The following is a 109,715-nucleotide window of genomic DNA, read 5'->3' on the forward strand; positions in this document are numbered from 1 at the left end:
CGCGACCGTCATCGCGCACCGCATAGGTAATCGCACCGTCCGCCTCGGTGGCATCGATGCGGATGCAGCCCTGCGCGGCCTTGCCCTTGGCCAGGCGCTCGTCCGGACCTTCGATGCCATGGTCGATGGCGTTGCGCAGCACATGCATGAAGATGTTGCCGAGCATGCCGCCGGCCTCCTTGCGGATGTGCGCCTCGTGATCGGCGATCAGCACCGTCGGCGCCGGCTTGTCCAGCTCATTGGCCAGCGACTGCACCGAGTCGAGGACATCGGCGATCACCTCCTCCAGCGGAGCGGATTCGAGGGTGACCAGGCTGTGGTAGGTGGCCTTGACGATGCTGCTGACATTGCCCGGCAGCTCGGCTTCGCACAGCGCCGCCATGCTGTCGAGCAGGCGCTTGAGCTGCGCGCGATCGATCTGCATGCCGCCACTCACCTGGCGGTCACGGCCCAGTTTGTCCTTGAAGATGCTGCGGTAGAACTGCAGGGCCCGTTCGGCGTAGGCCAGCTCATCGAGCAGGTCGGCCGGCTGCCACGGCATTTCCTCGTTCTTGCGCAGCTGGTCGAAGGTGTTCTCCACCTGGTGCACGGTGTCGGTGATGTGCTTGAGGCCGTAGGTGCGGGCGTTGCCCTTGACCGTGTGGATGTTGCGGAACAGTTCGGCCAGCTTGCCCTGGTCCTTCTCCTCGGTCTGCTCGATGATCGCCCGGCACTTCTCGACCAGCGTCGAGGAACCGTCGATGAAGGCGCTGAACTTCTCCGCGTCGACCGCGAGGATCTCGCCGATGATCATCAGTTCCTGCTTCTGCCCCTCGGCCTCGGCCTGCAGGGCCTTGAGCGCGGTGACGTCGCGCACGGTGACCATCAGCTTGGTGACCACGTCCTGGTCGTCGACGATCGGGTCCCAGTCCAGTTCGATCAGTTTGTGCGGGCGGCCCGGGAATTCCAGGGTCAGCTCGCCGATCAGCAGGTGCGAGTTGAACTCGTACATCATCGCGTCTTCGCCGACGATGGACGCCACCGCCGTGGAGATGCCGTCGATCATTTCGGCGTTCAGGGTCGAGCGCTTGAGCATGAAGTCGACGAAGTTGCGGTTGGCGATCTCCTTGGTCTCGAAGATGGTCTCCAGGTAGGTCGCGTATTCCGGGTGGATCAGGCCGTTGTCGACGATGGTGAACAGGCCCTGGTGCATGTTGGAGAACATGTTGGCGATGTCCTCGTTCTTCTGCTTGAGGGCGGCGGTGCGTTCCTCGACCTTCCGCTCCAGGGTACGGTTGTGCTCCTCGATCACCTCGACCATGCGGATGTTCTTGATGGTGGTGACCAGCGAGCGCGCCACGGAGGCGACGAACTCATAGTCGCTGTCGGCGAAGTTGACCTTGTCGACCTCGCCGGAGACGTTCATCACGCCGATCAGGATGTCCTTGTCCAGCAGCGGCACGCAGAGCAGGGCCTTGGCCTTCTCCTGCTCGCCGGCCACGTAGGTGCTGTCGCGGCTGGTGTCGGGCACGAAGATCACCCGCTTCGAGGCGGCCGTGCGACCGATCACGCCTTCGCCCAGGGTGAAGGTGATGGCGGCCGGGGCGCCGTCCATCTGCTTGGGCGGCAGGAAGGCCTTGGCTTCCAGCGCGTTGTCCTTGTTGAACAGGTAGACCGAGCCGCGCTCGATGCCGATCTTCTCGCTCATGGCGTGCAGCACCAGGTCCAGGGCGGTGTCCTGGTCGCGGGCGGTGGCCAGGGTGCCGCCGATGCGGTTGAGCTTGGCCAGGTCGACCATCTTCTTGCGGATCGCCAGGCGCATGGAGTTGAAGTTCTGCGAGGCCAGGGCGAGGAGGATGATCATCATCACCAGGGTGCTCTTGAAGCCGAAGCTGACGCTGTCGCCCAGCTCGCTCTGCAGGCGCTCGAACTGCGAGTTGGCGGCGACCAGCACCTGGTCGAGGCCGTCCACCGCCTTCTGCACCGCGGCCTTGGCGCTGTTGAGCTGCTCCCAGGCGGCCTGCGCCTGGGTCAGTTGCTCGCGCTTGTGCTCGATCAGGCTGGGTTCGGTGTTGAGCACCTGGCGCAGGGCGTCGACGCTGGCGTAGGTCGTGTCGACGACACCGGCGCTGTCCATCGGCTTGAACAGCCGTGCGGCCATGTCGAAGCGCGACATCGAATCATTGATGATGAACTCGAAATCCTCCCGCGCACTGTCCAGGCGCGCCAGGTCGTTGCTGGCCTGTACTTCCTCCGCCATCTTGACCACGCCGGCCATCAGGCCGTCCGCCTGGTTGGCGAAGCCCTGGGCCAGGGCCAGGTCTTTTTCCATGTCCTTGCTCGGCGCGCGAGCGTTGACGATCTCCATGAAGGAGAAACCGATGTCGTCGGAACGCTCCATCACCACCGCCACTTCATCGTCCACGGCCTGCTTGGCGACCAGCACCGCCAGCTTGGCCTCGAACATCTGCCGCACCGCGGCGGTGTAGAGCGTGAAGTTGTCCTGGATGTCGGCTACCACGGCAGCCATCTGCGGGTCGGACTGGGCCAGCGCCTCGAGGCGCTGAAAGCCCTCGGCGAAGGCCGTGGCGCCCTTCTCGAAGTCGTCGCGGTAGGGGCGGATCGCCTCTTCGCTGCCGGCGTTGAAGCCCAGGGCACTGAGGTTGGCCAGCTTGAGCAGCTGGATCTGCACCTTGTTGACTTCCGTCACCACCGGCACCGCCTGTTCCTGGACGCGCTGGTTGGAGCCGCTGATGTCGTTGAGATTCCACAGGGACATGCCCCCCGAGATCATCAGCAACGCGAGAATGACGGCAAAGCCTAAGGCGACCTTGTGGTTGAAACTGAGTTTGATTCTGGGCATGTCACACCTGCCTGGGCTTATTGTTTTTGTCGTGCGTGGGGGCTCAGCGGGTGCCGACAGGCTGCCGTAGCGGCAGCCTGGATCCTTGGCGGCCGCGATTACCCGGCGACCAGCTTCTGGATGGCGCCGATGGCGTTGGCGCCATTGAACGGCTTGACGATCCAGCCCTTGACCCCGGCGGCCTTGCCGCGGGTCTTCATGTTGGGGTCGTTCTCGGTGGTCAGCATGATGATGTTGACGGTCTGGTTGCCCAGCTCGCTGCGCACCTTCTCCGCCATGGTCAGGCCGTCCATGTTGGGCATGTTGACGTCCGAGATGATCAGCTTGATGTCGCGGTTGCCCTTGAGCTTGGTCAGGCCATCCTTGCCATCGACGGCGGTTTCCACGCTGAAGTTGTGGGACTTGAGGAACGCGGTGACTTCGTTGCGAATGGCCGCGCTGTCGTCGACTACGAGAATCTGTGCCATGAGGTTCTGCCTTCTATTTATTCGGGAATCGGTGTTGTCGTTCGGGTATTCGGGGTGTCGCGAGTCGGCCCTGCCGAGGCCGGTTCAGAACAGTTCCAGGCAGCCGCTCTCCACCAGGTCCTCGACCTTGTTTTCATCGGCCTCCAGGTACTCCTCGGGGGCCCAGCGGATGTTGAAGATGAACTTCTGATAGAGGGTCACCGGGGCCAGCTTGTCGTGGCGGTCGCGCAGGGTGTACTTGAAGCACAGTTGCGAGCGGTCGGTGCCGAAGGAGATGTATTCCTTGTAGTGGTTGACGGTGATCGGCACGCTGATCCGCGAGGTTTCGCTGACCACCGGCGGGTGCAGCGACAGCAGGCGGGTGCGCAGCCCGCCCCAGGCCAGGTTGGTGATCTCGCTGAGCATGCCCATGACGTCGCGGAAATCGACGTCATGGCTGGCAATCGCGGTGCGCCCATCCTTGATCATCTCGACCATCGGCTGTTCCTCGGACTGCACCATCATGTAGCCGCAGAACCAGGGCGACTCGACCGGCAGCAGGCTGAGGATGTCGCCGTAGGTGAGCTTGTCCTTGACCAGGTAGGGCAGCTCGCAGCTGACCTCGACATCGCGGAACAGCGCCGTCAGGGAGGCGAGGGTGACCTCCTCCATGCGGCGGATCAGCGAGATCGGGTATTCGGTGTTGGCCAGGTACTGGTCGAGCAGCAGCTTGAGGCTGTCCGGGTGCTCGATGTCGTAGGCGCCGGCGATGCCGATGGTCTGGATGGGCTCCAGGTCGTGCAGATCGGCGCGGCCCTCGCGGCGCATGAAGATCGGCAGCTCCCGGCGCAGTTGATGTATGCGCCGGGCCAGTTCGAAGCCGTTCTCGATGCCGGCCGCCGGGTCGGCGCTGTGCTCGGAGATCAGCACGGCGCCGAGGTCGATATTGGCTTCCAGCATTTGCATGCTGGAGCTGTTGGATTGCTTGAGGCCGATCAGGCCATGTTCACTGCAAAACGCCTTGATCTTTCCCTGGGCACTGGCGTTGTCCTCGAAGATCAGCACCTTGCTGACGAGGCGTTTCTCGAAACCGATCATGGTGACGTTTCTCCGCTGCTGGAACGCGCGTCTTTGTGCGCCGCCAGCCCGGAGAAGGACCAGCGGCCGTTTATTGTTATTACCGTCCCTGGGTTGTGCGGGGTGCTGGCGGCATCGTCGCTGATCCCGCCTGGTACTCGCCGGTTGGCGGCGTCCTAGAAGAGCTCCAGTTCGCCGGAGCCATCGGCCTCGTCCACATCGCTGTGGACCGGCTCGTGGTAGTGCTCGAGTTGGAAGTCACCGGCCTGGGCGACGCTGACCATGACGCTGGCGGCGAACAGCGCCGGCTCACTGCTGTTCATCTGCGCCTTGGCGTGGGCGCTGTGCAAGGGCTTGATCGATTCGTAGTGGGCGAGGCTGGAACGCTCGATGAAGTTGGGGGTGGACATGCCCAGTGGCGGGCAGCTGCTCTGCAGGTGGCGCTTGAGCGTGCCGCAGAAGCTGTTGCTCAGCTCCAGCAGGTAGTCCTTGAACACCGACTCGTCGAGGCTCTCGGCGCGCGCGGCGGTGGCCTCGCCGACGAACTGGCGGGTGGTCTGGTCCATGGAGACATGCAGCAGGCAGATGATCCTGAACTTGAACGAGGAGATGGTCAGGACGATGCACTGCTCCTGGCGCACGTCGTCGAGGTTGTCGACCCGGGAAATGACCCAGGGCGTGCTGGCCGAGCAGCCCTTGAGCGTCTGCTCCAGGGTGACCTGCAGCAGCTTGCCGAGGGTGAGGTCGACCATGTGGCTGGCTGCGCGCATGGTCATGCGCCTTCCAGTGCTTGACCCAGGGTGCGGATCTGGCTCTGCACGCCGTGAATCGCCGTGACGATCATGTTGCCGCCGGCCTGGATGTCCTGGAACGCCAGGGTGGTGACCAGGGTGTTCTTGTTCAGGTTGCTGCGGTAGTCCTCGTTCAGCGCGTTGGCGCTGGTCGACAGCTTGCGCACCTCGTCGGCCACCACGGCGAAGCCGCGGCCCGATTCGCCGGCGCGGGCGGCCTCGATGGCGGCGTTGAGGGAGAGGATGGCGATCTGCCCGACGATGTTGCGGAAGTCGCCGATCTGCTTCTGCATGATGTTGTTGTGCACCATGATGCTGCTCATGCCGTCGTGCCAGCGCTCGATGGTGGCGGTGATCTCCAGCAGCTCCTGGACGGCGTTCTCCAGCAGGGCCATCTTGCGCGCCATGTCCTGCAGGCTGGCTTCGCGAGCGCTGTTGAGCTGCTGCAGTTCGCGCTCGAGGAAGCTGCGGCTTGTCTCGTGTTCCTGCACCAGGGCCTGGCGCTCTTGCTGCTGGCGCTGCTGGCAATCGGCCAGTTCCTGCTGGAGCGCCTGCTGCTGCGCGGCGCCCTCGGCGCGGCACTGCTCCAGGGCTTCGGTCGACACCATGTCGCGGCGTTGCCGCTCGCTGTCATTCAGGGCCTGTTGCAGCGCGGCGATGGCGCGTGCGTGCTTGGCGCTGAGTATCCAGAACACCAGCCCGCCGACCAGCGGTATCAGGACAAGGTTGGCTACGAGGAGCAGAGATGAGTCGCCGATCATGATGGTGTCCAGGTGGCGCCGCCTGTTACCGCGCCAAAAAGTAGGAAGACAGACTTGGCGTTCGCCGGGTGGCTCCTGGTTTCGCCGGGGCATGAACAATGTCCCGTGCAGAAGATCCAGTAGCGCCCAGCGTCACCAGCCGCATCCCTGCGATGTACTCGGTCAGAAAGCCGTGATATTGGTTCGAAACAGTGACGCCAAATATCTAACGGCGAATCTACTCTTAGGTCGGCAGGGAAAGCCATCAGCCAAAAGGGTGAGTTCCATCATATTTTTTGATGGTTCGAGCTGACTCATGTGACTTTCTCCTATCGCTGGGCGCCCCGTGCCCCCGCCCGAGTCGAGCGAAAGGCCATCCGCCAGGGCCATGGGCTGGCGCAAGATTGCCTTCTGCGCTTGAGCCCCGGCCCGTCTGCGCCAATACTCAGCCGGCATTCCTTGCGCCCATGGAGGGCTCCATGCGATTGATTCTTGCCGTAATGCCGCTGCTGGCGCTCACCGCGTGTTCGTCTTTCCAGGCGCACCCGGACAAGGTCAGCCCGGTGCCCGAGGAGCGCTTGCTGGCCTACCAGCAACCTGTCGCCGGTGGCGGGGAGCTGGTGGTCAATCGAGACCTGGGCATGCTCGGCGGCGGCTGCTACGTGGCGGTGCTGGTCGACCGCCAGGTGGCGGCGCGCATCGGCGTGGGCGAGAGGGTGCGCCTGCAGGTGCCGAGCGGCACCCGGGTGCTGGGCATCGGCGTCGACAAGCAGGACGACACCCTGTGCGGCATGGGCCGCCTGCGTCGCGAGCTGGCGGTGCCGGTCACGCCGGGCCAGCGCCAGCATTTTCGTATCGTCAGCGAGGCCAAGAGCGGTTTCGATATCCGCCCGGCTACGCCCTGAGCGCAAGCCGGCGCAGCGGGCGCCGGCAGTCACGCCCGGGCTCGCCTAGGCTTTAGCCCATGGTCACTCCCGCTCCCGAAAGCCCGGCTGGCGGCCTGGCGTCCATCGTCACCCTGACCCTGAGTCCGGCGTTGGACATCGCCACCCAGATCGACCGCCTGCGCGCGGACGCCAAGCTGCGCTGCGCCTTACCCGAGTACGCCCCCGGCGGTGGCGGCATCAACGTCGCGCGGGCCATCCACCGCCTCGGCGGCAGCGCCCTGGCGCTGTTTCCCGCCGGCGGTGCCAGCGGCCAGCAGCTGATCGAACTGCTCGACGCCGAGGGTGTGCTCAGCCAGCCCCTGGCGATCGCCGCGCGCACCCGCGAATGCCTCAACGTGGTGGAACAGGCCAGCGGCCAGCAATACCGTTTCGTCCTGCCCGGCGCGAGCCTCAGCGTCGCCGAACAGCAGGATCTGCTGGCGGCCGTGGAGGCGCTGCCAGGGCCGGACTACCTGGTGATCAGCGGCAGCCTGCCGCCGGACCTGGCCATCGACTTCCTGCCGCGCCTGCTGCAGGGCGCCGGCCGGCGCGGGGTGCGCTGCATCCTAGACAGCTCCGGCGATGCACTGCGCCGGGCCCTGGAGGTGGGCGGGATATTCCTGATCAAGCCCAACCTCAACGAGCTGAGCCGCCTGGTCGGGGAGACGATCTGCGGGCCGGAACGGCTCGCCAGCGTCGCCCAGGGCCTGGTGGACCGCGGCAGTTGCGAGCACGTGCTGGTATCGCTCGGCGCCCAGGGCGCGCTGCTGGTCGGCCAGGGCATGAGTGAACGGATCGCCGCGCCGACCGTGCAGCGGCGCAGCACCGTCGGCGCCGGGGACAGCATGGTGGCCGGGGTGACCCTGAAGCTGGCCAGCGGCGCCGGCTGGCGCGAAGCGCTGCGCTACGGAGTGGCAGCCGGCAGCGCGGCGATCATCTGCGACGGCAGTGAACTCTGTCGACTGAGCGACACCGAACGCCTGTTCGCCTGGCTACAGGCCCACGGGCACGGTTGAAGGCGCCGCGCCCACTGGCTGCAACCGGGTAGCGCGGCACTTGCCGCCAGCGGCGCGAGAGTCAGGCGGTCTTGCCGAAGCTGCCCAGCTGATCGATCAGAAGGTTGAGGACATGGCGGCGGGTAACCACACCCAGCACCTTGCGCCTGGCGTCGACCACCGGGTAGCTCTTGGGCTTGTCGCCGAGCATCTGCTGGGCCAGCTCGAGCGGATCGTCATCCAGCTTCACGCACAGCACGTCGGTACGCATGATGTCGCGCACGGTGGCCACGCGTTGGTTGTGGTAGACCACCTGGATGCTCACCTGCAGGCACTCCTGCTCGGAGATCCAGCCCAGCAGCAGCCCCTCGCCATCGACCACCGGACCGCCGAGCATGGCGTGCTTCATCAGTTTGGCGGATGCCGCCACCACCGGCATTTCGGGGTGGATCAGGGCGAAGTCTTTGCTCATGCAGCGGGCGATAGAGGCAGAAATCACGGCGGTACTCCAGTTCGGGTCGGATGGCCTTGCTGAGTGTGGTTGGTGAGGCAGCAGGCTTCAGGGGCCTGGGATGGTGCGGGCCGGGTCGACCTCAGCAAATTTCAGGCCGGGGGGCTGGCGGGCCTGCATTCGCTGGGGCAGGCGCCTGCGATCTGGTCGCTTGATAGAGGTCGCGGCTTCATGGCGGTGCGTCACCGGGCCAATCTGGTGCGCGCCAACGGCGCCTGTCTTCACTGGGCCCAGGGCAGGGGGGAACTCCCATGGCACAGGGCAGTCGGAAAACGGCTGGTCGCATCCGCAGGCCCTGGGAGCGCGCCCAGCAACGCGCGTCGGAGGTCGCCGGGCTGCGGCTTGTCTGGCTTCTGTCGACGCTTTTCTTTATTGTGGCGCCCCGCCGAAAATCCTGAGTAATCAATATGTTGGAAAACAATCTGAGTCAGTTGGAAGAACTTGTCGGTGCCCTGGTGCAGGAGAACAGGGCGCTGCAGGAGGCGAACCAGCAGATTCGCGCCGAACTGGCCCAGCTGAAGGACGAGAACGAGGCCCTGCAGATGAGCGCCCTGGAGCAGGAAGAGCTGCACAGCGCCACGGCGGCGCGCATCCAGGCCCTGGTCGAGCTGGCCGGTCGTAGCGCGCAGGCCGCGCCGAGTGCTGCCCACGCATGAGCCTGGAAGGGGAAACGGTCACGGTCATTTCCATCCTCGGCAATGACTACTGCATCAAGGCGCCTGCCGGTAAACAGCAGGCCCTGAACGAATCGGCGCAGCTGCTCAAGAAGCTTCTGGCGGAGACCAAGGCCGCCTCGCCGTCCTTGATCGGCGACCGCTTGCTGGTGCTGACGGCGTTGAAGCTGTGTGCCCAGCAGGCCGAGATGGAGCAGCGCCATCGCCAGGAACTGCAGCAGCAGGAAGAGCGGTTGAGTAACCGGGTGGCCGACATCGCGAACCTGATCCCGCGTATTGTCGAGGATACGCTGGCCGCGCCGGACGAAGCCGCGGTGGCGCTCCCTGGGCGGGCGCGCTAGGCCCGGCGGGCCGCAGGCGCCCCTGACTGTACCCGCTCGACTGTTGCGCGCAGCGAGCGGCCGGCGCGCTGCGCCTGAGGCCAGGGCTGTTACATCTGGATGATCTCGGCGAGTTCGATACTGCCGCCTGCTGCCAGTATTGGGCAGCGCTGCGCATGCTCGATGGCTGCTTCGGCCGAAGCCGCCTCGATAATGCTGTAGCCACTGGCCGGATTGCTGCCGCCGTTGTGAGTGACCGAGCCATCGCTGTTGACCGTCGTCGACAGGCCAACCGGGTTGCCAGGGTCGCTCACCGCCGCGCCCATGGAGGCAAACCATTCGCCCCAGGCCTGCATTGTCTGGGTTACCTCCTCGGGGGCATTCGGAGTGCTGCCGCCGTGATACACGAACAAATACTTGGCCATCTGCAACCTCCTGCTGAGCCCAAATTTGCTGGACCCTACGTCCATACTCTAGTCGAGCGACAGGCGCCCGAATCGCCAGATGTCGCGCAGCCTTGCCGTGCGAGGCGCACGACAATCCGAAAATCGGAGAGCGTTGGAGATAGATCGTGGGGATCTATCGGAACCGGCGAGTCCTGCAGCGGAACAAGGCCGATAACAATCATGATCCTCGGGATCGATTGAACGCTGGGCCCCCGCTGCGCGAACTACAGAGTGGCCAGGGCGAAGCTGCCCATGACAGGCCGGATATACGAATGCAACCGCACTGACGACAGGCTTGAAAAGCGATTCCTCATCTACTTGTGGGGAGCGTCCATATACACTTGTTAGGGGTGCTGAATGAACCATTTAAGGTACTCAGCTCTCTTTTGTGTCTGCTCTAGAAGACATGCTGTGTAAATTGTACCGAAGCCATTTCCTGTAATTGACTCGTAAGTTTCAAAGTCACAATTTGCATCGCGCTGTTTGATCCAAGCTATTTGTGCTTTCTTAAGGTAGATATCTTGTGTTTCTATACTTGATCCTGACGGCGAACCATTTCCTTTGTATCTGGCAATGAGGGTTTTATACGCAAGATTTAGTTCGGAGTCTGATTTTCTTAATTCCAAGCTCAAGCACTCGTACATTTCTGCTTCGGTATTGGAAGCATTGCACGGATTGCCGGATTTGGCTGATACAGTGGTTATGCTAACGAGAGCAAAACACACACCGCTTGTTGCCGCGAGTTTCCAGTGCATAGTTTCCCTAACGACGCTGTAGAAAATCCTCAAAACCACTCCCGCTATCAAGGCTCACAGCGCCTCTTTTGAGAAGCTGCGCGCGCATCTGGCGATGGGGGTTCTTGGAGGATAGGTGAGTGGTTGGCCATTCACGGGCTGTGCTGGGGCACGTGAGGGGGGCTTGGAAGCGCTTCTGCAGGCTGTTCGTCATGACTAGGTTCCGCAGCGAGCCAGTTTTTCGATGTTGTGGGTGACGCAGTAGAGCTTCCATTGGCCGTCCACCCGTTCGCGCCCACGCAGGCTGAAGCGATCCAGGCGCTTGTTGTGGCGCAGGTTGCCGAACACCGGCTCCACGGTGGCGAAGCGGCGGGTGATCATCTCGCGACCTTGCGGGCTGTCGATGCGGCGGCGCATGCGGGTTAGCGCGTTGTCTGGCGCGGCCTTGGGCAAGCAGAAGGTGACCTGGCGCGCTGCGGTTTTCTCCGGCGTGCGCAGGCATTGTTTGCGTTGCAGGCAGCTCAGGCAGTCGCGCAGCGCGCCCTTGAACTTGATCGCCGGCTGGCCCTTGATCAAACAGTTGCTGCCGTTGCCATAGAGCTGTTTGCCCGCCGGGCAGGTGCAGGTTTGCTGGATCGGATCGAAGTGGAAATCGGCTGGGCTGTAGCGCCTGCTCGTGCGCGGTTTGGCGCTTTTGTCCCAGAGCGGGTCGGGTTTCTCTGTATGCAGAGCTTGCCCGGCATAGCGTGAATCGCGCTTGCGATAGCCGTTATCGGGAATAAAGGCGGCGATGCCGGCGGCCTCCAATTGTTCCAGCGCCTTGCGGCTGTGGTAACCGGCATCGGCGGTGTAGCAGGTGGTTGGGGTGCGCCACGCGGCAGTGGCCGCCACCACGGGCGTGAGCAGCGCCTGCTCCGAACCGGTGCCATGGGCCTGGGCATCGACGATGATCTGCGCCTGCTCATCCACCGTGGCCACGCCGGTATAGCCCTGGACCACGCCCTTGCTGGTGGCCATCTTGGCCGAGTCGTTATCGGTGCGGTTGGAGAGATTGACCCGGCCTTTGGCCCCTTTTCGGTCGTCGGGGTTTTCGCTGAGCCAGCTGCGCAGTTGGCGGGCATTGGCTTGCAGGCGCTCCAGCTTGCGGGCGGCCCGCAAGTCGTCATCCTCGGGCTGTCTATCGCACTGCCGCTGACGTTCAATCATGGCCTGCGCGGCTTTCTCCATCTTCTCGGCCTGGCGCAGGAAGTCGGCACGGGTGCCGCTCTTGGCCTTGCTGGCGTTGCTCGGCAACTTGACGCCGTCGATGGCGAACATCTCACGGCCAATCAGGCCCTGCCGATCACACACGGTGAGCACCTGGGCGAACAGCTTGGCGGCCAGCTCGCCCATGGCGGAGACGAAGTGGGCCAGGGTCGTGAAGTGCGGCTGGCTGTCACCGGAAATGGCCATGAACAGCACATGATCACGGCAGGCGGCCGCTATCTTGCGGCTGCTGATGATGCCGCGACTGTAGGCCAGCAGAACGATCTTCAGCAGCACGGCCGGGTCGTAGGCCGGTGCGCCTTCGACACTGTTGCGGTAACGGGCGTGGAAGTCGGAAAGATCCAGTTCGTGATCGACCAGGTAGCTCAGGGCGTGCTCGAAGGTGCCAGGCAGCAACTGCTTGTCGAAGTCGATGGGGAGGAGCTTGAGGCCCCTGTGAACGGTCTTGAATCGAGGCATTGCCCCACGCCTCCCTGCGATTGAATACGCTGAAGGTTATCAGTCTGTACAAGAGGTGGCAGCAGGTTTTTCTACAGCCTCAACGATTAAGCTAAGGGGCCGGCTTTAGCCGGTCCCAGTGAGCGCAGCGAGCGATTTGAACCACTAGTTAGAGGACACTACGCTGGCTTCGTAACAGATTGCCGAAGGAGGCCGATAGTGCGAACAAAAATGAATAGGTTCCAATCATAAAGGCTGCTCGGATTAACTGTAAATATTTGGTTGTTAAGTCGTGAGTTTGGCCGCTTATTAAGGCAATGCCGACAATGCTGAATGCTACTCCATATAGTGCGCCTGCAAGAGCTCCGTTTTTAATTGGATTGGCATTGCATAAATAACCTACAAGTGCGCCACCTATGAACCATGAGGTTATTGAAATAGGCTGGTGAGCTGAGTTTACAATCAGTGCAATAATTTCGTTTGATATGTCCTCAACGAGGAAGCTATGCCATTTAAGCAATGGCCTGGATATTAAATAGATAACTAAGGAAGCTACAAGTCCTTTTGATACTGCACGATAATCCATATGTCCTCTAACGTTTGGTTAAGGGGCGGGCTTTAGCCCGTCCCAGTGAGCGAAGCGAGCGGTTTGAACCAGTTGTTAGGGGCTGGCTCATTGGGTGTAATACATAAGTGAAAATGGCCCGCAGTAAATAACAGTGTTGCAGAAGGCTTGCTGGGAAATAATGAAGCCAAGCAGGGTTCCAGTGAAACCAAGAAGCGTGTATGAGCTTATGGATTTTGCCTTGCTTATTTTTAGATAAGTAAGGGTGATTATTGCACCAGCAGAGGCGCCTAAAGAACCTAGTAAATAATCAAGCCCTCTATGACCATGGCGTGGCCAGATCATGTCATTGAGCATGCTCATAGCAAGTGTTAGTGAAAATGCTAGACATATGCCCGTTAGGAAGAAAGGGGCAGGCCTGGCAAGGCCGCAGGCCATAATGCACGCAGCTGGAATGATGAATATAGGAAGATAGTCGTATTTCAGGCTCCATAAGCCAGAGTATATGGTGCTATCAATTCCATAGTGCAGTAATGGTATTAGCGCCAGAATTAACAATCCATATGTCATGTCGCGTAGATGAAGCATGGTTGTCCCTAACGTTTGGTTAAGGGGCGGGCTTTAGCCCGTCCCAGCGAGCGCAGCGAGCGATTTGAACCAATTGTTAGAGGCTCGGATGTGCGCATAATTTAAAGCACCGCTTTCCTGCTTGTAGCGCGTTGCGCGATTAACCTGGCGAAACGCAATAAATTTAATGTATCGATGCTGCTGACGAACCGCTGTAAACCCGAAAGTAGTGGAGCAATTTTACGAATGTACGCGGTGCAAAAACAAATAAGAAGAATACAAATGGTAACTCCGCCCTAACCAGCTTGGGGAAGTGGGGTTTTTTTTGAACAAAAAAGATGACGCTTTATCAAAACCCGAGTTCATGGCTTTGTTAGAGCTCATTAGCCGCCCCATATTATTACAATAGCCTTTTTGTTAGCGCCTGCCCTTTTTAGAAACTGAAACATTGAGTCGAAAAGCCAAAAATCTGGTGTGCAATTGACATTGTCAAGTAACTTTTCGAAATATGGTTTCGGTTTCTTTTCGAGTTCTTTAACAATTGAGGAGATCATGTCTTTGCCGATAAATACAACGTCAGGATCGTCATATTCATTTGGCTCTGCCCGTAGTTCACCTTGGAACAGTAAATTCAAGGGTTGTTCTTCGTTCTTCAAGGCTAATACCCAGGCAGGTATTGATTCTTCAGCATCACATGATTCACTATTCTGAATCTCGATTTCTCCTAAAGCATCATACCAATCACTTTTCGTTATCCTTCCTTCGAAGAACGATCGAGCTTCATCGTCAATTATGTAAAATGTTCCGAAACTCATAATTGCCTCTAACTAAAATTAGACACCAAGCGGTGCGTTTAAACGCGCCATTTGGTGGATAACGTTCCTTGTCGCCTTTGGCCTTCCTTGTCTATTCTGGGGGTTCCAGCGGGATGCTGGGATCAGAAGGGAGTTATACACCATGGACGGCAAGCCCAAACTGCTCGATCAACTGCGCGAACAGATCCGCGTGCGACATTATTCGATTCGTACGGAAGCTGTCTATCTGCACTGGGTCCGGCAGTTCATCCGATTCCAGAAGTTGCGCCACCCGGCGGACATGGGCGCGGAGGAGGTCGAGCAGTTCCTGTCTTATCTGGCGGTGCAGCGTACGGTGTCGGCGTCGACGCAGAACCAGGCGTTGGCGGCGCTGCTGTTTCTTTACAAGCAGGTGTTGCGCATCGAGTTGCCCTGGCTGGATGGGGTGGTGCGCGCCAAGCGGCCCGAGCGCCTGCCGTTGGTATTGAGTCGCGAGGAGACGCAGCGTCTGTTGGCGCAGTTCTCCGGCGAGGTGGGCCTGATCACTGGCCTGTTGTACGGATCGGGCATGCGCTTGATGGAGGCGGTGAGACTGCGGGTCAAGGATGTGGATTTCCAGCGCCGCGAGATTCTGGTGCGCGACGGCAAGGGCATGAAGGACCGGGTTACGCTGCTGCCGGACTCGCTGCGCGACGGGCTGCAGGCGCATCTGGCCTGGGTCAAGGCGCAACACGAGCGGGATCTGGCCGAGGGCTTCGGCGAGGTCTATCTGCCGTTCGCCCTGGCGCGCAAATATCCCGCGGCGCCGCGGGAGTGGGGTTGGCAGTATGTGTTTCCGGCATCGCGCCGTTCGATCGACCCGCGCTCGGGCGCGGAGCGTCGTCATCATTTCAATGAGCAGCAGGTGCAGCGCGCTTTCAAGCCGGCGTTGCGCGCGGCGGGGATCATCAAGCCGGCCACACCGCATACCTTGCGTCACTGCTTCGCCACCCATCTGCTGGAGAGCGGTCAAGATATCCGCACGGTGCAGGAGCTGTTGGGCCACGCCGATGTGAAGACCACGATGATCTATACCCATGTGCTCAATCGCGGCGGGCTCGGGGTGCTGAGCCCGCTGGATCGCTGAGGCGCCGTCTATAGCCCTGGTGGGGCAGCCCCTAAGGCCGGCAGTGCCGGCAGCGGCGAGGGTTGAGGTCGGTCAGGTCACGCAGCGTAGCCGGTGTCGACGCCATGGCGTTGTTGCGCGACATTGAGGCGAAGTCTGCATGGCTATGCCGATTTAGGCGTTACCCACATGGTGATCACTGCCCGAAAAACGGCCACTCCCGCTTGGTCCTTGACCTCGACATTAACCTTGTAGTCGCCGGGCGCCGACCAGTCCGGCTGCGATTCGGGTGTGGCGACCGCGGTCAGGTCGGACGTGGCTTTCTTCAGGTATTCGACCGTCATGCCCTTGGGTATCCAGCGGTGCGTTCGCGGGACTGTCACCTCGGTCATGGTTCCACCGGCCAGTTCAGCCATGTTGCACATGGCAATGGCATGCACGGTGCCCAGGTGGTTGAGCACGGCGCGGCGCTTAGGGATCGATACTTCGCAGTACTCGGGCCTCAGTGCCTCGAACCGAGGGCGAATGCTGGCAAAGTAGGGCGCCTTGAAACACAGGAGCCGGGAGAAGGCCCATTTGCCAGCGGGCTTGCTGGAGAAGCGTTGCCAAATCGCCAATGTGCCTGTACTCATCGCCACGCGCTCTATGTAAAATACGGAATATTATTCTAGAGTATTGTTCTATGCCTGTGTCAAGCTACGATTACTCAGCCGCGCTGGCGGCCCTGGAACGCGTCGAGCCCGGCGACCGCCGATCGAACAAGCGGCACATCATGGCCTGTGCGCTGGCGTGCTTCGACGAAATGGGCCTCGAGTCGACCAAGATTGAGGACATTCGCCTGCGCGCCGAAAGCAGCATCGGCTCGATCTATCACCATTTCGGCAACAAGGAGGGTCTGGTGGCGGCACTCTACTTTGCCGCGCTAGACGATCAGTTGGCCCTGGTGCAGCCCCGCATAGAAGGTTCCAGCACGCCACGTGAGGCGGTTGAGGCCTTGATCCGGACGTACCTGGCCTGGGTTGAGCAGCAACCGGAGCTGGCCCGCTTTATCTCTCAGGCGCGCCATGCGGTGGCTTCGGGGCCGCGCCAGGACGACCTGGCCGCGCGCAACCGGCGCCGCTATGGCGCCTTGCTCGAATGGTTGGGCAAAGGGGTGGATGCCGGGGTGATCCGCAAGCTACCCCGTGAGGTCTATGCCTCGCTGTTGATCGGCCAAGCAGAAAACTACTGCCGTGCCTGGTTGTCGGGACGGGTCAAAGGCGCTCCTACCGTGCACGCTGATATCTTCGCCGATGCCGCATGGCGTTCGATCGCCGAGGCCGTGAGCGGCTAGCTCGCTGGGGCGCAGGGCGCGCCGTCTATAGCCGCCCTTGGCGGCGCAGGCGGCGCAACACCCAGCGTCGATAGCACCAGGACAGCAGTGGTTTGAGGCCGGGCAGGCCGAGCAGCCAGGCCAGCGGACGCAGCCTCGGCGTGCGCCTCATCAGCAGGATATAGGCGTCGAGCTCGCGGTGGATGCGGCCCTGGTCATCCTCTACATGCAGTTCGGTGAGGGCGCGGTAGGGATCGATGCCGGCGGCGCGCAGCTGGTTCTCCTGGCCGGTGATGTCGACCCATTCGACGCTGTCGTCGTGCTGCGCGAGTCGTTCGTAGCGGCGGCGGTCGGCCACGCAGCGCGGGCAGGCGCCGTCGTAATAGACCTTGAGTCGGGCCATGGGCTTGGCCTGGTGGCGGGGCTTGTCTTAAGTCTAGCGGGGGCGGGGTGGGCAAGCCCCTTCCCGTGATGGGAAGGGGCGGGGCAAGTCAGATCAGCTCGGCCCACATGTCGTATTCGTCGGCGTCGACGATGCGCACGCGCACCTTGTCGCCGGGCTTGACCGCGGTGCTTTCGATGAACACGCTGCCGTCGATTTCCGGGGCGTCGGCGTAGCAGCGCGCGACGGCGCCCTGGTCGTCGACCTCATCGATCAGCACCTCCATTTCCTTGCCGACCTTCAGCTGCAGGCGGGCGGTGCTGATGGCCTGCTGGTGGGCCATGAAGCGGTCCCAGCGATCCTGCTTGACCTCGTCCGGCACCGGGTTGTCCAGCAGGTTGGCCGGGGCGCCGTCCACCGGCGAGTACTGGAAGCAGCCGACGCGGTCGAGCTGGGCCTCGGTCAGCCAGTCGAGCAGGTACTGGAAGTCTTCCTCGGTTTCGCCGGGGAAGCCGACGATAAAGGTCGAGCGGATGGTCAGCTCCGGGCAGATCTCGCGCCAGGCCTTGATACGGGCCAGGGTCTTGTCCTCGAAGGCCGGGCGCTTCATGGCCTTGAGCACCTTCGGGCTGGCGTGCTGGAAGGGGATGTCGAGGTAGGGCAGCAGCTTGCCGGCGGCCATCAGCGGGATCAGCTCGTCGACGTGCGGATACGGGTAGACGTAGTGCAGGCGCACCCACACGCCCATGGAGGACAGCGCCTCGCACAGCTCGGTCATGCGGGTCTTCACCGGCTGGCCGTTCCAGAAGTCGGTCTTGTACTTCATGTCGACTCCGTAGGCGCTGGTGTCCTGGCTGATCACCAGCAGTTCCTTGACCCCGGCCTTGACCAGGCGCTCGGCCTCGCTGAGCACCTCGCCGACCGGGCGGCTGACCAGCTTGCCGCGCATCGAGGGGATGATGCAGAAGCTGCAGCTGTGGTTGCAGCCTTCGGAAATCTTCAGGTAGGCGTAGTGGCGCGGCGTCAGCTTGACGCCCTGGGGCGGCACCAGGTCGATCAGCGGGTTGTGCTCCTTGCTCGGCGGCACCACTTCGTGCACGGCGTTGAGCACCTGCTCGTACTGCTGCGGGCCGGTGACCGACAGCACGCTGGGGTGCACGTCGCGGATCGCACTCTCTTCCACGCCCATGCAGCCGGTGACGATGACCTTGCCGTTCTCGGCGATGGCCTCGCCGATCACCTCCAGGGATTCGGCCTTGGCGCTGTCGATGAAGCCGCAGGTGTTGACCACCACTACGTCGGCGTCTTCATAGGTCGGCACGACCTCGTAACCTTCCATGCGCAGCTGGGTCAGGATGCGTTCGGAGTCCACCAGGGCCTTGGGGCAACCCAGTGAAACGAATCCGACTTTTGGCGTGGCAGGGGTGGACATGCGGCTGACCTCAGGCTTTGGAGGATGGGCGCGAAAGGCGCCGTTGATCAAAAAGTGCGCAATTCTAGCGGCGGATCGCCGGCTTGACCAGCGCCGCGAGCGATTGCGCGTCGTGGCTGATCATAAGAGGGCGGCCGGTGAGCGGCTCCGAAGGTCGCCAGTCCCAGCATGAAGTGCCACTGCATAAGCAGGGTGCGGGCGTCGCTGCCCTTGGGGAAGTAACCCTTGGACTCGATGCAGGCGTAGACCGCCGCGATCGGCAGCTTCAACCAGTGCAGGGCAATCGACAGGCTGCCGTAACGGACTTCGGTGTTTTCCAGGGCATGGGTTGTCTGTCTCCTACGCCTACGCCTGCGGAGCAGAGGCTAGCGGGGAGGAAGTCGGGAAATCGTCAGGGAGGTGCTGCGGGGTTGTGGCGAGCGCTGAAACGAAAAAGGCCACTCGATTGAGTGGCCTTTTCGGGTATTTGGTTGCGGGAGCAGGATTTGAACCTACGACCTTCGGGTTATGAGCCCGACGAGCTACCAGACTGCTCCATCCCGCGCCGGCCATTCTATATAGATACGCGCTTCTGTCAATCGATTTCTATATTTCAATCAATTATTTAAATAGCTTAATCGGACGCAAACGAAAAAGGCCACTCGATTGAGTGGCCTTTTCGGGTATTTGGTTGCGGGAGCAGGATTTGAACCTACGACCTTCGGGTTATGAGCCCGACGAGCTACCAGACTGCTCCATCCCGCGCCGGCCATTCTATATAGATACGCGCTTCTGTCAATCGATTTCTATATTTCAATCAATTACTTAAATAGCTGAATCGGACGCAAACGAAAAAGGCCACTCGATTGAGTGGCCTTTCCGGGTATTTGGTTGCGGGAGCAGGATTTGAACCTACGACCTTCGGGTTATGAGCCCGACGAGCTACCAGACTGCTCCATCCCGCGGCGGCCATTCTATAGTTTAGAGGCAGGCTGTCAACCTTTAGTTCGGTTAAAAACTGTTGTTTGTTCATACGCTTAGCGTTGCTGGGCACTCACGAAAGCGCTGTCGGCCTGATCTGCCGGGCCTTTGCGGGAGGATCGGGCGGGGCGAGGTTCCCTCAGGAAAGTCGACATTTATCGATTGTCTGGCTGGCCGGCGTAGCCGATGGCGTTGCGCTTGGGCTAGAGTCCGGGGCCATTCGGCGCCGCTCAGCCTGTTGTCCGCCCGCCGCACCTTGAGTTACAGATTCCGACCATGACAACCCGCAAGATCATCCACGTCGATTGTGACTGTTTCTATGCCGCCATCGAAATGCGCGACGACCCCAGCCTGGCGCGCAAGCCGCTGGCGGTGGGCGGCGCGGCGGATCGTCGTGGGGTGATCGCCACCTGCAACTACGAGGCACGCGCCTATGGGGTGCGTTCGGCGATGGCCTCCGGGCATGCGCTGAAACTGTGCCCGGACCTGTTGATCGTCAAACCGCGGATGGAGGTGTACAAGTCGGTTTCCCGGGAGATTCAAGGGATCTTTCGCGACTACACCGAGGTCATCGAGCCGCTCTCCCTGGATGAGGCCTATCTGGATGTGTCGGACAGCCCGCATTTCGCCGGCAGCGCCACGCGGATTGCTCAGGAGATTCGCCGGCGGGTCTCCCAGGAACTGCACATCACCGTCTCGGCCGGCGTGGCGCCGAACAAGTTCCTGGCCAAGATCGCCAGCGACTGGAAGAAGCCCAACGGCCTGTTCGTCATCACCCCGGAGCAGATCGAGGCGTTCGTCGCCGAACTGCCGGTCAGCAAGCTGCACGGCGTGGGCAAGGTGACCGCGGACAAGCTTGGGCGCCTGGGCATTCGTGACTGCGCGGATCTGCGTCAGTGGCACAAGCTGGCGCTGGTCAAGGAGTTCGGCCACTTCGGCGAGCGGCTCTGGGGCTTGGCACGGGGGATCGACGAGCGACCGGTGCAGACCGACAGCCGCCGGCAGACGGTCAGCGTGGAGACCACCTTCGACCACGACCTGCCGGACCTGCCGGCCTGCCTCGCGCAACTGCCGCAGCTGCTCGAGGAGCTGGCCCGGCGCATGGCGCGCCTGGACGCCAGCTACCGGCCGGACAAGCCCTTCGTCAAGATCAAGTTCCACGACTTCACCCAGACCACCCTGGAGCAGGCGGGCGCGCGTCGCGACCTGGACAGCTACAAGCTGCTGCTCAGCGCCGCGTTTGCCCGCGGCAACAAGCCGGTGCGGCTGCTCGGGGTGGGGGTGCGGCTGCACGACCTGCGCGGCCGGCATGAGCAGCTGGAGTTGTTCGCGCCGTAGGGTGGATGTCGCCTTTCACATCCACCGTTGGGGTAGGCGGGCAGTCTGCGTCAGCTAGCCCTCGAGCGGCCAGAGGCGCAGCGGTTTGCCGGTCTCGGGCCACAGGCGCAGCTGCTCGAGCGGCGAGACATCCCAGCGCTGCACCTTGCCCAGGCTGTCGAGAAAATGGGCTTCCTGCTCCATTTGTGCGGCGGCGCACTGCCTGCGGGTACTACCGGCGGCGGCGAAGCTGAGACGCTGGCCCTGCAGTTCGTAGCGGGCGAACCAGTGGTTGCAGCCGGTGCTGCCATAGGCGCGGCCGTCCTCGCCCAGGGTCAGGGTCGGATGGCTGTCGTCGAGCGCCGGGCGCCCGCCGATCCACTCGATGCGATAGCTGCGTTCGGTTTCCAGCTGCGGCGGGGGGCTGGCGCAGCTCAGCAGGCTGGCGCCGAGCAGGGAGATTATCAGGGCGTGGCGCATGCTTGGGCCTACGGGCACTTGGGGCACAGGTGGCGGCCGTCCTGGCTGCGCCAGCCCAGCTCGCGGATGCGCGCGTCGGCCGCCGGGGCCTGGGCCTTCTTGCCGAGGGCGGCGTCGACGGCGAACTCGAAGTCCAGCTGGCTGGCGCAGCCGTCGCACTTGACCTGCCAGTTGAAAATCGCCAGCTCGCCGAACGCCGGGCCGTGGGCGACGGCGACCCACTGGCCGCGCGGGTTGATCAGGTGGCGCACCTTGTCGACCTGCAGGCGCATGCTCAGGTCGCGGCTGCCCTTGAGGGTGACCAGCAGGCCGTCGCCGCTGTGGATCGAGCCGCCGTTGCCGGTGACCTGGTAGCGGCCCGGCGCCAGGGCGCGGCATTCGATCAGGGTGTGCTCGGGGTTGAGCAGGTTGTAGCGAAAATCGTGTTCGGCCATGGCTCCTCCAAAATTGCCGCGCATGCTATCACGGGCCGGGGGGCAGCCGATTGACCGGTGCGCCGGCCGCCCAGGCGGCGATGTTGTCCAGGGTGGTGCTGGCGATCGCGGTCAGCGCTTCGTGGGTGAGGAAGGCCTGGTGGGCGGTGACGATGACATTGGGAAAGGTCAGCAGGCGCGCCAGCACGTCGTCCTGCAGCGGCTGGTCGGAGCAGTCGTCGAAGAACAGCTCGGCTTCCTCCTCGTAGACATCCAGGCCGAGATGCCCGAGCTGGCCACTCTTCAGCGCCTCGATCAGCGCGGGGGTGTCGACCAGGGCGCCGCGCCCGGTGTTGATCAGCATCGCGCCGCGCTTCATCTGCCCCAGGCGCGTCGCGTCGATCAGGTGGTGGCTGCTTTCGTTCAGCGGGCAGTGCAGGCTGATGATGTCGCTCTCGGCGATCAGCTGGTCGAGTTCCACCTGCTGGCCGCCCAGTTGCGTCAGGTCCGCCACCGGAAAGGGATCGTAGACCTGCACCCGGCAGCCGAAGCCGGCCATGATGCGGGCGAAGACCCGGCCGATGTTGCCGCAGCCGACCACGCCGACGGTCTTGCCGTGCAGGTCGAAGCCGATCAGCCCGTGCAGGGAAAAGTCGCCCTCGCGGGTGCGGTTGAAGGCGCGGTGGATGCGTCGATTCAGGGCCAGGATCAGTGCCACGGCGTGCTCGGCCACCGCATGGGGCGAGTAGGCCGGCACCCGCACCACGCAAAGGCCCAGTTGCTGCGCGGCCTTCAGGTCGACATTGTTGTAGCCGGCCGAACGCAGGGCGATCAGTCGCGTGCCGCCGGCCGCCAGGCGCTGCAGCACCGGCGCCGAGAGGTCGTCGTTGATGAAGGCGCAGACCACCTCGCAGTGCTGCGCCAGGGCGGCGGACTCGAGCCCCAGGCGGGCCTCCTGGAACTGCAGCTGCCAGGCCTGGGGACGCTTGGCGGCGAGAAAGCTGTCGCGGTCGTACGGCTTGCTGCTGAACAGGATGATGCGCATGGCGTCTCCTCGTTGCGGGTTCGTCGGTGGCGCTGTGGCCTCAGGCGCTGACCTGGGTTTCGTTGGCCAGCCGGTCGATGGCCGCGTCCAGCTCGTCCAGGGCGTGCTGGGCGGCCGGATCGTTCTGTTTCAGCAGGGTTTCGCTGCGCTGGCAGGCGGCGCGCAATTGCGGCACGCCGCAGTAGCGGGTGGCGCCGTGCAGGCGGTGGACCCGCTCGATCAGCGCCTTGCGCTCGCCGGCTTCGCGGGCCTGGCGGATCGCCTGGCGATCGCCCGGCAGCCCGGCCAGCAGCATGTTCAGCATGTCGCTGGCCAGGTCGGCCTTGCCGGCGGCCAGGCGCAGGCCCTCGGCGGCATCCAGCACGCTCAGCTGGCTGGCGCCGGCGCTGGGTTCGGCGGGGTGCTCCGGTGCCTGGCTGCGCAGGGCCAGGCCGGTCCACTTGAGTACCACCTGGGCCAGCTGGCGCTCGCTGATGGGCTTGGTCAGGTAGTCGTCGAGGCCGCTCTGCAGCAGGGCGCGGCGCTCGTTGGCCAGGGCGTGGGCGGTCAGGGCGATGATCGGCACCGGCGTGCGCTGGCGTTCGGCTTCCCACTGGCGGATCGCCTCGGTGGTCTGGCGACCGTCCATGCCGGGCATCTGCACGTCCATGAAGATCAGGTCGAAGCTGTCGTGCTGCACCTGTTCCAGGGCCTGGTAACCGCTGCTGGCGCCGCTCACCGTGGCGCCCATGTCCTCGAGCAGGGTGCGGACCAGCAGCAGGTTGGCCGGGTTGTCGTCAACGCACATGATGCGCGCGGCCCGGCCAGGGACCGGCGGGTCGGTTTCCCGGCGCAGCGGCAGGCGGGGGCTGATCAGTTCGGCCAGGGCGCGCTGTAGCTTGCGGGTGCAGGCGGGCTTGGCCTGCAGCTGGCTGTAGGCATCGGGCAGGGCCTCGTGGTAGAGCGCCTGCTCGGTGGTCGGACAGAGCACCACGGTCTTGCAGGCGAGGTGCTGCAGATCCCAGATACGCTGGCCCAGGTTGTCCGGCGGCAGGACCTGGGCGGTGACGCCGAGCACCGCCAGGTTGATCGGCTGCTCGCCGTGGCGGGCCTTGTCGACGGCCTCCAGCAGGCTGTCGAGGTCGGCGAAGGCGCTGACCTTCAGGCCGCAGTCCTCCAACTGGTGCTCCAGGGCCTGGCGCGCCAGGTCGTGGCTTTCGAGGAGCGCCACGCGCCGCCCCAGCAGGGGCGGGCGCGGCAGGTCCTCGGCGTCGTCGCGGGCCTTCGGCAGGCTCAGGCTGACCCAGAACTCCGAACCCTCGCCGGGGCTGCTGTCGACGCCGATCTCGCCGCCCATCTGCTCGATCAGGCGCTTGGAGATCACCAGGCCCAGGCCGGTGCCGCCGGCCTGGCGCGACAGCGAGTTGTCGGCCTGGCTGAAGGATTGGAACAGCGCGCGCAGGTCCTCGTCGGACAGGCCGATGCCGGTGTCCTGCACGCTGATGCGCAGCTGCGCGTGGTCGGCGCTCTCGTCCTCGAGCATGGCGCGCAGGACGATGCTGCCTTCGCGGGTGAACTTGATCGCGTTGCTCACCAGGTTGGTCAGCACCTGCTTGAGGCGCAGGGGGTCGCCAACCAGGGTCATGGGGGTGTCGCGGTAGACCAGGCTGAGCAGTTCCAGCTGCTTCTCGTGGGCCGCCGGGGCGAGGATGGTCAGGGTGTCCTGGAGCAGGTCGCGCAGGTTGAACGGAATGCTTTCGAGCACCAGCTTGCCGGCGTCGATCTTGGAGAAGTCGAGGATCTCGTTGATGATCCCCAGCAGGCTGTCGGCGGATTTCTCGATGGTGCCCAGGTAGTCCTGCTGGCGCGGGCTCAGCTCGCTCTTCTGCAGTAGGTTGGTGAAGCCGAGGATGCCGTTGAGCGGGGTGCGGATCTCGTGGCTCATGTTGGCGAGGAACTCGGACTTGATGCGGCTGGCCTCCAGGGCCTCCTTGCGCGCGAAGTCCAGTTCGATGTTCTGGATCTCGATGGTCTCCAGGTTCTGCCGTACGTCCTCGGTGGCCTGGTCGATGCTGTGCTGCAGTTCTTCCTGGGCGTTCTGCAGGGCCTCGGCCATGCGGTTGATGCCAGCGGCCAGCTCGTCCATCTCATGACTGCCGAGCGCCGGCAGGCGGGTTTCCAGATGGCCGTCCTGGAGCAGTGCGACGCTGTGCTTGATGCGTCGCAGCGGGTCGTTGATGCTGCGGCTCATGCGCATGGCCAGCAGGGCGGTGACGATCAGCCCGGTGGCGATCAGCAAGAGGCTGGCGAACAGGCTGCGATAGCCGCTGAGCAGGGTGCCGTGGTGCGACAGCTCCAGCTCCACCCAGCCGAGCAGGCGCTCGCCGGGGCCGTCGATCGCCGCCCCGGTCAGGTTCAGGTGCTGCTCGAATACTGGCAGGAGGAAACGCGTGGCGTCCTGGCCGGTGCGCCGCGCGGCCTGTAGTTCGCCGCCGCTGGGCGCGGCATTGAGCATGCTGGGCCCGGCGTGGGCCAGGTGCTTGCGCGCCGCGGCGAGGAAGCGCACCGCGCGCACGTCCGGCTGCTCCAGGGCCTGGGTGGCGATGCGCTGCAGCAGGGTGGCGTCGCCCCGCAGCAGGGCGGGGGCAGCCAGCGGGGCGAGCTGCTCGGTGATCATCTGCCCGCGCTGCAGCAACTGGGCCTGCAGGCCGGACAGTTGCACCCAGGTGAAATAGCCGCCGAGCACCAGCGCCAGCAGGCTGGTCGGCAACAGGGTGAGCATCAGCACCCGACCTTTGATGCCTAGATCCTTGAACACTCGCTTTCTCCTGCCCGGCCTATCACTGTCCTCAGTGCGCCAGTGTAGCGGCTGGCCTCGCGGGAATGACAGGCCCGCCCGCGTCGAGCCGATGCGCCCGGGTAGATCATCGTCGCGTTATGGCCGTCGCCGGTTTGCCGTTATCATGGGCGTCCCTTCTTGCCGTCTGGATTCGAGCGACGCCATGACCCTGCAGTTTCCCACCATCGCCGATTGCATCGGCAACACCCCGCTGGTGCGTTTGCAGCGCCTGCCGGGCACGACCTCCAACACCCTGCTGGTCAAGCTGGAGGGCAATAACCCGGCCGGCTCGGTGAAGGACCGCCCGGCGCTGTCGATGATCACCCGCGCCGAGCTGCGCGGCGATATCCGCCCCGGCGATACCCTGATCGAGGCCACCAGCGGCAATACCGGCATCGCCCTGGCGATGGCGGCGGCGATCAAGGGCTACGAGCTGATCCTGATCATGCCGGACAACATGAGCGCCGAGCGCAAGGCGGCGATGACCGCCTACGGCGCCGAGCTGGTGCTGGTGTCGCGCGAGGACGGCATGGAAGGCGCCCGCGACCTGGCCGAGAGCCTGCAGCGCGGCGGCCGTGGCAAGGTCCTCGACCAGTTCGCCAACGGCGACAACCCCGAGGCCCACTACAGCGGCACCGGCCCGGAAATCTGGCGCCAGACCCAGGGCCAGATCACTCATTTCATCAGCTCCATGGGCACCACCGGCACCATCATGGGGGTGTCGCGCTACCTCAAGGAGCAGAACCCGCAGGTGCAGATCGTCGGCCTGCAGCCGATGGAGGGCGCGTCGATTCCCGGCATCCGTCGCTGGCCGCAGGAATACCTGCCGAAGATCTATCAGGCCGAGCGGGTCGACCGGATCATCGACATGGCCCAGCGCGAGGCCGAAGACACCATGCGCCGTCTGGCGCGCGAGGAGGGGATCTTCTGCGGGGTGTCGTCCGGCGGTTCGGTGGCGGCCATGCTGCGCCTGTCCCAGGAAGTGGAGAACGCGGTGATGGTGGCGATCATCTGTGATCGTGGCGACCGTTACCTGTCCACCGGCGTGTACGACACGCCCCACGACTGATGGCCAAGAAGAGCGGTGGGCTGCGCTTTCAGCCCAGCGGCGGCGCGCGTGCGCCCCAGGTGCCGGTGGGCAAGAAGCAGCGTCTGAGCATCGAGCGCCTGGCCAATGATGGCCGTGGCATCGCTTTCGTCGAGGGGCGCACCTGGTTCGTCAGCGGCGCCCTGCCCGGGGAGGAGGTCGAGGCTCGCGTGCAGGGCGCCCGCAGCCAAGTGGTCGAGGCCCGCGCCGAGCGCATTCTCAGCGCCAGCCCGCAGCGCCGTCCCGAGCCCTGCGTCCATGCGCGAACCTGCGGCGGCTGCAGCGTGCAGCATATGCCCCACGCCGATCAGCTCGAACTCAAGCAGCGCCAGCTCGCCGAGCAGTTCAGCCGTGTGGCCGGGGTGCAGCCGCAGCGCTGGGCAGCGCCGCTGGTCGGCCCCGAGTTCGGCTACCGGCGTCGCGCGCGCATCGCCGTGCGCTGGGACGCCAAGGCCCGGCGCCTGGACGTCGGCTTTCGCGTCGCGGCCAGCCAGGGCATCGTCGCCATCGACGACTGCCCGGTTCTGGTACAGCCCTTGCAGCCTATCCTGCGGGCCTTGCCGAATGTGCTGAGGAGCCTGGACAAGCCCCAGGCCATCGGCCACGTAGAGCTGTTCCATGGCACCGCCAGCGCCATCTTGGTGCGTCACACCGCCGCCCTGGGCGAGGAGGACCTGGCGCGCCTGCAGGCGTTCGCCGAGGCCCAGGACGCGCAGCTGTGGCTGCAGGGCAGTGGCGAGCCCGAGCCGTTCGCCTCGGCGCCCGAGCTGGGCTATCGCCTGGAGCGCTGGAACCTGCAGCTGAGTTACCGGCCCGGGGACTTCGTCCAGGTCAATGCGCCGGTGAACGAGGCAATGGTCGCCCAGGCCCTGGAGTGGCTGGCGCCCCAGGCTGATGAACGGGTGCTGGACCTGTTCTGCGGCCTGGGCAACTTCGCCCTGCCGCTGGCCCGTGAGGTGCGCGAGGTGGTGGCGGTGGAAGGGGTGCAGGCGATGGTCGAGCGGGCTGAGCAGAATGCCGCCGGCAATGGCCTGGATAACGTGCGGGTGGTGCGGGCCGACCTGGCCGAGCCCCTGGCCGACGCCGGCTGGGCCCAGGGCGGCTTCGCCGCCGTGCTGCTCGACCCGCCGCGCGACGGCGCGCTGCAGGTGGTCCGGCAGATCGGCGCGCTGGGCGCCCGGCGCCTGGTGTACGTCTCGTGCAACCCGGCGACCCTGGCCCGCGACAGTGCCGAGTTGCTGGCGCAGGGCTACAGGCTGAGCCAGGCGGGCATCCTCGACATGTTTCCGCAGACCGCCCATGTCGAGGCGATGGCGTTGTTCGAAAAGCCGTAGGTCGGGATCTGCCCCGCGCAAGGCGTCTTGTTTTTGCGTTGGGGTAACCTTATCTAGGTTCAACAGGGTGGGCAGGGAGCGCACCTCAAGCAGTTAAACCGACTGGCCCGGAGAAGGCCGGCGATCGTTCGGGGCGCCGCATGCGCACCGTAAGGGAAGGTAAGCAGTATGGTTCAGGTGAGAGCGCATCAGCCGATCAACGATGACGGCAGCATCAATCTCGAGGCCTGGCTGGAGCATGTGCTCAGTGTCGATCCGGCGCTGGACCGCGAGGCCTTGCACGACGCCTGCGAGTTCGCCCGCGAGGCCGAGCAGCAGGCCAATGCCGCGCAGAATCTGTGGGCCGAGGGCGCGTCGAGTTTCCGCGCCGGCCTGGAGATCGCCGAGATTCTCGCCGACCTCAAGCTCGATCAGGACTCCCTGGTGGCCGCGGTGATCTACCGTGGCGTGCGTGAGGGCAAGGTGACCCTGGCGGCCGTGCATCAGCGCTTCGGCCCGGTGGTGGCCAAGCTGATCGACGGCGTGCTGCGCATGGCGGCGATCAGCGCCAGCCTCAACCCGCGCGATTCCCTGGTGCTCGGTTCCCAGGCCCAGGTGGAGAACCTGCGCAAGATGCTGGTGGCCATGGTCGACGACGTGCGCGTGGCCCTGATCAAACTGGCCGAGCGCACCTGCGCGATCCGCGCGGTCAAGGAAGCCGACGACGAGAAGCGCCAGCGCGTGGCGCGCGAGGTCTTCGACATCTACGCGCCGCTGGCCCACCGCCTGGGCATCGGCCATATCAAATGGGAGCTGGAAGACCTGTCCTTCCGCTACCTGGAGCCCGACCAGTACAAGCAGATCGCCAAGCTGCTGCACGAGCGGCGCCTGGACCGCGAGCAGTACATCAACGATGCGATGGACCACCTGCGCGCCGAGCTGGAGGCCACCGGGATCAAGCCCGACATCAGCGGTCGGGCGAAACACATCTATTCGATCTGGCGCAAAATGCAGCGCAAGGGCCTGCAGTTCAGCCAGATCTACGACGTGCGCGCGGTGCGCGTGCTGGTGCCGGAGATGCGCGACTGCTACACCGCGCTGGGCATCGTCCACACCCTCTGGCGGCACATCCCCAAGGAGTTCGACGACTACATCGCCAACCCCAAGGAAAACGGCTATCGCTCGCTGCATACCGCGGTGCTCGGCCCCGAGGGCAAGGTGCTGGAGGTGCAGATCCGCACCCACGCCATGCACGAGGAGGCGGAGCTGGGGGTGTGCGCCCACTGGCGCTACAAGGGCACCGACGTCAAGTCCGGCTCCAATCACTACGAAGAGAAGATCTCCTGGCTGCGCCAGGTGCTCGAGTGGCACGAGGAGCTGGGCGACATCGGCGGCCTGGCCGAGCAGTTGCGGGTGGATATCGAGCCCGACCGGGTCTACGTGTTCACCCCGGATGGCCACGCCATCGACCTGCCCAAGGGCGCCACGCCGCTGGATTTCGCCTACCGGGTGCATACCGAGATCGGCCACAACTGCCGTGGCGCCAAGATCAACGGGCGCATCGTGCCGCTCAACTACAGCCTGCAGACCGGCGAGCAGGTGGAGATCATCACCAGCAAGCACGGTACGCCGAGCCGCGACTGGCTGAACAGCAACCTGGGCTATGTCACCACCTCGCGGGCACGGGCGAAGATCGTCCACTGGTTCAAGCTGCAGGACCGTGACCAGAACGTCGCCGCCGGCAAGGCCATGCTCGAGCGCGAGCTGGGCCGCCTGGCCCTGCCGCAGGTGGAGTTCGACGCGCTGGCCGAGAAGGCCAACCTGAAGAGCGCCGAGGACCTGTTCGCCGCCCTCGGCGCCGGCGACGTGCGCCTGGCCCACCTGGTCAACCTGGCCCAGCAGCTGGTGGAGCCGGAGCGCGGCAGCGAGCAGCTCGAGCTGATCCCGCGCAAGGCCCTGGGCTTCCGCCCGGGCAAGCGCGGCGATATCCAGATCCAGGGCGTCGGCAACCTGCTGACGCAGATGGCCGGCTGCTGCAAGCCGCTGCCGGGCGACCCGATCGTCGGCTACATCACCCTCGGTCGCGGGGTCAGCATCCACCGCCAGGACTGCGCCTCGGTGCTGCAGATGGCCGGGCGCGAGCCGGAGCGGATCATCCAGGTCAGCTGGGGGCCGGTGCCGGTGCAGACCTACCCGGTGGATATCGTCATCAAGGCCTACGATCGCTCCGGCCTGCTGCGCGACGTGACCCAGCTGCTGCTCAACGAGAAGCTCAATGTGCTGGCGGTCAATACCCAGTCGAACAAGGAAGACAACACCGCGTCGATGTCGATCACGGTGGAGATTCCCGGGCTGGATGCACTGGGACGCCTGCTCGGACGCATCTCGCAGCTGCCCAATATCATCGAGGCCCGGCGCCAGCGGCCGTCCTGAGCCGCACGCGCGCCAGCCCTGGGGGCGCCGCTTCATTCGTCCGCCGGCGTGCCGAAAGCCCGCCGATGGACGGGCAAGGCGTCATCCACCCTACGTCGATCGGAGCTTCGCATGTATCAACTCGACGACCTGTTGCACCTGATGGCCCGCCTGCGGGACCCGCAATATGGCTGCCCCTGGGACCTCAAGCAGTCCTACGCGAGCATCGTGCCGCACACCATCGAAGAAGCCTATGAGGTGGCCGACGCCATCGAGCGCGGCGACTTCGAGCATCTGCCCGGCGAGCTGGGCGACCTGCTGTTCCAGGTGGTGTATTACAGCCAGCTGGCCAGCGAGGAGGGGCGCTTCGCCTTCGCCGAGGTGGTCGACGGCATCACCCGCAAGCTGGTGCATCGTCATCCCCATGTGTTTGTCGATGGCGACCTGTATGGCGCGCCAGACGCGGCCAGGCTGGAAGAGGCGGCGGTCAAGCAGCGCTGGGAAGAGCTCAAGGCCGAGGAGCGGGCGCAGAAGGCCGTCGCGCCGGAGCAGCTGTCCCTGCTCGACGACGTGCCCCTGGCCCTGCCGGCCTTGAGTCGCGCCACCAAGTTGCAGAAGCGCGCCGCCCAGGTCGGCTTCGACTGGCCCGCGGCCCTGCCGGTGGTGGACAAGGTGCGCGAGGAGCTGGACGAGGTGCTCGAGGCCATGAGCGAGAACGACCCGGAGGCGATCGCCGAGGAGATCGGTGATCTACTGTTCGTGGTGACCAACCTGGCGCGGCACCTCAAGGTCGACCCGGAGTCGGCCCTGCGCGCCGCCAATGGCAAGTTCGAGCAGCGCTTCCGTTTTATCGAGCAGGCCTTGCGCGAAGCGGGTCGGGCCATCGAAGATTGCTCCCTGGAAGACCTGGACGCGCTCTGGGGTGAAGCCAAGAAACTGGAAAAGCGCGACAGGCCGTCGGCCTGCTAGGCAGGTTCGAGCGCGGCTCGTCGCATATTTAATGTTCGTCGGTTAAAGGTAGGTTATGGCTCTTTCACTACGCGACCAGTTGCTCAAAGCCGGGCTGGTCAACGAGAAGCAGGCCAAGCAGGTCAGCAAAGAGAAGCAGAAGCAGAAGCGCCTGGAGCACAAGGGCCAGGTCGAGAAGGACGAGTCGCAGAAGCTCGCCGCCCAGCAGGCCATGGCCGAGAAGGCCGCCCGCGACCAGGAGCTCAATCGCCAGCAGCAGGAGAAGGCCGAGCAGAAGGCCCGCGCCGCGCAGATCAAGCAGTTGATCGAGGTGTCGCGTCTGCCCAAGTTGACCACCGAGGATTACTACAACTTCGTCGACGACAAGAAGGTCAAGCGCCTGTCGGTGAACAAGCTGATGCGCGACAAGCTCAGCTGCGGCTCGTTGGCCATCGTCCGTCACGGCGGCGGCTACGAGGTGATCCCGCGTGAGGCGGCGCTGAAGATCCAGGCCCGTGACGCGCAGCGCATCGTCCTGCTCAATACGCCGACCGAGGCGCCGGACGCCGACGACCCCTACGCCGCCTATCAGGTGCCGGACGACCTGATGTGGTAATGCTCTCTTTATAAAAGTCGGGCCCGTCCCGGCTTTTGCATGGCGGCGAACTGCATGCCTGCATGGGTGAGGAATGGCAGATGGACCACGGCTACCAGCCACTGAACTGCGATCTCCATGACTACCTGGAGATCGCCTGCCTGCATCGCTATCGGCTGCGCATCGAACTGGTCGACGGCGGCCAGTTGGACGCTGAGGCGCTGACCACGCAAACCACGGCAAGCAAGGAAGAGTTCCTGATCGTGCGAGCTGCCGCTGGCGAGCAGCGCCTGCGTCTCGACCGCCTGCTCGCGATCACGCCGCTGACCCCGGGGGCCAGTTTCGCCCGTGTGCTATTGCGCGGGGATCTTTGCTGAGGCCATGAAAAAGCCGGGCGTTGCCCGGCTTTCCTGGTGCGATCGCGCTCAGTCGCGACGGCCTTCGACCGGCTTGCCGTCGACCGTGCCGTCCTCGAGCATGATCTGGTATTCCTTGCCGTCCTTCTCCACCTGATGCAGGCGCACCAGCAGGTAGCTCCAGTCCTTGGCGAACCAGAGGATGGTCTTGCGCTTGCTCTGGGTCGGGTCGCGCACGCGCTCGACCTTGATCGCATCGATCAAGCCTGCGCGGGTGCGCACGGTTTCTTCGCCAAGCACGCGGAAGTCGTAGGTCTCGATCTCGTCGCCATCGACCACCTGGTAGCTCATGCTCTTCTTGCCGGCGGCGACATCCTGCTGCAGCACCAGCTGGTAGGTCGACTTGTCCTGCAGGCCGCGGTTGAGGGCGAAGCGCACCGGTTCGCCGCGGTCACTGCCCAGGACCTGCTTGCTGCTCCAGTCGAAGTCCTGTTCGACCACCTTGCCCTTGCCCAGCCCACTGCGTTCGAAGCGGTAGGTCTGCGGCAGGAAGGCGCCGTTGTCGACGCGGAAGGTGCTGGTCTCGCTGAGGCTGGCGACCAGCATGGAGGCCTCGAAGTTGAGCTGCCAGCGGCCGTCGTCCAGCGCCTGCAGGCCGCGTTCGGCCGAGCCGCTGACCGGCACCTGCTTCCAGTCGGCGGTGTAGCTGGCGGAGAACGGCTTCAGCTCGACGGCGAAGGCCGGCAGGCAGAGTAGGGCAAGGGCGAACGTTAAGGCGCGACGCATAATGTCTCCTAGGTTCGGAAGAGGTGGCCGGTGCTCGGAAGCGGCTGGCCGTCGAGCATTGCCCCGTGCTCACCAAGGTGCAAGCGCCCCTCGGCGAACCAGCGCACGGCCAGCGGGTAGATCAGGTGTTCCTGCTCGTGGACCCGTTGCGCCAGGCTGGCTGCAGAATCGTCCGTCTGGACCGGGATCACAGCCTGTACGACCAGCGGTCCGCCATCGAGTTCCTCGGTGACGAAGTGCACGCTGCAGCCGTGCTCGCGGTCGCCGGCCTCCAGCGCCCGCTGGTGGGTGTGCAGGCCCTTGTACTTGGGCAGCAGCGAGGGGTGGATGTTCAGCAGGCGTCCGGCGTAGTGGCGGACGAAGCCCGGGGTAAGGATGCGCATGAAACCGGCCAGCACCACCAGTTGCGGGGCGAAGGCGTCGATGGCTTCGATCAGTGCCGCATCGAAGGCATCGCGACCCTCGAAGGCCTTGTGGTCGAGCACCCGGGTGGCGATGCCGGCGGCTTGCGCCCGCTCCAGGCCGTAGGCATCTGCGCGGTTGGAAATCACCGCGCAGATGCGCGCCGGCTGCTCGCTGGCGCGGGTGCTGTCGATCAGCGCCTGCAGGTTGCTGCCGGAGCCGGAGATCAGCACCACTACATTGCAGGCTGACGGCATCAGTGCTGCTTCAGGTTGTTCAGCACGACCCGCTCGGCACCCTCGGCGGCCGCGGCGATCTGGCCGATCACCCAGGGCTGTTCGCCGGCCTGGCGCAGGCAGGCGAGGGCGCCGTCGACCTGATCCTGGGCGACGCAGATGACCATGCCGACGCCACAGTTGAGCACGCGGTGCATTTCATGCTCGTCGACGTTGCCTTGTTCCTGCAGCCAGTCGAATACCGCCGGGCGCTGCCAGCTGGCCACGTCGAGCACCGCCTGGGCGCCTTCCGGCAGCACCCGCGGGATGTTGTCGAGCAGGCCGCCACCAGTGATGTGGGCCATGGCCTTGACCGCGCCGGTGTCCTTGATCAGCTGCAGCAGCGGCTTGACGTAGATGCGCGTCGGCGCCATCAGCAGTTCGGTCAGCGGCTGGCCATCGAGCTGGATGGCTTCGATATCGGCACCGGAGACTTCGATGATCTTGCGAATCAGCGAGTAGCCATTGGAGTGCGGGCCGGAGGAGGGCAGGGCGATCAGGGCGTCGCCGGTCTGCACGCGGGAGCCGTCGATGATCTCGGCCTTCTCCACCACGCCGACGCAGAAGCCGGCCAGGTCGTAGTCCTCGCCTTCGTACATGCCGGGCATTTCCGCGGTCTCGCCGCCAACCAGGGAGCAGCCGGCCAGTTCGCAGCCGGCGCCGATGCCGGTGACTACGGTGGCGGCTACGTCGACGTTGAGTTTGCCGGTGGCGTAGTAGTCGAGGAAGAACAGCGGCTCGGCGCCACACACCACCAGGTCGTTGACGCACATGGCCACCAGGTCCTGGCCGATGCTGTCGTGCTTGTTCAGGTTCAGCGCCAGGCGCAGCTTGGTGCCGACGCCGTCGGTACCGGACACCAGTACCGGCTGCTTGTAGCCGGCCGGGATCTCGCAGAGCGCGCCGAAGCCGCCCAGCCCACCCATGACTTCCGGACGTGCGGTGCGCTTGGCCACGCCTTTGATGCGCTCGACCAGGGCTTCGCCCGCGTCGATGTCTACACCTGCGTCCTTGTAGCTGATGGAGGGTTGCTTGCTCATAGATCCAGGCCTTTGAAGGGGGAAATCGGATGTGCACCGGCGCTGCAATGGCCGGCCTGCGAAGGCGCGCGATTTTATCAGGCTTGCCGGGCAGCGGCCAGCCGCCGCGGTTGCCGGGGCGCGGGTGGCTGTTTAATGTATGAGGCTCCGCGCGCCGCCCGCCAGGCCATAGCGCGCCGCCTTCCGCCTGTCGAGAGCCCATTCCATGCCCCTGATCGCTCGCCTGCTTGTCCTGTGTCTGTCGCTGTATAGCCTGCCGGGGCTTGCGGCGACCTTGAGCGATCTCTACCAGGTGCGCGAGCCGGTCGCCAGCCAGCAGCCGGAGGCGCGCGACGCGGCCCTGGGGCGCGCCCTGGAGACCCTGGTGCTGCGCCTGACCGGCAGCCGCGACGCCGCGCAGAGCGAGGTTTTGGCCGACCTGCGCAAGGATCCGCAACAGATCGTCGCGCAGTACGGTTACGAGGGTGACGACCTGCTGGTGGACTTCGACCCGCTCAGCACCGATCGTCAATTGCGCCAGGCTGGCTTGTCCCTGTGGGGCAGCAACCGGCCGGCGATCATGGCCTGGTGGCTGAATGAGGGTGTCGGCGGTTCCAGCCTCGTGGGCGATGGCCAGGATAGCGCCGCCCCCCTGCGCCGGGCGGCGCAACACCGTGGCCTGCCGCTGCGCCTGCCGCTGGCGGATCTCGATGAGCAACTGCTGGCCACGCCTGAAAGCCTGGCCGCCAACGACCCGCAGGCCTTGCGTTCGGCGTCCGAGCGCTACTCGGCCGATGCGCTGCTGGCGGTTTCGGCCCGTGAAGTCGACGGCCAGTGGCAGGCGCAGTGGCGCCTGTGGCTGGGCGAGGGGCGGGAGCAAGGCAAGGCCCAGGGCGATGACCCGCTTGCCCTGGCCGATGCGGTGTTCCTGGCCGTCAGCGAACGCTTGGCGCCACGTTTCGTGGTGGCGCCCGGCGCCGCCACCAGCCTGCTCCTGGAAGTCGAGGGCGTCGATGTGGCGCGGTTCGCCGAGTTGCAGCGCCTGCTCGAGCCACTCGGCGCGCAGCTCAGCCAGATACAGGGCGACCGGGTGACCTACCGGGTCAATGCCAGTCCCGCGCAGCTGCGCGCGCAGTTGGCCTTGCTGCGCCTGCAGGAAGTGCCGGCGCAGGCCGCGCCTATCGATGCCAGCCAGTCGCCGGCGGAGCAAGCGGCGCCGCAGCTGTTGCCGCGTACCGAAATCCTGCGCTTTCGCTGGTAGACTGGCGCCCCGTAACGCGCGACCCCGCACCAGTGCCGCCTGTTCGGCAATGACGGGGCGGCGGACGGCTGCAGAGTGGGGCCATGGGCACTCTTCGGCTGCGGTTATGTCCCAGGCAGTGCATTTCGCCAACTGAGGGCTGAGGATGATCGATTCACGTCGCTGGCTATGGATAGCCGGGCTGTTGCTGCTCGGCTGGTTGCTGTACCTGTTGCACCCCATTCTCACGCCCTTCCTGATGGGGGTGCTGCTCGCCTACCTGGGCGATCCCCTGGTGGATCGGCTGGAGCGCTGGAAGCTGTCGCGCACCTGGGGGGTGATCCTGGTGTTCGTGTTGTTCGGCCTGATCCTGGCGCTGATGCTGCTGGTGCTGGTGCCGATGCTGGGCAAGCAGCTGATGCGCCTGTATGAGCTGACCCCGCAGATGCTCGACTGGGCCCAGCACGATGCGCTGCCCTGGGTGCAGGGGCAATTGGGCCTGAGCGACGGCTTCTGGCGCTTCGATCAGCTCAAGGCCGCGTTGTCCGGGCACCTGGGCAAGACCACCGATATCCTCGGCCTGCTGCTGTCCCGGGCCACCGCCTCGGGCCTGGCGCTGGTGGCCTGGCTGGCCAATCTGCTGTTGATCCCGGTGGTGACCTTCTACCTGTTGCGCGACTGGGACCTGATGATCGCCAAGCTCCGTGGCCTGCTGCCGCGCAACCGCGAGGGCCTGGTGGTGACCCTGTTCGCCGAATGCCATGAGGTGCTCGGCGCCTTCCTGCGCGGGCAATTGCTGGTGATGCTGGCGCTAGGGCTGGTGTATGCCGCCGGTCTGATGGCGCTGGGCCTGGAGCTGGGCCTGCTGATCGGCCTGCTGGCGGGGCTGGCCAGCATCGTGCCCTACCTGGGCGTGGTGGTTGGCGTCGCCGCGGCACTGACCGCCGGGTTGTTCCAGTTCGGTGGCGAGCTCTATCCGCTGCTGGCCATCGCCGCGGTGTTCGCAGTCGGCCAGCTGCTCGAAGGCATGCTGCTGACCCCCTGGCTGGTCGGCGACCGCATCGGCCTGCATCCGGTGGCGGTGATCTTCGCGATCATGGCCGGCGGCCAGCTGTTCGGCTTCAGTGGCGTGCTGCTGGCCCTGCCGGTCGCCGCGGTGATCATGGTTTTGCTGCGCCATGCCCATGATTTCTATAAACTTTCCGCTCTTTACGGAGAGTCCCCCCGCGGCTCCGACGAACCGCAGAGTCCTGCATGACGCCCATTCAATTGCCGTTAGGCGTTCGCTTACGCGATGACGCCACCTTTGCCAACTACTATCCGGGGGCCAACGCCGCCGCGCTCGGCTATGTCGAGCGCCTGTGCGAGGCCGAGGCCGGCTGGACGGAAAGCCTGATCTACCTGTGGGGCGCCGAAGGCGTAGGCTGCAGCCACCTGCTACAGGCGGCCTGCCTGCGCTTCGAGCAGCGCGGCGAGCCGGCGGTGTACCTGCCGCTGGCGGAGGTGGTGGAGTACGGGCCGGAGATCCTCGACAACCTCGAGCAGTGCGAGCTGGTGTGCCTCGACGAGCTGGATGCCGTGGCTGGACGCGGCGACTGGGAGGAGGCCCTGTTCCACCTGTTCAATCGCCTGCGCGACAGCGGTCGGCGCTTGTTGCTGGCGGCCGACAAGTCGCCACGGGAGCTGGCCATCAGGCTTCCCGACCTGCAGTCGCGGCTGACCCTGGCGCTGGTCTTCCAGTTGCACGAGTTGTCCGACGAGGACAAGTTGCGCGCCTTGCAGCTGCGCGCCTCGCGCCGCGGCCTGAACATGAGCGATGAGGTCGGCCGGTTCATCCTCACCCGTGGCGAGCGCAGCATGAGCGCCCTGTTCGAACTGCTCGAGCGCCTCGACCAAGCCTCGCTGCAGGCCCAGCGCAAGCTGACCATTCCCTTCCTCAAGGAAACCCTGGGCTGGTAGATCCCTGGGGCACCTGACTCGCCTGGCGGGAGTCAGGTGCGAGGGCGTTGCCTGGCCGTCGCTCAGCTCTCCCCGGCCAGCCTGCGGTTGTACTGGAAGCACCAGCGGGTATAGAGCAGGGCGGCGCAGAACAGGCTGAAGCTGAGCAGGGTTTCAAGCCAGCCGAACAGCGCCTTGGATGGATCGAAGGCCGCCAGCACCCCTTGGATGAAGTACAGGTTGACCACGAAGCAGGCCCAGGCGTGGGCGCGGGCATTGCCGAGCAGCATGCCGGGCCCCAGCAGCAGCAGGGGCAGCAGCTGGAACGCCAGGATCACCCAGAGCAGCTTGTCTGGCAGGTCGGCGAACGCCAGGTTCCACACCAGCAGCAGAATCGTCAGGGCCAGGAAGCTGATCAGGCTGATGGCGCGGCTGATCGCCAGGCGCGGCTTCAGCCACTCGAGGGCCGGCAACGGCTTGGGGGTTCTAGCCACGGGCACTCTCCAGTTTCATTGCGGTCTGCGCCAGGCGCTGGCCGAGCGTGCGGCACAGGCTGATCTCGTGTTCGTCGAGGGCGCGCTTGCCATCGGCGCCGGCATGGTGGCTCGGCCCGTAGGGCGTGCCGCCGCCACGGGTTTCCAGCAGGGCCGATTCGCTGTAGGGCAGGCCGGTGATCAGCATGCCGTGGTGCAGCAGCGGCAGCATCATCGACAGCAGGGTGGTTTCCTGGCCGCCGTGCAGGCTGGCGGTGGAGGTGAATACCCCGGCCGGTTTGCCCACCAGGCCGCCGCTGAGCCACAGGCTGCTGGTGCCGTCGAGGAAGTATTTCAGCGGTGCGGCCATGTTGCCGAAGCGCGTCGGGCTGCCCAGGGCCAGGCCGGCGCAGTGTTTGAGATCGTCGAGGCTGACATACAGCGGGCCGTCCTCGGGAATCTCCGGCGTGACCGCTTCGCACTCCGTGGACACGGCCGGCACCGTGCGCAGGCGGGCTTCCAGGCCGCCCATCTCGACGCCGCGGGCAATCTGCCGGGCCATCTGCGCGGTGGCGCCGTGGCGGCTGTAGTACAGCACCAGGATGTAGGCGCCGCTCACGACAGCAGCTCCAGGACCCTCTCCGGTGGGCGGCCGATCACCGCCTTGTCACCGGCGATGAGGATCGGACGCTCGATCAGCTTGGGGTGGCTAACCATGGCCTCGATCAGCTGCGCTTCGCTCAGGCCGGGCTCGGCCAGGTTCAGGGTGCGGTATTCCTCTTCGCCGCTGCGCAGCAATTGCCGGGCGCCGATGCCGAGCTTGCCGAGCAGCGCCTGCAGTTGTGCGGCGCTGGGCGGACTTTCCAGGTAGCGCACGATGCTCGGCGTCAGCCCGCGCTCCTCGAGCAGTTGCAGGGCGCTGCGGGATTTCGAGCAGCGAGGATTGTGATACAGGGTCAGGTCGGTCATGGGCGGGTCGCATCTTGGATCGAGTGGCGGCTATTCTAACCGCGTCGGGGCTTGAGTCTGAACTGCTCGGCGTTTCGACGGCCGGACCGGGCCAATGGGGCCATTCGCTAAGGAGAGGGCATGGGGCAGCGTTTCACTGATTGGCTGGAGTTCTGGCGTTTTCTGCTGCAGCGCTTCCATGCCGATCGCGGCGCCAACAATGCCGCGGCCCTGACCTACACCACGCTGTTCGCGGTGGTGCCGATGATGACCGTGACCTTCTCCATGCTCTCGGCGGTGCCGGCCTTCCAGGGCACCGGTGAGCAGATTCAGAGCTTCATCTTCCGCAACTTCGTGCCCTCGGCCGGCGAGACCGTGCAGGGCTATCTGCGCGACTTCACCGCCCAGGCCCGGCAACTGACCTGGATCGGCGTGGTGGTGCTGGCGGTCACGGCGTTCTGGATGCTGGTGACCATCGAGAAAGCCTTCAATACCATCTGGCGGGTGCGCCAGGCCCGGCGCGGGGTGTCGAGCTTTCTGCTGTACTGGGCGATCCTCAGCCTGGGGCCGATTCTCCTGGGTGCCGGTTTCGCGATCAGCACCTATATCGCGTCGCTGTCGCTGATTTCCGGTCCCGACGCGCTGCTCGGCGCCGAGACCCTGCTGGGCGTCATGCCGCTGACCTTCAGTGTGGCGGCCTTCACCCTGCTCTACGCCTCGGTCCCGAATGCGCGCGTGCCACTGCGCCACGCGCTCCTCGGCGGGTTGTTCACCGCGGTGCTGTTCGAGGTGGCCAAGGCGCTGTTCGGCCTCTACGTGCGCTTGTTTCCGGGCTATCAGCTGGTCTATGGCGCCTTCGCCACGGTGCCGCTGTTCCTCTTGTGGATCTACCTCTCCTGGTTGATCGTGCTGTTTGGCGCCGAGCTGGTCTGCAACCTGGGGGCGACCCAGCAGTGGCGGCGCCGCGCCGTGCCGCGGCTGTTGGTGGCCCTGGGCATCCTGCGGGTGTTCCATGAGCGCCAGCAGACCGGACTGAAGGTGCGCCATCGGGATATGCCGGACCAGGGCTGGCCGCTGCCGGAGCATGAGTGGGATGAGGTGTTGGCGTTTCTCGAGCGCCAGCACCTGGTGGCCCCCACCGGTGCGGGGGGCTGGGTGTTGAGTCGCGACCTGGCCCACTACAGCCTGCAGCAGTTGCTGTCCCATTGCCCCTGGCCGCTGCCGCGACTCGGCCAGCTGCCGGAGCAGCTCGACGAGCCCTGGTATCCGGCGCTGCGCAGTGCCCTGGAGCGGCTGCATGAAGAGCAGGCGACGCTGTTCGGCGAGAGCTTGGCGGACTGGCTGCATCCGCCGCAGTGACAAAAAACGTCAGTTTACGGCGCGGCGCCGGCTTGATGAGGGTAGTGCCAGCGGCGATGGCGCGCAGGGAGGCGGTGCGAGGCACTGGCACGCTTCTGGCTACAGCCTGACGGGGCTGGGATCGTTCAAGGGAGTAGGCCGGTTATGACGACGAGCAAGGGTGAGGTGATTCACCTGCATGAGCGCGACCAGCAGGCTGCGCTGCAGCGGCTGAATCGAATTACCGGGCTGAGTTTTGCACGCTGGCCGGAGTCGCTGGTGCGGGCGGTGGAGGTCGAAGCGCCGCCGGCACCGCGGGAGCCAGACGGCCTCGTGGCGAGGCTGGACGCGCAGTCCGGTTAGGCCAGGCTGCCTGCAAGCGGCTGGCTGCTGGTGCTGACGGCTGTCTCGACGGCCTGGACGAACAGCTCCTCGACGACCAGGCTCTGCGCCGGCACCGCGGAGCGCAGCCGTACCTGCATGTCTTCGATCTTCTGCTTGACCGGCAAACGGGCGATTCCGGACAGGAGGATCTTGTTGTGCGCGCTGACTTTACCGTGGTCCACCGCCACCTCACGGCGCTTGTCGCCGTCTCGGTAGTTGATCAGCAGCGATACGGGCAGGCTGGCGAGGCCCGGAAGCTGTAGCCAGACGGCGACGTTGTACTCGGCCACGCGCCCTTCGTAGGCGGTAACCTGCGGGCGGGCTACTTCGACGATGCGCGCGGGCACGGGGCCGATCAACTTGTCGTGGGCTTGGGTCATGATCGCTGTCTTCCAGACTGATGGCGGGTGAGTCAAGTACGAGCCAGGAAATTATAGGCAGGGCATGGCCAGCGATTCTGTGCACTCGGCCGCCGTGCGGCGTGATCCTTCTCGCAGTTTCTTTCTCTAGGCCAATTGCAGCGGATAGCGGGCGATCGAGCTGGTGGCGAGGTTGGCGGCCGGCAGTGGCAGGATCGCCTGGTTGTGCATGCCGGGCAGCTGCAGCCAGAGGTGCTCGCCTTCGGCAAACTGGCCGTTGGGCAGCCACAGGCCGTGATGCCAGCCATTGCCCGGCGCCGGCGTGCTCTGCAGGACGCCGGGATGGGTCTGCGCGCTGGGCGCGCGGCGCAACCAGGCCGGGCGCGGCAGGCCCTTGAGGTAACGCAGGCCCAGGTGCAGGCCCTCGTCATTGAGGTGGCGCCAGCGCACCAGAGCCAGGATGGGAGTGCCGCTGCCGGTGAGCAGGAGCGCCAGCTGGCCGACGGCCAGTTGGGTGGCCTGATCGGGATTGCACAGCAGGCGCGCGCCGCCGGGACTGTTGTCGAGCATCTGCGCTGGGGAGCGCGGGGGCAGCTTTTCCAGGAGCTGGGCATGAATGGCCGGCAGGCCGATCACCAGGTCGCACGGGGCGGCCTGCTCGGTGCGCGGATGGCGTCGCTGTTGGCGGCCCAGCCAATGGTGCTGTACCTGGCCGAGCAGGCGACGCTCCTCGGCACCTTGCAGGGGGGCGGGCTCATGCAGGGCGATCAACAGGGCGCCGAGTTCGAGATGGCGTAGATTGGCCTGGTCGCCCTCCGGTTTCTGGGTATAGCTCAGGCAGGGCTGCGACTCGGTCAGGTCGACGATCGGCCCCTCCGCGTCGCCTTCTACGTCCCATGGCAGCAAGCGTGCGAGTTCGGCCAGCGGGGCGAGGGCGCCGAAGAGGCGGGGGCATTCACCTTCGACGAGATGGAAGGGATTGCTCAGGGCCAGCAGCAGCATCTGCTGATAGAGTCCGCGCAGGGTATTGGCCGGCCGTGGACTGAACGTGGCCGCCACCTGTTCGTCCAGGCACTGCTGATGCTCGCCGATCCAGTACAGCAGGTGGCTGTCGCGCCACAGGCTGGGTGGAGGTTCGTGGTAGCGCTGGTAATGGCGCAGCAGGCTCTGCGCCAGGAAGTGCAGGGCCATATACAGACACCAGGCCAGGTGCGGACGGGACGGCTGGCGGCCCTGCAATATCTGCAGCAACAGGCGCTTGAAGCCGATCGCCAGTTCGCCGCACAGGTGCACGAACAGTGCCGGCGGCGCCGCTTTGTCCTGGTAGGCCGCGGCGTAGTGCCGGTACTGGTCGCTGAAGCTTTGCAGCGCCCGCTGCCTTTCGAGTAAGGTCATGCCACTGCGGTTGATTCGAAACAGCAGGCTCAGGACCTGCTGCAGCGCAGTGTCTTGCGGTTGCAGGCGGGCCTGAGTCAACTGCTCGTTGAGTTCGGCCAGCGAGACGGCGTCTTCTTCGAGGATGTCCGGTACTTCCAGGCGCAAGGCATCGAGCGTCATATCAACCCTGCGTGGACGAGGATCGAATGCATGGGAACGCGACTCCGGGCTGTTGGGCGTGCTGTTATGGGGCTCTGCGCCGGCCTGATCCTGGCCGGCTGCTCCGATGACGCGGGCGTCGATCAGCATGGTCGAAAGGTAGCGGTTGAGCAGCTCGAAGGCCAGTGGTTAGTGATTAATTACTGGGCGGAGTGGTGCGCGCCGTGCCGCAGCGAGATTCCCGAGCTGAATGCTCTGGCCAGGCAGTTGCAGGACCTGCCGGTGCGTGTGGTGGGGGTGAACTTCGATGGATTGCAGGGTGAGGAACTCAGTCAGGCTGCGCAGGCCATGGGGATCGAGTTCATCGTACTGGAGCAGGACCCGGCGACGCGTTTCCAGTTGCCACGCAACGAGGTGCTGCCGGTCACCTATATAGTCGATGACCGCGGACAGGTGCGTGAGCGCTTGTTGGGCGAGCAGACGGCAGCCGGGCTGACGGCCCGCCTGAGTGAATTGCGCAGCGGAGGGTAGCCAGTGGCACGGATATGTTTGCACGGGTACGTCAGCGGCCGGGTGCAGGGCGTGTACTACCGCCAGAGCACCGTCGAGCAGGCCGAGCAGTTGCAACTGAACGGCTGGGTGCGCAACCTCGACGACGGGCGGGTCGAGGTGTTGGTCGAGGGCGAGGAGTCGGCGGTGCACAGCCTGGCCGCCTGGCTGGAGCACGGCCCGAGTGGGGCCCAGGTGAGCGCCGTCGAATTGCAGGAGCAGCCCCTGCAAGGCATCGCCGGGTTTGTCCTGCGCCGCTAGACGGCTGCCGTCGCCAATCAAGTCGGCGCGTGCGGGCTAGGGTTTGACGTACCAGAAGTCATGCCAGAAGCCGATCACCTTGGCCGGGTAGCGCTGCTGGCCGAGGCTGCCGTTGTAGCGCGCCAGGGCGCGGGTCAGGTTGCCGTTCTCCTTGCGCAGATAGAAGCTGAGGATGGTGCAGCCGTAGCGCAGGTTGGTGGCGATATCGGTGAGGTTGTCCTGCGGTCGGCCGAGTTCGGCCTTCCAGAACGGCATCACCTGCATCATGCCCTGGGCGCCGGCCGACGAAATGGCGAAGCGGTCGAAGTGGCTTTCGGCATGGATCAACGCCAGTACCAGATCCGGTCGCAGCCCGGCCTTGCTGGCCTCTCGATGCACCAGCCGGAGCAGGCTCAGGCGCTGTTGCGGTGCGGGCACATAGCGCGCCAGGCGGGTGGACATGTCCAGCAGCCAGACTTCGGCGTCGAAGCGATCCTGAAAACTGTCGGCTTCGGCCACCGTGCGCTGCAGCACGTCGCGCAGTTCGGGGTCCGGGGCCTGGCGCAGGCTGGCATGGCTGGTCGCGCACAGGCACAGCAGCAGCGTCGCCAGGGCCAGGCGCGAAGGCATGGCTACGTCAGTCGGCGCCGGGGTCGGCCACCAGGCGACCGGCGTCCCGGGTCAGGGCCTGGAGAAAGCTTTCCTGCAGCTCGGGATCGTTGCGCGTCAGTTCGATCAGGCTCTGCTCCAGTTCGCTGGCTTCCTCCTCCAGGCCCAGTTCGGACAGGCGCTTGACCCGGTGCACCCACTGTTCGACATCGTCGTCTTCCAGATCGTCGTAGATCAGGCCGTGGGCTTCCTGCAGCTTGCCGCGCAGGGTGCGGCTGACCAGCAGGGTGGCTTCCGCGCTGGCGGAGCCCTGGGGATCTTCGACCTGCAGGAGCAGGGAGCCGATGCGGTTGACGTCCTGTTCGGCGAAGGGGCTGTCGAGCAGGTTGAGGCGCAGCACGCCGTTGCGGTCGGTAAGCAGCTCATGGGTCTGCTCGCCGGCCTTGACCAGTACCGGACGTTCGGCCCAGGGCAGGCTGGAGTACTCCATGCGGGCGTCCTGGCGCTGTTCCTCGAGGCTGGCGAGGTTCTGCTGTGAGCGGCCATTGGACTCGGCGTTCATGGCCGGGTTGAGGCCGGCAAAGCCGTAGCTGATCCAGTCCTTGGTGGCACTGTCGGGCAGGCGCCCGAGCATCACGACGTTGAGTGCATTGGCGCCGATGCCGGCAACCAGGGCCAGCGCGCCGAGCGGAACCTCGTAGAGCTCGCGCCACGCCTGGTAGGGCGTGTAGCGGTCATAGCGGCGGGTGACCTCGAATGCGGTGACCTCGAAGGTCTTCTGTTCCTGTATGCGCACGCGGCGTTGCGGCAGCTCCAGCACGCCGGGTTCGCCGGCATCGATTTGCAGGCTGTGGGCCAGCAGTTTGCGTTCGATACGCTCTTCATGCTCGCTGCGCTGCGGCAACTGGTTGGCGCAGCCACTGATGAAGACAGCGCCGCAGAGTGCGGCGCCGACGAGGCGGAGGGAGCTTCGCTTGAACATGATGGCTCTTGATAAAGGCTGAAATCAGCGGCTGATGCGTGCCTGGATAAACGGCAGGATATCGGCGACGGGCACTGCCTGTGCATCGGTTTCCTGCCGGCTCTTGTACTCGAGGTTGCCGTCGGCCAGGCCGCGATCGCTGACCACGATGCGATGCGGGATGCCGATCAGCTCCATGTCGGCAAACTTGATGCCCGGGCTGGTCTTCTTGTCACGGTCGTCGAGCAGTACTTCGTAGCCGGCGGCGGTGAGTTCGGAGTACAGCTTGTCGGTGGCTTCACGTACCGCCTCGGTTTCGTAGCGCAGCGGCACCAGGGCAATGTGGAAGGGCGCCAGGGCGTCGTTCCAGAGAATGCCGCGCTCGTCGTTGTTCTGCTCGATGGCGGCCGCTACCACGCGCGAGACGCCGATACCGTAGCAGCCCATGGTCAGGGTTACCGGCTTGCCGCTCTCGCCCAGTACCTGGCAGTTCAAGGCTTCGCTGTACTTGGTACCGAGCTGGAAGATGTGCCCGACTTCGATACCGCGCTTGATCACCAGGGTGCCCTGGCCGTCGGGGCTCGGGTCGCCGGCCACCACGTTGCGCAGGTCGGCCACTGGTGGCAGCGGCAGGTCGCGCTCCCAGTTGACCCCGAAGTAGTGCTTGTCGTCGATGTTGGCGCCGATGGCGAAGTCGCTCATCAGGGCGACGGAGCGATCGACGATGCACGGCAGTGGCAGGTTCAGCGGGCCGAGGGAGCCGGCGCCGGCGCCGATGGCGGCGCGCAGCTCGGCTTCGGTCGCCATCGTCAAAGGGCTGGCGACCTGCTCCAGATTGGCGGCCTTGATCTCGTTCAGCTCATGGTCGCCGCGGATGATCAGGGCGATGAGGGTGCCAGGTTCGGCGCCATGCACCACCAGGGTCTTGATGGTCTTCTCGATCGGCAGGTCGTAGCCTTCCACCAGGTCGTTGATGGTCTTGGTGTTGGGGGTGTCGACCAGGCGCAGCTCTTCGCTGGCGGCGCCGCGCTCGGTTTCCCGCGGCACGGCTTCGGCCTTCTCGATGTTGGCGGCGTAGTTGGAGCTGTCGCTGAAGGCGATATCGTCCTCGCCGGAGTCGGCCAGGACATGGAACTCATGGGAGCCGGTGCCGCCGATCGACCCGGTGTCGGCCTGCACCGGGCGGAAGTTCAGGCCCAGGCGGGTGAACACGTTGCAGTAGGCCTGGTGCATGCGGTCGTAGGTTTCCTGCAGCGAAGCCTGATCGACATGGAAGGAGTAGGCGTCCTTCATGATGAACTCGCGGCCACGCATCAGGCCGAAGCGCGGGCGGATCTCGTCGCGGAACTTGGTCTGGATCTGATACAGGTTGATCGGCAGCTGCTTGTAGCTGTTCAGCTCGTTGCGCGCCAGATCGGTGATTACTTCCTCGTGGGTCGGGCCGGCGCAGAAGTCGCGGCCGTGACGGTCCTGCATGCGCAGCAGCTCGGGGCCGTACTGCTCCCAGCGCCCGGATTCCTGCCACAGCTCGGCCGGCTGAATGCCGGGCATGAGCACCTCGAGGGCACCGGCGGCGTTCATTTCTTCACGCACCACCTTTTCCACCTTGCGCAGCACGCGCAGGCCCATCGGCAGCCAGGTATACAGCCCCGAAGCCAGTTTGCGGATCATCCCGGCGCGCAGCATCAGCTGGTGACTGATCACCACGGCATCGGAAGGGGTTTCTTTCAGGGTCGAGAGCAGGAACTGACTGGTACGCATGATTGGCCGTTTTGTCGGTTGCAAGGGCGTTTGATAGGCCGGCATTGTACGGTGCCTGTACTGTGGCGTACAGGTTGCAGAGGAGTCGCTCGATATGGAGGAGCTATGTCGAAACTGACGGCGCAGGAGGTCCAGGCGCTGATACGGGCCGGATTGCCGATGGCCGAGGACATCGACCTGTGCATCGATCGACTGGATGAAGCCAGCGTGCTGGCGCGGGTGCCGTTTCACCGCAAGCTGGTGCGACCGGGCGGCACGATCTCAGGCCCGACCATCATGGCGCTGGGCGATGCGGCCATGTACGCGGTGGTGCTGGGCCGTCTGGGGCGGGTGGAGATGGCGGTGACCTCGAACCTGAACATCAACTTCCTGGTCAAGCCCCGGCCGGTGGATCTGCTGGCCGAAGCACGGATTCTGCGCCTGAGTCGGCGTCAGGCCGTGTGCGAGGTGTCGCTCTACTCGGCGGGCAATGAGGATGAGTTGGTGGCCCACGTTACCGGGACCTATGCCCTGCCGATGACATAGATCTGGGGATGGTTCGGTCGCGATAAGCGTTGCAGAAAAGAAAAAGCCCGGCAGAGCCGGGCTTTTTCGTATTGCTATCGAACTAACGCTGGCTTACAGCACGCTCAGCGGGTATTCGACGATGATGCGGAAGTCATTGGTGTCGCGGATCACGCCACTATTAGCGCGCAGGATGGCATTACGTACGCGGAAGGACAGGTCCTTGGCGGCACCTTCCTGAATCACGTACTTGCCTTCGATATCCCACTCGTGCTCTTTTTCGCCGGTGCTAGTAATCACGCCGGCACCGTTGCGCAGGGTGATGTCTTCGCCAGTGATGTAGCGGGTCATGAAGCTCAGGCCTGGAACGCCGTACTCGGCCATGTTCAGGTCGTAACGCACCTGCCAGGATGTCTCGTCTTCATTGTTGAAGTCGGAAACCTGGACCGAGTTGGACAGCCAGATGGTGCCGCCGCCGTCGATATTGCCGTAGCTATAGCCGCTATCGCCTTTGGAGCGCTGGTGAGCCAGGGTCAGCTTGTGGGCGCCCATGGAGTAGGCAGCCGCCAAGCTCCAGATGGTGTTGTCGACTTCGCCCGACAATTCTTTGCCTTGGCCGTTGGTCCGATAGCCATTGAAGTCGAAGTTCAGCGCCTGGGAGTCGGCCAGGGGCAGGTTGTAGTTCAAGTTGACGTAGGTCTTCTTGAAGTGATCTTCGGCGTCGGAGGCGTGGATAGCGCCATAGAAATTGTCGGTGAAGCTGTAGCCAGCGCCGACGATGTTGATCTCATTCAGGCGAAGGTCGTCGCGAGCGCTCTGATACTGGCTGCTAATGGCGGTGAAACGGCCGGCGGTCAGCTCCAGGCCTTCGATTTCGTTGCTGGTCAGCAGGGTGCCGGTGGCGACTTCCGGCAGGATGCGGCTATCGTCAGTGCTAAATACCGGGCTACCAGTCATCTGATTGCCGTATTTCAAGACGGTGTCGGAAATGCGGAATTTGATGGCGCCGCCGACTTCGCTCTGGGTGTCCTCAGGGCGGCCTTCATCGTTAAGGCCGAACTGGTCGAAGCCACGGGTGCGACCGCGGCCGCTGTCCAGCTTGATGCTGCTCAGGCTGTGTGCGTCGACGCCCACGCCAACGGTGCCCTGAGTAAACCCAGATTCGGCCAGCAGGCGAATGCCCAGGCCGAATTCTTCGAAGTAGCCATTGGTTACGCCGGCCTTGCTGTTGCTGTTCGAAGCACCATTGCGGTAGTCGCGGTTGTGGTACAGCGCGCGGTTGAAGATGTTGAACTTGGCGTCTTCAACGAAGCCTTTGGATTCGGACTGGCTCGAGGCGAAGGCCAGTTGGGTGGTGCCCGCGGCTACAGCCAGGGCGATTACGCTCCACTTCATCACTTGCATCGTGATTGCTCCTTTGGTTTAGAAGAGTTGCGCTGCCCACTAAGTTGTTGTATGGGCGGCTCTTTCTTTTTGTGTCGGCGCTAACTTATAGCACGCAGCCAAAGTTGGCGATAGTTGCAATCTATTCCTTTCGCGTTCATCGAGGTGCTGTCGCAAATGCCTATGATGAATGTCGCAAATCTGTAGATTGTTCCCGGCGGCCTCTAGCGTAGACAAAATTCAGCGTTTCGGTTGCGAGCAACCAGGCTGTGCCGGGCGCGCTCAGGCGGTCCGGGCACGGGCGAAGCATAAAGCAAAACCCGTGCTCAAACTGTATACGACTCGTCATACGTGAACTTCCAACTTCCCAAGTGGCTGTCATGACGCCTGGAAGATCGGCGCCAGGTGCAGTGTTGGCGGGGGTTGGAGTACTAGATAGGGCAGATGACTAGGCGGAGCGTCCGCTGTTTGCTTTGTTGCGGGCCGGCGCGCACGTGCCTTTTGTTCGTTCCGGCGGGGCGCTAGCGGTAACGCAGGCGCAGTATGTATTACGGGAGGAAACATTATGGTGCGCCTCTCGGGTGACTGTGTGGTCAGTGGCTTGCGGTGGTGCGAGGCTGCGGGCTGGGTTGGCGGGTGTGAAGCCGCAGCTTTTCCCACGTATCCTGTGCGCGTGCAGGCTTGGTGCGCCCGCCTGGGGTTTCTGGCGCTAAGCTGTTCCTATTAACTGGTCGAGCGGAGAGGCTTGAATGTTTGCCTTGGATTCACGTCTGCAGCAGGACACTCTGGTAATCGGAGATTTCCCCCTGTGCAGGTTGCTGCTGATGAACGATGCGCACTACCCGTGGTTCATTCTGGTGCCGCGTCGTGAGGAGGTCAGCGAATTGTTTCAGCTCGATGCCGGCGATCAGCGGGCGCTCTGGCAGGAGATCACCTTGTTGGCCGAAACGCTCAAGGACACCTTCGCTGCCGACAAGATGAATATCGCGACCCTGGGCAACGTGGTCAGTCAGCTGCATATGCATGTCATAGTGCGGCGACGTGGCGACGCGGCCTGGCCAGCGCCGGTATGGGGCAGAAACCCGGCTCTACCATATGGGGATGATCAGGTGGCGGCGATCAAGGCTAAGTTACGCTTGGTGCTGACCGACAACTTCCGCTTTGAGGAGTGACCGATGAGTGTAGAAGCGCGCATTACAGAGTTGGAAAGCCGTTTGGCGTTCCAGGACGACACTATTCAGGCCCTCAATGATGAATTGGTGGCGCAACAGCGTGTACTTGAGCGCGTGCAGTTGCAATTGGAGGCCTTGGCCAAGCGCCAGGAGGAAATCGGTGGGCAGCTCGACGCAGCTGATGACGAGGCGCCACCACCGCATTATTGATGGGTGCGCCAACAAAAAAGCCCGCATTTCGCGGGCTTTTTTGTTGGGTGTCGGCTCAGCGGCGGGCGGGCAGGGCGGCGATGACGTCTTCCGCCTGCAGGCCTTTGTCGCGCTGCATCACGGAGAACTCGACGCGCTGACCTTCGACCAGTACCCGATGGCCTTCGCCGCGAATGGCGCGAAAGTGCACGAAGATATCGTCGCCCGAGTCGCGGGAGATAAAGCCGAAGCCCTTGGAGGTGTTGAACCACTTCACCGTGCCGGTTTCGCGGTCTGCGCTGCTGGCTGTCGAGCTGTGGGTACGTACTTGCAGGCGCAGGTTGGTGCCCAGGTGAAGGAGTACGGCGGCCAGGATGCTGAGCAGGCTGAACAGGGTGGCCGGCAGGTTGGCGATCATTGGAAGGGGGGCAAGCAGGATCAGCGCTTGCAGCAAGGTACCCAGTATCAGCGCGGCGGAAACCAGGTTTTGCAATTGATGGCGCAAGCCGGCGTGCCAGATGGGCAGTTGTGGTGCCAGAAGCAGGTTGAGCAGGCCGAACAGGGCGAGGCAGAGGGCGTCAGGATGCTGCAGAAATGGCTGGGCGGTACTACCGAAGCTGGGCGTCAAGGACAGCAGTAACGCGGCCGTGCCCGTCAGAAGGTGAACAATTTTCAACATGTTTGCGGAGCTCGCTTTAATAAAAGAATCGCAAGGAAGAGCTGGCCCTGCATGCTTGGCCGTGAATGAGGGGCTTTGAAGATGCGTGCGGGATCAGCCTATGCGCCGACCCGAAGGCTCGGGCGGCAGCACCGGGCGTATTTAACAGCAAAGAAGAGGGCTACTCAATCAGGCGCTGATTTCGGCTTTCGTGGGGCTTGGCTGGGCCTGGTTGCGGCCGTTGCGCTTGGCTTGATAGAGCGCGTCGTCGGCACGGGTCAACAGGCTTTCGACCGTGTCTCCGGCTTCGGCAAGGGCAAAGCCGAACGAGGCGGTGATGCTGTCGAGTACCTGATCGGTTCGCCTGACCTTGATTCGCAGGGACTGGATCTTCAGACGCAGTTGTTCGGCGAAGGCGCCGGCGCTTTCCAGGTCGAAGCATTCGCGCAGGATGATGCAGAACTCTTCACCGCCATAACGGGCAGCCATGGCGCGGGGAGGCAGGGTGTCACGCAGCAGTTGACCGATCGTCTGCAGCACGCGGTCGCCCAGCGGGTGGCCGTATTGGTCGTTGAACTGCTTGAAGTGGTCGATGTCCAGCATCACCAGGGCGACGCCCTGATGGTCGCCGTTCAATGTCTGTTCGAGCAGGCGAGTAAAGGCGTTGCGGTTGAAGACGCGGGTCAGGCTGTCCAGGGTCGCGGCCAGGTGGGCCCGTTCGAGCTGGCTGCGCAGATGCTGGATCTCGTCCTGGGCGGCGCGCAGGCGGTAGAGAAATTTTTCGTGCTGGTCCTGCATCTGCTGGGTGCTGTGCTGCAGGTCGGTCAGGACGTGGGGCAGTTCGTCGATCAGCGGTTCGTGAAGCGCCGCCAGGCCCTGCTCCAGGCTCAGTTGGTAGTTGCGGCTGCCGGCCACGCTGCGCGAGATATCGCCTTCGATGTCGTCAACCAGCTCGATGACTTGCTGCTGGCCGGCGCGTGCCTCTTCCAGCTCGCCGCGAATGATGAAGTCGCGAAAGAGCTTGGCTGCCGTTTCCGGGGGGAAACTGTCGAAGTCGTTGACGATCTTGTCCAGGCGGCGATTGAGTTCCGGTTCGTCGCCTTTGCTGTAGCTGTACCAGAGGGCGTAATGCAGTGGGCTCGGCGGAATGTCGTGACGCATCATCAGCGGCACCGCCTGCTTGAGGAGTTCGGCCGATTCGCGGGTTCCCTCGGGGTAGAGCTCTAGGATGGTAGGCGCTTTGTTTGGCTGGCTCATGCACGTCACTGTGGCAGGCTGCGAATGGCCCAAGCATAGAACAACGCCGTGCCCTGCGCCTAGCAAAAGGCCCGCCTGCGAGGGTGGGCCCCTTGCCGGTGATCGGCCTGGCTCAGGCGTCCAGCAGGCTGCGCAGCATCCAGGCGGTCTTCTCGTGTACCTGCATGCGCTGGGTCAGGAGGTCGGCGGTAGGTTCATCGCTGACCTTGTCGAGCAGCGGGAAGATGCCGCGAGCGGTGCGGACCACGGCCTCCTGGCCCTGCACCAGTTGCTTGATCATGTCTGGCGCGCTCGGGACGCCTTCTTCTTCCTTGATCGAGGACAGGCGTGCATAGGCTGCGTACGTACCCGGCGCCGGGAAGCCCAGCGCGCGGATGCGCTCGGCAATCTGGTCGACGGCCAGCGCCAGTTCGGTGTACTGCCCTTCGAACATCAGGTGCAGGGTGTTGAACATCGGGCCGGTGACGTTCCAGTGGAAGTTATGGGTTTTCAGGTACAGGGTGTAGGTATCGGCAAGCAGTCGCGACAGGCCCTCGGCAATCGCGGCGCGGTCTTGCTCGGCTATTCCGATGTTGATCTCCATGCCGTTTCTCCTTTCAGTTGGCTGGGGGCGAACTCGCCCTGAAAAGATCGGCAGCCTAGCATGGGCTTGGCAGCGCTTGCCCGTAGCCTCTATTAATGAAGGCGATAGAGTGGCAGCGCTCGACGCGGGGGATTCAGCGATGTCCCAGCTCGGGCTCCTGGTGCAGGGTGCGATTGAAGGCGTCGACCCAGTGGGCGCTGAACTGGCTGCCGGCCAGTCCGTTGATCTCCAGGATCGCCCGCAGCAGCGGTCGCTTGCTCAGGGTCTGATGGGCCCGCTCGTGGGTGCGGGCATCGAAGGTGTCGACGATATTGAGGATCAGCGCGCCGGGTCGCGTCTCACTCTCCGTGAGGCCCTTGGGGTAGCCGCTGCCGTCGGCATGCTCATGGTGCTGCTGGACTATCTGCGCTGCCGTGGTCCAGGTGGGCATGCGCCTGAGCATGTCGTGGGCGACGTCGGGGTGCGCCTGTATCTGGGTGCGCTCTTCCTCGGTGAGGCGGGACTTCTTGTGCAGGATGGACAGTGGCAGAAAGGCCATGCCCAGGTCATGCAGGCACACGGCGGCCGCCAGCTGGGCCGGATCTTCGGGGGTGTCGCCGAGGCGATTGATGCTCAGGGCCAGGTCCAGTTGGCGCATGCCGCGACCTTGCCAGTAGTGCGAGCGGCGTTCGCTGGCCTGCATCAGCTCGAGGAAGAACATCAGATCCGCATCGAGCGCCAGTCCGTGCCGCTTTGCCAGCTCCGCGGCCGGCAGGTCGCCTGGCTCGGCAGGGGCGAGCAGGCTGGTGCTGGGGTCGAGTTGTTCGAGCAGCGCTCGACGCACGCTTGTCTGGCGCTCGCTCGGCGCGGCTGCCAGCATGCGCAGGGCCTGGCTGAGGGCGTCGATCTGTTCGCTGCTCAGGCGTGCCGGCCGGCCGCCGTAGGCTTGTTCGAGCAGCTCCTTCAGGTGATCCAGGCTGAGCAGCAGGATGTCGCCCAGCAGGCTGTCGAACTCGAGCTGGGTCTGGCGCAGGCGGTCCAGCACATCCTCCAGTGCTTGCGGCAGGGGGATCAGGGCGCTCAGGCCGACGATGCCGAGATTGCCCTTGAGCGTGTGGACCTGGCGAAACAGATCGCGCAGTCGCTCCTCGTCATCCGGCGCATGCTCCAGTTCGATCAGCAGTTGCTCGCAGCGCTGGAACTGCTCGGTGGCTTCCTGGCGAAAGTCGTCCAGTTGGTCGCTGCTCATTTCGGCGATGCGCGGTGTTGCCATGATCGGTCTCCCCCGGAATCCGTTCTGAGTATAGAGAGGCTTGGCAGTTGCGCGCGGGCTGGCGGCTGCATGTCACGGCCTAACCATATATAATCCCGCGCTTTGCCGCAGCATTCCGGTCGAAGGCTGTCTGGCGCGCGGGTGGCGCTGGCGCATTCGGGCTCCGGGACTTCCGAGCGTGCTGCGTTCACCTGCAGGTTGGGCTAACCGGTCGTCGGCAAGCCACTGGAATGATCAAGCGCGCCGCAGGATCTGCGGCTCAACGAATTCAAGACTCAAGAGAAGCGACTACCACCATGATGCGCAGCCACTATTGCGGCCAACTGAACGAGAGCCTGGACGGACAGGAAGTTACCCTTTGCGGTTGGGTGCACCGCCGTCGCGACCACGGCGGGGTGATCTTCCTCGATATTCGCGACCGTGAAGGCCTGGCCCAGGTGGTATTCGATCCGGATCGCGCGGACACCTTCGCCACTGCCGACAAGGTGCGCAGCGAATATGTGGTCAAGCTCACCGGCAAGGTGCGCCTGCGTCCGGCCGGCGCGGTGAACCCGAACATGGCCTCCGGCGCCATCGAAGTGCTGGGCTATGAGCTGGAAGTGCTGAACGAGGCGGAGACCCCGCCGTTCCCGCTCAACGAGTACACCGACGTCGGCGAGGAGACGCGCCTGCGCTACCGCTTCATCGACCTGCGTCGCCCGGAAATGGCGGCCAAGCTGAAGCTGCGCTCGAACATCACCACCAGCATTCGTCGCTACCTCGACGACAACGGCTTCCTCGACGTGGAGACGCCGATCCTCACCCGCGCCACGCCGGAAGGCGCGCGCGACTACCTGGTGCCGAGCCGCACCCACGCCGGCAGCTTCTTCGCCCTGCCGCAGTCGCCGCAGCTGTTCAAGCAGCTGTTGATGGTGGCCGGCTTCGACCGCTACTACCAGATCGCCAAGTGCTTCCGCGACGAAGACCTGCGCGCCGACCGCCAGCCGGAGTTCACCCAGATCGACATCGAGACCAGCTTCCTCGATGAGCACGACATCATGGGCATCACCGAGAAGATGATCCGCCAGCTGTTCAAGGAAGTGCTGGACGTGGAGTTCGGCGAGTTCCCGCACATGAGCTTCGCCGAGGCCATGCGCCGCTACGGCTCGGACAAGCCGGACCTGCGCATTCCGCTGGAGCTGGTGGATGTGGCCGACCAGCTGCAGCAGGTCGAGTTCAAGGTGTTCAGCGGCCCGGCCAACGACCCGGCCTGCCGCGTCGCCGCGCTGCGCGTGCCGGGCGGGGCGAGCATGCCGCGCAAGCAGATCGACGACTACACCAAGTTCGTCGGTATCTACGGCGCCAAGGGCCTGGCCTACATCAAGGTCAACGAGCGCGCCAAGGGCGTCGAGGGGCTGCAGTCGCCGATCGTCAAGAATATCCCGGCGGAAAATCTCGAAGTCATCCTCGATCGCGTCGGCGCGGTCGATGGCGATATCGTGTTCTTCGGTGCGGACAAGGCCAAGATCGTCAGCGAGGCCCTGGGTGCGCTGCGCATCAAGCTGGGTCACGACCTGAACCTGCTGACCTGCGAGTGGGCGCCGCTGTGGGTGGTCGATTTCCCGATGTTCGAGGAGAACGACGACGGCAGCCTGACGTCGCTGCACCACCCCTTCACCTCGCCGAACTGCACGGCCGAGGAGCTGGAAGCCAATCCGGCCGTCGCCCTGTCGCGCGCCTACGACATGGTGCTCAACGGCACCGAGCTGGGTGGTGGTTCCATCCGTATCCACGACAAGGGCATGCAGCAGGCGGTGTTCCGCGTGCTCGGCATCAGCGAGGATGAGCAGCAGGAGAAGTTCGGCTTCCTCCTCGACGCCCTGAAGTTCGGTGCCCCGCCTCACGGTGGTCTGGCCTTCGGCCTGGATCGTCTGGTCATGCTGATGACCGGCGCCCAGTCGATCCGCGAAGTGATTGCTTTCCCGAAGACCCAGAGCGCCGCGTGCGTGATGACCCAGGCGCCGGGCGAAGTGGACAACAAGGCGCTGCGCGAGCTGCACATCCGTCTGCGCGAGCAGCCCAAGGCGGAATAAGCCGTACCGACAGGAGCCTGGATTTTCCAGGCTCCTTGGTTTTTGGGGCGGTACTATTTGATTCGAAGCAAATGGAGTGAGGTATGGCTGGTCATTCCAAGTGGGCCAACATCAAGCACCGCAAGGGGCGTCAGGACGCCAAGCGCGGCAAGATTTTCACCAAGCTGATTCGTGAACTGACCGTTGCGGCCAAGCACGGCGGCCCGGTGCCGGCGGACAATCCGCGTCTGCGCCTGGCGGTGGACAAGGCGCTGACCGCCAACATGTCGCGTGACGTGATCGATCGCGCCATCGCCCGCGGTGCGGGCAACAACGAGGCGGACAACGTCGTCGAGCTGAGCTACGAGGGTTACGCGCCGAACGGTGTGGCCATCATCGTCGAGGCCATGACCGACAATCGCAACCGCACCGCCGCCGAAGTGCGCCATGCGTTCAGCAAGTGCGGCGGCAACCTCGGCACCGATGGCTCGGTGGCCTACATGTTCGAGCGCAAGGGCCATATCAGCTACGCCCCGGGCGTCGACGAAGACGCCCTGATGGAGGCCGCCCTGGAGGCCGGTGCCGACGACGTGGTCAGCGGTGAGGACGGTTCGGTCGAGGTCTACACCCCCTTCAGCGACTTTCATGCGGTCAACGAGGCATTGGGCGAAGCCGGTTTCAAGGGCGATGACTCCGAGATCGCCATGATTCCCTCGATAGGTGCGCCCATCGAGGACCTGGAAACCGCGCAGAAGGTCATCAGGCTGATCGACATGCTGGAAGACCTCGACGACGTGCAGAACGTCTACCACAACGCCGAGATTCCCGACGAGATCATGGAGCAGCTTGGCTGATCGAGTCGGGACTGAGGGGCCGGAAGCTATCGGGTGAGGCGTGCCCGAATGCTTCCGGCTTTTTTATGGGCGTTGGTCGGGTGACTGGGCGCGGGTCAGTCCCTATACTCGCCAGCTGGATAAATAAACAGTAGGGTTGTCGGCAAGTCTCGGCAGCCTGGATGGAAGACCGGTCATGACCCTGATCCTCGGCATCGATCCCGGTTCGCGCATCACCGGCTACGGTGTGGTGCGCGACACCGGGCGCAGTTGCGAATATGTCGCCTCCGGCTGTATCCGCACCGGCAGCGGAGCCTTGCCCGAGCGCTTGCAGATCGTGTTTCGCGGGGTGCGCGAGGTGATCGAGAGTTACGGTCCGGTGACCATGGGGATCGAGCAGGTGTTCATGGCGCGCAATGCCGACTCGGCGCTGAAGCTCGGCCAGGCGCGCGGCGCGGCGATCCTCGCGGGGGTCGAGGCGGGCCTGGAGGTGGCCGAATACACCGCCACCCAGGTCAAGCAGGCGATCGCCGGCAGCGGCGGGGCGGACAAGGAGCAGGTGCAGATGATGGTAATGCACCTGCTCAAGCTGGTGCAGAAGCCGCAGATCGACGCTTCGGATGCCCTGGCCATCGCCCTGTGTCACGCCCATCACCGGCAGAGCCTGATTCCCCATGGTCTGTCCGGCGCGAAGCGGCGCAGCGGTCGCCTTCGTTTGTAACGTTACTCAAGGAAAATTTCGGTGATCGGACGTTTGCGCGGCACCCTGGCGGAGAAGCAGCCGCCCCATGTGATGGTGGATGTGAATGGCCTCGGCTACGAGCTGGAGGTGCCCATGACCACTCTCTACCGCCTGCCCGCGGTGGGCGAGTCGTTGACCCTGCACACTCATCTGGTGGTGCGTGAGGATGCCCACCTGCTCTACGGCTTCTTCGAGAAGCGCGAGCGCGAGCTGTTCCGCGAGCTGATCCGTCTCAATGGCGTCGGCCCGAAACTGGCCTTGGCCCTGATGTCCGGGCTGGAGGTCGATGAGCTGGTGCGCTGCGTGCAGGCCCAGGACACCTCGGCCCTGGTCAGGGTGCCGGGGGTCGGCAAGAAGACCGCCGAGCGCCTGCTGGTGGAATTGAAGGGGCGCTTCAAGGCCTGGGAGGCCGTGCCCGGAATGGCCACCCTGGTGGTGGAACCTCAGGGCATCGCTGCAGTCTCAAGCGCGGAGAATGATGCGGTCAGCGCGTTGATTTCCCTCGGTTACAAGCCCCAGGAAGCCAGTCGCGCGGTCTCGGCCATCAAGGAGGAAGGGTTGAGCAGTGAAGACATGATCCGCCGCGCCCTCAAGGGCATGATCTAACGTGCGACCTGGCTCACGCCGAGCGGTGGAGTTCGTCGGCGCCTGGGTACCGCCTCTTGATTTGCCGTTTCACGGCGTCCAGTGTGGCCGCTTCATGGCCTGCACGGCATTCGCCGTGACGCCCCAACCTATTCCGATACAGAGCCACAGATGATAGAAGCCGACCGTCTGATCACTGCCAGCCCCCGCGAACGTGAGGAACAGGTAGATCGCGCCATTCGCCCGTTGAAGCTGGCCGAGTACATCGGCCAGCCAAATGTGCGCGAGCAGATGGAGCTGTTCATTCAGGCGGCCAAGGGCCGCGCGGAAGCGCTCGACCACACGCTGATCTTCGGACCGCCCGGCCTGGGCAAGACCACCCTGGCCAATATCATCGCCCAGGAAATGGGCGTGTCGATCAAGAGCACCTCCGGTCCCGTGCTGGAGCGTCCCGGTGATCTGGCGGCGTTGCTGACCAACCTCGAGCCGGGCGATGTGCTGTTTGTCGATGAAATCCATCGCCTGTCGCCGATAGTCGAAGAAGTGCTGTATCCAGCGATGGAGGACTTCCAGCTCGACATCATGATTGGCGAGGGGCCGGCGGCGCGGTCGATCAAGCTGGACCTGCCGCCCTTCACCCTGGTCGGCGCCACCACCCGCGCCGGCATGCTGACCAACCCGCTGCGCGACCGCTTCGGGATTGTCCAGCGCCTGGAGTTCTACAGCGTCGAGGACCTGGCGACCATCGTCGGGCGGTCAGCCGGGATTCTTGGCCTGCCGATCGAGGCCCAGGGTGCCTTCGAGATCGCCCGTCGCGCCCGCGGCACACCGCGTATCGCCAACCGCCTGCTGCGCCGCGTGCGCGATTTCGCCGAGGTGCGCGGCAAGGGCGAGATCACCCGGCAGATCGCCGACCTGGCGCTCAATCTGCTGGATGTCGATGAGCGAGGCTTCGACCACCAGGACCGCCGGTTGCTGCTGGCCATGATCGAGAAGTTCGATGGCGGCCCGGTCGGCGTCGACAGCCTGGCGGCGGCCATCAGCGAAGAGCGCCATACCATCGAGGATGTGCTGGAGCCCTACCTGATTCAACAGGGCTACATCATGCGCACGCCGCGCGGGCGCGTGGTGACCCGGCATGCCTACCTGCATTTCGGCCTGAATACCCCCAAACGCATGGGCGAGGCGCCGGTGGCGGACTTATTCGATGGTGGTGATGCGTGAAAAAATACTTGCTGCACCCGATTGGCAAGAGCAGGAGCTGAGACTAGAGTATGCGCGCGCAAAACGGAGTTCAGCCGTTCGCTCATCGTTGTCGTGTTTACTACGAAGACACCGATGCCGGCGGCATCGTCTACTACGTCAATTACCTCAAGTTTATGGAACGGGCCCGCACCGAGCGGCTGCGCGACCTGGGCTTCGCCCAATCGACGCTGGCTGGTGAGGGCCTGTTGTTCGTCGTGCATTCCACCGAGGCGCGCTATCACGCGCCGGCACGCCTGGACGACGAACTGCTGGTGAGCGCCGACGTAATCGATTTGAACCGCGCCAGCCTGCGCTTTCGTCAGCAAGTCAGGCGGGTGGCGGATGATGTGCTGCTCTGTGAAGGGCAGTTTTTGGTGGCCTGTGTGCGCGCCGACAATTTGAAACCCCGGGCCATTCCCGAAACGCTGCGAGCGGCCTTTGCCGAGACGGGCGGCACCGGTCCATCTAGAGCAGGAGAGTAAGCGTGGAAGCCAACGCCAACGCCGTTGACCATATGTCGATGTGGAGCCTGATCAGCAACGCCAGTCTGGTGGTGCAGCTGGTGATGCTGACCCTGGTGGCCGCCTCGGTCACCTCGTGGGTCATGATTTTTCAGCGCAGCACCCTGCTGCGCGCGGCCAAGCGCGCCCTGGACATGTTCGAGGAGCGTTTCTGGTCGGGCATCGACCTGTCCAAGCTGTATCGTCAGGCCGGTAGCAACCCCGATCCGGACTCGGGTCTGGAGCAGATCTTCCGCGCCGGCTTCAAGGAGTTCTCGCGCCTGCGCCAGCAGCCCGGCGTCGATCCGGACGCGGTGATGGACGGCGTGTCGCGGGCCATGCGCGTGGCCATCTCGCGGGAAGAGGAAAAGCTCGAGCAGAGCCTGCCGTTCCTTGCCACCGTCGGTTCCACCAGCCCCTACATCGGCCTGTTCGGTACCGTGTGGGGCATCATGAACTCCTTCCGCGGCCTGGCCCAGGTGCAGCAGGCCACCCTCGCCACCGTGGCGCCGGGTATCGCCGAAGCGCTGATCGCCACGGCCATCGGTCTGTTCGCCGCGATTCCGGCGGTGATCGCCTACAACCGTTTCTCCGCCCGCGGCGAGATGCTGATCGGTCGCTACTACACCTTCGCCGACGAGTTCCAGGCGATCCTGCACCGCAAAGTGCATACCACCGACGACTAAGCCTCAGGCGTTCAGGATAGGTTTCAGGCCATGGCCAGAATTCGCAACAGACGCAAGCCGGTCGCCGAGATGAACGTGGTGCCCTACATCGACGTGATGTTGGTACTGCTGGTGATCTTCATGGTGACCGCGCCGATGCTCAACCAGGGGGTCAAGGTCGACCTGCCGAAAGTCAGCAGCGAGGTGTTGCCGCAGGATAACGACGCCCAGGTGCTGACCATTTCGATCAAGGCCGACAAGTCCTACTACTGGAACATGGGCACCGAAGTCGATGTCGACACCGTTCAGGATCAGGCGCTGACCCTCGAGGAGATGGTCCGGGCGGTCACCGCCATCCTCAACCAGAGCCGCAGCCAGGGCAAGCAGGTGCAGGTCTTCGTGCGCGGCGACAAGGCGGTCGATTACGGTTCCGTGATGGCGGCCATGAGTGGCTTGCAGCAGGCCGACGTGGGTAACGTCGGGCTGATCACCGAGGCGCCCTGATGCAGCAGCGCGAGCGCTCTCCTTCGGAAAGCCTGTTCTGGCCGGTGGTCTGGGCCGTGAGTCTGCACGTCCTGATGTTCGCCATGCTGTTCGTCAGCTTTGCCTTTGCCCCGGACCTGCCGCCGGCCAGGCCGATCGTCCAGGCCACCCTGTATCAGTTGAAGTCGCAGAGCCAGGCGACCACCCAGACCAATCAGAAGATTGCCGGTGAGGCGAAGAAAACCGCCGCGCCGCAGTACGAGACCGAGCAGCTGGAGCTGAAGAAGGCCGAGCAGCAGAAGCAGGCGGCGGCCAAGGCAGCGGAACAAAAGAAGGCCGAAGAGGCTCGAAAGGCCGAAGCGGTGAAGAAGGCCGAAGCCGCCAAGCAGGCCGAGGCAGCCAAGGCGGCCGAGCAGAAGAAGCTGGCTGATATCGCCAAGAAGAAGGCGGCAGAGGAAGAGGCGAAGAAGAAAGCCGCCGAAGACGCCAAGAAAAAGGCCGCCGAAGAGGCTAAAAAGAAAGCCGCCGAAGAGGCAAAGAAAAAGGCCGCAGCGGAGGCCGCGAAGAAGAAGGCCGCCGACGATGCCAAGAAGAAGGCAGCCGAGCAGGCGCGCAAGGCCGTCGAAGACAAGAAGGCGGCGGCATTGGCCGAACTGCTTTCGGATAATGTGGAGCACCAGCAGGCGCTGGCCGAGACCCATGGCGACCAGGTTGCCGGTAGTCTCGATGACTTGATCGTCAGGCTGGTGAGCGAGCAGTGGCGTAGGCCGCCTTCGGCGCGTAACGGCATGAGTGTGGAAATTCTCATCGAGATGCTGCCCGATGGCACTATCACCAACGCCAGCGTGACCCGTGGCAGTGGTGATGCGCCCTTCGACAGTTCCGCCGTACAAGCGGTGCGCAACGTAGGGCGTATCGTCGAGATGCAACAACTTGATCGCGCCACGTTCGACCGGCTTTACCGGCAGCGTCGCGTCATCTTCAAACCGGAGGATTTAGGTCTGTGAACACCTTGATGCGTATCGTCCTGTTGGGGCTGACCTTGTTGGTCGGCAGCGTACAGGCCGCTGATCCACTGGTGATTACCAGTGGTACCGATCGCGCCACGCCGATCGCCGTGGTGCCCTTCGGCTGGCAGGGCGGCACCGTGCTGCCGGAGGACATTGCTGAGATCGTCGGCAACGACCTGCGCAACTCCGGGGTGTTCGAGCCGATTCCACGGCAGAACATGATCAGCCTGCCGACCCAGGCCAGCGAGGTCATCTACCGCGACTGGAAGGCCCTCGGCGCGCAGTACGTCCTGGTCGGCAGCATGGTGCCTGCCGGCGGTCGCCTGCAGGTGCAGTTCGCCCTGTTCAACGTGGCCACCGAGCAGCAGGTATTGACCGGTAGCGTTGGCGGTGGCGTCGACCAGCTGCGCGACATGGCCCACCATATCGCCGACCTGGCGTTCGAGAAGCTCACCGGGGTCAAGGGCGCATTCTCCACCCGCATGCTCTATGTCACCGCCGAGCGTTTCGCGGTGAACAACACCCGCTACACCCTGCAGCGTTCTGACTACGACGGCGCCCGCGCGGTGACCCTGTTGCAATCGCGCGAGCCGATTCTGTCGCCGTCCTTCGCGCCGGACGGCCGTCGCATCGCCTACGTGTCGTTCGAGCAGAAGCGCCCGCGTATCTTCGTGCAGCACATCGATACCGGTCGTCGCGAGCAGATCACCAATTTCGAGGGCTTGAACGGCGCGCCGTCCTGGTCGCCGGATGGCAGTCGCCTGGCTTTCGTGCTGTCGCGTGATGGCAATCCGGAGATCTACGTGATGGACATGGGCTCGCGCCAGCTGCGCCGCGTGACCAATCACTACGCCATCGATACCGAGCCGTTCTGGGGCAAGGATGGGCAGACCATCTACTTCACCTCCGATCGCGCCGGCAAACCACAGATTTACAAGACCAACATCAGCAGCGGTGCGGTGGATCGAGTGACCTTCGTGGGTAACTACAACGCCAATCCGAAGCTTTCCGCTGATGAAAAGACTCTGGTGATGATCCATCGCCAGGATGGTTTTACCGTGTTCAAGGTAGCTGCCATGGATCTGGCGCGCGGTGGGGCGCCGCGCATCCTTTCTGATACAAGTTTGGATGAATCTCCCACTGTTGCACCTAATGGCACCATGCTAATCTACGCCACCCGCCAGCAGGGTCGGGGAGTCTTGATGTTAGCGTCCATCAACGGACGTGTGAGGCTCCCTCTTCCTACCGCTCAAGGCGAAGTTCGAGAGCCTTCCTGGTCCCCCTACCTGAACTGATGCGGCGTTTTACCTTTAAACTTTTGCTTAACACATTTGGGGTTACATGATGGAAATGCTGAAATTCGGCAAATTTGCTGCTCTGAGCCTGGCTCTGGCCGTGGCTGTAGGTTGCTCCTCGAAGGGCGGTGACGCTGCTGGTGAAGGCGCGATTGATCCGAACGCCGGTTACGGCGCAAACACCGGTGCCGTTGACGGCAGCCTGAGCGAAGAAGCTGCTCTGCGCGCTATCACCACCTTCTACTTCGAGTACGACAGCTCCGACCTGAAGCCGGAAGCCATGCGCGCTCTGGACGTTCACGCCAAGGACCTGAAAGGCAACGGCGCTCGCGTCGTTCTGGAAGGCCACGCTGACGAGCGCGGTACCCGCGAGTACAACATCGCCCTGGGCGAGCGTCGTGCCAAGGCCGTTCAGCGCTACCTGGTGCTGCAGGGCGTTTCCCCGGCTCAGCTGGAACTGGTTTCCTACGGCGAAGAGCGTGCGATTGCCACTGGCAACGACGAGCAGTCCTGGGCTCAGAACCGCCGCGTCGAACTGCGCAAGTAATTTGCCATGCGTAGTAGCCGTCGTGTTGTGACCGTTTTGGCCCTCTGCCTGCCGCTCGCGGCCTGGGCCGAGGTTCCCGTGGTGGATAACGATGCCGCTTATGGCGGCAGCTATCCGCCCGCCGGTTACGGCACGACTGGCGCCTACGTCGGGGGAGGGGCGGAAGCCCCTGCCTCGGCGCAGGGCATGATGTTCACCCAGCTGCAGCAGATGCAGCAGGAGATCGCGCAGCTGCGTGGTCTGCTCGAAGAGCAGCAATACGAAATCCAGCGTTTGAAGCAGGAAAGCCTGGAGCGTTACCAGGATCTTGATCGACGCTTGAACAGTGGTTCCGCAAGTGCTGCGGCCGCTCAGAATTCCCCCTCCGACGGCTCCCTTGGTGCCGGCGGCGTATCTCAATCCCCTATTGCTCAGGCGCCCGCGGCAAGCGGCCCCGCCGATCCGGAGAAGGAAAAGCTGTTTTATGACGCTGCCTTCGACCTGATCAAGGCCAAGGACTTCGACAAGGCCAGCCAGGCCTTCGGCGCCTTCTTGCGCAAGTATCCGAACAGTCAGTACGCCGGCAATGCCCAGTACTGGCTGGGCGAGGTGAACCTGGCCAAGGGCGACCTGCAGGCTGCCGGCCAGGCCTTTGCCCGGGTCAGTCAGGCCTACCCGCAGCACGCCAAGGTGCCGGATTCGCTGTTCAAGTTGGCCGATGTGGAGCAACGCTTGGGTAATGCCGACAAGGCCAAGGGCATTTTGCGCCAGATCATCGCCCAGTATCCCGGAAGTTCGGCTGCCCAGCTGGCGCAGCGCGATCTGCAGCGCTTGCCCTAGAAGCTGAATCGTCGATCAAGAAAACCCGCGCCTAGCGCGGGTTTTTTCGTTAGAATCGGCGCCCCCTTTCCCGCAACGGAGGCGGATGGCCTGTTTAGCCGTCACGCCCGTGGCTGATATGCAAGAAACCCTGCGAATTACCGAGATTTTCTACTCGCTGCAGGGGGAGACGCGCACTGCCGGCTTGCCGACCGTGTTCGTACGCCTCACCGGCTGTCCCCTGCGCTGCCAGTATTGCGACACCGCCTATGCCTTTAGTGGTGGCGAGATCATGTCCCTGGACGCCATCGTCGAGCAGGTCGCGCGCTACAAGCCGCGCTACATCTGCGTGACGGGTGGTGAGCCGCTGGCGCAACCGAACTGCATCCCCTTGCTCGAGCGCCTGTGCGATGCTGGCTACGAGGTGTCGCTGGAAACCAGTGGCGCCCTGGATGTGTCGGCGGTCGATCCGCGGGTCAGCAGGGTGCTTGATCTCAAGACGCCCGGATCGGCCGAAGTGGCGCGCAATCGATATGAGAATATCGAATTGCTGACGAGCAACGATCAGGTCAAGTTCGTCATCTGCTCCCGCGAGGACTATGACTGGGCGGTGACCAAGCTGATCCAGTACCGCCTGCATGAGCGTGCCGGCGAGGTGTTGTTCTCGCCCAGTCATCACGAGCTGGATGCGCGCGCGCTGGCCGACTGGATAGTGACCGACAACCTGCCTGTGCGCCTGCAGATGCAGTTGCACAAGATCCTCTGGGACGATGAGCCGGGGCATTGAGCATGAGCGATAAGAAAGCCGTCATTCTTCTCTCTGGTGGCCTGGATTCGGCCACCGTGGTGGCGCTGGCCAAGGCCCAGGGCTATGCCTGCTACAGCATGAGCTTCGACTATGGTCAGCGCCATCGAGCCGAACTGCAGGCGGCCGAGCGAGTAGCCAGGCAGTTGGGCGTGATCGAGCACAAGGTCATTGGCCTCAGTCTCGACGGCATCGGCGGTTCGGCCCTGACCGACAGCAGTATCGAGGTGCCGGAGTCGCCCAGCGAGGGCATTCCCGTTACCTATGTGCCGGCGCGTAATACCGTGTTCCTGTCCCTGGCGCTGGGGTGGGCCGAAGTGCTGGGCGCGCGGGATATCTTCATCGGGGTCAACGCGGTGGACTATTCCGGCTACCCGGACTGTCGCCCCGAGTTCATCGAGGCTTTCGAGCGCCTGGCCAACCTGGCGACCAAGGTCGGGGTCGAAGGGCAGGGCTTCCGCATTCAGGCCCCGCTGCAGGATATGAGCAAGGCCGAGATCATCCAGGCCGGCCTGCAGCATGGTGTGGATTACGCGCTGACCGTGTCCTGCTACCAGGCCGACGCGGATGGCCGCGCCTGTGGCAAATGCGACAGCTGCCGCCTGCGCGCTGCGGGCTTTGTTGGGGCCGGCGTCGCCGATCCCACCCGCTACTGCTAAAAAGTTTTCACGAGGTGTTGTTTTTCTGAATTAAATCAGTATTATACGCCTCGCGTTGGGTCGTTAGCTCAGTTGGTAGAGCAGTTGGCTTTTAACCAATTGGTCGTAGGTTCGAATCCTACACGACCCACCAACCTCCTTCCTCGTAGTGCCTCCCCGTGTTCCCGTCCTGTCTGCTCTCGCACATTCTCCTGGCGGGTATACTAGAACTCCGCTCTGAATAGACCTTCACAGGGCCTTATGACATGACGCAGATTTCCGAACGCCTCCTGGTTCAAGCTCATCTCGATGCCAAGCAGCCCAAGCCGCTGACGCCCGAGCAAGAGTCCTTCTACCGCTCCGAGATCGCCGCCGAGCTGAAAAAGCAGAACGCCGTGCTGGTCGCTCACTACTACTGCGATCCGGTGCTGCAAGCGCTCGCCGAGGAGACCGGTGGTTGCGTCTCCGACTCCCTGGAGATGGCCCGATTCGGTAATCAGCACTCGGCGCAGACGGTGCTGGTGGCCGGCGTCAAGTTCATGGGCGAGACGGCAAAGATCCTCAATCCGGAAAAGCGTGTGCTGATGCCGACGCTCGAGGCGACCTGTTCCTTGGACCTGGGATGCCCGGTGGACGAGTTCGCCGCGTTCTGCGACCAGCACCCGCAGCGTACCGTGGTGGTCTATGCCAATACCTCGGCGGCGGTGAAGGCGCGGGCCGACTGGGTGGTGACCTCGAGCTGCGCGGTGGAGATCGTCGAGCACCTGATGGACAACGGCGAGAGCATCATCTGGGCGCCGGATCAGCACCTGGGGCGCTATATCCAGAACAAGACCGGGGCCGACATGCTGCTGTGGGACGGTGCCTGCATCGTTCACGAGGAGTTCAAGGCCAAGCAGCTCGAAGACATGAAGGCGCTGTACCCGGACGCCGCGGTGCTGGTGCATCCGGAGTCGCCGACCGCGGTGATCGAACTGGCCGACGCGGTGGGCTCCACCAGCCAGTTGATCAAGGCGGCGCAGACCCTGCCGAACAAGACCTTCATCGTCGCCACCGACCGTGGCATCTTCTACAAGATGCAGCAGCTGTGCCCGGACAAGGAATTCGTCGAGGCGCCGACCGCCGGTAACGGCGCGGCCTGCCGCAGCTGCGCGCACTGCCCGTGGATGGCGATGAATACTCTGGAGCGGACCCTGGCCTGCCTGCGTGAAGGCAGCAACGAGATTCATGTCGATCCGGCGTTGATCCCGCGGGCGATCAGGCCGCTCAAGCGCATGCTGGACTTCACCCAGGCGGCACGCCTGAAGCTGGCCGGCAACGCCTGACGGCGGTGCAGCAGGTACAAAAAAGCCCGGTGAGTCCGGGCTTTTTGCTGTCTGCCTAGCGCAGCATCTGTTCGATCATGCGCTGATCTTCCATCAGTTCGCGCTGCCGCGCGTCGATGCGTGAAGCCAGCTGGAAGTTGTTGCTGGCGCGGCGCTTGGCGAAGTCGAGCTGTTCGATGGCCTCGTCGAAATCGCCGACCAGGGCGAAGTACTCGGCGCGGGCCTGGTGCAGGCCGACGGTGTTGCCGCTGAGGCCGCGAACCTCGGCGACCAGGTACCAGATATCCGGATCCTTTGCGCGGCTCTTCAGCAGTTCGTCGAGGGCGCGCTCAGCGTCCTGCGCGCGCCCCTGCTTCAGCAGCAGGTCGACACGGGCCTGTTGCAGCGGGTAGCTGTTCGGATACAGCGCGAGCAGCCGCTCGATGCGCGCCTGGGCCTCATCGAGACGGCTGGCGGCGATGTCCAGCTCGATCTGTGCCAGGTTGTAGGTCGGATCGTTCGGCTCGTTCTGCAGCAGCGGCTGCAGCGTCTCACGCGCCTGCTGGTGTTGGCCGCCTTTGATCTGCGCCAAGGCCAGGCCGTAGCGTGCCGCATCGAGCTTGGGGTTCTCCTCGAGCATGCTGCGAAAGCGCTTGGCGGCAAGGCCAGGAGTGCCTTCGTAGATCAGGCTGACCCGGGCGCGCATCAGCTGGTAGCGCAGGCTGTCCTTGATGCCGCCGCCGGCATGCTGCTCGGCGCGGTTGCGCGTATCGGCGATGCGCGATTCGGAGACCGGGTGGGTGAGGAGGAATTCCGGTGGCTTGCGGTCGTAGCGGTACTGGCGCATGAGGCGCTCGAACATGCTCGGCATGGCCCGCGGATCGAAGCCGGCCTTCTCCAGGTTGACCAGGCCGATGCGGTCGGCTTCCTGCTCGTTCTGCCGGGAAAAGCGCCGTTGTTCCTGGATCGCCGCCGCCTGCGTCGAGGCGATGGTGGCGATGCCGACGTCTCCGGCGCCGGCGGCGGCGGCGACTATGCCGGCCAGCATCGCTGCCATCATCGGTACCTGCATGCGCTGCTGGGCTTCCAGGCCGCGGGCGAAGTGGCGCTGCGACAGGTGTGCCAGTTCGTGGGCCATGACCGAGGCGTACTCGGCTTCGGTCTGGGCATAGAGGAACAGCCCGCCGTTGACCCCGATGATTCCGCCGGGCGCGGCGAAGGCGTTGATCTGCGGGCTGTCGAGCAGGACGAACTCCAGGCGGCGGTCCTGCAGCTGGCTGGTTTCGCTGAGGCGGTAGACGCTGCTCTCGACGAACTCCTTGAGTTGCGGGTCGGACAGCTGGCTGATCTGTCCGCGCAGCAGGCCGAGCCAGGCGCGCCCGAGTTGGTGTTCTTGCTGGGGCGAAACCAGCGAGGAGCTGGCATCGCCGAGCGATGGCAGATCGCTGGCGGTTGCCGGCAGGGCGAGCAGGCAGGCGAGCGTCAACAGGGTAGGGCGCAGAACATTCATGCACGGGGCTCTTGGCGGACAAAGGCGATACTGTAGCCGCGCAGGTGTTCGCCTGGCCAGGGCTGTGCGGCCTTCGGTATCCTATGGGTCTATCTCGGAGGGTGGCATGAACGAAACGCAAGAGTGGCTCGAGACCTGCGACGCGGAGCTGGATGCCAGTGGCTTGAACTGTCCGTTGCCGCTGCTCAAGGCCAAGTTGGAGCTGAACAAGCTGGCCAGCGGTGCCGTGCTCAAGGTCATTGCCACGGATGCCGGCTCGCAACGCGACCTGCGCGCCTTCGCGACGCTCGCCGGGCATTGCCTGCTGCACGAGGAAGTCGAGGGCGGTGTCTATCGCTACTGGTTGCGCAAGGCCTGACGCACTGTCTGCGCGGGTCGTTTCTATTTAAGGAATCTTGATGGTTAAGGTGTTACGCGACTGGCTGCACCGCTACTTCTCCGATGAGCAGGCCGTGGTGCTGGCGGTGTTACTGATCCTGGGTTTTGCCGTGATCCTGACCCTGGGCGGGATGCTCGCCCCGGTGCTAACCGGGCTGGTGCTGGCGTTCCTGATGCAGGGGCTGGTCAGCGCCCTGGAGCGCCTGCGGCTGCCGCAGTTGGTAGCGGTGTGGCTGGTGTTCGCGCTGTTCATGAGTCTGCTCGGCCTGTTTCTGTTGGTGCTGATGCCGCTGCTGTGGCGGCAGCTGAGCAACCTGTTCAACGAGCTGCCGCGGATGTTCGGCGAGTGGCAGACGCTGTTCCTGCTGCTACCGGAGCGCTACCCGAACTTGATCAGCGACGCCCAGGTGCTGCAGCTGATCGAGGCGGTGCGTGGCGAGCTCGGCCAGTTCGGCCAATGGGCACTGTCCTTCTCCCTGGCCAGCCTGCCGCTGCTGGTCGGCGTGATGATCTACGTGGTGCTGGTGCCCATTCTGGTGTTCTTCTTCCTCAAGGACCGGCGGCTGATCGGTGAGTGGTTGCGTGGCTACCTGCCCCGCGAGCGCGCCCTGATCACCCAGGTGGCGCAGGAGATGAATCAGCAGATCGCCAACTATATCCGCGGCAAGTTCATCGAGATCCTCATCTGTGGTGGCGTCACCTACGTCGCCTTCGCCGCGCTTGGCCTCAACTACGCGGCGCTGCTAGCGCTGGCGGTGGGGCTGTCGGTGGTGGTGCCCTATATCGGCGCGGTGGTGGTGACCGTGCCGGTGGCGCTGATCGCGTTGTTCCAGTGGGGCTTTAGCGATCAGTTCCTCTACCTGATGGTGGTCTACGGCGTGATCCAGGCGCTGGACGGCAACGTGCTGGTGCCGCTGCTATTTTCCGAGGCGGTCAACCTGCACCCGGTGGCGATCATCTGCGCGGTGCTGCTGTTTGGCGGTCTGTGGGGGTTCTGGGGGGTGTTCTTCGCCATTCCCCTGGCCACCCTGTTCAAGGCAGTGTTGAGCGCCTGGCCGCGGCGCGAGCTGCAGGTGCCGGTACAGGGGGAGTAGAAAGAAAAAAGGCCGCATCGCGCGGCCTTTTTCATGCGGTGCTCGATTAGCCCTGGTTCAGGGTCTGGGCTGCCGCCAGCACGGCGTCGACGTGACCGGGCACCTTGACCCCGCGCCACTCATGGCGCAGCACGCCATCCTTGTCGATCAGGAAGGTGCTGCGGTCGACGCCCAGGTACTCCTTGCCGTAGAGCTTCTTCAGCTTGATCACCTCGAACAGCTGGCAGAGTGCCTCGTCCTTGTCCGAGATCAGCTCGAACGGGAAGGCCTGCTTGGCCTTGAAGTTCTCATGGGACTTCAGTCCGTCGCGCGATACGCCGAAGATCAGGGTGTTGGCCGCCTGAAACGCCGGATACTGGTCGCGAAAACCCTGGCCCTCGGTGGTGCAGCCTGGGGTGCTGTCCTTCGGGTAGAAGTAGAGCACCACCTGCTGGCCGCGCAGAGCGGACAGCTGGATCGATTGGCCGCTGGTGGCTTGCGCCTGGAAGTCGGGAACGGCTTGGTCGAGGGACACGGCCATGGTCGGGCTCCTTATGGGTTCTGCGGGCGCCAGGGCTCGATCAGCGCATCGAGGTTCAGGGCGTCGGCGAAGTCGAGGAACTGGTCGCGCAGCCAGCTGATCTGGGTGCCGGCCGGCAGGGTCACGGTCAGGGTGGCGTTGAGCATGGTGCCGCCGGTCTGGGGTGCCTGGTAGGTGTCGCAGGTCAGGTTCTCCAGCTCGACGTGGTGATCGATGAAGAACTGGCACAGCTCGTTGAGAATGTCCGGGCGATACACCGAGCTGACGTAAGCGACGTAGGGCAGGGCCTGGGGGCGATTGTCCGCGGCGCCGCTGCGAGTGACGTTGACCGAGAACGAATGTTTCTTGGCCAGCGCCGGCAGGCTGGACTCCAGGCGGGCCAGGGCATCCCAGCTGCCGGAGATCTGCAGGATCAGCGCGCTGAACTCACCGTGGCGACTCAGGCGGGTGCTGACCACGGCGCAGCGGCTTTCATGGCTGGCGCGGCACAGCACATTGGTCAGCTCCATGGCGTTGGGACCGAGTGCACTGATGACGAGGAATTGTTCGCGAACTGGGGGGGTGGACATGCAGCCTTCCTAAAACGATGAACGGTCGGTCCGCAGGTGCGGTGCCGAGCAAAGCCGGAAGGGTAGCGAAAAGCGCCGCCCAGGGGAATGCTCGGGGTCGGCGCGCGCATGGAATATTCGCTGATGCGCGCTGGCTCGCCACTTGCCCCAAGGCCTTGTCCTTCGCTTGTGCAAGCCAGGTGGCGCCAGTACCATTACGGCTCTCATTTTCCAGCAGGAGCGGTTGCATGATTGCGGGCAGTATGGTGGCACTGGTCACGCCCATGGATGCGCAGGGTGGTCTCGACTGGGACAGCCTGAGCAAACTGGTGGATTTCCACCTGCAAGAGGGCACCAACGCCATCGTCGCGGTCGGCACCACGGGTGAGTCCGCCACGCTGGAAGTGACCGAGCATATCGAGGCGATCCGCCGCGTGGTCGACCAGGTCGCCGGGCGCATCCCGGTGATTGCCGGCACCGGTGGCAACTCTACCCGCGAGTCGGTCGAACTGACCCGCGCAGCCAAGGACGTCGGTGCCGACGCCTGCCTGCTGGTGACCCCCTACTACAACAAGCCGACCCAGGAAGGCCTGTACCTGCATTTCCGCCACATCGCCGAGGCGGTGGCGATTCCGCAGATCCTCTACAACGTGCCGGGCCGTACGGCCTGCGACATGCTGCCGGAGACCGTCGAGCGACTGTCGAAGATCGATAACATCATCGGCATCAAGGAAGCCACCGGCGACCTGCAGCGTGGCCAGGAAGTGCTGGATCGGGTGAGCAAGGACTTCCTGGTCTATTCCGGTGACGATGCCACCGCCGTCGAGCTGATGCTGATGGGCGGCAAGGGCAATATCTCGGTCACCGCCAACGTCGCCCCGCGGGCGATGAGCGACCTGTGCGCCGCGGCCATGCGTGGCGATGCGGCCCTGGCGCGGGCCATCAACGACCGCTTGATGCCGTTGCACAAGACGCTGTTCATCGAGTCCAACCCGATTCCGGTGAAGTGGGCCCTGCACGAAATGGGCATGATGCCGGAAGGCATCCGTCTGCCGTTGACCTGGCTCAGTCCGCGCTGTCATGAACCGCTGCGTCAGGCCCTGCGCCAGTCCGGCGTATTGGTTTAATCGAGGAAATACTACGCATGAAGCGACTGGCCGGACTCTCTGCACTTGCCCTGATCATCTCCAGCACCAGCGGTTGTGGCTGGTTGTGGGGGGAAGATGGTTATTTCCGTGATCGGGGTAGCGACTACCTCAGCGCGCGGCAAACCGCCCCTATGCAACTGCCGGCGAATGTCGAGGCCAAGCGCCTCGACCCCCTGTTGCCGGTTCCGCAGCAGGTGGCCAGCAGCACCGCCGAAGGTGAGTTCGAGGTGCCGCGCCCACAGTCCCTGGCTGTGCGTGGCGATGCCAGCGAGTTCAGCCTGCAGAAGAGCGGCGAGTCGCGCTGGCTGGTGGCGCAGCGCGTACCGGCGGAAGTCTGGCCGGTGGCCCGGCAGTTCTTTGCCGACAACGGCTTTCGCATCGCCGAAGAGCGCCCGCAGACTGGCGAGTTCAGCACCGAGTGGCAGCGTCTCGATGGCCTCTCCAGCGCCTTGGCGCGCCGCCTGAGCAGCCGCGCCCCGGGCGTGGCTGCAGATGCCGAGACCCGTGTGCGGGTGCGCATCGAGCCCGGCGTGCAACGCAATACCAGCGAGATCTTCGTGGCCAGCGCCGAGCGTCCGGCCGGTAGCAATGCCGACGTGGCCTTCACCAGTCGCGGCACCAACTCCGCGCTGGATGCCGCCTTGCTCGACGAGATGCTGGCGAACATGGCGCGCAGCGTCGAGCAGGGCGGTTCGGTATCGCTGCTGGCCGCCCGCGATTTCGACGCACCGAGCCGGGTCAGCCTGTCGGAAGACGGCAACGGCAATCCGGTGCTGAACCTCGGCGCCGACTTCGATCGCGCCTGGTCGGGTGTAGGCCGTTCCCTGGAGTTGGCCGACGTGCGCGTCGACGACCTCAATCGCAGCCTCGGGGTGTACTACATCAACCTGGCAGAAGGCACCAAGAAGAAGGGCGAGAAGCCGGGCTTCTTCGGTTCGCTGCTCGGCGGCGAGGCGGACAAGGAAGAGATCGAGGCCCGGGCCGAGCGCTATCAGGTGCGCCTGACGCCGGTGGGTGACAGCGTCCAGGTCACCGTGGAAAAGGACCTCAACACCGTGGCGCCGGCCGATGTCGCGCGCCGGGTGCTGGGCCTGATCCAGGAAAACCTCGGCTAGAAACCGAACCACTGGCCCGCGCCGCAGGTGCGGCTCGGGCGAAAACCAATAGGCGAAACCCTCCCGGTTTCGCCTGTTTCGTTTGCTAAAGGCGGAAATCCCGATATGACCACTCCTGCGACCCTGAGCCTGAAGAAGATCTACTCGGGCAAAGTCCGCGATCTCTACGAAATCGATGACCAGCGCATGCTGATGGTCGCCACCGACCGCCTTTCGGCCTTCGACGTGATTCTCGCCGAGCCGATTCCGGACAAGGGCAAGATCCTCACCGCGATTTCCAACTTCTGGTTCGACAAGCTCGCTGACGTGGTGCCCAACCACTTCACCGGCGACCGGGTCGAGGACGTGGTGCCGGCGGCCGAACTGCCCTTGGTCGAGGGTCGTGCGGTGGTTGCCAAGCGCCTCAAGCCGGTTGCCGTGGAGGCCATTGTGCGCGGCTATATCGTCGGCTCGGGATGGAAGGAGTACCAGCAGAGCGGCACCGTCTGCGGGATTCACCTGCCGGCCGGCCTGCAGGAGGCCGCCAAGCTGCCGCAGCCGATCTTCACCCCCTCGACCAAGGCCGCCGTGGGCGACCACGACGAGAACATCTCCTTCGAGCAGTGCGAAGCCATCATCGGCGCCGAGCTCGCCGCCCAGGTGCGCGACACGGCAATCGCCCTGTACAGCAAGGCGGTGGAGTACGCCGCGACCCGCGGCATCATCATCGCCGACACCAAGTTCGAGTTCGGCCTGGATGAAAACGGCCGCCTGACCCTCATGGACGAAGTGCTGACCCCCGATTCCAGCCGCTTCTGGCCGGCGGACAGCTATGTCGTAGGCAAGAACCCGCCGAGCTTCGACAAGCAGTTTGTGCGTGACTGGCTGGAGTCCACCGGTTGGAACAAGCAGCCACCGGCACCGGCCGTTCCGGCCGAGGTGGCGCAGAAGACCGCCGACAAGTACCGCGAAGCCCTGACGCGGCTGACGGCCTGAGCGCCGAGCGGACCGAGCTGAAGAGGCGCCCAGGCGCCCAGGCGCCTCTGTTCTTTTGCCGGCGGGTTGAAAGCGCTGCCGCGCGCCGCGTTTTGCCCTTGCCGGGCCGAACAGAATTCGCAAGCATCTGAAACTGTGCGAAAAAATCGCTCAGTGGGCTTCGCCAAAAGCGCATGTGCTGTTATCATGCGCGCCGCAACGGGAAGATGCCGGAGTGGCCGAACGGGACGGATTCGAAATCCGTTGTATCAGCGATGGTACCTAGGGTTCAAATCCCTATCTTCCCGCCATATCGCAACACCTGAGCCCCTGTATTTCCTCGTGAAGTCAGGGGCTTTTGCGTTTCCAGGGCTTGGCATTGTTGAGGCGGTCCCTTGTGGACATGCATTGCCAGCCTTTGCGCTGCGGCCAGGTTTGCCTTCATCGTCGATTCTGCTTGTGCAAGAAACAGAAAACCCCCGAAGCCGAAGCTTCAGGGGTTGTCTATTTCTGCGGTTATGGCTCTATTTGCGTCGCCATTGCCCCTGGAGCTGGATGTACTGGCCGGGCGGGGTCTTTTCCAGGGCTTTCTGCCCGGCGATGGCTTCCACGTCGCCGAGCTTGATGCCGTTCTCGTTGGCCAGGCGCTGGTATTCGGCGCGCCGGGCCTGGTTGATCAGGCGGGCGATTTCGCTGGCCTGGCCCCCGGGCTTGACCACACCGAGGTAACCGTTGGCCATCTCGCCGAGCTGGCCGCTGGCCTTGGCCGGGCCTAGGGCGGACATGGCTTCGTTGAGGCTCAGGGCCATGGCCGGCAGGCTCAGGCTGAGCAGCAGTAGCAGGCTGGCAATGCGTCTAGGCAGGTTCATGACGGCGCTCCTCAAAACAGTCCGCTGGACTCGCTGAACATGTCGTCCAGGGCTTTGTCCACCTTGATGTAGATTTCGTGTTCGATCTTCACGTTGAGATTGATGTTGATCGGTTCCTTGGGCGCCGTCAGCTGCACGGTCGGGGTGCAGGCTGCGTTCAGCAGGCCCAAGAGCAAGATCGCTAGACAGATCTGCACGCGCATGGCGCGTCCTCCTTCAAGGCTCCAGTGGAGCGGCTTTGGCGTTGCGTTTCAGTATGCGTTGCTGCACTCGCCGGCGGATGATTTCGTTCACCTTATCGGTCAATTGCAGGCTGGCCAAGAGCGAGGGGATGTCTTCTTCCAGGTTGATGTTGAAATGAATCGGCCGGCCCTGCTCGATGGCTGGGTTCTGGCCCTCCAGGCGCATGCTCAGCTGCAGCTTGCCCTGGGGATCGTAGTCCACCTGGCTGCGCAGCGTGGTGAAGTGGAAGTCTTCCAGTGACTGGGTCACCAGTTGCATGGTGGGGTTGCTGCTTCCCAGTGCCCTGATGCGTTCGGAGTGCAGTTGCAGGTGGCCGCCGGGGCTGCGGGCGGCGATTCGGCCGCGGTCGACCTGGATGCCGTGCCGGCTCAGGCGCAGCGGTAGATGGCCGTCGAAGGTGCCGCTGCCGGCCAGCCCCTCGGCGGGATAGAGGGTGAACAGCCGCCTCAGTTGCAGGCCGCGCAGTTCCACGGGGATCAGCAGTGGCGTCTCCGTCAGCTTCCACTGATTGGCCGCGACGTGGACGCTGCCGCCCATCAGCCCGGCCTGGGCCTGGCGCAGGTTCAGCTGGCCGAGGTCGGGTCGCTCGATGGGCGCGCTGTAGTCGGCCTGCAGCTGCAGCGGGCCGATGGGAATGCCCGGATTGGCTTCTTTCAGGCGCAGATCGCTCAGCGTCACCTGGAGGCGGCCATGGTCCAGGTTGATCCGCGCGCGTGCGTCTAGGCCGCTGAGGGCGGTGCGGTCGTAGATGCCGGCCAGGTCTTTGCCGGTCAACTCAAGCTTCAGGTCGGGCCAGTCGTGGCCGGGGGCGAGGTCGATTACCGCGTCGGCGCTCACGCGACCCTGGTTCAGCTCGAGTAGTGCCGGCCAGTGCGCCAGGGTCGTGGCCAGCGGGTTGCCCGCCCGCAGGAACAGTTCCGGCAGCTGAGCGTGGGCGTGCAGGCCGCGCTCGGAGTCGTAGCGCAGTTGCAGGGGCAGCTTGAGGTCCGAGTCCGCCGACAGCTCGCCGCTCGACTCGAGCCGCTCTTCGGCCAGGTCCACTCGACCCTGCCAGCGCCAGCTCTGAGGCCTTAGGGCGGCGTGCAGCAGGCTTTCGACGTCTATGGAGGCGGGGCCCTGCAGATGCCAGTCGGACGCATCGCCGTTGTGCAGGCGTGCGCCCAGCTGCAGGCCGCCGAGGTTGGCGCGCAGGCGCCGCAGTTGCAGGTCGCGGCCGGCCACTCTGTCGAGGCTGAGCGCGGAGCCCCGTTGCAGCTCGATACGCAACTGCTCGGGGTCCAGGTAGCCGTTGAAGCGCAGGTCGGCCTTGGCCTTGTGCAGCGTCCAGTCCCCCCGGGTGAGCCGTGGGCTGCTGGCGCTGAGTTGCACGTCGGCGAACTGCGCGGCCCAGGGCGGTGCGTTGGCCAGTGCCAGTTGACCCCGCAGTTCGAGTGGTGTCGGGCCCTGACTGCGCAGACGGAAAGCCAGGGGCAGGGAGCGCTCGGCCAGATTGCTCGGCAGCGGGCCCAATGGCTCGCCTGCCTCCAGAAGCAGACGCAGCGAATCGGCGCGCAGCGCGGCCGGGAGTCTCTGTTGTTGGTCCGGCAGTGGTTGCTGCAACACCAGTTCGGCGCTCAGTTGTTCGGCGTACCAGCGGCCATCGAGGCCGCGCAGGGCCAGGCCGAGCTCGCCCTGCAGCTGGCCGAGGCCCGGGATGGCCCAGGGTTCGGCGAGCGCGCCGTTGGCCGTGATATGGCCCGTGGCGCGGCGCAACAGGTTGATGTCCAGATCGCCGCGGGGCAGCTGCAGCTGCCAGCTGGCGGCAAGCTGCACGGTGCTCGGTGCGGCGGCCGGCGCCGCGTCCATGGGCAGTAGCCAGTCCCTCAGCCACCCGCGTAGCGCCGTGGCTTCGTCCAGTGTCGGTGCCCACAGCTCGCCGCGCCACAGCGTGCCATCGGCATTGTCCTGCAGGCGGCTGTGCAGGCTGAGCTGGGGGCGGTCGTTGACCGCCAGGGCCAGCTGCAGCTCGGTTGCATCGGTAGCGCTTTGAATCCGGCCCTCGAGGTTGAGGCGAGTGGTGTCACCGGCGAGATTGAGTCGCAGGTCGAGCGCGCCTGCTGAGACCGCCGAGCGGCTCTGCTGGAGGTCGCCGCGCAGCTGGCAGCGGCCCTTGGCGCAGGGCAGGTCGACGAGCAGCTCGTCGATGCTCAGGCTCAGGGGCAGGATGGCGAGCGCTTCGCCGAGCGCCTTCAGGTCCAGTCTCCGCGCCGGCGTACTGGCGGCGTGTTCCGCCGCCGGGTGCCAGTCCAGCGTCAGTCGCTCGGCGCGAACCTGTTGGGCATAGGGCGGTTGCAGGCCGAACTGTCCCCAACCCAGGTGCAGGCGCTCGATTCGCAGTTGCAACTGGCCGGCCGGACTCTGTTGCAGCAGCTCGAGTCGGTCCAGGTGCAGGCCATCCAGGGCCAGGCGCGGGGCTTGCCAGTCGAGTCGCTGGATATGCTGACGCTCGAGCAGGCGCCCCAGGCTGAAGTAGCCGTAGCCGCCGAGCAGCATCAGCACGAGCAGCAAGCAGAGGAGTCGCAGCCAGGTGCGCCGGCTGATCATGGGCACTGATCCATAGCGTGAAGGTCTCCGGGGACGTTAACCCAAGGGCCCCTGGCTGCCAATCGGCTTCTCGGTCTGTTTGTGCGTTTGCATCATTAGGTATTAAGATTGATCTAAATAGATCACAGAGGTCGAGGGTCATGAGCGCACTTGTCCGACCCCATGCAGATGCCGATGCGGTGCTGGCCAAGGCCCTGCTCAATACCCGCGAGCAGCTGGGGCTGACGCAGCAGGAACTGGCCGACATCGTCGGTGTGCACCGCACGGCGATCAGTCGCTGGGCCGACGGTGGCCTGCGTCCGCAGAGCAAGACCGGTGAGCTGGCGCTGCTGCTGATCCGGGTCTATCGCGCGCTGTTTGCCCTGTTCGGCGGCAACCTGCAGGACATGCGGCACTTCCTGCGCACCGACAATCGTCATCTGGCCGGCGTGCCGCTGGAGCTGATGGGCCAGGTGCAGGGCCTGGTGCATGTGGTGGAGTATCTGGACGCGATCCGCGGCAAGGTCTGAGCGCCGCGCCGAGCGCCGCATGCAGGGCTGTGTCACCCGGCCGGGAGCGGGCCGAGAACAATAAGGAAGAGTCGCCATGGACATCTGGCAAGAATGTCGCGGGGTCGAACAGATCGCGCCCCTGCGCGGGCGTCTGGTGCGCCTGGTCGAGAGTCAGGAACAGGTCGCCACGCTGCAACTGGTGGATAACCTGAGCGAGCAGGCGCTGCTCGAGGAGTTGCTGGAAAGCAGCAAGCCGCCGCTGCCGCGTGGTGCCGAGGCGCTGCATTACCTGCTGAAAACCCCGTTTCGCTACCCGCCTTTGCGCTGGGGCTCGCGCTTCGGCACGCGCCAGGAGCCGAGCCTGTTCTACGCAGCGCTGGGCCTGGAGACCGCCATGGCGGAGGCCGCCTACTACCGCTTCGTGCTGCTGGACGGCATGGCCAGCGCACCGCCAAGCGGGCGTGTGCTGTCCGAGCACGCCTCGTTCGAGGCGCGTTATCAGGTCGCGCGCGGCATCCGCCTGCAGCGGCCGCCGTTCAACCGCTTCCAGCGCGAGCTGAGCCACCCGAGCGACTATCGCGCCACTCAAGCCCTGGGCGCGAGCATGCGCGCGGCCGGGGTGGAGGCCTTCGAGTATCGCTCCGCCCGCTGCCCGCTGGGTGGCAGCAACGTCGCGCTCTATGCGCCGGCGGCCCTGGCGGAAAAGCGACCGCGCAACCTGCTGCCCTGGTTGTGCGAAACCACCCGCAGCTATGTGGCGTTCAAGCACGCCCAGGCGCCCGACACGCCACGGATGTTCCAGCTGGAGGACTACCTGATCGAAGGGCGCTTGCCCTTGCCGGCCTGAGCGATTGAGTCGCCGCGCACCAGGGTGAAGCAGGGTTGAGTCGCGGCTGCGGCCATCTACCGCAGGTCCGCGCCAGGGCCTGCGTTTGCCGCAGGCTGCGGGGCGCCAGGGCTTTGTGCGCAGTGCTGCGAACGGGGCCTCCGGAAGCCTTCCCCGGGTGACCCGGTAACGCCCTGCGAGCGCTCTGAAACGGGGCGTTGGCCGGGCTTGGCGAAAGACTTGTGCACATTTGCAAGGCGTCTTGTCAAGGCGGAATTAATCTTCGACGTAAACCCTTGATTCTTCGTGTGAATTCTATAAGTCAATGAAAAATATGATTTTTTCTGGTTGGTGAAAAAATCGTCAGTTTGACCTGAGGCCTTATTCCACGGGTGATTGGGGCGCTTTCGCCCATGTTGTCCACTGAGTTATCCACAGCTTCTGTGGATTGTCGGAGGGCCCTTTCGGCTCGCTCGAAAAGGCCCTGTTGCAAGGCTTTACCTCGGCGAAAAAAAGAGTAGAGTGGCGCGCCTTTCTTGCCGCCACTGCCGCTGTTCTCCTATGTCTCGCGCTCTGCCTCGCCTGCCAGCCGAATCCTCGTCCAATCGTCCGCGCCTGCCGCTGCGTGTCGCCCTGTGGCTGCTGGACAGCCCGCGCCTGGGCCACGCGCCCAGCGTCAAGCGCCTAGCCGGCCATCTGCTCAAGCAGCCGGCGCGTCAGGGGGTGGTGCAGGCACAGAGTCGTCTGGGCCAGATGCTCTGCCGCGACTGCGACAATACCCGCGACCGGCGCATCGGCCTGGAACTGCTGCGTCAGGCCGCGCGTGCCGGCGATCGCCGCGCCCAGCTGGAGCTTGGCCGCTTCTACAGCCAGCCGCGCAGCCATGAGCCGCAGCAGGCTCGCCACTGGCTGGAGCTCGCCGCCGGGCAGGGCTCCCACGAGGCCAGGCGCCTGCTGAACGGCCTCTGAGCCGCGCCTGACCACCCCCGCGCACGGCTGGTTATACTCCCCGGCAATCTTGCGCGGAGCCGCTTATGCCCATCGATCTCTCTTCAATGTTGCCGGCCGTGCTGCTCGGTGTCGTCGCCGCGGGTCTGCCCGCGCTGGCGTTGGCCTGGGCGCTGCAGCGTCGCGCCGCCGAGGCGCGCCTGCAGTGCAGCCTGTTGCAGGAGCGCCTGAGCGCTGCCCAGCTGGCCCAGGCCGGCCTCGGCGCCCAGCTCGATGCCTGTCGCCAGGAGGTCTCGGAGATCGTCGAGATCAAGGCCGACCAGCAGGCCGAACTGGCCGCCCTGCGCCGCGAGACCGAGTTGCTGCAGCACGAGCGGCAGGTCGCCCGGGAAGCGGCCCAGGCCTGGCACGCGCAACGCGAACAGCAGGAAGCCGAGCTGCGCCGGCTGGGCGCCGAGAAGGCGGCCCTGAGCGCCGAGTTGCACGAGCAGCAGGACAGCCATCAGCAGCGTCTGGCGGACCTGCAGGGCTCGCGTGACGAGCTGCGCGCGCAGTTCGCCGAGCTGGCCGGGAAGATCTTCGACGAGCGCGAGCAGCGCTTCGCCGAAACCAGCCAGCAGCGTCTCGGTCAGTTGCTCGATCCGCTCAAGGAGCGCATCCAGGCCTTCGAGAAACGCGTCGAGGAAAGCTATCAGCAGGAAGCGCGCGAGCGCTTCTCCCTGGGCAAGGAGCTGGAGCGCCTGCAGCAGCTCAATCAGCGCCTGGGCGACGAGGCAATTACGCTGAGTCGCGCCCTGAAGGGGCAGAAGACCCAGGGCAACTGGGGTGAGCTGGTGCTGGAGCGGGTGCTGGAGCACGCGGGCCTGGAGAAGGGCCGCGAGTACCAGACCCAGGTCAGCCTGAAAAGCGCCGAGGGCGAGCGCTTCCAGCCGGACGTGCTGATCCAGCTGCCCGGCGACAAGCAGGTGGTGGTGGACGCCAAGGTCAGCCTGACGGCCTACCAGCAGTTCGTCGGTGCCGACGACGAGGCGGCCCGTCAGCAGGCCCTGAAGCAGCATGTGCAGTCGCTGCGTGCTCATCTCAAGGGCCTGTCGCTGAAGGACTACCAGCGCCTGGAAGGCCTGCACAGCCTGGACTTCGTCCTGCTCTTCGTGCCGATAGAGGCGGCCTTCGCCGCCGCCCTGCAGGCCGACCCGGGGCTGTTCCAGGAGGCCTTCGAGCAGAACATCGTGATCGTCAGCCCGACCACCCTGCTGGCCACCCTGCGGGTGATCGACAGCCTCTGGCGCCAGGAGCGGCAGAGCCAGAACGCCCGCGAGATCGCCGAGCGCGCCGGCGCGCTGTACGACAAGTTCGTCGCCTTCATCCAGGACCTCGACGAGATGGGCGCTCGCCTGCAGCAGCTGGACAAGGCCTATGCGGCCGCACGCAACAAGCTGTGCGATGGCCGCGGCAATATCATCAGCCGCGTGGAGAACCTCAAGCTGCTCGGTGCGCGGGCCAGCAAGAGCCTGCCGGCCGAGTTGCTCGAGCAGGCCGCCGGTGTGCCGCTGCTCGATGGGGTCGGCGACGACTGAGGGCGTTAGATCAGCAGCAGGATCAGCAGCCCGGCGCACAGGCCGGCGGCCATCACCGGCAGGGTGCGCAGGGCCAGTTCGCGCCCGCCGATCAGGGCGATGAGCAGGCCCTTGGCCAGGCTGTTGCTCAGGGTGGCGAGGAAGATGCCGCGCACCGCCACCTCGGCGTCCAGTTCGCTGCGGGCGCTGCGGGCCAGGGACAGGGTGATGGCGTCGACGTCCGCCAGGCCGGACAGCAGCGCCACCAGGTACACGCCGGCATCGCCGAACCAGCGCCGCGCCCCCTCGACGACGAACAGGATCGCCACCAGCAGCGCGGCGAAGCGCAGCGCCGGGCCGAGCTCGAAGGGGTTCTTCAGCGGCGGCTCGGCGTTTTCCGTTGGCGCCGGGTTGCCCTGCAGGGCGTAGGCCAGGGCGCCGCCGGCGTACACCAGCATGGCGGCGCTCAGGGGCCAGAGCAGTTGCGGTAGCAGCTGGGCGTTGACCAGGCTGACCTCCAGCAGCACCCGCGGGAACATCAGCGCCGAGGTGGCCAGCAGGCCGCAGGCGATGATGGCGCGTAGTTCGCGGGCGCGGTCGAGGCGGGCCAGGGTGATGGTCATCGCCGTGGAGGAGACCACGCCGCCGAGCAGCGCGGTGATCAGCAGGCCTTGGCGGGTGCCGGCCAGGCGAATCGCCATGTAGGCGACAAAGCCCATCCCGGCGATCAGCACCACCATCCACCAGGTGACGTAGGGGTTGAAGACCTGCCAGGGCCCGTAGCTTTGATTGGGCAGGGCCGGCAACAGCACCAGGGAGATGAACAGCAGCTTCAGCGCGCCGGACAGTTCGAGTTCGCTCAGCCGATGCAGCGAGCCGTGCAGCACCTGTTTGAGGCTCAGCAACAGGGCCACTGCCACGGCGCCGGCGGCGGCCAGTTGCGGATGGCCGGCGACCGCCAGGCTGCCGAGCAGGAAGGTGGTCAGCAGTGCCACCTCGCTGGTCATGCCCATGTCGCCGTGGCGCCTCAGTTCGCCGAAATAGGCGGCGATCACCAGGGCGCAGAAGCCGGCGAAGATCGATGCCCAGGCGATGACCCCGAGGTGTTCGCCGAGCAGTTCGGCCAGGCCGCCGAGCAGGCCGCACAGAGCGAAGGTGCGGATGCCGGCGGAGAAGCGGCCGTCCTCCAGATCGCGCTGCTGCCAGCCGCGCTCGGCACCGATCAGCAGGCCGACCGCCAGGGCGCTGGCTAGGTTCAATAGGGTGTCGAGGGCATCGGGCACGGCGCGTCCTTGAGCGGGGGCATCATGCAAGCAGTCTAGCCAGTGGCCAGCGAGCGCATGTTGCGCGAGGTCAAGGCGCGCGGCTCAGCGCAGGCTCAGATGGCGGCTCAGCAAGGCGCGCAGGGCCGCCGGCTTGACCGGCTTGGCCAGGTAGTCGAGGCCGGCGGCATGCACCTCGGCGATCAGCTCGGCGCGCCCGTCGGCGCTGATCACCACGCCGGGTACCGGCTCGCCCAGGCGGGTGCGCAGCCAGGCCATCAGCTCGGTGCCGGTCTCGCCCTCGTCGAGGTGGTAGTCGACCAGGGCCAACTGCGGGCGCACGTCCTCGCTGAGCAGGTGCTCGCACTCCAGGCGGTTGCGCGCCGTCCACACCTGGCAGCCCCAGCGCGACAGCAGGCTGTGCATGCCGGCGAGGATGCTGTCCTCGTTGTCGATGCAGATCACCTGGGAGCCGCTCAGGGGCTGGCCATTGATCTCGGCCGGGGCGCGCTGCGGCGCGGCCGCCGGCAGTCGCGCCAGCGGCACGCTGACGCTGAACACGCTGCCCTTGCCCGGCCAGGAGCGTACCTGCAGCGGATGCTCGAGTACCCGGCAGAGGCCGTCGGCGATCGCCAGGCCGAGACCCAGGCCTTTCTCCGCGCGGGTCTGGTGGCTGTCCAGGCGCTTGAACTCCTCGAAGATCACCTTGCGCTTGTCCTCGGGGATGCCCGGGCCGCGGTCCCAGACCTCCAGGCGCAGCTGCCCGCCCTGGCGGCGCACGCCGAGCAGCACCCGGCCCTTGGCATAACGGAAGGCGTTGGTGAGGAAGTTCTGCAGCACCCGGCGCAGCAGCTTGATGTCGCTGTCGATGCGCAGGCGGCTGCCGCGCAGGCGGAAGTCGATGCCCTGTTCGGCGGCCAGCACCTTGAACTCGGCGCCCAGGGTGTCGAACAGGCTGCTCAGGGCGAAGGCATTGCGATCGGGGGAGATGCGCCCGCTTTCCAGGCGCGAGATGTCCAGCAGGTCGGTGATCAGGTCCTCGGCCGAGCGCAGCGAGCTGTCCAGGTGGCGCACCAGCTCCTGGGCCTCGCGCGGCAGTGCATCGTCCTGGTGGGAGAGGGCGGCGGAGAACAGCCGCGCCGCGTTCAGCGGCTGCATCAGGTCATGGCTGACCGCGGCGAGGAAGCGGGTCTTCGACTGGTTGGCGCCCTCGGCGCGGGCCTTGGCCTCGCTCAGCGCCTGGTTCAGCTGCGACAGCTCGAAGGTGCGCTCTGCCACGCGCTGCTCCAGGCCCTCGTTGGCGGCCTTGAGCGCGCGCTCGGCCTCGCGGAACTCGGTGATGTCGGTGAAGCTCATGACGAAACCGCCGCCGGGCATGGGGTTGCCGATCAGTTCGATGACCCGGCCGTTGGGAAACAGCCGCTCGTATTTGTGCGCGGTGCCCTGGCGCATCCAGTGCAGACGCTTGGCGACGTTCTCCTCGATGTCGATGTCGCCTTTGCCGAGCATGCCGCGCTCGGCGTTGAAGCGGATGATCTCGGCGATCGGCCGGCCGACGTAGATCATGCCGTCCGGGTAGTCGAACAGCTCCAGGTAGCGGTGGTTCCAGGCCACCAGGCGCAGGGACTGGTCGACCACGCTGATGCCCTGGGTGATGTTCTCGATCGCCCCCTGCAGCAGTGCGCGGTTGAACTGCAGCACCTGGCTGGCTTCGCCGACGATGCGCACCACGTCCTCGACCTGCATCTCCCGGCCCTCGATGGCCGCCTTGACCACCGCGCGGGTCGAGGAGGCGCCCAGCACACCGGCGAGCAGGCGTTCGGTGTGGGCGATCCAGTCGCCGTTGGCCGGCTGGTCGAGGTCGAGCTCCTGGCCCTGGCGGGCGGCGATACGCTGGAAACTCTGCCGTGCGCGCTCGTCGCCGACGAAGCGGCTGGCCAGCAGCAGCAGGTCGTCGACCTGCACCGCCAGCAGGCTGCGGTTGCTCGGCTTGGCGCCGAAGTCATGGCCGATGAAGCGGCCGGCCTGCCAGTGCTCGGCCACCCGGGTGCGGGAGAAGTACGAGACCCCGGCAAACAGCAGGAAGTTGCCGGCCAGCGACAGCACCACGCCGCGGGTCAGCGGGTCGACCTCGAAGCCCAGCGGCGCGTAGAGCAGGGCGTGCAGGCCGGGCAGGCTCTCCAGCGGCCAGCCCAGGCTGCGCGCCACCAGCGGCATGATCAGGGTGTAGAACCACAGCAGGGAGCCGACGCCCAGGCCGGCGAACACCCCGCGGCGATTGGCCTGCTTCCACACCAGGGCGCCGAACATGGCCGGGCCGATCTGGCCGATGGCAGCGAACGACACCTGGCCGATGGTCGCCAGGCTGACGCCTTCGCCGAGCAGGCGGTAGCACACGTAGGCCAGCAGCAGGATCAGCACGATGCTCACCCGCCGGGCCGTGAGCATCCAGTGGCGGAAGGCCTCGAACGGCCGTTCGGTGTTCTGTCGGCGCAGCAGCCAGGGCAGCAGCATGTCGTTGGAGATCATGGTCGACAGCGCCACCGAGGCGACGATGACCATGCCGGTGGCCGCCGAGGCGCCACCGATAAAGGCCAGCAGGGCCAGGGCCGGATGGGCCTCGGCCAGCGGCAGGCTGATGACGAAGGAGTCCGGGCTGACCCCGGCCGGCAGCAGCATCTGGCCGGCCAGGGCGATAGGTACGACGAACAAGGCGGCCAGCACCAGGTAGGCGGGAAACACCCAGCGGGCCAGGCGCAGGTCATTCGGGTCGATGTTCTCCACCACGGCGACGTGGAACTGCCGCGGCAGGCAGACGATGGCGATCATCGCCACCGCGGTCTGCACCAGCATCGCGGGCCAGTTCACCGCCTCGGCCCAGAATGCCGTCAGCTCGGGGGTGACCTCGGCCTGGCCGAGCAGGTCGTCGAAGCCGTTGTACAGGCCGTAGGTGACGAAGGCGCCGACGGCGAGGAAGGCCAGCAGCTTGACCAGCGACTCGAAGGCAATCGCCAGGACCATGCCGCGGTGGTGCTCGGTGGCATCCAGGTTGCGCGTGCCGAACAGGATGGCGAACAGCGCCAGGACCATGGAGACGATCAGCGCGGTGTCCTGGGCACGGGTTTCGGCGGACTCGGCGCCAGTGTCGATCAGCAGGTTGACCCCGAGGACGATGCCCTTGAGCTGCAGGGCGATATAGGGCAGCACCCCGACCAGGTAGATCAGCGCCACCACCACGGCCAGCGCCTGCGACTTGCCGTAGCGGGCGGCGATGAAGTCGGAGATCGAGGTGATGTTCTCCTGCTTGCTGATCAGCACCATCTTCTGCAGCACCCAGGGCGCGCCCAGCAGCAGCAGGATCGGCCCGAGGTAGATCGGCAGGAACGACCAGAGCTGCTCGGCGGACTGGCCGACCGCGCCGAAGAAGGTCCAGCTGGTGCAGTACACCGCCAGCGACAGGCTGTAGACCCAGGCGCGCATCCGCGGCGGCAGGGGCGTGCTGCGGCGATCGCCATAGAAGGCAATGGCGAACAGGATGGCCATGTAGATCAGGGCGACCGTGGCGATCAGCCCGCTGGACAGCGACATGTACACTCCGGCGACAAACAGTGGTGACTCATCGATCCTGGCCCTCCGGGCCGATCGAGCGGCAACCCCGAAGCAGACGACTTCTACGGGTCTGCACAGTGTCGCAGCAAAGCCCTCCGGCGTCAGGTGCGACCAAGGTCGCAGCCCGCCGGCCAGGCGGCGCTTCGTGGCAGCGGGCCGGCAATTGTGCGCGGCAGCCAGCCCTGTTAGCGTGAACCGCCTGCGTCCATGTGCGAGGAGGGAGCCGTGTTCAAGCCGCAGTTGATTACCCTGCAGCGCGGCGCGTTGCGTATCGAGCCGATGCTCGACGCCGATATCCCGGCGCTGGTGGCCCTGGCCGAGGCCAACCGTCAGGAGCTGCTCTATATGAGCGGTGCCCAGCGCCTCGACTGGTATCGCCAGGGCCTGCTGGAGCAGCGCGAGGGCAAGGCCCTGGCGTTCGTCGTTCGCCTCGGCGAGCGGCTGGTCGGCACCACCCGTTTCGGCGACTTCATGCCGGCGCTGCCTGCGGCCGAGATCGGCTGGACCTGGCTCGACCGCAGTCAGCACGGCAGCGGGCTGAACAGCATGATCAAGTACCTGATGCTGCGCCACGCCTTCGAGAGCTGGCGCATGGTGCGCGTGCAGTTGAAAACCGCGGCGAGCAACCTGCGTTCGCAGCGCGCCATCGAGAAGCTCGGCGCCCAGCGCGAGGGCGTGCTGCGCAATCACCGCCGCCTGGCCGATGGGCGCCTGGACGACAGCGTGCTGTACAGCATCACCGACCAGCAGTGGCCGCTGGTAAAACGACAACTGGAGGCGCGTTTCGGCGCGTGAAGCATGGATGAACTGGCACTGCAGAACCTTCAAGACCGCGCGCTCCGCCGAGGATATCCTGGCGGGTCAGGAGGAGAGTTCCCATGACCCGCGCGCAAGTCTTTCTATTCGGTACCCGTGACAGCATCCCGATGATCGTCGGCATTCTGCCGTTCGGGCTGATCTACGGCGCCCTGGCCAGTGTCGCCGGGCTCAGCCTGTGGCAGGCCCTGGGCATGTCCCTGCTGGTGTACGCCGGTTCCGCGCAGTTCATCGCCATCAGCCTGCTGACCCTGGGCACCGGGGCGGCGGTGATTCTCCTCACCACCCTGGTCGTTAATCTGCGCCATGTGCTCTACAGCGCGGCCTTGCAGCCCTATGTCGGTCCATTGCCGCAGCGCTGGCGCTTGCCCCTGGCCTTCGGCCTGACCGACGAAACCTTCGCCGTGGTGCAGCGCCGCTACCTGGCCCGTGGCATGGACGGGCACGGGCGGTGGTATCACGCCGGGGTGGCGCTGGCGCTGTACCTGTCCTGGGTCGGCAGTTCGCTGGCCGGCATCCTGTTCGGCCAGAGCGTGCCGAACCTGGCCGGCTGGGGGCTGGACTTCGCCATGCTGGCGACCTTCATCGGCATCGTGGTGCCGGCGTTGCGCAATCGACCGCAAGTCGCGGCGGCGCTGGTGGCCGGCGCGGTGGCGCTGCTGTGCCACGCCTGGCCCTACAAGCTCGGGCTGATGGCCGCCGCGTTCAGCGGCATCGCCGTGGGCGTCGTCCTGGAGCGGCGGATACCCGCCGAGCCGTGCGGGGAGTGCGCCTGATGCAGATCTGGTGGTTGATCCTCGGCATGGCGCTGATCACCTTCGCCATCCGCTACAGCCTGTTCGCCTTTCCCGACCTGCGCTTTCCGCCGCTGGTGCGCCAGGGCCTGCACTACGTGCCGACCGCGGTGCTCACCGCCATCGTGGTGCCCGGCATGCTGCTGCCCGACGGCCAGCATTGGGCGTTGCGCCTGGATAACGCCTACCTGCTGGGCGGCCTGGCAGCCATCGCCATCGCGGCCACCACCCGGCATCTGCTGGCGACCATCGGCGGCGGGCTGCTGGTGTTCTTCCTGCTGCGCTGGGCATTCGGCCAGTTGCCGCTCTGAGTGCGGTCTTTTAGCCGAGGAGGTGGCAAAACTCGCCGAATCCTGTGGCTTTCCCCTGGGCTGTTGCAGTCCAATGCTGGACGACCCGTTTAGGTCATAGAAGACAGGTACAAGGAAGATGTCCCCAGATTCGCAATTCACCCTGCTCGGTAAAAAGCGTTTCCTGCCGTTCTTCATCACCCAGCTGCTCGGCGCCTTCAACGACAACATCTTCAAGCAGTCGCTGATCCTCGCCATCCTCTACAAGCTCAGCTCCGGCGCGGACAAGAGCCTGCTGGTCAACCTCTGCGCGCTGCTGTTCATCCTGCCGTTCTTCCTGTTCTCGGCGCTCGGTGGGCAGTTCGGCGAGAAGTTCGCTAAGGACGCGCTGATCCGCGCGATCAAGTTCGCCGAGGTCCTGATCATGCTCGCCGGCGCCGCCGGAGTGCTGCTCGACAGCCTGCCGCTGATGCTCGCCGTGCTGTTCTGCATGGGCACCCAGTCGGCGCTGTTCGGCCCGGTGAAGTACTCGATCCTGCCGCAGCACCTGCGCGAGGAGGAGCTGGTCGGCGGCAACGCCCTGGTGGAAATGGGCACCTTCCTGGCCATCCTCGCCGGCACCATAGGCGCCGGCATCATCATGGCCAACAGCGGCTACGCGCAGATCGTCGCCGCCTCGGTAGTGACGGTGGCGGTGCTCGGTTACCTGGCCAGCCGCGCCATTCCCCGGGCCCGCGCGGCCATGCCGGAACTGGCGCTGGACTGGAACATCTTCCGCCAGTCCTGGCGGATCATGCGCCTGGGGCTGGTCGAGCAGAAGGTCTCGGTGTCGCGCTCGCTGCTCGGCAATTCCTGGTTCTGGTTTCTCGGCGCGGTCTACCTGACGCAGATCCCGGCCTACGCCAAGGACTGGCTGCATGGCGACGAAAGTGTGGTGACGCTGATCCTCACGGTGTTTTCCCTGGGGATAGGCCTGGGCTCGATGCTCTGCGAGCGGATGAGCGGGCGCAAGGTGGAAATCGGCCTGGTGCCCTTCGGCTCGATCGGCCTGACCCTGTTCGGCATCCTGCTGTGGTGGCATTCCGGTGACTTCGTCCAGGGCGCGCAACCCCACGACTGGCTGGCGCTGCTGCAGTTCTCCCAGGCCTGGTGGGTGCTCGGGGCGATCCTCGGCATCGGCTTGTTCGGTGGCTTCTACATCGTGCCGCTGTACGCGCTGATCCAGTCGCGCACCGTGGAGCACGAGCGGGCGCGGGTGATCGCCGCCAACAACATCCTCAATGCCCTGTTCATGGTGATCTCGGCGCTCGTCTCGATCCTCTTTCTCAGCGTCGCCGAGCTGTCGATTCCGCAGCTGTTCCTGGCCATCTCGCTGATGAACGTCGCGGTCAACAGCTACATCTTCAAGATCGTCCCCGAGTTCAGCATGCGCTTCCTGATCTGGCTGTTGGGCCACTCGATGTACCGGGTCGAGCACAAGGGCCTGGAGGCCATCCCGGACGAGGGCGCGGCTGTGCTGGTGTGCAACCATGTGTCCTTCGTCGACGCGCTGCTGATCGGTGGCGCGGTGCGCCGGCCGGTGCGTTTCGTCATGTACTACAAGATCTACAACCTGCCGGTGCTGAACTTCATCTTCCGCACCGCCGGCACCGTGCCGATCGCCGGGCGCAGCGAGGACCTGCTGGTGTACGACGCGGCGTTCAAGAAGATCGCCGAGTACCTGCGCAACGGCGAACTGGTGTGCATCTTTCCGGAGGGCAAGCTGACCGGCGACGGCGAGATCAACGAATTCAAGAGCGGCATCGAGCGCATCCTCAAGGAAAACCCGGTGCCGGTGATTCCCATGGCGCTGCAGGGGCTGTGGGGCAGCTTCTTCAGTCGCGATCCGAAGCGGGCGCCATTTCGCCGGGTATGGTCGCGCATCGGCCTGGTCGCCGGTGCGCCGCTCGAGCCGCAGGCGGCGGACCGCCAGCGGCTGCAGGCCCAGGTGGCCGAGCTGCGCGGCGAGGTGCGCTGACCCGCAGAAGCCCGCCGGGTGGCGGGCTTCTCCTGCGTCAGTGACTGAGCTTGAGGCCGACCAGGCCGCAGAGAATCAGCGCCACGCTGGCCAGGCGTACCAGCGCCATGGATTCGCCGAACAGGATGATCCCGGCGATCACCGTGCCGAGCGCGCCGACACCAGTCCAGATGGCGTAGGCGGTGCCCAGGGGCAACTCCTTCATGGCCAGGCCGAGCAGCGCCAGGCTGACGATCATCGCCGCGACGGTGAGCAGGGTGGGCAGGGGGCGGGTGAAACCATCGCTGTACTTCAGGCCGACGGCCCAGCCGACTTCGAACAGGCCGGCGAAAAACAGAATGATCCAGGACATAGGCACCTCCGAGGGTTGGCAAAGGCTAGGGGCCGTCCCCGGATGGTCACTCGTGGAGTGCTGAGGTCGTCCTCAGGCTGCTGGCTATTGTCCACGGCTGGGCCGCCGGGGCAAGCCGCCGTGGACCGGCGGATGCCCCGAGGGCGGAGGCGATCAGATGCCCTGGGGGATCTCTTCGCCGCCCAGTGCCTCGAACAGCGCCGGGAGGAATTCGACGAAGGTCAGCATCATCAGGGTGAAGCTGGCATCCAGCTGGCCCAGGGCGTCATCGCCGCCGTCCTGCTCGGCCTGGTCCTGCAGCAGGTCCTCGAAGCGCAGGCGCTTGATCACCAGCTTGTCGTCGAGGACGAAGGACAGCTTGTCCTGCCAGCCCAGGGACAGTTGGGTGACCTGTTTGCCGGCGCTCAGGTGCAACTGGATCTCGTCGCTGGTCAGGTCCTGGCGCTTGCAGCGCACCACGCCGCCATCCTCATGGGTGTCGCGCAGCTCGCACTCGTCCAGCACATGGAAGTCGGCGGCGGCCTGTTGCGCCTTGACCCAGTCGGTCATGGTCGCGCTCGGCGCGATCTTCACCGTCAGCGGTCGCACCGGCAGCGAGCCGATGGCCTCGCGCAGGGTCGACAGCAGGTCCTCGGCGCGCTTGGGGCTCGAGGCATCGACCAGGATCAGGCCCTGGGCCGGGGCGATGGCGGCGAAGGTCGCCGACTTGCGGATGAAGGCGCGCGGCAGGAAGGTCTGCACGATCTCGTCCTTGAGCTGGTCGCGTTCCTTCTTGTAGACCTTGCGCATCTGCTCGGCTTCGATCTCGTCGACCTTCTCCTTCAGCGCGTCGCGCACCACGCTGCCCGGCAGGATGCGTTCCTCCTTGCGCGCGGCGATCATCAGGAAGCCCTGGCTCTCGTGCACCAGCGGCGCGTCGGCGCCCTTGCCGAAGGGGGCGATGAATCCGTAGGTGGTCAGTTCCTGGCTGGCGCAGGGGCGCGCCGGCTTGGCGGCCAATGCGGCTTCGAGTGCCTCGGCATCGAACGGGACATTTTGGGTGAGGCGATAAACCAGCAGGTTACGAAACCACATGAGCGGGTGATTCTCCATTAACGCAAAGCGCGCATTATTCTCCCCTCGACGGCGAAGGCCAACCCTGCGCTAAGCCTTTGCTACGCCAATAAAATTTTTTTCAATCAGGGCTTGCCAAGGTGTCGATGGCTCTCTAGAATGCGCCCCACTTCGAGAGTGAAGGGTGATTAGCTCAGCTGGGAGAGCATCTGCCTTACAAGCAGAGGGTCGGCGGTTCGATCCCGTCATCACCCACCAAACTCGCTTTTGAGGTTACGCGCAGCGGTAGTTCAGTCGGTTAGAATACCGGCCTGTCACGCCGGGGGTCGCGGGTTCGAGTCCCGTCCGCTGCGCCATTTTTTCCTCGCTTCATCTCCGCTCCATGTCCGCACCACACCTTCGCAACATTCGCAGTACTTCTCCGATTTTCCGTTAAAACACCTGAACTTATGCGCATTTTCCGGTTCGTATCCTGGTAGCCAGTGATCGCGGCGGCCTGCTAAGCTCGCGCCTTCACTCGATTGCCCTAGGGCGCACCGGACAAGGAATAAGCATGAAACAGCATCGTTTGGCAGCAGCGGTTGCGCTGGTTGGCCTGGTACTCGCAGGTTGCGATTCGAAGACCAGTGTCGAGCTGGAGACGCCTGCGCAGAAGGCCTCCTACGGCATCGGCCTGAACATGGGCAAGAGCCTGGCCCAGGAAGGCATGGACGACCTGGACTCCAAGGCCGTGGCCCAGGGCATCGAAGATGCCATCGGCAAGAAAGAGCAGCGCCTGAAGGACGAAGAGCTGATCGAGGCCTTCGCCTTCCTGCAGAAGCGTGCCGAAGAGCGCATGGCGGAGATGAACGAGGAGTCGGCCAAGGCCGGCAAGAAGTTCCTCGAAGACAACGCCAAGCGCGACGGCGTGGTGACCACCGAATCGGGCCTGCAGTACGAAGTGCTGAAGAAGGCCGACGGTGCCCAGCCCAAGGCCAGCGACGTGGTGACCGTGCACTATGAAGGCAAGCTGACCGACGGCAGCGTGTTCGACAGCTCGATCGAGCGTGGCAGCCCGATCGATCTGCCGGTCAGTGGCGTGATTCCGGGCTGGGTCGAAGGCCTGCAGCTGATGCACGTCGGTGAGAAATACAAGCTGTATATCCCCAGCGAGCTGGCGTATGGCGAGCAGAGCCCGACTCCGGCGATTCCGGCCAACTCCGTGCTGGTGTTCGAGCTGGAACTGCTGTCCATCAAGGACGCCGCAACCGAGCAGTAAGTTTTCGGTTGTTACAACGCCCCGTCTCGACGGGGCGTTGTCGTTTCTGGCGCCAATAAAAGGGCGAAAATTGACGACCAGTCGGTCCGAAAAGGGCCCGGTTCGATGTTCCGGTGTTACGGTTATGCACATTCGCTATCACGTGCGGCGACGGCCAGCAAGAACCTTGGTCGAGAAACCTGCTGGCTTTTTAAGTTATTGATTTGTATTGGTTTTATTGGCTGTATAAAAAATCGCCGATCTGTCTCAAGGCCTGATAAGACGGGCCTTTGGCCGGCTCATCCAGATTATGTTCACAGGGTTATCCACAGCTTGCGTGGATAACCTCAAGGAGCCCAGCAAGCATGCTGGCTGGCGAGGAGCGACCATGAAAACACCCTGGGGATTCGCCCGATTTCTGCCGCTGGCGCGGCAAATCCTGAGCCGGGCCCGGCTGCCGGGCCTTCTGTTGGCAGTCGCGCGCAAGAGTGCTCGGCCCGGTCGGCGCTTTGCCGAGCTGAAGGAGGATCTGCTCCTGCTGCAGAACCTCTGCCTGGCCTGGTGGCGCGGCGAATACCGGGCGATCAGTGGCGAGGCGTTACTGGCGGTGGTCGCCGCGCTGCTGTATTTCGTCACGCCGCTGGACGCGCTGCCGGACTGGCTGATCGGCGTGGGCTTTATCGATGACCTGGCAGTGCTGGCCTGGGTGCTACGGACCTGGAGTGGCGAACTCGACGCCTTCCGCGCCTGGCGGGAGGCCCAGGCTCCGGAGGTGCTCGAGATCATCGAGCGGCTGCCGGCGGACGACGCTGCCCTGACAGATGAGTCGAAACCCTGAGGATCGCGCTCAGCGCGCCTGCAGCGCTGGGCAGACCGGTGCTGCGCTCTGTCGTCGAGGTCCGTGGGGCGCCGGCAGCGTGACCGACGACCGCCCTCCGGCCTGCTCCACGAGCCTTCGCGCCGGATAGTTCGCGCTCCTGTCGGCGCCGGGCTGGTAACATAGGGCCCAGCAAGGAATGGACTGAAACGCTCAATAGCGCTTTCCATGGAGAGTTGATAATGAATGTGCAAGTGATCAAGAGTGACGGCGAACCGCAGTATGCGGTATTGCCGTGGGCGGAATATCAGGCGCTGTTGCAGGCGGCCGGCCGTGCCGAACAGGGCGCCGAGCCGCCAGCCGCGCCAGCGTCGGCGCCGGCATTGAGTCAGCTGGCGCGCCTGCGCGAAGCCAAGGGCCTGGCGCCCGAGGAGTTGGCGCGCGCCGTGGGCATCAGCCCGCATTATCTGGGAATGATCGAAAGCGGTGAGCGCCAGCCGGATGCGGCCATCCAGCGTGCGCTGGCCTGGACGCTCGGCGTTGCGGGCTGGGAGGCGGACTCTTGACAGTCAGTATCAGTCGTCAACATTGGCAGGCCCTGCTCACCGAACTGGAAGAGGCGCGGCGCCAGCGCCATCTGCTGACCTATCGCGCGCTGATCGAGCGTCTGGCCTTGCCGAGCCCGGCGATGCAGACCCTGACCGCCGCGCTGGAGCACCTGGCGGCACTGGATGCGCGCGCCGAACGGCCGCTGCGCAGTGCCCTGGTGATCAGTCAGGGCGCCAGTCGCCTGCCGCGTACCGGTTTCTTCGACTGCGTGACGCGCCTGGGGCGCTTCAGTGGCGCCTCCGACGGCATCGCCGCGGCGTCCTGGCATGCCGGTGAAGTGGCGCGGGTGTTCGAGTTCAGCTACCCGGACGAGGTCTAGTGCTCCACCGGCTGCGCGCTCGGCTGGGTTATGCCCTGGCCAGACGCCTGTTCCACTGGTCCTGGTGGGTCAGGCAGCCGCGTGGCTGGCGCTGGCTCGAGGGCCGGTTCGCGCGCATGGCCAACCTGGGTGATGTCGCGGCGCAAAGCTTCTATGGCCATATCCTGCTGTTTCGCGGCCAGGGGCTGGGGGCGCGGGACGAGGGCGTGCGGCTGCTGCGCCTGGCCGCCGCAGGTGGCGACGGCAAGGCCGCTTACCAACTGGGCGTGCTGAGTCTGGCCGGCGATGCCCGGCAGGCGCCCGATGGCCGGCAAGCCTTGCGCTGGTGGTCGCTGGCCAGCGAGGCCGGTCACCCCTTGGCCGCTCGGCGTCTGGCCGCGCTGTACCGTGATGGCGCCCCGGGCCTGCCGGCCGATCGCGCGGCGGCGGCGCGCCTGGCCGCCCGGGCCGAAGCGCTCGGACTCTAGGCCGAGAGTTTTTCCGTATCGATGATGTGCAGGCTGTAGCCGGGCACCGCCTTGGCCTGGCGCTTGGCCTCCGAAGCCAGGGCGGCGAGCTGCTCGGCGTCCAGCTGTGCGCACTGGGCGGGGCGCAGGTGTACCACGCCCAGGGACAGTGACAGCAGCGGGAAGTCCTGGCGCTGGCCCTGGCGGTTGAAGGCGCTGAAGTAGCCCGCGTGCAGGTGCTCCTCGCTGTAGAAGCGCCGGCAGCGACTCTGAAAGTCCTCCAGCAGGCGATTGAGGCGGGCACGCCAGTCTTCCGAGCCGAGCACCAGGAGGAAGTCGTCGCCGCCGATGTGGCCGACGAAGTCGCGCGCCCGGTCGACCCGCTCGCTCAGGCTCTGCGCCAGGCTCAGCAGCACCTCGTCACCCTTGGCGTAGCCATAGAGGTCATTGAACGGCTTGAAGCTGTCGATGTCGACGTAGCACACCACCGCTTCCCGGGCCTGCTGCAGCAGGCGGGTCAGGCACTGCTGGATCGGCACGTTGCCCGGCAGCATGGTCAGCGGGTTGGCATGCCGGGCGCGCTGGATCTTCATCTCGGTGATCAGCTTGAGCACGTCGATGACCCGTCCCATGCCGCAGTAGCGGCCCTCGAGGGTGATGATGAAGTCCTCCTCGATGCGCTGCCGGGCGCGGCTGGTGAGCAGGCGGCTGACCTTCTGCAGCGACTGATCCCGTTCGACGGCGAGAAAGTCGTCGCTCATCAGCCGGCTGATCGGTTTGCGCGAATACAGCTCGGTGGCGAAGGGCTTGAGCAGGGCGTCGGCCAGTGAGTGGCGGTGGATGATGCCCACGGGCTGCTGGCGCTCGTCCAGCACCGCCAGGGAGTTGAGGTTGGCCTGGGCGCGGAAGGCTTCGAGCACCGCGGCGGTGGAGGTCGACCAGGACACGGCGGCTTGCCGGTTGAGCAGGCTGGTTAGGTCGCCTTCGCTTTCGCCCAAGCCGGCCGGTGGGCTGGCCAGCGTCGGCAGCAGGGTGCGCACTTCACGTGGCGGCTGCTCAAGGGGGCGGCTGATCAGGTAGCCCTGGACCAGATTGACGCCCATTTCCGAGAGCACGGCCAGCTCTTGCGCCTGCTCGATGCCCTCGGCGATCACCTCGGCGCGCGAGGCCTTGGCCATCTTCAGGATCGAGCCGACGAACTCGCGCTTGACCGCATCCTGGTGAATGCCCTCGATGAAGTGGCGGTCGATCTTCACGTAGTCCGGTCGCAGCTCCGACCACAGGCGCAGGCTGGAATAGCCGGCCCCGAGGTCGTCCAGGGCGATGGAGAAGCCCATGGCACGGTAGTGATGCAGGGCCTTGTCGAGCAGGGCGAAGTCCTCGGTAGGCGACTGCTCGGTCAGCTCGATCACCACCCGGCTCGGCGGGATGCCCAGGCTCTGCAGCAACTGCAGGGTGCGCCCGGACTGGTGGTCGGACTCCAGCAGGGAGTCCGGCGAGACGTTGAGAAACAGCTTGCCGTCGAGCTGCAGCGCGCTGAAGCGTTGGCAGGCGCTCTTGCGACAGGCCCGCTCCAGCTCACTCAGGCGCCCGGCATGGCGGGCCACGGCGAACAGGTTGATCGGCGAGTGCAGGGCGCTGTTGGAGGGGCCGCGCGTCAGGCCTTCGTAGCCGTAGATGCGCCGCTCGGAAAGGGAAACTATGGGCTGGAACAGGCTGCTCAGGTCGCCGTGAGCGAGGATATGGTCCAGTGCGCTCAACTGCTCGGTGACGGTCATCTAGGGCCTCTATCTCCAGAAAAACAAAGGGGCTGATCCTGCGATCAGCCCCCTGCATTTCACGACGGTTTCGTGACCGTTTGATGACTGCGCGGTTCTAGTGCTTCGCCACGGCGGCATTGAGCCCGAGGTAGTCCAGGAGGATGTGCCCACTTTCGGCGAGGAAGGCGTCATCCTGGCCCTGGTCTTGCTCCTCGCTCGCTACCTCGGGATCTTCTTCCTTCAGCTCGGTCAGCGGCGCCAGGCCCTTGGCCTTGCGCCGGTTGTTCTCGATGACCAGCTGCTGGGCCTCGATCTCGGCCTGCTGGGCGCGGCGCTTGCTTTCGTTGAGGCTGACGCTGGTCTCGCCCATCAGCTTCTTCGCCAAGGCCAGGCGTTCGCGGGTGAAGGTGAAGTCCGGGTTCTTCGCGGTACGGCTGTCATAGCGGCTCTGCAGCTCGGCGAGGAACGGCATGATCGGGTCCCGCTCGGGTTTGATCGCCGGGCGGATGCTGTCCCAGGGCAGGGCCTCGGGCAGCGCGCTCTCGCCGATCTCCTTGGTGTCCATGACGTCCGGATACTGGATGTCGGGGATCACCCCCTGGTGCTGGGTGCTCTGCCCGGAGACGCGGTAGAACTTGGCCAGGGTCAGTTTCAGCTCGCCATGATTGAGCGGCTGGATGGTCTGCACCGTGCCCTTGCCGAAGGTCTGGCCGCCGAGGATCAGCGCGCGGTGGTAGTCCTGCATGGCGCCGGCGAAGATCTCCGAGGCCGAGGCCGACAGGCGGTTGACCAGCACGGCCAGGGGGCCGGAGTAGTAGGTGCCGCGGTTCTCGTCGGCCAGCACGTCCACGCGGCCGTCGCTGTTGCGCACCAGCACGGTCGGCCCCTGGTCGATGAACAGCCCGGTCAGCTCGGTGGCTTCCTGCAGCGAGCCGCCGCCGTTGTTGCGCAGGTCGATGACCACGCCGTCGACCTTCTCCTTCTCCAGTTCGCTGAGCAGGCGTTTGACGTCGCGGGTGGTGCTCTTGTAATTCGGATCGCCGGCACGGTAGGCCTTGAAGTCCAGGTAGAAGGCGGGAATCTCGATGACCCCCAGCTTGTAGTCGCGGCCTTCATGCTTGAGTTCGAGCACCGACTTCTTCGCCGCCTGCTCCTCCAGCTTGACCGCCTCGCGGGTGATGCTGACCACCTTGCTGCTCTGGTCGTTGGGCGCATTGTTGGCCGGGATCACTTCCAGGCGCACCAGCGAGCCCTTCGGCCCGCGGATCAGCTTGACCACCTCGTCCAGGCGCCAGCCGATCACGTCGACCATCTCGCCGTCGCCCTGGGCCACGCCGATGATCTTGTCCGCCGGGGCGATCTGCTTGCTCTTCTCCGCCGGACCGGCCGGCACCAGGCGCACCACCTTGACGTGCTCGTTGTCGGTCTGCAGCACCGCGCCTATGCCTTCCAGGGACAGGCTCATGTTGATGTCGAAGTTTTCCGCATTGTCCGGCGACAGGTAGGTGGTGTGCGGGTCGTAGGTGGTGGCGAAGGCATTGATGTAGGCCTGGAACACGTCCTCGCCACGGGTCTGGCGCAGGCGCGCCAGCTGGTTCTTGTAGCGCTTGGTCAGCAGCTCCTGGATGGCCTTGGGCTCCTTGCCGGCGATCTTCAGGCGCAGCACCTCGTCCTTCACCCGCTTGCGCCAGAGGTCGTCGAGTTCCGCGACATCCTTGGCCCAGGGGGCGTTCTCGCGGTCGATCAGCAGGCTCTCGTCGCGGCTGAAGTCGAGCTTGTCGATGCCCTGTTCGAGCAGGCCGAGGGCGAACTGCAGGCGCCCCTGCAGGCGCTCGAGCTGGCGCTTGTAGATGGTGAAGCCCGGTTCCAGGTTGCCGCTTTTCAGCAGGTCATCGAACTGCTCGCGCCACTGGTCGAACTCGGCGATATCCCCGGCGGTGAAATAGCTACGCGCCGGGTCGAGCATCTTCAGGTAGCCCTGGTAGATCTTCGCCGAACGCGCGTCGTCCAGCGGCGGCTTGTTGTAGTGATGGCGTTTCAATAGCTCGACGACGTTGAGGCTGGCGATGACCTGCTCGCGGTCCGGCTGCAGGTATTCCCAGGAATCGGCCTGGGTGGTCTTCGCGGCCAGGGGCAGCGCGCTCAGACCGAGGGCAAAGGCGAGGGTGGCGCAGAGCAGTGAGCGCTTCATGCTGATTCGACGCGAGGGTAATTGATAACGCATATTAGGCCGTCTAGAGGGGCGCCGAGTTCCATGGGCGCAAAGCAGAGGCCCAGCGCTGAGCGCCGGGCCCGGTTCAAATCCACTATGGAGGCAGCGTGAAGGCATTGCAAGGCGTTGAAGGCCGGACGGAATGGGCGCAACAGCCCACCCCGGCCTGTGATGTAGGGGAAATTCGCATTCGCGTGGCGGCGGCCGGCCTCAACCGGGCCGACCTGCTGCAGCGCGCGGGACTCTACCCGCCGCCGCCCGGGGCCAGCGAGGCGCTCGGCCTGGAATGCGCCGGCATCGTCAGCGAAGTCGGCGCCGGTTGCGACTGGCAGGTGGGTGACCGGGTCTGCGCCCTGCTCGCCGGTGGCGGCATGGCCGAGGAGGTGGTGGTCGATGCGCGCCACGCGCTGCCGCTGCCCGACGGCCTGTCGCTGGCCGAGGCGGCAGCCGTGCCGGAGGTCTATGCCACTGCCTGGCTCAACCTGTTCCAGCTGGCCGCGCTGAAGCCGGGCGAAAAGGTCCTGCTGCATGCCGGCGCCAGCGGCGTCGGCTCGGCGGCGATCCAGCTGTGCAAGGCCTTCGGCAATCCCTGCTGGGTCAGCGTCGGCTCGCCCGAGCGGCTGGCCTATTGCCAGGCCCTGGGGGGCCAGGGCGGCGTGTTGCGTGGCGATGACGGCCTGCAGGCGCTGCGCGACTTCGGGCCCTTCGATGTGATCCTCGACCCGGTGGGCGGCAGCTACGCGGCGCTCAACCTGGAGCTGCTGGCGCGCGATGGTCGCTGGGTGAATATCGGCCTGATGGGCGGGCGCAAGGCGGAGCTGGACCTGGCGTTGCTGCTGGGCAAGCGCATTCAGCTGATCGGCTCGACCCTGCGCACGCGCGACGACCAGTTCAAGGCGGACCTGCTGCGCGACCTGCAGCAGCACCTCTGGCCGCTGTTCACCGAGGGCCGGCTAAAGCCGCAGTTGGAGCGCTGCTACCCGATCGAGGAGGCGGAGCTGGCCTTCGCCGAACTGGCCGGCAACCGGGTCAACGGCAAATTGGTACTGCTGATCGACGAAAGCCTGGCCTGAGCCGGGGAGGGGCATTGCCGGCGCCTGCGGCAATGCCCTGGATAGATTTCTTGATGAAATCCATGGGCGTGGATTGAGTTGCTCAATCAATCCAATGGGCTCAATCAATAAGGTTTTTAGATCGTCTCGCTCTAAGATTCTCCGGGTCAACTTTCCAACCCTCAGAAGGAATCAGAGATGAACCTCATCAACACCCAGGTCCAACCGTTCAAGGCCAACGCTTTCCACAACGGCCAGTTCATCGAAGTCACCGAACAGTCCCTGAAGGGCAAGTGGTCCGTGCTGATCTTCATGCCGGCCGCCTTCACCTTCAACTGCCCGACCGAGATCGAAGACGCCGCCAACAACTATGCGGCCTTCCGCGATGCCAACACCGAGGTGTACATCGTCACCACCGACACCCACTTCTCGCACAAGGTCTGGCACGAGACTTCCCCGGCGGTCGGCAAGGCTCAGTTCCCGCTGATCGGCGACCCGACCCACGCCCTGACCAACGCCTTCGGCGTGCACATCGCCGAAGAAGGCCTGGCCCTGCGTGGCACCTTCGTGATCAACCCGGAAGGCGTGATCAAAACCGTGGAAATCCACTCCAACGAGATCGCCCGCGACGTCTCCGAAACCCTGCGCAAGCTCAAGGCTGCCCAGTACACCGCGGCCAACCCGGGCCAGGTTTGCCCGGCCAAGTGGAAAGAAGGCGAAGCCACCCTGGCCCCGTCGCTGGACCTGGTCGGCAAGATCTAAATCTGCCGCCTTCCCGCTCCCGAGCAGCTGCTTAGGGGCGGGAAACCTTTCTGCGCTGCCAGGGCTGCCACCCAGCCCGGCCAGCGCCCGAATGCCCGGGCGCGATCCGCCCGGGCATTTTATTGCCCGAATTTCGTCATAGAGGACACGCCGCCATGTTGGACGCCAACCTGAAATCCCAGTTGAAGGGCTACCTGGAAAAGGTCAGCCAGCCGTTCGAGATCGTCGCGTCCCTCGATGACAGCGACAAATCCCGCGAGCTGCTCGCACTGCTGCAGGACATCGTCGGCCTGAGCGACAAGATCGCCCTGAAGACCGACGGCGTTGATGCGCGCACGCCGTCCTTCTCGCTCAATCGCCCGGGCGCCGATATCGGCCTGCGCTTCGCCGGCATCCCCATGGGCCACGAGTTCACCTCGCTGGTGCTGGCCCTGCTGCAGGTTGGTGGCCATCCGTCCAAACTGGCGGCCGAGCTGATCGAGCAGGTCAAGGGCCTGGAGGGCCAGTTCAGCTTCGAGACCTACTTCTCGCTGTCCTGCCAGAACTGCCCGGACGTGGTCCAGGCGCTCAACCTGATGGCGGTGCTCAACCCGAATATTCGCCACGTGGCGATCGACGGCGCGCTGTTCCAGGCCGAGGTCGAGCAGCGGCAGATCATGTCGGTGCCGAGCATCTACCTCAACGGTGAGCCCTTCGCCTCCGGCCGCATGGACGTCGAGGAGATCCTCGCCAAGCTCGACACCGGCGCCAGCGCCCGCGATGCCGAGAAGCTCAACGCCAAGGCCGCGTTCGACGTGCTGGTGGTCGGTGGTGGCCCGGCCGGCGCCGCGGCGGCCATCTACGCCGCGCGCAAGGGCATCCGCACCGGCGTGGCCGCCGAGCGTTTCGGCGGTCAGGTGCTCGACACCATGGCCATCGAGAACTTCATCTCGGTGCAGGAGACCGAGGGGCCGAAACTGGCCCGCGCCCTGGAGGAGCACGTCAAGCAGTACGAGGTGGACATCATGAACCTGCAGCGCGCCAGTGCGCTGATTCCGGCCAGCAGCGCCGGCGGCCTGCACGAAGTGAAGTTCGACAGCGGTGCCAGCCTCAAGGCCAAGACCCTGATCCTCGCCACCGGCGCCCGCTGGCGCGAGATGAACGTGCCCGGCGAGCAGCAGTACCGTGGCCGCGGCGTGGCCTACTGCCCGCACTGCGACGGGCCGCTGTTCAAGGGCAAGCGGGTGGCGGTGATCGGCGGCGGCAACTCCGGCGTCGAGGCGGCCATCGACCTGGCCGGCATCGTCGCTCAGGTGACCCTGATCGAGTTCGACAGCCAGCTGCGCGCCGATGCGGTGCTGCAGAACAAGCTCAACAGCCTGGGCAACGTACGGGTGATCAAGAGCGCCCTGACCACCGAGGTGAAGGGCGATGGGCAGAAGGTCAACGCCCTGGTCTACCGGGACCGCAACAGCGACGAGTTGCATGAAATCGAGCTGGAAGGGATCTTCGTGCAGATCGGCCTGCTGCCCAACAGCGACTGGCTGAAAGGTGCGATCGAGCTGTCGCCACGGGGCGAGATCATCGTCGATTCGCGCGGCGAGACCTCGGTACCGGGCATCTTCGCCGCCGGCGACGTGACCACCGTGCCCTACAAGCAGATCGTCATCGCCGTGGGCGAGGGGGCCAAGGCGTCGCTCTCCGCCTTCGATCACCTGATCCGTTCGGCTTGATCGGCTCGGCCAGATCGGCTCGGCTTGATTGGCCGCTTGCGCGGTCGTCAGAGAAAAGACGGCTAACCCTCGGGTTAGCCGTTTTTTTTGCCAGTCCGGCGCAGCTGCCGGACGTCAGCTACAGCACCAGGGTACGCACCACCAGGCCGTTGCGGGTGGCATGGGAGTAGGGGCAGACCACATGGGCCTGGCCCACTATCGCCTCGGCCTGGGCGTGATCGATGCCCGGCAGGCGCACCTCCAGAGCCACGTCCAGGCCGAAGCCCTCGCCGTCGTCGCGGGCGCCGATGCCGACGGTGGCGGTGACCGTGCTGTCGTCGTCGATCGTCACCTTCTGCTTGCCGGCGACGAACTTGATCGCGCCGAGGAAGCAGGCCGCATAGCCGGCGGCGAACAGCTGTTCCGGATTATTGCCCTCGCCACCCGGGCCGCCCAATTCCTTGGGCGTGGTCAGGGTCACGGCCAGGGCGCCGTCCGCGGTGCTGGCCTTGCCGGTGCGGCCGCCGGTGGCGGTGGCCTGGGTCGAGTACAGAACATTCATCGCGTATCTCCTGTGCGGTTGCGGGAACGGACGCTGCATAGTTTCAGTAAATCAGCTTCTGCCCGATGCGCCCGGTCGAGTGCCGGGCGGCGCTAGACTCTCCCTGGCCAGTGCCCGGGATTTTCCCTGGGCCACACGCGCCAAGGTGGCTTGCCGATGCTCAGCATTCAGGGCCTGTACAAGAGTTACCCGACGCCCCAGGGGCCGCTGCCGGTGCTGCGCGGCGTCGACCTGCACCTGGCCGCCGGCGCCAGCCTGGCGCTGATGGGCGAGTCCGGCAGCGGCAAGAGCACCCTGCTGCACCTGGTGGCCGGGCTCGACCGCGCCGATGCCGGCAGCATCCGGGTCGGCGAGCGGGCGCTGGAGCGGCTCGATGAATCCGCGCTGGCCGCCTGGCGGCGCAATGGCATCGGCCTGGTGTTCCAGCAGTTCAACCTGATCAGCAGCCTGAGCGTCGCCGACAACCTGGCCTTCCAGGCGCGCCTGGTGGGCCGTCACGACCCGCGGTGGCAAGGCGAGCTGAGCGAGCGCCTGGGCCTGGGCGCCTTGCTGCGCCGTTACCCCGAGCAGCTGTCGGTCGGTCAGCAGCAGCGCGTGGCCCTGGGCCGGGCGCTGGCGTCCCGGCCGCCGCTGCTGCTGGCCGACGAACCCACCGGCAGCCTGGACGAGCACAGTGCCGACGAGGTGCTGGCGCTGTTGCTCGAGCTGCTGGCCGGCAGCCGTACCAGCCTGCTGATGGTGACCCATAGCGCGCGGGTGGCGGCCCGCCTGCAGCGCCGCCTGACCCTGCAGGGCGGGCGCCTGCTGGAGCCGGGGGCGGATTGAGATGGCCGTCCTCGGGTGGACCCTGCGCGCCCTGGCCGGCCATTGGCGGCGCCATCCGCTGCAGCTGTTCGCCGTGCTCACCGGGCTGTGGCTGGCCTGCGGCCTGTGGGCCGGGGTCCAGGCGCTCAACGGCCAGGCCCGCGACAGCTACGCGCGGGCCAGCCAGCTGTTCGGTGGCGATCGCCACTACGCCCTGGTCGCACGCCAGGGCGGGCTGTTCGACCAGCAGGCTTTCGTCACGCTGCGCCGCGCCGGCTGGCCGGTCTCGCCGCTGCTGCAAGGCGTTCTGCGCCTGCGCGGGCTGGAGCAGGAGCGCCTGCAGCTGATCGGCATCGAGCCCCTGACCCTGCCCGCCGGCACGGGGCTGGCGGGCGCGGCGGGTGATCGCGAGCAGCTGGCCAATTTTCTCGGCCCGCCGGGACGCACCTGGATCACCGCCGAGACCCTGGGGCAACTCGGCCTGGCGCCCGGTGCCCGTCCGCTCAGCACGTCCGGCCGGGCCCTGCCGCCGCTGCAGATCCGGCCGGGACTGGCGCCCGGGGTGCTGCTGGTGGACATCGGCGAGGCCCAGCGCCTGCTCGACGCCCCCGGGCGGCTGTCGCGGCTGCTGCTCGATGGCGACTTCGTCGCCGCCGACAGGCCACTGCCGGCGGCGTTGGCCGCGCAGCTGGTGCTGCGGCGCAGCGACCCGGCGGCCGATCTGGCGCGCCTCACCGACAGCTTCCACCTCAACCTCAGCGCCCTCGGCCTGCTGGCCTTCGTCGTCGGCCTGTTCATCGTCCACGCCGCCTTCGGCCTGGCCCTGGAGCAGCGCCGCGCGCTGCTGCGCAGCCTGCGCGCCTGCGGGGTCAGCCTGCGCGGCCTGCTGCTGGCGCTGGTCCTGGAGCTGGCTGCGCTGGGCCTGCTCGGCGGCCTGGCCGGCCTGGCCAGCGGCTACGCCCTGGCGGCCTGGCTGCTGCCGGATGTCGCCGCCAGCCTGCGCGGGTTGTATGGCGCCGAAGTAGCCGGCCAGCTCAGCCTCGCGCCGAGTTGGTGGTTGGGCGCGCTGGCGATCTGCCTGCTCGGCGCGCTGCTGGCCGGCGCCGCCAGTTTGCTGCGCGCCGCGCACCTGCCGGTGCTGGCGCTGGCCCAGCCGCAGGCCTGGCAGCAGGCCCAGGCGCGCAGCCTGCGCCGCCAGGCTTGGCTGGCCGCCGTCCTGGGGCTGCTGGCCGGGTTGGCGCTGTGGCTGGGCGACAGCCTGCAGGCCGGCTTCGTCGGCCTCGCCGCGCTGCTGCTGGGGGCGGCCCTGGCCCTGCCGGTGCTGCTCAACCTGCTGTTGGAGGCCCTGCTGCCGCATTGCCGCGGGCCGCTGATTCAGTGGTTCGTCGCCGACAGTCGCCAGCAGCTGCCGGGCCTGGCCCTGGCGTTGATGGCGCTGCTGCTGGCCCTGGCGGCGAATGTCGGCGTCGGCAGCATGACCGAGGGCTTTCGCCAGACCTTCGGCAGCTGGCTCGACCAGCGCCTGGCCGCCGAGCTGTACCTGACGCCGAGGGACTCCGAGCAAGGCGCGGCCATCGAACGCTGGTTGCAGCGCCAGGAACAGGTACAGGCCGTGCTGCCGAGCTGGCGGGTCGAGCTGCCGCTGAACGGCTGGCCGGTCGAGCTGACTGGCATCCGCGAGCACCCCCACTACCGCGCGCACTGGCCGTTGCTGAACGCCGCGGACGCGGCCTGGGAGCGTTTGGCCGCCGGCCAGGGCCTGCTGCTCAGCGAGCAACTGGCGCGGCGCCTGGGCCTGGGTCTGGGCGCGCGCCTGAGCCTGCCCACCCCGCAGGGCGACTGGAGCCTGGAGGTGCTGGGCATCTACGCCGACTACGGCAACCCCAAGGGGCATGCGCTGGTCGACGCGACGGGCCTGCTGCGCCACTGGCCGGGACTGGCGCCGCGCAGCTACAGCCTGCGCCTGGCGAGCGACGCGGTGCCGGCGCTGATCCAGGCCCTGCAGGCGCGCTTCGCCCTGGATGACAGCCGGCTGATCGACCAGGCCGCGCTCAAGGCCTGGTCGCGGCGGGTGTTCGAGCGCACCTTCGCCGCCACCGCCGCCCTCAACAGCCTGACCCTGGGGGTGGCCGGCGTGGCGCTGTTCATCAGCCTGCTGACCCTGGGGCAGACGCGCCTGAACCAGCTGGCGCCACTCTGGGCGCTGGGGGTGGCGAGGGCACGGCTGGCCTGGCTGAGCGCCGGCCAGACCCTGCTGCTGGCCGCGGCGACCCTGTTCCTGGCGCTGCCGTTGGGCCTGTTGCTGGCCTGGTGGCTGGTGGCGGTGATCAACGTGCAGGCCTTCGGCTGGCGCCTGCCGCTGCAGGTCTTTCCCTGGCAGCTGCTGCAATTGTTCGGCCTGGCCCTGCTGGCGAGCCTGCTGGCGGCGGCCTGGCCGCTGTGGCGCCTGGCGCGCAGCACGCCGGCGGCCTTGCTGCGGAGCTTCGTCGATGAACGCTAGACGCCTCGGCCTGGTGATGGCCGCGTGGCTGCTGGCCGCCTGCGAGGGCGAGGCGCCGCCGCCCCAGGGCTTCGCCGGACTGGGCAGCACCGCCGAGGCGTTCGCCCGGGTCGAACCAGGGCGCGTGCTGACGTTCCCCGCCGACCACGCTGCCCATCCGGACTACCGCATCGAGTGGTGGTACCTCACCGCCAACCTCAAGGACCGGCAGGGCCGCGACTGGGGCCTGCAGTGGACGCTGTTTCGCAGCGCCCTACAGCCGGGCGCCAATGCGGCGGACTGGAGCAACCGCCAGCTGTGGATGGGCCATGCGGCGCTGACCGGCCCCCATGGCCACCGCTTCGCCGAGACCTTCGCCCGTGGCGGGGTCGGCCAGGCCGGGGTGGCGTCCGCGCCGCTGCAGGCCTGGATCGACGACTGGCGGCTGCGCAGCCTGTCGCCGCAGCAGGGTGGCCTGGGCGCGCTGCAACTGCAGGCCCGCGGCCGCGACTTCGCCTATCGCCTGCATCTGACCAGCGACCAGGGGCCGGTGCTGCATGGTGAGGGCGGCTACAGCCAGAAGTCCGGCCAGGGCCAGGCGTCCTACTACTACAGCCAGCCGTTCCTGCGGATTCGCGGGGAAGTCGAGCTGGACGGCCAGCGGCATCAGGTCAGCGGCCAGGCCTGGCTCGACCGCGAATGGAGCAGCCAGCCGCTGGCGCCCGATCAGCTGGGTTGGGACTGGTTTTCCCTGCACCTCGACTCGGGCGACAAGCTGATGCTGTTCCAGCTGCGCCACGCCGACGGCCAGCACTACCGCGCCGGCACCTGGATCGGTGCCGATGGCAGCAGCCAGGCCCTCGCCGGGACTGATATCCAGATGACCCCGCGCCACCACAGCCGGGTCGCCGGTCGTCGCCTGCCGACCGCCTGGACCCTGCGCGTCCCGGTCAAGGGCCTGGCCATCGACAGCGTGCCGTTGCACGAGCAGGCCTGGATGGCCACCCGCTTCCCCTACTGGGAGGGGCCGATCCGCTTCGGCGGCAGCCACGCGGGCGTGGGCTACCTGGAGATGACGGGTTACCGATAGGCCGCTCAGCCGCCGCGCAGTAGTCGCCACAGGCTGACCAGCACTAGGCCGCCGGCGGCCAGCAGCGACAGCAGCAGGAGCAGCTGCCGCGGGCTGCGCTGGTTGATGCGGCCCTCCAGGCAGCGGGCCAGGCCGTAGCCGGCCAGTACCGCGGGCGCCAGCTTCACGGCGCCGGCCAGCTGGTCGAGGGGCAGGCGGCCCTGGTGCAGCAGGACCAGCAGCGACAGTGGGGTGCTCAGCAGGAAGAAGGCGGCCAGCTCGTCGCAGGCATCGACGCGGCTGCGCCCCTGGTAGACCAGGGCCATGGGCGGGCCGCCGACCGAGGTGGCGGTGCCCATCAGGCCCGAGCAGAAACCGGCGATGCCGAGGTTGCGCGGGCTGCACGGCAGGGCCAGCCAGCGATAGCTGGACAGCGTCGCCAGCAGCACGCTGCCGCCCAGCAGCAGGCCGAGCCAGGCGGCGGGCAGCAGGCCGAGCAGCAGGGCGCCGCACCAGGCTCCGGGCAGGCGCCCGAGGATGGCCGGCAGCGGCCGGCGCCAGGCCAGCGGCTGGCGCTTGCCGAGCAGCATGCAGCAGGCCAGGACGAGGCCCAGCAGCAGGATCGGCCCCGGCACATAGCCGGGGTCGAGGAGAAACAGCAGCGGCGCGGCGAGCAGGGCGAAGCCGATGCCCAGCAGGGCCTGCACCAGGCTGCCGCCCAGCACGATCAGCAGCGCCAGGCAGTCGACGGCACCGTAGGTCATGGTTGTGCGGCTCGGGCCGAGGTCCTCAGCGGCCGCCGGCGCCGCTGCGCGACTGCTCGGAGTTCTCCACCAGCACCGCTTCGGCCAGCTGGTTGAGCTGTTGCCAGAGTTCGATGGAGATATCCATGCCGCCTTCCAGGGCGCCCTGGTAGGCGCGGGCGAACTGCTCGGGGCTGACCTGGCGGTAGCCGCTGCGCTGGCTGGCGTTGCCGTGCAGCTGGCCGAGCAGGTCGATGCGGGTGCTCAGCAGCAGGGTCAGGGTCTGGGTGTCGGCCGTGGCCGGGTCGACCAGCAGGGCCTCGCTGTAGGTCGGGTAGGCGGCGCCGGCGGCGATGCTGGCGACATGCTCGCTGACCGGCTGCTTGCCGTTCTGCCAGTAGGCCAGGCCGCTGATGCCCTGGCGCGCGCAGTCGACCAGCAGCTTGAGGACGAACTTGCGGTTGTGGCAGTTGCGCACCTTGACGTTGACGCAGCCCTGTTCCAGGGCCTTGGTCTCGGCCAGCTCGATGATGCTCGGCAGGCAGTTCAGGGCGCTGCGGCCGTGGCAGTCGAACAGCAGAGCCTGGCTCTCCTCGGCCAGCAGCTGCAGCGCCGGGCGCTCGCGGTCGGCGACGAAGGGCAGCGCCCGCTGCAATTCGCCGAAGCCCTGCTCGCCGTGCACCTGCAGCCATTTGACCAGGGCGGCGGCGTCCTCGTAGTAGCCCACCGGGTAGCCCATGCCCTCGAACACGC

The 109,715-nt window shown here is 65.3% G+C and carries 109 protein-coding genes, 7 tRNA genes and 5 pseudogenes (2 of these 121 only partly in view); 66 read left to right on the forward strand and 55 right to left on the reverse strand.

The genetic code is table 11. The annotated features are described in order from the left end of the window. From LPB260_RS11550 to LPB260_RS29350, 5 genes and pseudogenes are all read right to left on the reverse strand, one after another. Nucleotides 1-2,842 carry the 5' portion of a GAF domain-containing protein gene (locus LPB260_RS11550; RefSeq protein WP_208708871.1) on the reverse strand. It extends 317 nt beyond the left edge of the window, so the window shows 2,842 of its 3,159 coding nt (coding positions 1-2,842); the start codon lies at nt 2,840-2,842; its stop codon lies beyond the left edge, outside the window. Nucleotides 2,843-2,940: 98 nt separating this feature from the next. Beyond that, nucleotides 2,941-3,309, reverse strand: coding sequence for a response regulator (locus tag LPB260_RS11555; protein WP_208708872.1), 369 nt, complete (start codon nt 3,307-3,309; stop codon nt 2,941-2,943). 84 nt (nt 3,310-3,393) lie between these two features. Then, complete coding sequence (locus LPB260_RS11560; RefSeq protein ID WP_208708873.1) at nt 3,394-4,386, reverse strand: chemotaxis protein CheX; 993 nt, start codon at nt 4,384-4,386, stop codon at nt 3,394-3,396. Nucleotides 4,387-4,541: 155 nt separating this feature from the next. After that, the gene (locus LPB260_RS11565; protein ID WP_208708874.1) at nt 4,542-5,141 is read right to left on the reverse strand and encodes a hypothetical protein; all 600 of its coding nucleotides are present in this window, start codon (nt 5,139-5,141) and stop codon (nt 4,542-4,544) included. A 169-nt stretch (nt 5,142-5,310) separates the two neighbouring features. Then, nucleotides 5,311-6,010: pseudogene (locus LPB260_RS29350) on the reverse strand (methyl-accepting chemotaxis protein); the annotation flags it as partial. 365 nt (nt 6,011-6,375) lie between these two features. On the opposite strand from LPB260_RS29350, the gene LPB260_RS11575 reads away from it, so the two are divergent. Both LPB260_RS11575 and LPB260_RS11580 read left to right on the forward strand, forming a co-directional pair. Beyond that, a complete protein-coding gene (locus LPB260_RS11575) occupies nt 6,376-6,801 on the forward strand; it encodes a 3-isopropylmalate dehydratase (RefSeq protein WP_208708875.1) in 426 nt (141 codons plus the stop codon). Nucleotides 6,802-6,860: 59 nt separating this feature from the next. Further along, nucleotides 6,861-7,838, forward strand: coding sequence for a 1-phosphofructokinase family hexose kinase (locus LPB260_RS11580; RefSeq protein WP_256625609.1), 978 nt, complete (start codon nt 6,861-6,863; stop codon nt 7,836-7,838). Nucleotides 7,839-7,899: 61 nt separating this feature from the next. On the opposite strand, the gene LPB260_RS11585 is transcribed toward LPB260_RS11580, so the two are convergent. Further along, a complete protein-coding gene (locus LPB260_RS11585) occupies nt 7,900-8,316 on the reverse strand; it encodes a CBS domain-containing protein (RefSeq protein WP_218281516.1) in 417 nt (138 codons plus the stop codon). A 419-nt stretch (nt 8,317-8,735) separates the two neighbouring features. Here LPB260_RS11585 and LPB260_RS11590 point away from each other — a divergent pair, with 419 nt between their 5' ends. Further along, nucleotides 8,736-8,984, forward strand: a complete 249-nt coding sequence (locus tag LPB260_RS11590; protein WP_208708876.1) for a hypothetical protein — start codon at nt 8,736-8,738, stop codon at nt 8,982-8,984. Then, nucleotides 8,981-9,271: pseudogene (locus LPB260_RS11595) on the forward strand (cell division protein ZapA); the annotation flags it as partial. The gene LPB260_RS11590 and the pseudogene LPB260_RS11595, both read left to right, overlap by 4 nt. Before the next feature lie 161 nt (nt 9,272-9,432). Here the strand turns inward: LPB260_RS11595 and LPB260_RS11600 are convergent. The 6 genes from LPB260_RS11600 to LPB260_RS11625 form a co-directional block, all read right to left on the reverse strand. Beyond that, a complete protein-coding gene (locus tag LPB260_RS11600; RefSeq protein ID WP_208708878.1) occupies nt 9,433-9,747 on the reverse strand; it encodes a YciI family protein in 315 nt (104 codons plus the stop codon). 365 nt (nt 9,748-10,112) lie between these two features. Further along, a complete protein-coding gene (locus LPB260_RS29355; RefSeq protein ID WP_208708879.1) occupies nt 10,113-10,523 on the reverse strand; it encodes a lysozyme inhibitor LprI family protein in 411 nt (136 codons plus the stop codon). 195 nt (nt 10,524-10,718) lie between these two features. Beyond that, the gene (locus tag LPB260_RS11610) at nt 10,719-12,227 is read right to left on the reverse strand and encodes a transposase (RefSeq protein WP_208708880.1); all 1,509 of its coding nucleotides are present in this window, start codon (nt 12,225-12,227) and stop codon (nt 10,719-10,721) included. A 148-nt stretch (nt 12,228-12,375) separates the two neighbouring features. Further along, entirely contained in the window at nt 12,376-12,792 is a 417-nt protein-coding gene (locus LPB260_RS11615) for a DUF5518 domain-containing protein (RefSeq protein WP_208708881.1), read from the reverse strand. Between the two features lie 87 nt (nt 12,793-12,879). Next, nucleotides 12,880-13,359, reverse strand: a complete 480-nt coding sequence (locus LPB260_RS11620; RefSeq protein WP_208708882.1) for a hypothetical protein — start codon at nt 13,357-13,359, stop codon at nt 12,880-12,882. Nucleotides 13,360-13,721: 362 nt separating this feature from the next. Beyond that, complete coding sequence (locus LPB260_RS11625) at nt 13,722-14,153, reverse strand: hypothetical protein (protein ID WP_208708883.1); 432 nt, start codon at nt 14,151-14,153, stop codon at nt 13,722-13,724. 142 nt (nt 14,154-14,295) lie between these two features. Between LPB260_RS11625 and LPB260_RS11630 the strand changes: the two genes are divergently transcribed. After that, complete coding sequence (locus LPB260_RS11630; protein ID WP_208708884.1) at nt 14,296-15,258, forward strand: integron integrase; 963 nt, start codon at nt 14,296-14,298, stop codon at nt 15,256-15,258. Between the two features lie 143 nt (nt 15,259-15,401). Here LPB260_RS11630 and LPB260_RS11635 read toward each other — a convergent pair whose 3' ends face one another. Next, entirely contained in the window at nt 15,402-15,869 is a 468-nt protein-coding gene (locus tag LPB260_RS11635; protein ID WP_208708885.1) for a hotdog fold domain-containing protein, read from the reverse strand. A 50-nt stretch (nt 15,870-15,919) separates the two neighbouring features. Here LPB260_RS11635 and LPB260_RS11640 point away from each other — a divergent pair, with 50 nt between their 5' ends. Further along, a complete protein-coding gene (locus LPB260_RS11640) occupies nt 15,920-16,570 on the forward strand; it encodes a TetR/AcrR family transcriptional regulator (RefSeq protein WP_208708886.1) in 651 nt (216 codons plus the stop codon). Nucleotides 16,571-16,595: 25 nt separating this feature from the next. Here LPB260_RS11640 and LPB260_RS11645 read toward each other — a convergent pair whose 3' ends face one another. The 6 genes and pseudogenes from LPB260_RS11645 to LPB260_RS11665 all read right to left on the reverse strand — a co-directional run bounded on the left by LPB260_RS11645 (nt 16,596) and on the right by LPB260_RS11665 (nt 19,307). Then, nucleotides 16,596-16,952, reverse strand: a complete 357-nt coding sequence (locus tag LPB260_RS11645) for a thiol-disulfide oxidoreductase DCC family protein (protein WP_208708887.1) — start codon at nt 16,950-16,952, stop codon at nt 16,596-16,598. 88 nt (nt 16,953-17,040) lie between these two features. Then, a complete protein-coding gene (gene rimO / locus LPB260_RS11650) occupies nt 17,041-18,363 on the reverse strand; it encodes a 30S ribosomal protein S12 methylthiotransferase RimO (RefSeq protein WP_208708888.1) in 1,323 nt (440 codons plus the stop codon). 149 nt (nt 18,364-18,512) lie between these two features. After that, a pseudogene (locus tag LPB260_RS29035) lies at nt 18,513-18,683 on the reverse strand (cytochrome B); the annotation flags it as partial. A 147-nt stretch (nt 18,684-18,830) separates the two neighbouring features. Continuing rightward, nucleotides 18,831-18,907 (reverse strand) — tRNA-Met (locus LPB260_RS11655). A 123-nt stretch (nt 18,908-19,030) separates the two neighbouring features. Continuing rightward, nucleotides 19,031-19,107, reverse strand: a tRNA-Met gene (locus LPB260_RS11660). A 123-nt stretch (nt 19,108-19,230) separates the two neighbouring features. Continuing rightward, a tRNA-Met gene (locus LPB260_RS11665) sits at nt 19,231-19,307 on the reverse strand. A 292-nt stretch (nt 19,308-19,599) separates the two neighbouring features. Between LPB260_RS11665 and dinB the strand changes: the two genes are divergently transcribed. Next, nucleotides 19,600-20,661 carry a DNA polymerase IV gene (gene dinB, locus LPB260_RS11670; RefSeq protein WP_208708889.1) on the forward strand — a complete coding sequence of 354 codons (1,062 nt, stop codon included), beginning with the start codon at nt 19,600-19,602 and terminating at the stop codon, nt 20,659-20,661. A 54-nt stretch (nt 20,662-20,715) separates the two neighbouring features. On the opposite strand, the gene LPB260_RS11675 is transcribed toward dinB, so the two are convergent. The 4 genes from LPB260_RS11675 to LPB260_RS11690 are packed head-to-tail and all read right to left on the reverse strand — an operon-like array spanning nt 20,716 to nt 25,375. Next, nucleotides 20,716-21,120 (reverse strand): META domain-containing protein, encoded by a 405-nt coding sequence (locus LPB260_RS11675; protein ID WP_208708890.1) that lies wholly within the window; start codon nt 21,118-21,120, stop codon nt 20,716-20,718. Between the two features lie 8 nt (nt 21,121-21,128). After that, nucleotides 21,129-21,554: a hypothetical protein gene (locus LPB260_RS11680; protein WP_208708891.1), complete on the reverse strand. Its 426-nt coding sequence runs from the start codon at nt 21,552-21,554 to the stop codon at nt 21,129-21,131. Nucleotides 21,555-21,582: 28 nt separating this feature from the next. Beyond that, nucleotides 21,583-22,578, reverse strand: coding sequence for a 2-hydroxyacid dehydrogenase (locus LPB260_RS11685; RefSeq protein WP_208708892.1), 996 nt, complete (start codon nt 22,576-22,578; stop codon nt 21,583-21,585). Nucleotides 22,579-22,618: 40 nt separating this feature from the next. Further along, on the reverse strand, nt 22,619-25,375 hold the full coding sequence (locus LPB260_RS11690) for a response regulator (RefSeq protein WP_208708893.1): 2,757 nt from the start codon (nt 25,373-25,375) through the stop codon (nt 22,619-22,621). Nucleotides 25,376-25,559: 184 nt separating this feature from the next. Here LPB260_RS11690 and cysM point away from each other — a divergent pair, with 184 nt between their 5' ends. The 6 genes from cysM to LPB260_RS11720 all read left to right on the forward strand — a co-directional run bounded on the left by cysM (nt 25,560) and on the right by LPB260_RS11720 (nt 32,128). Further along, nucleotides 25,560-26,465: a cysteine synthase CysM gene (cysM, locus tag LPB260_RS11695; protein WP_208708894.1), complete on the forward strand. Its 906-nt coding sequence runs from the start codon at nt 25,560-25,562 to the stop codon at nt 26,463-26,465. Next, complete coding sequence (rlmD, locus tag LPB260_RS11700) at nt 26,465-27,817, forward strand: 23S rRNA (uracil(1939)-C(5))-methyltransferase RlmD (RefSeq protein ID WP_208708895.1); 1,353 nt, start codon at nt 26,465-26,467, stop codon at nt 27,815-27,817. The genes cysM and rlmD overlap by 1 nt, the downstream gene beginning before the upstream one ends. Nucleotides 27,818-27,985: 168 nt before the next feature. Then, the gene (gene relA, locus LPB260_RS11705; RefSeq protein WP_208708896.1) at nt 27,986-30,229 is read left to right on the forward strand and encodes a GTP diphosphokinase; all 2,244 of its coding nucleotides are present in this window, start codon (nt 27,986-27,988) and stop codon (nt 30,227-30,229) included. A 111-nt stretch (nt 30,230-30,340) separates the two neighbouring features. Continuing rightward, nucleotides 30,341-31,177, forward strand: coding sequence for a nucleoside triphosphate pyrophosphohydrolase (gene mazG / locus LPB260_RS11710; protein WP_208708897.1), 837 nt, complete (start codon nt 30,341-30,343; stop codon nt 31,175-31,177). Nucleotides 31,178-31,232: 55 nt separating this feature from the next. Then, on the forward strand, nt 31,233-31,772 hold the full coding sequence (locus LPB260_RS11715) for a DUF2058 domain-containing protein (protein WP_208708898.1): 540 nt from the start codon (nt 31,233-31,235) through the stop codon (nt 31,770-31,772). Nucleotides 31,773-31,834: 62 nt separating this feature from the next. Further along, nucleotides 31,835-32,128, forward strand: coding sequence for a Rho-binding antiterminator (locus LPB260_RS11720; protein ID WP_371926140.1), 294 nt, complete (start codon nt 31,835-31,837; stop codon nt 32,126-32,128). A 48-nt stretch (nt 32,129-32,176) separates the two neighbouring features. Here the strand turns inward: LPB260_RS11720 and LPB260_RS11725 are convergent, their stop codons facing one another. The 3 genes from LPB260_RS11725 to purM are packed head-to-tail and all read right to left on the reverse strand — an operon-like array spanning nt 32,177 to nt 34,610. Next, nucleotides 32,177-32,893, reverse strand: a complete 717-nt coding sequence (locus tag LPB260_RS11725) for a DUF3108 domain-containing protein (RefSeq protein WP_208708899.1) — start codon at nt 32,891-32,893, stop codon at nt 32,177-32,179. Nucleotides 32,894-32,901: 8 nt separating this feature from the next. Continuing rightward, entirely contained in the window at nt 32,902-33,552 is a 651-nt protein-coding gene (gene purN, locus LPB260_RS11730) for a phosphoribosylglycinamide formyltransferase (protein WP_208708900.1), read from the reverse strand. Beyond that, nucleotides 33,552-34,610: a phosphoribosylformylglycinamidine cyclo-ligase gene (purM, locus tag LPB260_RS11735; RefSeq protein WP_208708901.1), complete on the reverse strand. Its 1,059-nt coding sequence runs from the start codon at nt 34,608-34,610 to the stop codon at nt 33,552-33,554. The genes purN and purM overlap by 1 nt, the downstream gene beginning before the upstream one ends. Before the next feature lie 205 nt (nt 34,611-34,815). Between purM and LPB260_RS11740 the strand changes: the two genes are divergently transcribed. The 3 genes from LPB260_RS11740 to hda all read left to right on the forward strand — a co-directional run bounded on the left by LPB260_RS11740 (nt 34,816) and on the right by hda (nt 37,788). Then, nucleotides 34,816-35,850, forward strand: a complete 1,035-nt coding sequence (locus LPB260_RS11740; RefSeq protein ID WP_208708902.1) for a DUF2066 domain-containing protein — start codon at nt 34,816-34,818, stop codon at nt 35,848-35,850. 145 nt (nt 35,851-35,995) lie between these two features. Beyond that, nucleotides 35,996-37,087: an AI-2E family transporter gene (locus tag LPB260_RS11745; protein WP_208708903.1), complete on the forward strand. Its 1,092-nt coding sequence runs from the start codon at nt 35,996-35,998 to the stop codon at nt 37,085-37,087. Further along, complete coding sequence (hda, locus tag LPB260_RS11750) at nt 37,084-37,788, forward strand: DnaA regulatory inactivator Hda (protein ID WP_208708904.1); 705 nt, start codon at nt 37,084-37,086, stop codon at nt 37,786-37,788. The genes LPB260_RS11745 and hda overlap by 4 nt, the downstream gene beginning before the upstream one ends. A gap of 62 nt (nt 37,789-37,850) precedes the next feature. Here hda and LPB260_RS11755 read toward each other — a convergent pair whose 3' ends face one another. The 3 genes from LPB260_RS11755 to arsC are packed head-to-tail and all read right to left on the reverse strand — an operon-like array spanning nt 37,851 to nt 39,209. Continuing rightward, the gene (locus LPB260_RS11755; RefSeq protein WP_208708905.1) at nt 37,851-38,261 is read right to left on the reverse strand and encodes a DUF2069 domain-containing protein; all 411 of its coding nucleotides are present in this window, start codon (nt 38,259-38,261) and stop codon (nt 37,851-37,853) included. Further along, entirely contained in the window at nt 38,254-38,859 is a 606-nt protein-coding gene (wrbA, locus tag LPB260_RS11760; RefSeq protein WP_208708906.1) for an NAD(P)H:quinone oxidoreductase, read from the reverse strand. Before wrbA ends, LPB260_RS11755 begins: the two co-directional genes overlap by 8 nt. Further along, nucleotides 38,856-39,209 (reverse strand): arsenate reductase (glutaredoxin), encoded by a 354-nt coding sequence (arsC, locus tag LPB260_RS11765; RefSeq protein WP_208708907.1) that lies wholly within the window; start codon nt 39,207-39,209, stop codon nt 38,856-38,858. The genes wrbA and arsC overlap by 4 nt, the downstream gene beginning before the upstream one ends. 120 nt (nt 39,210-39,329) lie before the next feature. Between arsC and LPB260_RS11770 the strand changes: the two genes are divergently transcribed. Continuing rightward, nucleotides 39,330-40,547 (forward strand): virulence factor BrkB family protein, encoded by a 1,218-nt coding sequence (locus LPB260_RS11770; protein ID WP_208708908.1) that lies wholly within the window; start codon nt 39,330-39,332, stop codon nt 40,545-40,547. Between the two features lie 144 nt (nt 40,548-40,691). Next, entirely contained in the window at nt 40,692-40,889 is a 198-nt protein-coding gene (locus tag LPB260_RS11775; RefSeq protein WP_208706597.1) for a hypothetical protein, read from the forward strand. Here the strand turns inward: LPB260_RS11775 and LPB260_RS11780 are convergent. Next, on the reverse strand, nt 40,886-41,290 hold the full coding sequence (locus LPB260_RS11780) for a hypothetical protein (RefSeq protein WP_208708909.1): 405 nt from the start codon (nt 41,288-41,290) through the stop codon (nt 40,886-40,888). The genes LPB260_RS11775 and LPB260_RS11780 overlap by 4 nt on opposite strands. A 126-nt stretch (nt 41,291-41,416) precedes the next feature. Continuing rightward, nucleotides 41,417-42,826, reverse strand: a complete 1,410-nt coding sequence (locus LPB260_RS11785; protein ID WP_208708910.1) for a PilZ domain-containing protein — start codon at nt 42,824-42,826, stop codon at nt 41,417-41,419. Nucleotides 42,827-42,856: 30 nt separating this feature from the next. On the opposite strand from LPB260_RS11785, the gene LPB260_RS11790 reads away from it, so the two are divergent. Then, complete coding sequence (locus LPB260_RS11790) at nt 42,857-43,336, forward strand: TlpA disulfide reductase family protein (RefSeq protein WP_208708911.1); 480 nt, start codon at nt 42,857-42,859, stop codon at nt 43,334-43,336. A gap of 3 nt (nt 43,337-43,339) precedes the next feature. After that, nucleotides 43,340-43,615: an acylphosphatase gene (locus tag LPB260_RS11795; RefSeq protein ID WP_208708912.1), complete on the forward strand. Its 276-nt coding sequence runs from the start codon at nt 43,340-43,342 to the stop codon at nt 43,613-43,615. Between the two features lie 36 nt (nt 43,616-43,651). Here the strand turns inward: LPB260_RS11795 and LPB260_RS11800 are convergent, their stop codons facing one another. The 3 genes from LPB260_RS11800 to LPB260_RS11810 are packed head-to-tail and all read right to left on the reverse strand — an operon-like array spanning nt 43,652 to nt 46,925. Next, nucleotides 43,652-44,224, reverse strand: a complete 573-nt coding sequence (locus tag LPB260_RS11800; protein WP_208708913.1) for a transglycosylase SLT domain-containing protein — start codon at nt 44,222-44,224, stop codon at nt 43,652-43,654. Nucleotides 44,225-44,231: 7 nt separating this feature from the next. Continuing rightward, nucleotides 44,232-45,185, reverse strand: coding sequence for a hypothetical protein (locus LPB260_RS11805; protein WP_208708914.1), 954 nt, complete (start codon nt 45,183-45,185; stop codon nt 44,232-44,234). Nucleotides 45,186-45,209: 24 nt separating this feature from the next. Further along, a complete protein-coding gene (locus tag LPB260_RS11810; RefSeq protein WP_208708915.1) occupies nt 45,210-46,925 on the reverse strand; it encodes a proline--tRNA ligase in 1,716 nt (571 codons plus the stop codon). A gap of 114 nt (nt 46,926-47,039) precedes the next feature. Between LPB260_RS11810 and LPB260_RS11815 the strand changes: the two genes are divergently transcribed. Then, nucleotides 47,040-47,450, forward strand: a complete 411-nt coding sequence (locus LPB260_RS11815; RefSeq protein WP_208710183.1) for a PaaI family thioesterase — start codon at nt 47,040-47,042, stop codon at nt 47,448-47,450. Nucleotides 47,451-47,543: 93 nt separating this feature from the next. Here LPB260_RS11815 and LPB260_RS11820 read toward each other — a convergent pair whose 3' ends face one another. After that, nucleotides 47,544-48,833 carry an OprD family porin gene (locus LPB260_RS11820; RefSeq protein ID WP_208708916.1) on the reverse strand — a complete coding sequence of 430 codons (1,290 nt, stop codon included), beginning with the start codon at nt 48,831-48,833 and terminating at the stop codon, nt 47,544-47,546. Between the two features lie 728 nt (nt 48,834-49,561). Between LPB260_RS11820 and LPB260_RS11825 the strand changes: the two genes are divergently transcribed. Continuing rightward, a complete protein-coding gene (locus LPB260_RS11825) occupies nt 49,562-49,984 on the forward strand; it encodes an HIT domain-containing protein (protein ID WP_208708917.1) in 423 nt (140 codons plus the stop codon). Between the two features lie 3 nt (nt 49,985-49,987). Further along, nucleotides 49,988-50,194: a SlyX family protein gene (locus tag LPB260_RS11830; protein ID WP_208708918.1), complete on the forward strand. Its 207-nt coding sequence runs from the start codon at nt 49,988-49,990 to the stop codon at nt 50,192-50,194. Between the two features lie 55 nt (nt 50,195-50,249). Here the strand turns inward: LPB260_RS11830 and LPB260_RS11835 are convergent, their stop codons facing one another. From LPB260_RS11835 to LPB260_RS11850, 5 genes and pseudogenes are all read right to left on the reverse strand, one after another. Further along, the gene (locus tag LPB260_RS11835) at nt 50,250-50,507 is read right to left on the reverse strand and encodes a cold-shock protein (protein ID WP_256625652.1); all 258 of its coding nucleotides are present in this window, start codon (nt 50,505-50,507) and stop codon (nt 50,250-50,252) included. A 24-nt stretch (nt 50,508-50,531) separates the two neighbouring features. Continuing rightward, nucleotides 50,532-50,852, reverse strand: a pseudogene (locus LPB260_RS29180) (cold shock domain-containing protein membrane protein); the annotation flags it as partial. Between the two features lie 168 nt (nt 50,853-51,020). Further along, on the reverse strand, nt 51,021-52,088 hold the full coding sequence (locus LPB260_RS11840) for a GGDEF domain-containing protein (protein WP_208708919.1): 1,068 nt from the start codon (nt 52,086-52,088) through the stop codon (nt 51,021-51,023). Between the two features lie 112 nt (nt 52,089-52,200). Continuing rightward, nucleotides 52,201-52,671, reverse strand: coding sequence for a Dps family protein (locus LPB260_RS11845; protein WP_208708920.1), 471 nt, complete (start codon nt 52,669-52,671; stop codon nt 52,201-52,203). A 133-nt stretch (nt 52,672-52,804) separates the two neighbouring features. Next, on the reverse strand, nt 52,805-53,923 hold the full coding sequence (locus LPB260_RS11850) for an HD domain-containing phosphohydrolase (RefSeq protein ID WP_208708921.1): 1,119 nt from the start codon (nt 53,921-53,923) through the stop codon (nt 52,805-52,807). Between the two features lie 296 nt (nt 53,924-54,219). On the opposite strand from LPB260_RS11850, the gene aspS reads away from it, so the two are divergent. The 16 genes and pseudogenes from aspS (at nt 54,220) to nadA (ending at nt 67,445) form a co-directional block, all read left to right on the forward strand. Next, on the forward strand, nt 54,220-55,995 hold the full coding sequence (aspS, locus tag LPB260_RS11855; protein ID WP_208708922.1) for an aspartate--tRNA ligase: 1,776 nt from the start codon (nt 54,220-54,222) through the stop codon (nt 55,993-55,995). An 83-nt stretch (nt 55,996-56,078) separates the two neighbouring features. Continuing rightward, nucleotides 56,079-56,828, forward strand: coding sequence for a YebC/PmpR family DNA-binding transcriptional regulator (locus LPB260_RS11860; protein ID WP_208708923.1), 750 nt, complete (start codon nt 56,079-56,081; stop codon nt 56,826-56,828). Nucleotides 56,829-57,003: 175 nt separating this feature from the next. Then, on the forward strand, nt 57,004-57,528 hold the full coding sequence (ruvC, locus tag LPB260_RS11865; RefSeq protein ID WP_208708924.1) for a crossover junction endodeoxyribonuclease RuvC: 525 nt from the start codon (nt 57,004-57,006) through the stop codon (nt 57,526-57,528). 21 nt (nt 57,529-57,549) lie between these two features. Then, nucleotides 57,550-58,155: a Holliday junction branch migration protein RuvA gene (ruvA, locus tag LPB260_RS11870; protein WP_208708925.1), complete on the forward strand. Its 606-nt coding sequence runs from the start codon at nt 57,550-57,552 to the stop codon at nt 58,153-58,155. A 150-nt stretch (nt 58,156-58,305) separates the two neighbouring features. Then, complete coding sequence (gene ruvB / locus LPB260_RS11875) at nt 58,306-59,358, forward strand: Holliday junction branch migration DNA helicase RuvB (RefSeq protein WP_208708926.1); 1,053 nt, start codon at nt 58,306-58,308, stop codon at nt 59,356-59,358. 50 nt (nt 59,359-59,408) lie between these two features. Continuing rightward, nucleotides 59,409-59,889: pseudogene (gene ybgC, locus LPB260_RS11880) on the forward strand (tol-pal system-associated acyl-CoA thioesterase). A 4-nt stretch (nt 59,890-59,893) separates the two neighbouring features. Next, nucleotides 59,894-60,565, forward strand: coding sequence for a protein TolQ (gene tolQ, locus LPB260_RS11885; protein ID WP_208710187.1), 672 nt, complete (start codon nt 59,894-59,896; stop codon nt 60,563-60,565). 30 nt (nt 60,566-60,595) lie between these two features. Further along, nucleotides 60,596-61,048, forward strand: a complete 453-nt coding sequence (tolR, locus tag LPB260_RS11890) for a protein TolR (protein WP_208708928.1) — start codon at nt 60,596-60,598, stop codon at nt 61,046-61,048. Next, entirely contained in the window at nt 61,045-62,034 is a 990-nt protein-coding gene (tolA, locus tag LPB260_RS11895) for a cell envelope integrity protein TolA (RefSeq protein WP_208710189.1), read from the forward strand. Before tolR ends, tolA begins: the two co-directional genes overlap by 4 nt. Next, entirely contained in the window at nt 62,031-63,332 is a 1,302-nt protein-coding gene (tolB, locus tag LPB260_RS11900) for a Tol-Pal system beta propeller repeat protein TolB (protein ID WP_208708929.1), read from the forward strand. The genes tolA and tolB overlap by 4 nt, the downstream gene beginning before the upstream one ends. Before the next feature lie 49 nt (nt 63,333-63,381). Then, complete coding sequence (gene pal, locus LPB260_RS11905) at nt 63,382-63,879, forward strand: peptidoglycan-associated lipoprotein Pal (protein WP_208710192.1); 498 nt, start codon at nt 63,382-63,384, stop codon at nt 63,877-63,879. A gap of 6 nt (nt 63,880-63,885) precedes the next feature. Next, nucleotides 63,886-64,698, forward strand: a complete 813-nt coding sequence (ybgF, locus tag LPB260_RS11910) for a tol-pal system protein YbgF (protein ID WP_208708930.1) — start codon at nt 63,886-63,888, stop codon at nt 64,696-64,698. Between the two features lie 118 nt (nt 64,699-64,816). Further along, entirely contained in the window at nt 64,817-65,464 is a 648-nt protein-coding gene (queE, locus tag LPB260_RS11915; protein WP_208708931.1) for a 7-carboxy-7-deazaguanine synthase QueE, read from the forward strand. A gap of 2 nt (nt 65,465-65,466) precedes the next feature. Beyond that, a complete protein-coding gene (gene queC / locus LPB260_RS11920) occupies nt 65,467-66,141 on the forward strand; it encodes a 7-cyano-7-deazaguanine synthase QueC (RefSeq protein ID WP_208708932.1) in 675 nt (224 codons plus the stop codon). Nucleotides 66,142-66,198: 57 nt separating this feature from the next. Next, nucleotides 66,199-66,274, forward strand: a tRNA-Lys gene (locus tag LPB260_RS11925). A 112-nt stretch (nt 66,275-66,386) separates the two neighbouring features. Further along, on the forward strand, nt 66,387-67,445 hold the full coding sequence (gene nadA, locus LPB260_RS11930) for a quinolinate synthase NadA (protein WP_208708933.1): 1,059 nt from the start codon (nt 66,387-66,389) through the stop codon (nt 67,443-67,445). A gap of 55 nt (nt 67,446-67,500) precedes the next feature. On the opposite strand, the gene LPB260_RS11935 is transcribed toward nadA, so the two are convergent. After that, complete coding sequence (locus tag LPB260_RS11935) at nt 67,501-68,934, reverse strand: M48 family metalloprotease (RefSeq protein WP_208708934.1); 1,434 nt, start codon at nt 68,932-68,934, stop codon at nt 67,501-67,503. A gap of 106 nt (nt 68,935-69,040) precedes the next feature. Between LPB260_RS11935 and LPB260_RS11940 the strand changes: the two genes are divergently transcribed. Together LPB260_RS11940 and LPB260_RS11945 are read left to right on the forward strand one after the other, a co-directional pair. Then, nucleotides 69,041-69,292, forward strand: a complete 252-nt coding sequence (locus LPB260_RS11940; RefSeq protein WP_208708935.1) for a sulfurtransferase TusA family protein — start codon at nt 69,041-69,043, stop codon at nt 69,290-69,292. A 40-nt stretch (nt 69,293-69,332) separates the two neighbouring features. Then, nucleotides 69,333-70,406, forward strand: a complete 1,074-nt coding sequence (locus LPB260_RS11945; RefSeq protein WP_208708936.1) for an AI-2E family transporter — start codon at nt 69,333-69,335, stop codon at nt 70,404-70,406. A gap of 46 nt (nt 70,407-70,452) precedes the next feature. Here the strand turns inward: LPB260_RS11945 and LPB260_RS11950 are convergent, their stop codons facing one another. Both LPB260_RS11950 and LPB260_RS11955 read right to left on the reverse strand, forming a co-directional pair. Further along, complete coding sequence (locus LPB260_RS11950) at nt 70,453-70,926, reverse strand: peroxiredoxin (RefSeq protein ID WP_208708937.1); 474 nt, start codon at nt 70,924-70,926, stop codon at nt 70,453-70,455. Between the two features lie 11 nt (nt 70,927-70,937). Next, nucleotides 70,938-71,495 carry a glycine cleavage system protein R gene (locus LPB260_RS11955; RefSeq protein ID WP_208708938.1) on the reverse strand — a complete coding sequence of 186 codons (558 nt, stop codon included), beginning with the start codon at nt 71,493-71,495 and terminating at the stop codon, nt 70,938-70,940. A gap of 227 nt (nt 71,496-71,722) precedes the next feature. On the opposite strand from LPB260_RS11955, the gene dapA reads away from it, so the two are divergent. From dapA to LPB260_RS11975, 4 genes are all read left to right on the forward strand, one after another. Further along, nucleotides 71,723-72,601, forward strand: coding sequence for a 4-hydroxy-tetrahydrodipicolinate synthase (gene dapA, locus LPB260_RS11960; protein ID WP_208708939.1), 879 nt, complete (start codon nt 71,723-71,725; stop codon nt 72,599-72,601). A gap of 17 nt (nt 72,602-72,618) precedes the next feature. Further along, complete coding sequence (gene bamC, locus LPB260_RS11965; protein WP_208708940.1) at nt 72,619-73,737, forward strand: outer membrane protein assembly factor BamC; 1,119 nt, start codon at nt 72,619-72,621, stop codon at nt 73,735-73,737. A 105-nt stretch (nt 73,738-73,842) separates the two neighbouring features. Next, a complete protein-coding gene (locus LPB260_RS11970; RefSeq protein WP_208708941.1) occupies nt 73,843-74,712 on the forward strand; it encodes a phosphoribosylaminoimidazolesuccinocarboxamide synthase in 870 nt (289 codons plus the stop codon). A 200-nt stretch (nt 74,713-74,912) separates the two neighbouring features. Beyond that, nucleotides 74,913-75,002: transfer RNA gene (locus tag LPB260_RS11975), tRNA-Ser, on the forward strand. Nucleotides 75,003-75,215: 213 nt separating this feature from the next. Here the strand turns inward: LPB260_RS11975 and LPB260_RS11980 are convergent. Genes LPB260_RS11980 through LPB260_RS11990 form a run of 3 tightly spaced genes read right to left on the reverse strand, consistent with a single transcriptional unit; the run spans nt 75,216 to nt 78,386 of the window. Next, on the reverse strand, nt 75,216-75,560 hold the full coding sequence (locus LPB260_RS11980) for a YdbL family protein (protein ID WP_208708942.1): 345 nt from the start codon (nt 75,558-75,560) through the stop codon (nt 75,216-75,218). Nucleotides 75,561-75,571: 11 nt separating this feature from the next. Then, entirely contained in the window at nt 75,572-75,763 is a 192-nt protein-coding gene (locus LPB260_RS11985; RefSeq protein WP_208708943.1) for a YnbE family lipoprotein, read from the reverse strand. Between the two features lie 13 nt (nt 75,764-75,776). Beyond that, nucleotides 75,777-78,386 (reverse strand): YdbH domain-containing protein, encoded by a 2,610-nt coding sequence (locus LPB260_RS11990; RefSeq protein WP_208708944.1) that lies wholly within the window; start codon nt 78,384-78,386, stop codon nt 75,777-75,779. Between the two features lie 140 nt (nt 78,387-78,526). Between LPB260_RS11990 and LPB260_RS11995 the strand changes: the two genes are divergently transcribed. The 4 genes from LPB260_RS11995 (at nt 78,527) to rmuC (ending at nt 82,228) form a co-directional block, all read left to right on the forward strand. After that, entirely contained in the window at nt 78,527-78,895 is a 369-nt protein-coding gene (locus tag LPB260_RS11995) for an antitoxin Xre/MbcA/ParS toxin-binding domain-containing protein (RefSeq protein WP_208708945.1), read from the forward strand. 76 nt (nt 78,896-78,971) lie between these two features. Beyond that, the gene (locus tag LPB260_RS12000) at nt 78,972-79,724 is read left to right on the forward strand and encodes an RES family NAD+ phosphorylase (RefSeq protein ID WP_208708946.1); all 753 of its coding nucleotides are present in this window, start codon (nt 78,972-78,974) and stop codon (nt 79,722-79,724) included. 540 nt (nt 79,725-80,264) lie between these two features. Then, entirely contained in the window at nt 80,265-80,672 is a 408-nt protein-coding gene (locus LPB260_RS12005) for a tetratricopeptide repeat protein (protein ID WP_208708947.1), read from the forward strand. Nucleotides 80,673-80,863: 191 nt separating this feature from the next. Then, entirely contained in the window at nt 80,864-82,228 is a 1,365-nt protein-coding gene (rmuC, locus tag LPB260_RS12010; protein WP_208710194.1) for a DNA recombination protein RmuC, read from the forward strand. 5 nt (nt 82,229-82,233) lie between these two features. Here the strand turns inward: rmuC and LPB260_RS12015 are convergent, their stop codons facing one another. Together LPB260_RS12015 and LPB260_RS12020 are read right to left on the reverse strand one after the other, a co-directional pair. Continuing rightward, a complete protein-coding gene (locus LPB260_RS12015; protein ID WP_208708948.1) occupies nt 82,234-83,490 on the reverse strand; it encodes an MgtC/SapB family protein in 1,257 nt (418 codons plus the stop codon). Nucleotides 83,491-83,574: 84 nt separating this feature from the next. After that, nucleotides 83,575-87,057 carry a PAS domain-containing hybrid sensor histidine kinase/response regulator gene (locus tag LPB260_RS12020; protein WP_208708949.1) on the reverse strand — a complete coding sequence of 1,161 codons (3,483 nt, stop codon included), beginning with the start codon at nt 87,055-87,057 and terminating at the stop codon, nt 83,575-83,577. A 246-nt stretch (nt 87,058-87,303) separates the two neighbouring features. Here LPB260_RS12020 and LPB260_RS12025 point away from each other — a divergent pair, with 246 nt between their 5' ends. From LPB260_RS12025 to LPB260_RS12040, 4 genes are all read left to right on the forward strand, one after another. Then, nucleotides 87,304-87,873: a GNAT family N-acetyltransferase gene (locus LPB260_RS12025; RefSeq protein WP_208708950.1), complete on the forward strand. Its 570-nt coding sequence runs from the start codon at nt 87,304-87,306 to the stop codon at nt 87,871-87,873. An 83-nt stretch (nt 87,874-87,956) separates the two neighbouring features. Then, nucleotides 87,957-88,670, forward strand: a complete 714-nt coding sequence (locus LPB260_RS12030; RefSeq protein WP_208708951.1) for an AzlC family ABC transporter permease — start codon at nt 87,957-87,959, stop codon at nt 88,668-88,670. Then, entirely contained in the window at nt 88,670-88,999 is a 330-nt protein-coding gene (locus tag LPB260_RS12035) for an AzlD domain-containing protein (RefSeq protein ID WP_208708952.1), read from the forward strand. Before LPB260_RS12030 ends, LPB260_RS12035 begins: the two co-directional genes overlap by 1 nt. Before the next feature lie 118 nt (nt 89,000-89,117). Further along, nucleotides 89,118-90,995, forward strand: a complete 1,878-nt coding sequence (locus tag LPB260_RS12040; RefSeq protein ID WP_208708953.1) for an MFS transporter — start codon at nt 89,118-89,120, stop codon at nt 90,993-90,995. 37 nt (nt 90,996-91,032) lie between these two features. Here the strand turns inward: LPB260_RS12040 and sugE are convergent, their stop codons facing one another. Next, complete coding sequence (gene sugE / locus LPB260_RS12045) at nt 91,033-91,347, reverse strand: quaternary ammonium compound efflux SMR transporter SugE (RefSeq protein ID WP_208708954.1); 315 nt, start codon at nt 91,345-91,347, stop codon at nt 91,033-91,035. Between the two features lie 153 nt (nt 91,348-91,500). Next, nucleotides 91,501-92,421: a recombination-associated protein RdgC gene (rdgC, locus tag LPB260_RS12050; protein WP_208708955.1), complete on the reverse strand. Its 921-nt coding sequence runs from the start codon at nt 92,419-92,421 to the stop codon at nt 91,501-91,503. 161 nt (nt 92,422-92,582) lie between these two features. Between rdgC and LPB260_RS12055 the strand changes: the two genes are divergently transcribed. From LPB260_RS12055 to LPB260_RS12085, 7 genes are all read left to right on the forward strand, one after another. Next, nucleotides 92,583-92,658 (forward strand) — tRNA-Val (locus LPB260_RS12055). 21 nt (nt 92,659-92,679) lie between these two features. Then, nucleotides 92,680-92,756 (forward strand) — tRNA-Asp (locus LPB260_RS12060). Nucleotides 92,757-92,953: 197 nt separating this feature from the next. Continuing rightward, complete coding sequence (locus LPB260_RS12065; protein WP_208708956.1) at nt 92,954-93,658, forward strand: FKBP-type peptidyl-prolyl cis-trans isomerase; 705 nt, start codon at nt 92,954-92,956, stop codon at nt 93,656-93,658. 367 nt (nt 93,659-94,025) lie between these two features. Continuing rightward, nucleotides 94,026-94,475 carry a YkvA family protein gene (locus tag LPB260_RS12070; RefSeq protein ID WP_208708957.1) on the forward strand — a complete coding sequence of 150 codons (450 nt, stop codon included), beginning with the start codon at nt 94,026-94,028 and terminating at the stop codon, nt 94,473-94,475. A gap of 221 nt (nt 94,476-94,696) precedes the next feature. Continuing rightward, a complete protein-coding gene (locus LPB260_RS12075) occupies nt 94,697-95,020 on the forward strand; it encodes a helix-turn-helix transcriptional regulator (RefSeq protein ID WP_208708958.1) in 324 nt (107 codons plus the stop codon). Next, nucleotides 95,017-95,382: a hypothetical protein gene (locus LPB260_RS12080; RefSeq protein WP_208708959.1), complete on the forward strand. Its 366-nt coding sequence runs from the start codon at nt 95,017-95,019 to the stop codon at nt 95,380-95,382. The genes LPB260_RS12075 and LPB260_RS12080 overlap by 4 nt, the downstream gene beginning before the upstream one ends. Continuing rightward, nucleotides 95,382-95,849, forward strand: a complete 468-nt coding sequence (locus LPB260_RS12085) for a sel1 repeat family protein (protein ID WP_208708960.1) — start codon at nt 95,382-95,384, stop codon at nt 95,847-95,849. The genes LPB260_RS12080 and LPB260_RS12085 overlap by 1 nt, the downstream gene beginning before the upstream one ends. On the opposite strand, the gene LPB260_RS12090 is transcribed toward LPB260_RS12085, so the two are convergent. Both LPB260_RS12090 and LPB260_RS12095 read right to left on the reverse strand, forming a co-directional pair. Continuing rightward, on the reverse strand, nt 95,846-97,606 hold the full coding sequence (locus LPB260_RS12090) for a bifunctional diguanylate cyclase/phosphodiesterase (protein ID WP_208708961.1): 1,761 nt from the start codon (nt 97,604-97,606) through the stop codon (nt 95,846-95,848). The genes LPB260_RS12085 and LPB260_RS12090 overlap by 4 nt on opposite strands. Before the next feature lie 97 nt (nt 97,607-97,703). After that, entirely contained in the window at nt 97,704-99,779 is a 2,076-nt protein-coding gene (locus tag LPB260_RS12095) for a carboxy terminal-processing peptidase (RefSeq protein ID WP_208708962.1), read from the reverse strand. Between the two features lie 128 nt (nt 99,780-99,907). On the opposite strand from LPB260_RS12095, the gene LPB260_RS12100 reads away from it, so the two are divergent. The 3 genes from LPB260_RS12100 (at nt 99,908) to ahpF (ending at nt 103,326) form a co-directional block, all read left to right on the forward strand. Beyond that, nucleotides 99,908-100,873 (forward strand): NAD(P)H-quinone oxidoreductase, encoded by a 966-nt coding sequence (locus LPB260_RS12100; RefSeq protein ID WP_208708963.1) that lies wholly within the window; start codon nt 99,908-99,910, stop codon nt 100,871-100,873. A 177-nt stretch (nt 100,874-101,050) separates the two neighbouring features. Continuing rightward, nucleotides 101,051-101,614 carry an alkyl hydroperoxide reductase subunit C gene (gene ahpC, locus LPB260_RS12105; RefSeq protein ID WP_208708964.1) on the forward strand — a complete coding sequence of 188 codons (564 nt, stop codon included), beginning with the start codon at nt 101,051-101,053 and terminating at the stop codon, nt 101,612-101,614. 155 nt (nt 101,615-101,769) lie between these two features. Further along, nucleotides 101,770-103,326, forward strand: coding sequence for an alkyl hydroperoxide reductase subunit F (gene ahpF, locus LPB260_RS12110; RefSeq protein WP_208708965.1), 1,557 nt, complete (start codon nt 101,770-101,772; stop codon nt 103,324-103,326). A 118-nt stretch (nt 103,327-103,444) separates the two neighbouring features. Here the strand turns inward: ahpF and LPB260_RS12115 are convergent, their stop codons facing one another. Further along, the gene (locus LPB260_RS12115; RefSeq protein ID WP_208708966.1) at nt 103,445-103,867 is read right to left on the reverse strand and encodes an organic hydroperoxide resistance protein; all 423 of its coding nucleotides are present in this window, start codon (nt 103,865-103,867) and stop codon (nt 103,445-103,447) included. 156 nt (nt 103,868-104,023) lie between these two features. On the opposite strand from LPB260_RS12115, the gene LPB260_RS12120 reads away from it, so the two are divergent. Genes LPB260_RS12120 through LPB260_RS12130 form a run of 3 tightly spaced genes read left to right on the forward strand, consistent with a single transcriptional unit; the run spans nt 104,024 to nt 108,240 of the window. Then, nucleotides 104,024-104,692, forward strand: coding sequence for an ABC transporter ATP-binding protein (locus tag LPB260_RS12120; RefSeq protein WP_208708967.1), 669 nt, complete (start codon nt 104,024-104,026; stop codon nt 104,690-104,692). A 1-nt stretch (nt 104,693) separates the two neighbouring features. Beyond that, nucleotides 104,694-107,171 carry an FtsX-like permease family protein gene (locus tag LPB260_RS12125; protein WP_208708968.1) on the forward strand — a complete coding sequence of 826 codons (2,478 nt, stop codon included), beginning with the start codon at nt 104,694-104,696 and terminating at the stop codon, nt 107,169-107,171. Further along, on the forward strand, nt 107,161-108,240 hold the full coding sequence (locus LPB260_RS12130) for a lipocalin-like domain-containing protein (RefSeq protein WP_208708969.1): 1,080 nt from the start codon (nt 107,161-107,163) through the stop codon (nt 108,238-108,240). Before LPB260_RS12125 ends, LPB260_RS12130 begins: the two co-directional genes overlap by 11 nt. Nucleotides 108,241-108,245: 5 nt before the next feature. On the opposite strand, the gene LPB260_RS12135 is transcribed toward LPB260_RS12130, so the two are convergent. Together LPB260_RS12135 and LPB260_RS12140 are read right to left on the reverse strand one after the other, a co-directional pair. Further along, nucleotides 108,246-108,983, reverse strand: a complete 738-nt coding sequence (locus tag LPB260_RS12135; RefSeq protein WP_208708970.1) for a TSUP family transporter — start codon at nt 108,981-108,983, stop codon at nt 108,246-108,248. 25 nt (nt 108,984-109,008) lie between these two features. Beyond that, on the reverse strand, nt 109,009-109,715 hold the 3' portion of the coding sequence (locus LPB260_RS12140) for a DUF3726 domain-containing protein (RefSeq protein ID WP_208708971.1). It continues 40 nt past the right edge of the window; 707 of the gene's 747 nt are visible here — the last part of the coding sequence; the start codon falls outside the window, past its right edge; the stop codon is at nt 109,009-109,011.

It is taken from the genome of Pseudomonas sp. LPB0260 (assembly GCF_013388395.1).

Coding starts and splice junctions, on each gene's coding strand:
- LPB260_RS11555 (WP_208708872.1), bottom strand. CDS start 3,309: ATGGCACAGATTCTCGTAGTCGACGACAGCGCGGCCATTCGCAACGAA.
- LPB260_RS11560 (WP_208708873.1), bottom strand. CDS start 4,386: ATGATCGGTTTCGAGAAACGCCTCGTCAGCAAGGTGCTGATCTTCGAG.
- LPB260_RS11565 (WP_208708874.1), bottom strand. CDS start 5,141: ATGACCATGCGCGCAGCCAGCCACATGGTCGACCTCACCCTCGGCAAG.
- LPB260_RS11575 (WP_208708875.1), top strand. CDS start 6,376: ATGCGATTGATTCTTGCCGTAATGCCGCTGCTGGCGCTCACCGCGTGT.
- LPB260_RS11580 (WP_256625609.1), top strand. CDS start 6,861: ATGGTCACTCCCGCTCCCGAAAGCCCGGCTGGCGGCCTGGCGTCCATC.
- LPB260_RS11590 (WP_208708876.1), top strand. CDS start 8,736: ATGTTGGAAAACAATCTGAGTCAGTTGGAAGAACTTGTCGGTGCCCTG.
- LPB260_RS11600 (WP_208708878.1), bottom strand. CDS start 9,747: ATGGCCAAGTATTTGTTCGTGTATCACGGCGGCAGCACTCCGAATGCC.
- LPB260_RS29355 (WP_208708879.1), bottom strand. CDS start 10,523: ATGCACTGGAAACTCGCGGCAACAAGCGGTGTGTGTTTTGCTCTCGTT.
- LPB260_RS11610 (WP_208708880.1), bottom strand. CDS start 12,227: ATGCCTCGATTCAAGACCGTTCACAGGGGCCTCAAGCTCCTCCCCATC.
- LPB260_RS11615 (WP_208708881.1), bottom strand. CDS start 12,792: ATGGATTATCGTGCAGTATCAAAAGGACTTGTAGCTTCCTTAGTTATC.
- LPB260_RS11620 (WP_208708882.1), bottom strand. CDS start 13,359: ATGCTTCATCTACGCGACATGACATATGGATTGTTAATTCTGGCGCTA.
- LPB260_RS11625 (WP_208708883.1), bottom strand. CDS start 14,153: ATGAGTTTCGGAACATTTTACATAATTGACGATGAAGCTCGATCGTTC.
- LPB260_RS11630 (WP_208708884.1), top strand. CDS start 14,296: ATGGACGGCAAGCCCAAACTGCTCGATCAACTGCGCGAACAGATCCGC.
- LPB260_RS11635 (WP_208708885.1), bottom strand. CDS start 15,869: ATGAGTACAGGCACATTGGCGATTTGGCAACGCTTCTCCAGCAAGCCC.
- LPB260_RS11640 (WP_208708886.1), top strand. CDS start 15,920: ATGCCTGTGTCAAGCTACGATTACTCAGCCGCGCTGGCGGCCCTGGAA.
- LPB260_RS11645 (WP_208708887.1), bottom strand. CDS start 16,952: ATGGCCCGACTCAAGGTCTATTACGACGGCGCCTGCCCGCGCTGCGTG.
- rimO (WP_208708888.1), bottom strand. CDS start 18,363: ATGTCCACCCCTGCCACGCCAAAAGTCGGATTCGTTTCACTGGGTTGC.
- dinB (WP_208708889.1), top strand. CDS start 19,600: ATGACAACCCGCAAGATCATCCACGTCGATTGTGACTGTTTCTATGCC.
- LPB260_RS11675 (WP_208708890.1), bottom strand. CDS start 21,120: ATGCGCCACGCCCTGATAATCTCCCTGCTCGGCGCCAGCCTGCTGAGC.
- LPB260_RS11680 (WP_208708891.1), bottom strand. CDS start 21,554: ATGGCCGAACACGATTTTCGCTACAACCTGCTCAACCCCGAGCACACC.
- LPB260_RS11685 (WP_208708892.1), bottom strand. CDS start 22,578: ATGCGCATCATCCTGTTCAGCAGCAAGCCGTACGACCGCGACAGCTTT.
- cysM (WP_208708894.1), top strand. CDS start 25,560: ATGACCCTGCAGTTTCCCACCATCGCCGATTGCATCGGCAACACCCCG.
- rlmD (WP_208708895.1), top strand. CDS start 26,465: ATGGCCAAGAAGAGCGGTGGGCTGCGCTTTCAGCCCAGCGGCGGCGCG.
- relA (WP_208708896.1), top strand. CDS start 27,986: ATGGTTCAGGTGAGAGCGCATCAGCCGATCAACGATGACGGCAGCATC.
- mazG (WP_208708897.1), top strand. CDS start 30,341: ATGTATCAACTCGACGACCTGTTGCACCTGATGGCCCGCCTGCGGGAC.
- LPB260_RS11715 (WP_208708898.1), top strand. CDS start 31,233: ATGGCTCTTTCACTACGCGACCAGTTGCTCAAAGCCGGGCTGGTCAAC.
- LPB260_RS11720 (WP_371926140.1), top strand. CDS start 31,835: ATGGGTGAGGAATGGCAGATGGACCACGGCTACCAGCCACTGAACTGC.
- LPB260_RS11725 (WP_208708899.1), bottom strand. CDS start 32,893: ATGCGTCGCGCCTTAACGTTCGCCCTTGCCCTACTCTGCCTGCCGGCC.
- purN (WP_208708900.1), bottom strand. CDS start 33,552: ATGCCGTCAGCCTGCAATGTAGTGGTGCTGATCTCCGGCTCCGGCAGC.
- purM (WP_208708901.1), bottom strand. CDS start 34,610: ATGAGCAAGCAACCCTCCATCAGCTACAAGGACGCAGGTGTAGACATC.
- LPB260_RS11740 (WP_208708902.1), top strand. CDS start 34,816: ATGCCCCTGATCGCTCGCCTGCTTGTCCTGTGTCTGTCGCTGTATAGC.
- LPB260_RS11745 (WP_208708903.1), top strand. CDS start 35,996: ATGATCGATTCACGTCGCTGGCTATGGATAGCCGGGCTGTTGCTGCTC.
- hda (WP_208708904.1), top strand. CDS start 37,084: ATGACGCCCATTCAATTGCCGTTAGGCGTTCGCTTACGCGATGACGCC.
- arsC (WP_208708907.1), bottom strand. CDS start 39,209: ATGACCGACCTGACCCTGTATCACAATCCTCGCTGCTCGAAATCCCGC.
- LPB260_RS11770 (WP_208708908.1), top strand. CDS start 39,330: ATGGGGCAGCGTTTCACTGATTGGCTGGAGTTCTGGCGTTTTCTGCTG.
- LPB260_RS11775 (WP_208706597.1), top strand. CDS start 40,692: ATGACGACGAGCAAGGGTGAGGTGATTCACCTGCATGAGCGCGACCAG.
- LPB260_RS11780 (WP_208708909.1), bottom strand. CDS start 41,290: ATGACCCAAGCCCACGACAAGTTGATCGGCCCCGTGCCCGCGCGCATC.
- LPB260_RS11785 (WP_208708910.1), bottom strand. CDS start 42,826: ATGACGCTCGATGCCTTGCGCCTGGAAGTACCGGACATCCTCGAAGAA.
- LPB260_RS11790 (WP_208708911.1), top strand. CDS start 42,857: ATGGGAACGCGACTCCGGGCTGTTGGGCGTGCTGTTATGGGGCTCTGC.
- LPB260_RS11800 (WP_208708913.1), bottom strand. CDS start 44,224: ATGCCTTCGCGCCTGGCCCTGGCGACGCTGCTGCTGTGCCTGTGCGCG.
- LPB260_RS11805 (WP_208708914.1), bottom strand. CDS start 45,185: ATGTTCAAGCGAAGCTCCCTCCGCCTCGTCGGCGCCGCACTCTGCGGC.
- LPB260_RS11810 (WP_208708915.1), bottom strand. CDS start 46,925: ATGCGTACCAGTCAGTTCCTGCTCTCGACCCTGAAAGAAACCCCTTCC.
- LPB260_RS11820 (WP_208708916.1), bottom strand. CDS start 48,833: ATGCAAGTGATGAAGTGGAGCGTAATCGCCCTGGCTGTAGCCGCGGGC.
- LPB260_RS11825 (WP_208708917.1), top strand. CDS start 49,562: ATGTTTGCCTTGGATTCACGTCTGCAGCAGGACACTCTGGTAATCGGA.
- LPB260_RS11830 (WP_208708918.1), top strand. CDS start 49,988: ATGAGTGTAGAAGCGCGCATTACAGAGTTGGAAAGCCGTTTGGCGTTC.
- LPB260_RS11840 (WP_208708919.1), bottom strand. CDS start 52,088: ATGAGCCAGCCAAACAAAGCGCCTACCATCCTAGAGCTCTACCCCGAG.
- LPB260_RS11845 (WP_208708920.1), bottom strand. CDS start 52,671: ATGGAGATCAACATCGGAATAGCCGAGCAAGACCGCGCCGCGATTGCC.
- LPB260_RS11850 (WP_208708921.1), bottom strand. CDS start 53,923: ATGGCAACACCGCGCATCGCCGAAATGAGCAGCGACCAACTGGACGAC.
- aspS (WP_208708922.1), top strand. CDS start 54,220: ATGATGCGCAGCCACTATTGCGGCCAACTGAACGAGAGCCTGGACGGA.
- LPB260_RS11860 (WP_208708923.1), top strand. CDS start 56,079: ATGGCTGGTCATTCCAAGTGGGCCAACATCAAGCACCGCAAGGGGCGT.
- ruvC (WP_208708924.1), top strand. CDS start 57,004: ATGACCCTGATCCTCGGCATCGATCCCGGTTCGCGCATCACCGGCTAC.
- ruvB (WP_208708926.1), top strand. CDS start 58,306: ATGATAGAAGCCGACCGTCTGATCACTGCCAGCCCCCGCGAACGTGAG.
- tolQ (WP_208710187.1), top strand. CDS start 59,894: ATGTCGATGTGGAGCCTGATCAGCAACGCCAGTCTGGTGGTGCAGCTG.
- tolR (WP_208708928.1), top strand. CDS start 60,596: ATGGCCAGAATTCGCAACAGACGCAAGCCGGTCGCCGAGATGAACGTG.
- pal (WP_208710192.1), top strand. CDS start 63,382: ATGGAAATGCTGAAATTCGGCAAATTTGCTGCTCTGAGCCTGGCTCTG.
- ybgF (WP_208708930.1), top strand. CDS start 63,886: ATGCGTAGTAGCCGTCGTGTTGTGACCGTTTTGGCCCTCTGCCTGCCG.
- queE (WP_208708931.1), top strand. CDS start 64,817: ATGCAAGAAACCCTGCGAATTACCGAGATTTTCTACTCGCTGCAGGGG.
- queC (WP_208708932.1), top strand. CDS start 65,467: ATGAGCGATAAGAAAGCCGTCATTCTTCTCTCTGGTGGCCTGGATTCG.
- nadA (WP_208708933.1), top strand. CDS start 66,387: ATGACGCAGATTTCCGAACGCCTCCTGGTTCAAGCTCATCTCGATGCC.
- LPB260_RS11935 (WP_208708934.1), bottom strand. CDS start 68,934: ATGAATGTTCTGCGCCCTACCCTGTTGACGCTCGCCTGCCTGCTCGCC.
- LPB260_RS11940 (WP_208708935.1), top strand. CDS start 69,041: ATGAACGAAACGCAAGAGTGGCTCGAGACCTGCGACGCGGAGCTGGAT.
- LPB260_RS11945 (WP_208708936.1), top strand. CDS start 69,333: ATGGTTAAGGTGTTACGCGACTGGCTGCACCGCTACTTCTCCGATGAG.
- LPB260_RS11950 (WP_208708937.1), bottom strand. CDS start 70,926: ATGGCCGTGTCCCTCGACCAAGCCGTTCCCGACTTCCAGGCGCAAGCC.
- LPB260_RS11955 (WP_208708938.1), bottom strand. CDS start 71,495: ATGTCCACCCCCCCAGTTCGCGAACAATTCCTCGTCATCAGTGCACTC.
- dapA (WP_208708939.1), top strand. CDS start 71,723: ATGATTGCGGGCAGTATGGTGGCACTGGTCACGCCCATGGATGCGCAG.
- bamC (WP_208708940.1), top strand. CDS start 72,619: ATGAAGCGACTGGCCGGACTCTCTGCACTTGCCCTGATCATCTCCAGC.
- LPB260_RS11970 (WP_208708941.1), top strand. CDS start 73,843: ATGACCACTCCTGCGACCCTGAGCCTGAAGAAGATCTACTCGGGCAAA.
- LPB260_RS11980 (WP_208708942.1), bottom strand. CDS start 75,560: ATGAACCTGCCTAGACGCATTGCCAGCCTGCTACTGCTGCTCAGCCTG.
- LPB260_RS11985 (WP_208708943.1), bottom strand. CDS start 75,763: ATGCGCGTGCAGATCTGTCTAGCGATCTTGCTCTTGGGCCTGCTGAAC.
- LPB260_RS11990 (WP_208708944.1), bottom strand. CDS start 78,386: ATGATCAGCCGGCGCACCTGGCTGCGACTCCTCTGCTTGCTGCTCGTG.
- LPB260_RS11995 (WP_208708945.1), top strand. CDS start 78,527: ATGAGCGCACTTGTCCGACCCCATGCAGATGCCGATGCGGTGCTGGCC.
- LPB260_RS12000 (WP_208708946.1), top strand. CDS start 78,972: ATGGACATCTGGCAAGAATGTCGCGGGGTCGAACAGATCGCGCCCCTG.
- LPB260_RS12005 (WP_208708947.1), top strand. CDS start 80,265: ATGTCTCGCGCTCTGCCTCGCCTGCCAGCCGAATCCTCGTCCAATCGT.
- LPB260_RS12020 (WP_208708949.1), bottom strand. CDS start 87,057: ATGTCGCTGTCCAGCGGGCTGATCGCCACGGTCGCCCTGATCTACATG.
- LPB260_RS12030 (WP_208708951.1), top strand. CDS start 87,957: ATGACCCGCGCGCAAGTCTTTCTATTCGGTACCCGTGACAGCATCCCG.
- LPB260_RS12035 (WP_208708952.1), top strand. CDS start 88,670: ATGCAGATCTGGTGGTTGATCCTCGGCATGGCGCTGATCACCTTCGCC.
- LPB260_RS12040 (WP_208708953.1), top strand. CDS start 89,118: ATGTCCCCAGATTCGCAATTCACCCTGCTCGGTAAAAAGCGTTTCCTG.
- sugE (WP_208708954.1), bottom strand. CDS start 91,347: ATGTCCTGGATCATTCTGTTTTTCGCCGGCCTGTTCGAAGTCGGCTGG.
- rdgC (WP_208708955.1), bottom strand. CDS start 92,421: ATGTGGTTTCGTAACCTGCTGGTTTATCGCCTCACCCAAAATGTCCCG.
- LPB260_RS12065 (WP_208708956.1), top strand. CDS start 92,954: ATGAAACAGCATCGTTTGGCAGCAGCGGTTGCGCTGGTTGGCCTGGTA.
- LPB260_RS12070 (WP_208708957.1), top strand. CDS start 94,026: ATGAAAACACCCTGGGGATTCGCCCGATTTCTGCCGCTGGCGCGGCAA.
- LPB260_RS12075 (WP_208708958.1), top strand. CDS start 94,697: ATGAATGTGCAAGTGATCAAGAGTGACGGCGAACCGCAGTATGCGGTA.
- LPB260_RS12090 (WP_208708961.1), bottom strand. CDS start 97,606: ATGACCGTCACCGAGCAGTTGAGCGCACTGGACCATATCCTCGCTCAC.
- LPB260_RS12095 (WP_208708962.1), bottom strand. CDS start 99,779: ATGAAGCGCTCACTGCTCTGCGCCACCCTCGCCTTTGCCCTCGGTCTG.
- ahpC (WP_208708964.1), top strand. CDS start 101,051: ATGAACCTCATCAACACCCAGGTCCAACCGTTCAAGGCCAACGCTTTC.
- ahpF (WP_208708965.1), top strand. CDS start 101,770: ATGTTGGACGCCAACCTGAAATCCCAGTTGAAGGGCTACCTGGAAAAG.
- LPB260_RS12115 (WP_208708966.1), bottom strand. CDS start 103,867: ATGAATGTTCTGTACTCGACCCAGGCCACCGCCACCGGCGGCCGCACC.
- LPB260_RS12120 (WP_208708967.1), top strand. CDS start 104,024: ATGCTCAGCATTCAGGGCCTGTACAAGAGTTACCCGACGCCCCAGGGG.
- LPB260_RS12125 (WP_208708968.1), top strand. CDS start 104,694: ATGGCCGTCCTCGGGTGGACCCTGCGCGCCCTGGCCGGCCATTGGCGG.
- LPB260_RS12130 (WP_208708969.1), top strand. CDS start 107,161: ATGAACGCTAGACGCCTCGGCCTGGTGATGGCCGCGTGGCTGCTGGCC.
- LPB260_RS12135 (WP_208708970.1), bottom strand. CDS start 108,983: ATGACCTACGGTGCCGTCGACTGCCTGGCGCTGCTGATCGTGCTGGGC.